Raw genomic sequence first — 115,343 nt, 5'->3', positions numbered from 1 at the left:
GGCTTGAGCGCCCGTGAGCGCAACAGACGACAGCCCGTTTTCTTTCAGCATCGCTGAAAAAACAAGACTGGAAATAAGCTCTCCGGTTGACATGAGCAGGTCTTTTTCCCGCTTTGTTAACACCCCTGTCCCGCTTCCTGCAAGCGAAAGAAGCGTATCCGTCGCATACGGATCGCCTTTTCGCCCCATCGCAGAAACTACGATAACTACCTTATATCCTTCACGGACCGCACGCTGTACATGACTAAGAGCGCTCAGCCGCGACTGTTCATCACGGACAGATGTCCCGCCAAACTTTTGAATGATGATGTTCACATTATACACCTGGCTTTCTCAATTAGGAGTGGCAGCCGGTTTATTTTTCTGTTACAAGGCCCATTTCAATTAACGTCTCAGCAATCTGAACAGAATTCCAAGCTGCTCCCTTTAACAGATTATCAGAAACAACCCACATATGGAAACCGTTATCTGTATCAAGATCTTTACGAATCCGTCCAACAAAAGTATCATTTTTGCCTACGCAATCTGCCGGCATTGGGTAAAGCTGTTCAGAAGGATTATCCTGCAGCACAACACCTGGAGCGTCTTTTAGCAGAGCCTGGATATCCGCTGCGCTCAAGCCGCCTTTTTCTGTTTCAAAATAAAGAGATTCTGAGTGGCCCGTTGCAATTGGCAGGCGGACACACGTTGCGGCAACCGGCAGGTCTTCCATATGCATAATTTTCTTTGTTTCATTAATCATTTTCATTTCTTCATATGTGAAGCCGTTATCTTGGAATTTATCAATTTGCGGAATAGCGTTGAATGCAATTTGATAATGTTTTTTGTCGCTGCCGACTGGCAGAATCTTTGGCTCAAACGATTCATTGTTTACGATCGCTTTTGTCTGGCTGTAAAGTTCTTCAACTGCTTTTGTTCCCGCACCAGATACAGCCTGGTACGTAGAAACGATTACTTTTTTCAAGCCTGCTGCCTGGCGAATCGGCTCGAGCGCTACAAGCATTTGAATCGTTGAGCAGTTCGGATTGGCAATGATACCATTATGATTACGCAAATCTTCTTTGTTGACTTCCGGCACGACAAGCGGCACATCCGGATGCATACGGAAAGCACTTGTATTATCGATCACGATCGCACCGCGTTTTGCCGCTTCTGGAGCCAATGCTTCTGATACGCTGCCTCCTGCGGAAAACAGGGCGATATCGATTCCTTCAAAGCTCTCTGGCTTTGCTTCTTGAACTGTTACTTCTTCGCCTCTAAAAGAAACGGTTTTTCCCGCTGAACGGGCGGATGAAAGAAGCGTCAATGTCTTAATCGGAAAATTGCGCTCTTCCAATGTTTTTAGCATTTGCTGTCCGACCGCTCCCGTCGCTCCAACGACGGCTACGTGAAAACCTGTGTTACTCATTCAAATCTTCCCCTTCCGGTAATAAAAGTTCATCTTTTTGTATAAAGATACATTGTCGAATTATCATGAATGTTGAAAAAAGTATCTTGATACCGATAATAGCACTATTTTAACACATTAAAGGACGATGGAAAGAAGAAAATCAATGGGAAATAAAAAAAGCGGTGATTTCTTTAAACGGTTGAAGACGGATATTCTTTCAGCAGCGGCTGAATTTGTTTATGGGAAAGGGCTTGTGAAACCGTTGCGGGAATCAAATCCATAAACGCCACTAAAGAATTTGGTTTTTTAATGGGATCGTCCTGACCAAAAGGAACAAAATAAATATTTTTCATATTTAAGAGCTTCACAATATTTTGGCTGTTTAATCCAAGCGCATCGTTTGTTGAAACAGCGACCACCACAGGGCTTCCATTCCGCAGTGTAGCCTTGGCAGCCATTAAGACGGGAGAGTCTGTAGCAGCGTTGGCAAATTTACTGATGGAGTTTCCGGTCATAGGCGCGATCACCATGCAATCTACTGGATTTTTTGGTCCCAGCGGTTCAGCATCTTGAATGGTTGTAATCGCTTTTTGGCCTGCTACCTCTTCTACTTTCTTCAGCCACTCTCCTGCCGAACCGAACCGGCTTGCTTCTTTTTGCACTGTATTCGTTGCCACCGGCACTACCTCGGCTCCCAGTTCTTTTAACTTTGCCACGACCGGCACTATTTCTTCAAATGTACAATGTGATCCTGTGATCCCGAACCCAATTCGACGCCCTTTTAACGATAGGTCCACTTCTTACAATCCCCTTTCTTCTTTCCATTCTTTTACAGCATCCCATAAAACATGAGCCAGTATTTCCCCAGCTGTTTTCGGCGCTACTTTGCCCGGCAGGCCTAGGGCATGAATGGCTTCTATTCCAGCTTTTTGGGCAGCTTCGAAATCCGTTCCTCCCGGTTCAGAGGCGAGATCAATCACTAAAGAGCCCGGCTTCATTTGCTCTAATATTTCTTTTGTTAAAACCATATCCGGCACTGTATTGATCACAATGTCGGCTCGTTTAATTTCTTCTTTCATGCTTTCCATATAAAAAGGATACAGACTCATTTCTTTTGCTCTAGCAAACTTCCCTGTTTCCCGGACTGCTGCCGTTACATGAGCACCGGCCTGACGGAACAGCCGGGCCGTTGTAATACCGACTCGGCCAAGCCCGATCACCATCACATTGGCCCCGTGAATGGTATGATCCGTTTTTTGCATAGCGATCATCAGAGTTCCTTCAGCTGTCGGAATAGAGTTAAGCACCGCTGCGTCTTCCCGGTCGAAAATATACAGAATGTCACGGTCTACTATGCTTTTTAAAGCTGGTGTTTCAATGCCGCTTACGATAATGCAATTGGGTGACAGAGACTCGGCAATTTCTTTTGTCATGAAAAGCGGTTTTGATGAAAACGGGGCATCCACTACCCCTCCTTTTTTCACGCCCGAAACCGGCAATATAAACAAGTCCATCAGCTGATAAGACACGTCTTCCGGTTTCAGAACCTGTGCGCCTGAGAGTTCCTTCTTTGCCTGATCAAATCCAGCCATGTACACATGGATGCCGCGTTCCATTAACAGGCGGCCCATCTCAATCTGTCTGGCATCTCCGCCATAAATCAATGCTTTCACCTAAATCTCCTCCAATTGCGGCGTATTCTTTTTATTGTATGAACCGCCATTTTTCCCTGTGCGTTCTGTTTTGTTGCAAAAAAAAGAATCCACTCTTTGAGCGGATTCAAATTTGGGCTGTTTTCGGCCATTTGCCATCCGGGCTGATCAGCGCGGCTGAGAATGGTTTATTAAACAATTCTGCTGCCAGTGCGTCCACCCGGTCTTTTGTTACGTTATCAATTAGTGAGACGACTTCATCAAGCGTACGGTGGCGCTTTAGAAGCAGCTCGTTTTTTCCATTACGGCTCATACGGCTATTTGTGCTCTCCAGGCTAAGCATTAAGCTGCCTTTAAGCTGTTCTTTACTGTTTTGAAGCTCTTTTGGTGTAATTCCTTCCTTTTTAACAAGGTCGATGGACTTCATGATGGTCGCATATAATTCTTCCAGCTGTTCGGCTCCTGTTCCACCATAAAATGTGATCAGACCCGTATCTTTATAAGAAGAATGGTACGAGTACACGGAATACGCAAGACCCCGTTCTTCACGAACTTCCTGGAAAAGACGGCTAGACATGCTTCCACCGATAATATTATTGAGTACGATTAAATTGTAAATGTCTTTGTCTCCGATTGGGACACCTTCATATCCAAAGCATAAATGCGCTTGCTCTATTTCTTTCGAGCGTGCTTTTTTCTCATGGTAAAAGTGGGAAACAGCCTCCATGGCCGGCGCTTTGCCACCTTCGTACTCTCCAAAAAGAGCTTCTGCTTTTTTCACGAGCTCTTCTGTAATATTGCCCGCGATCGAAATGACTACCCGATCCGGTGTATACATGTTGTACATGTATTCTTTGAGCGTGTCACGTGTGAAAGCTGCCAATGTTTCTTCTGTCCCCAAAATCGGAAGGCCAAGCGGATGGTCACCGTATGCGGCGCTGCTAAGCAAATCATGAACGATATCGTCCGGCGCGTCTTCATACATTTTAATTTCCTCTAAAATAACATTACGCTCTTTTTCAAGCTCTTCTGTATCAAATTTAGAATGGAAAAACATATCTGCCAGCACATTTAAAGCGTGCTCTGCATGATTATCAAGCACCTTTGCATAGTAGCACGTATATTCTTTTGACGTAAAAGCATTTACTTGACCGCCGATGCTGTCAAAGCTTTCTGCTATTTCTTTTGCACTTAATGTATCTGTTCCTTTAAAGAACATATGTTCAAGAAAATGGGACACACCGTTTAGTTCTGGTGACTCGTCACGGGATCCTGTTGCAATCCATATGCCAATTGCAGCAGACCGAACCGTGGTCATTTCTTCTGTTACGATGGTCACGCCATTCTTGCATGTAAATCGTTTTATCAACGTAATCATATCCCCCTAGTTTCTGTTCATCTTGTTGACCACATCACAATATCAATGAATAACAATATCATACTTCGCTTCCAAAAGCTATAAAAAAAGCAGAGACTTCACACGAAGTCCCTGCCTTTAATGTTACTGCTGCTGTTTAGCTGCTTCTTCTTTTTCACGCTGTTCTTTTAAAACAGCTTTTCTAGACACATTTACGCGCCCTTGATTATCAATGGCAATTACTTTCACAAGGATTTCATCGCCTATTTTCAATACATCTTCTACCTTGCCAACCCGTTCTTCAGCAAGCTCGGAAATGTGCACAAGACCGTCTTTGCCTTTGAACAGCTCAACAAAAGCGCCGAATTTTTCAATACGCTTTACTTTCCCCATGTAAAGCTCGCCGACTTGTACTTCACGTACAATGTCTTCGATAATTTTCTTCGCCCGTTCATTGTCTTCCTGGTTTACCGATGAAATAAAGACGGTTCCGTCTTGTTCAATATCGATTTTTACGCCAGTTTCTTCAATAATTTTATTGATTTGTTTGCCGCTCGGCCCAATAACATCACGGATTTTATCCGGATTGATGGTCATGGTCATAATTTTCGGCGCGTAAGCCGACAATTCTTTGCGCGGCGTATCGACTACAGACAGCATATGCTCTAAAATATGCATTCTGCCTTCTTTTGCCTGCTGAAGCGCTTCTTCTAAAATCTCACGGCTTAATCCGTCGATTTTAATATCCATTTGAAGAGCGGTCACGCCTTTTGCTGTACCTGCTACTTTAAAGTCCATATCACCAAGGTGGTCTTCCATGCCTTGAATATCAGACAACACTGTATAATGCTCGCCAGACTTAACAAGACCCATTGCAATACCAGCTACAGGCGCTTTAATTGGTACACCTGCATCCATCATCGCCATTGTGCTTGCACAAATACTCGCTTGAGATGAAGATCCGTTCGATTCAAGCACCTCTGATACAAGGCGAATCGTATACGGGAAGTCTTTTTCATCAGGGATAATCGGATAAAGAGCACGCTCTCCAAGAGCACCATGCCCAATTTCCCGGCGGCCCGGTGCACGAAGCGGACGTGTTTCCCCTACGCTGAACGAAGGGAAATTGTAATGGTGCATAAACCGTTTTGATTCTTCCGTTCCAAGACCGTCCAAAATTTGCACATCACCTAAAGCACCAAGCGTAGCTACACTCAGTACCTGTGTTTGTCCACGGGTAAACATAGCGGAGCCGTGTGTACGGGGAAGTAATGTGGTTTCGGAAGAAAGCGGACGAATTTCGTCGATCTTCCGACCGTCCGGACGAATTTTTTCAACGGTAATCAAACGGCGCACTTCTTCTTTAACGAGTTTTTCAAGAATAGCGGAGGCTTCAGCCAGCACTTGTTCTTCTTCGCCTTCCGAAAGAAGCGCTTCTTTCACAGCATTTTTCACTTCTGTGATCGCTTCCTCGCGCGCATGCTTTTCAGGCGTTTGAATTGCCTGCTTCATATCCGCTTCACACATTGCACGAATTTTGGCTTCCAGCACTTTGTCATTTTCATAAAGAACAACTTCACGCTTTTCTTTTCCGCATGCAGCGACAATTTCTTCCTGGAAAGCGATTAAGCGCTTGATTTCTTCATGGCCAAACATAATCGCTTCAAGCATCACTTCTTCTGGTACTTCGTCTGCTCCTGCTTCAACCATGTTGATTGCTTCTTTAGTACCAGCGACCGACAAATCAATGTCACTTTTTTCCTGCTGATCCACTGTCGGGTTGATCACGAAAGAACCGTCTACACGGCCGACGTTTACCCCGGCAATTGGGCCTTCGAATGGAATATCTGATACTGACAGCGCCAGTGAGGAACCGAACATTGCAGCCATTTCGGGTGAACAGTCCTGGTCTACACTCATGACCATGCTGATCACTTGAACTTCGTTACGGAATCCATCGGCAAAAAGCGGACGAATTGGGCGGTCAATTAACCGGCTTGCCAGTGTCGCTTTTTCACTCGGACGGCCTTCTCTTTTAATAAATCCACCTGGAATTTTACCTGCGGCATAAAGACGCTCTTCGTAGTTTACTGTTAATGGAAAGAAATCCACTGCTTTCGCTTCCTTAGAAGCTGTTGCAGTACTAAGTACGACCGTATCGCCGTAGCGAATTAGCGCTGAACCATTGGCCTGCTTCGCGATTTGTCCTATTTCAACCGTTAATTCGCGTCCTGCCCAGTCGATGGAAAATGTTCTTTTTCCCTGCTCCATTTGGTTGCACCTCTCTTTATTTAAAAAAACGTTTTTTTCCTAACAAAAAAGCGGGAAAAATCCCGCTTTATCGTGAATTATCGGCGCAAACCGAGCTTTTGGATCAACTCGCGGTAACGTGCTACATCCTTGTTACGAAGGTATGAAAGCAGGTTACGACGGCGGCCGACCATTTTTAGAAGACCGCGACGTGAATGGTGGTCTTTTTTATGTGTACGTAAGTGATCATTCAACGTGTTGATTTGTTCAGTTAATACAGCGATTTGAACTTCTGGAGACCCAGTGTCGCTTTCGTGTGTTCTGTACTCCTGAATTAGTTCGTTTTTGCGTTCTTGTGTTAATGCCATTTGTAATTCCTCCTTTAAATTGATTCATCCCCGTCAGCCGAGCATGCGTTGGAGATTCGCGATGCCAAGCAGCGGTTCAAAATGTCAAGCACTTCTTATTATAAGAAATTTATGCTTCTTCGTCAAGACGTTTGCTGTCGAAGAAAAGCACAGCTGCTTTTTTATCCCGTTCAATTTGTGCAGCCAGCTCTTCAATACCACTAAACTTCTGCTCCCCGCGCAGCCGAATAAACCAGTCCACTTCCACTTCTTCTCCGTAAATATCCCCCGTATACTGAAAAATATGCACTTCGATTGATAAAACCGGCTTGTCCGGACTTTTAAATGTCGGACGGAACCCAACATTACACACCCCTTCACGCCATTCATTTTTCACACGGATTTTTACGGCGTATACACCGGTGCGTGGCAGGAAATAATCATCATCGGGTTTGATATTCGCGGTGGGAAAACCCATTTTCCGGCCGCGTTTATCACCGTGAATAACCGTCCCGTGCATCCGGTAAGGGCGGCCGAGTAAATCGGACGCATCGCGTACAAGTCCTTCCGAAAGCAGCTCTCTTATTTTGGTCGAACTTACTTTTTCCTCTCTAAATTCAAGCTTATCAATAGGTGTAAAAGCAAATGCCCCGCGTGAATGAAACAGTAATGTTTCCATCGTTCCTTTTCCAAGACGGCCGTATGTATAATCAAAACCGGCCGTCACGTGCTGAACATTTAAACCAATGATATACTGGTCTACAAACTGCTGTGGTTCGAGGGCTGCAAAATCAGACGTAAATCGGACCACGAACAAGTAGTCAATACCGAGATCAGCGATCAAACGCTTTTTTTCCTCAAGAGGAGTAATATAGCGGATATGCTGATGCTTTCTGCCAAGAACAACAGACGGATGAGGATCAAACGTCATCACGGCACTTTTCCATCCGTGCATATCCGCTGTTTTTTTAGCAGCAGAAATTACCTGTTGATGCCCTTTATGTACCCCGTCAAAAAAACCAAGCGCAAGCGCCATCGGTTCCAATTCTTCTTTTTTATGGCTGTGCGGGTGGCGCAGCATAATAACATCCATACATTTCACACCTGTCTCTCTGTCATTGTGGCATCACTTTAACCGGCTTGATCAGCCCTGTTTTTTCCGGATGAACCTGGTAGATGGCCAATAGTTCCCTGTTTAAATAAACAGCTGCTTCGGACTCCCCAGCCGGCCACTGGGCAGGCTTCGACAAAACAGCCCCATTCTTTACCTTTATTGCTACTGTATCATTTACGATCCACTTGGGCAAATGAGAAACCGCTGTTTCAACCGGCTTTAAGACGTCCTCTGGAGCCCGTTCCGCCAGCACAGACAGTGTGACACAGTCGTCTTCACCAAAGCCCCCTGAATGGGTACGTACTAAGCGTGACATATGCGCCGGGTAGCCGAGCTTTTCGCCAATCATTACAGCCAAAGTTCGAATATAGGTCCCTTTCCCGCAAGAAACGCGAATGGAAAAGCGGACTTTTTCATTTTCCTGTTCGATCGGGCTGATTCGCTCAATGCTGTAAATAGAGACGATCCGTGACGGGCGCTCTACCGTTTGTCCGGCCCGTGCATACTCATATAAACGCCTGCCGTTCACTTTTACAGCCGAGTACATAGGTGGTGTTTGCTCAATTTCACCAGTGAGGTTTTGTAGCACACTTTCAAGCTCGGCATCCGTAATAGACCGGTCAACCGCCCTTGACTCTACCACTGCTCCAGACGCATCCTCCGTTTCGGTTGAAAAGCCAATGGTTACTTCTGCCTCATAGGTTTTTCCACTGTCAGTAATATATTCAGCGAGCCTCGTTGCTGTCCCGATACAAAGAGGAAGCACGCCTTCTACATCGGGATCGAGTGTACCCGTATGGCCTACTTTTTTCGTACGAAGAATTTTACGGGCTTTAAATACACAGTCATGTGATGTCATTCCTTTTTCTTTCCATAGCGGCAAAATGCCATTCATATTTCAAGCCTCCTTTTGCTGTCAAAAAAAAGCGCCTGATCAAGCAGCCGACATTCCTGCTGCTTCTCAAGGCGCTCTTTTTGTATTACGACGGGTCTGAGTCTCTTAATTCCCGCAGCAGCGTATCGATTTTGTTTCCATACGCAACTGATTCATCAAACTCAAACATAAGCTCCGGGGTTTTGCGAAGACGGATTCGAGTTCCAAGTTCAGAACGGATAAATCCTTTTGCTTTCGCTAATGCCTTCAGTGTGCCCTCCCGCTCTTCTTCACCGCCAAGCACCGTAATATAAACGGTTGCCTGCTGCAGATCTCCGGTAACCTCTACATCCGTTACGGTTAGAAATCCGATACGGGGATCTTTAACTTTCCGGCTTAAAATTTCCGTCAGTTCTTTTTTCATTTGTTCCGCCACACGATTAGAACGCATTGACATACTTCTCACTCCTTGGGACGAAGGTTACTTACGTTCGATTTCCTGTTCGATAAACGCTTCAATAACATCGCCTTCTTTGACATCATTAAAGCCACGAATAGTAATCCCGCACTCATAGCCCTGCGCGACTTCTTTTGCATCATCTTTGAAGCGTTTCAGCGCATCGACTTCTCCTTCGAAAATAACGATGCCGTCGCGAATCAAGCGGACGCCTGAATCACGTGTGATTTTCCCTTCTGTTACATAGCTTCCCGCAATTGTACCGATTTTAGACACTTTGAATGTCTGGCGTACTTCCGCTTGTCCAATAATTTTTTCTTCAAATTCCGGATCAAGCATTCCTTTCATCGCAGCCTCGATTTCTTCGATGACTTTGTAGATAATACGATGCAGGCGTACTTCTACTTCTTCCGCTTCCGCCGTGCGTTTTGCATTCACATCCGGACGCACATTGAATCCAATAACGATGGCATTTGAAGCAGAAGCCAAAATAATATCTGATTCTGTAATCGCACCGGCACCGGTATGGATGATTTTTACGTTTACGCCTTCTACTTCAATTTTTTGAAGAGCAGCCGCTACCGCTTCAACCGATCCTTGTACATCGGCTTTTAAAACGATGTTTAAATCTTTCATTTCCCCTTGTTTCATATGTTCAAACAGGTTATCAAGGCTGACTTTTGTTTTCTCGCTCCGCTGTGCCAAAAGAGCATCCTGCGCACGGGATTCCCCGATTTGACGTGCTGTTTTCTCGTCTTCGAATACGACGAATCGATCACCCGCAAGCGGCACTTCATTCAATCCGGTAATTTCAACCGGGGTAGATGGGCCAGCTGTTTTAACACGGCGGCCAATGTCGTTTACCATGGCGCGGACACGGCCAAATGTGTTTCCAACAACAATCGGGTCACCGACATTTAACGTACCGTTTTGAACAAGCAATGTTGCTACAGAACCGCGGCCTTTATCCAGCTCGGCTTCAATAACTGTACCCATTGCTTTTCGTTTTGGATCTGCTTTTAATTCTTCTACTTCCGCAACAAGAAGAATCATCTCGAGCAATGTATCAATACCTTCGCCGTGTTTTGCTGAAAGCGGAACGAAGATGGTATCGCCGCCCCATGCTTCAGGAACAAGTCCATGCTCTGTTAATTCCTGCATCACACGATCCGGATTTGCAGCCGGCTTATCAATTTTGTTTACTGCAACGATAATCGGCACTTCTGCTGCTTTTGCGTGGTTGATGGCTTCAACGGTCTGCGGCATAACACCGTCATCTGCTGCCACTACAAGAATGGTAATATCGGTTACTTTTGCACCACGTGCACGCATTGTTGTAAACGCAGCGTGTCCTGGTGTGTCAAGGAATGTAATCTTTTTGCCGTTTGCTTCAGCTTGGTAAGCACCGATATGCTGCGTAATACCACCAGCTTCGCCTTCTGTTACTTTTGTGTTACGAATAGAATCCAAAAGTGTCGTTTTTCCGTGGTCAACGTGACCCATAATGGTTACAACAGCCGGACGTTCAACCGCAGTTTCTTCAGAATCTTCTTCATCAAAATATGTTTCAAGGTCTGCTTTATCAATTAAAATTTCTTCTTCTACCTCTACGTTAAACTCGCCTGCCACAAGTTCAATGGCATCTTTATCAAGCTCCTGGTTGATCGTTGCCATTACGCCGAGCATAAACAATTTTTTAATGACATCAGATGGTTCAACGTTCATTTTCTTGGCAAGCTCACCTACTGTTAAAGAACCGGAGAAAACAATTTTTTCCGGAATTTCTTTCTTTTTCACAGGAATTGGCTGTTTCGGTGCTCCTTTTCGCTGTCCACCGGAACGGCCTTTCCCGCGCGGCCCGCCGTTAATGCCGCGGGAACCCGGTTTTGAACCGCCCTGTTTTTGCTGGCCTGGTCTAGAACCTGTTGGCTTCGGCTTTGCCGGTCCACGGTTTCCTGCCGGTTTGTTCGTAGTTGATTGTTGATTATTCGGTTTATTATTCAAATTCAAACAGCCTCCTTGTCATGACAGATCGCTTCTGTCACTCCTCCTCGATAAGCGTTTTAAGCTTTTTAGCAAAACCGGTGTCCGTTACCGCTACAACGACACGCGCTTCTTTGCCAATGGCCTGTCCGAGTACTTCGCGATTTTCTACGCGGCGCACCGGCACTTTGTAAAAAGCTGCTTTATCCGTTATTTTCTTTTCTGTGTTGCGAGATGCATCTTTCGATAAAAGAACCAGTTTTGCATTCCCGCGCTGTATTTCTTTTACGGTCAGTTCTTCACCGGTAATCAGCTTGCCAGCCCGGTTGGCAAGACCGAGAAACGAAGCCCATGGATGTACGGCCATCTCAGTCGTTGCCTTTCGCTACAAGCTCAAATAATTCCTCATAAATAGATGGCGGCACTTCCGCACTCAGCTGCCGTGCCAGCACATTTTTCTTTTGAGCTGCTTCCACTGCTTCTTTCGTCCGGGAAACATAAGTGCCTCGTCCCGATTTTTTGCCGGTTGGGTCAACGGACACTTCGCCTTCCTTCGACCGGACAATGCGGATCATTTCTTTTTTTGGTTTCATTTCTCCTGTTGCCGCACACTTTCTAAGCGGCACTTTTTTAGGCATTGGCATTGCAGTACGCCTCCTTATTCGATTTCTTCAGAAAAGAAATCTTCAAGGTTGTTGTTCGCCGGCTCTGTATCGTCTTCATCCTGCTCGGCTGTTTTTCCGCTTGGGTAAATGCCTGCTGCCCGAGCGTCCGTTTCACTTTTGATATCAATTTTCCAGCCGGTTAGTTTCGCTGCAAGACGGGCGTTTTGACCGCGCTTGCCGATAGCCAGTGATAATTGATAGTCCGGTACGATAACGGTTGTTGCTTTGTTTTCCTCATCCACCATAACCTCAACGACTTTAGCCGGGCTAAGGGCATTAGCCACGAAGACAACCGGATCTTCTGACCACTGAACGATATCGATTTTCTCGCCTTTCAGCTCGTTTACGATTGCCTGAACGCGATTGCCTTTCGGACCGACGCATGCGCCAATCGGATCCACTTCCGGGTTTTCTGCATGAACAGAAATTTTGGAACGGTCGCCTGCTTCGCGTGATACCGAACGAATTTCAACAGTGCCGTCAAAAATTTCCGGCACTTCAATTTCAAACAAGCGCTTCAGAAGTCCTGGATGTGTACGTGATACATAAATTTGTGGGCCTTTTGTTGTCCGTTCCACTTTGGTAATAAACACTTTGATTCGATCATGCGGCTTGTATGTTTCATTCGCCATTTGCTCTGCCTGTGGCAAAAGCGCCTCGATTTTACCAAGGCTTACATAAATAAAGCGGGCATCCTGGCGCTGTACAATGCCGGTCATAATATCTTCTTCACGGTCGATAAATTCTGAATAAATAATTCCGCGTTCTGCTTCACGAACACGCTGCGTTACAACTTGCTTTGCTGCTTGAGCTGCAATCCGGCCAAAATCTTTTGGTGTTACTTCCATTTCGACCACATCGCCAATTTCATACGAAGGATTGATTTGTACTGCATCAGCCAACGCAATTTCCAAACGGAAGTCGAATACTTCATCTACTACCTCTTTCCGGGCAAACACACGCATTGAGCCGGCTTCTAAATTCAGCTCCACCCGAACGTTTTGTGCCTGGTTGAAATTGCGTTTATACGCTGAGACAAGTGCTGCTTCAATTGCTTCAATTAACAAACTGCGCTCAATGCCTTTTTCTTTCTCAAGATAAAGCAACGCATCATATAATTCTGAACTCATTGGCCAAAAAGCCTCCTTACATCCATATCTTATTAAATTTTTTTAAAATGTGACAGCCAGACGCGCTTTTGCTACTTTGGAAAGTGGAACCGTTACTTGCTTTTTGCGGGTTTTAACCATATATTCTACAGTCAGTTCGCCATCTGCAAACGAAAGAAGTGTTCCTTCAAATGTTTTTTCCCCATCAATTGGCTCATAAAGCTTAATGTTCACATGCCGGCCGACAGCCCGTTCGAAATCCTGCTCTTTTTTAAGCGGGCGCTCTGCCCCTGGTGATGAGACTTCAAGGAAATAATTGTGTGGAATCGGATCCGGGTCGAGTGCATCAAGCTTTTCGCTCAACCGTTCGCTGACCGCTGCGCACTCTTCAATGTCCACGCCGTTTTCTTTGTCAATGTAGAGGCGCAAAAACCAGTTTTTCCCCTCTTTTACATACTCTGTTTCAACGAGTTCGAGGTTTAATTCTTCAATGATTGGTACGGCGATTTCTTCAACCGTTTCGATGATTTTGCTCATTTTTTATCCTCCCGCATGAAAAAATTTGTTTCGGAACATCCCCGCAACAAACACGAAAGAGTGGGGGCGGCCCACTCTTTCGAAGAGAGTTATCATGCAATTTCCATCTGTAAGGATACCATAAATGCACCCTTTTTGCAAACGCGCCTCAAAACAGTGACAGCTGGTTTTGATCGGGCAGCGCATCGAGACACCCCATTTTCTCCAAGTATTCCATAATGGTTTTCGAAACCTTGCCGCGCTGCTGTAAATCCTCTTTGGATAAAAACTCACCGTGTTCACGGGACGCCACAATATTTTTAGCCGCATTTGTCCCAAGACCCGGCAGCGCATTAAACGGCGGAATAAGAGAATTACCGTCAATGACAAATTCATCTGCGCTTGAACGATACAAATCCACTTTTTTGAAAGTAAAACCGCGCTCTACCATCTCAAGTGCCAGCTCAAGAACCGTCATTAAGTTTTTCTCTTTCGGTGATGCATCCAGCCCTTTTGCGTTAATTTCCTGAAGCAGTGCTTTGATCGCAGAGGAGCCCTTTGACATCACATCGATATCAAAATCTTCCGCACGGACCGTAAAATAAGCAGCATAGTAAAGAAGCGGCAAATGCACTTTAAAGTATGCGATCCGTACGGCCATTAAAACGTAAGCGGCGGCGTGCGCTTTCGGAAACATATATTTGATTTTTTTACATGAATCAATATACCATTCCGGCACTTCATTTTTGCGCATTTCTTCTTCCATTTCTTCTGTCAGCCCTTTTCCTTTACGGACAGATTCCATGATTTTAAAAGCAAAAGCCGGTTCAAGCCCTTGGTAAATCAAATAGACCATAATGTCATCCCGGCAGCCGATTACGTCAGACAGCTGGCAGATGCCTTTTTGAATCAGTTCCTGCGCATTACCGAGCCATACATCCGTTCCGTGAGACAAACCGGAAATTTGAACGAGCTCTGAGAATGTAGTTGGTTTTGTTTCTTCAAGCATCTGGCGGACGAACCGCGTACCAAATTCCGGAATACCAAGTGTACCGGTTTTACACATAATTTGTTCTTCCGTTACACCGAGGGATTCAGTGCCACTGAAAATCTTCATTACTTCAGGATCATCGGTCGGAATCGTTTTTGGATCTATGCCTGATAAATCCTGAAGCATCCGGATTACCGTTGGATCATCGTGGCCGAGAATATCGAGCTTAAGCAGGTTATCGTGGATGGAATGGAAATCAAAATGGGTTGTTTTCCACTCTGATTTATCAGAGTCTGCCGGATACTGAATCGGTGAAAAATCGTATATATCCATGTAATCCGGCACAACGATAATACCGCCCGGATGCTGTCCTGTTGTCCGCTTAACGCCCGTACATCCAGATACAAGACGGTCTACTTCAGCACTCCGGTATTGCTTCGTATATTCTTCAGCATACTTTTTCACATAGCCGTAGGCGGTTTTTTCCGCTACCGTACCAATGGTGCCGGCCCTGAATACATAATCCTCACCAAACAGCTCTTTCGTGTAATTATGCGCACGCGGCTGATACTCACCCGAGAAGTTCAAATCGATATCCGGTACTTTGTCTCCTTTAAATCCAAGGAATGTTTCAAACGGAATATCATGTCCGTCTTTTTTGTAGGGAATGCCGCAGTTTGGACAATCTTTATCCGGCAGGTCAAATCCAGAGCCGATCGATCCGTCATCAAAGAACTCGGATTTTTTGCACGATGAACATACATAGTGCGGAGGCAGAGGATTTACTTCTGTTATTTCGGTCATCGTGGCAACAAATGACGAACCGACCGATCCGCGTGAGCCAACCAGGTAACCGTCATCAAGCGACTTTTTCACCAGCTTATGCGAAATCAGGTAAATAACCGCGAATCCATGGCCGATGATACTTTTTAATTCTTTTTCAAGCCTCGCTTCTACAATTTCCGGCAGGTCATCCCCATAAATCTTCCGTGCCATACCATAACTCATTTCCCGCATTTCTTCGTCAGCGCCTTCGATTTTCGGCGTATACAGGTCGTCTTTAATCGGTTTGACTTCTTCGATCATATCAGCGATCTTATTCGTGTTGGCCACAACGATCTCATGCGCTTTTTCTTTCCCCAAAAATGAAAAAGCGTCAAGCATATCATCCGTTGTCCGGAAGTGAACGTCCGGCAGCGTCTGGCGATTTAATGGATTGGCTCCGCCCATAGATGAAATTAAAATGTGGCGGTACACTTTGTCTTCTTCATTTAAATAATGAACATTGCCGGTTGCGGCAACTAATTTGTTTTGTTCTTCTCCAATGGTGACGATGTTTCGAATAATATCTTCAAGACCTGCTTCATCACGTACAAGCTCCATTTCAATCAGCGGCGCATTCACGGCTTTCGGCTGCACTTCTAAATAATCATAAAACTCAGCAGCCTGTCGTGCTTCGTCCATCCCTTTTTGCATCATCGCTTCAAATACTTCCCCTTTGTTGCAGCCGGAGCCAATCAGCAAGCCGCCGCGGTGCTTTTGCAAAACAGAACGCGGGATGCGCGGCACACGGTAAAAGTAATTGATATGCGAGAGGGACACAAGCTTAAATAAGTTTTTCAGCCCTTCTGCATTTTGGGCAAGAATCGTACAGTGGTAAGGACGTGCACGTTTATAGGCCCCACCTTCCCCCATAAAGTTATTGAACTCGTTATGTTTCTTAATCCCTTTTTCATCTGCATCTTTTAACAATTTAAGCAGGATGTATCCCGTCGCTTCCGCATCATAAATCGCACGGTGATGCTGGGTTAATTCTACATCGAATTTTTTCGCCAGTGTGTTCAGCCGGTGGTTTTTCATATCCGGGTACAGTAAACGTGCCAGCTCCAGTGTGTCAATCACTGGATTTGAGGTCCGGCCGATACCATACTTTTTGTAGCCTGTTTGAATAAAGCCCATATCAAACGAAGCATTATGCGCAACCAAGATGGCATCCCCGGTCCACTCTTTGAAATCACGGAGCACTTCGTCTATCTCGGGAGCGTCTTGTACCATGTCATCGGTAATCCCGGTCAGTTCAATGGTCGTTGCAGACAGCGGATGATGCGGGTTGGCAAATCGTTCAAACCGGTCGATAATTTCACCGTCTTTTATTTTGACTGCTGCCAGTTCAATAATCGTATCGTATACTGCTGAAAGGCCCGTCGTTTCAACGTCAAAAACCACATACGTGTCTGTAGCAAGCTCCCGGTCGGCATCTTCGTATGCGATCGGCACACCGTCATTAACGAGATTGGCTTCCATCCCATATAAAATTTTTACGCCATGTTTTTTTCCGGCACTGTATGCTTCCGGGAACGACTGAGCCACTGCATGATCGGTAATAGCGATAGCCGGATGCCCCCATTTTTTTGCCTGCCCGACTAATGTGCTGATAGAAGTTATGGCATCCATCTGGCTCATCGGTGAATGAAGATGAAGTTCCACCCGTTTTTCCTCTGCTGTATCTTCCCGCGTCGGGGAACGAATTTCATTTACATCATTGGCGATCATCACGAGGTCACGGACAAAGGTGTCATTTTGAACAGACCCCCGCACACGTACCCACATGCCTTTTTTAATACGGTTAAACATCGCAGCGTCTTCTTTGTCACGTGAAAACATTTTGACCATTAAGGAATCCGTGTAGTCAGTAATCTTAAAAGTGAGCAGCGTACGGCCGCTGCGCAGCTCTTTCGTTTCTGCGTCAAAGATATACCCTTCTGAAGCAATCCGGCGCTCTTCATCAACAATTTCTTCAAGTTTTTTAAAGTCTGCATCCGGCTTGATCATATAACCAATCGTTACAGGGCCGGATTCTTCCGGAGCCTCATCCTGCTCTTTTGCCCGGTTTTGCATATCGATGACTGCCTGACGTGCCCGTTCCGCATCTTCTTTGCGCTTTTCTTCTAAAAACTTTTCATATTCTTCGTTTCGTTCGTTTTGGGAAACCTGTATGTCAAATGTCAGCGGCGGAAATCCAAGACTTTCATACACTTCCGACAAGCGGCGTCCATATTTGTTTTTCAGCGCCATGCCTTCCATTTCATTTTGGGTGCGGATCACAAGCTTGGTCCCCGATACCTCCGGTTTTTGCCCGTTTAATGCCGCTAAAAGCGGAGGCGCCATGCCTTCAAGCTGGCGGACGCAATACGGCCAATACTCGATAATATACTCAGGTGTACATGTACGATCCTGCACTTCCATTGAGAAAGTAACCGAGGCAAATGTGGCAAATGTAGCAGACAGCGCATCGGCAAACCGCATGAGAACATTACACGGAATCAGCGCTGGGGCCGCAAATACAAAATGCCACTTTTTTTCTTGTTTTAATACGGTTAATTTTTTGATTTCGGTTCCTTCAAAGTGGCGGACCACTGCATCTTCTGTTAGCCGAAGCTGGTCCAGCAGGATTAAAAAGCGGCTCCGTCCACTTGATGCTTCCTTCATTTTTATTTCCCCCTTACACAGAAAAGGATGAGCGGCACGAGCCGGTCATCCTTTTTCTTTTAAAGTGCAGCCTGCAAGCTGCGTACTGCTTGCACGATTTCTTTAACAGACGTTTCTACTACTTCGCCTGTCTGTCGTACTTTTATTTCAACAATGCCTTCAGCAGCTTTTTTCCCTGCTGTTACACGAACAGGCACACCAATTAAATCACTATCTGTAAACTTAACCCCTGCACGTTCAGCACGATCATCGAGCAGCACATCCATACCTGCATTCCGAAGAGCCGTATAGATTTCGTTTGCTGCATCTGTCTGGGCCGAGTCTTTCACATTGACAGGAATCACATGAACATCAAATGGCGTAAGATTTAGCGGCCATACAAAGCCGTTCTCATCATTGTACTGTTCCGCCATTGCTGCAAGAACACGGGAAACGCCGATACCGTAGCAGCCCATAATCATCGGCTGTGTCCGGCCGTTCTCATCCAGATACACAGCGTTCATTGCTTCACTATACCGCGTGCCCAGCTTGAAGATGTGGCCAACTTCGATTCCTTTTGCAAACTGAATCGTTCCTTCTCCATCTGGAGACGGATCACCTTCTAAAATAAAGCGAAGATCTGCAAATTCTGTTACACGGAAATCACGATCTGCATTGGCATTCACATAATGAAAGCCATTTTCGTTCGCCCCGCACACAATGTTTACCATCGATTGAACGGCGTTATCAGCCAGTATTTTCACATCAGCCGGAAGGCCAACCGGGCCAAGCGAACCGAACGAAGCACCAAATAATTTTACAGCCTCTTCTTCATCCGCCATTTCGACCGTTTTGGCATTTAAAGCATTTTTCAATTTAATATCGTTGATTTCATGATCTCCGCGTGCGAGAACAACGACCATTTCATCGTCGACGTTAAAGAGAAGCGTTTTAATGCACTGCTCAGCCGAAACATCCAAAAACGCACTGACTGTCTCAATCGTTTTTGAATCAGGTGTTTGTACTTTCTCAAGCGGTTTTTGTTCCTCATCACTTTTTTCGTATACGGCTGTAACCGGCGCCATCTCTACATTTGCTGCATAATCAGATGTGTCTGAATACGCAATTGTATCTTCACCAATATCAGACAACACCATAAACTCATGTGTGTCTTTTCCGCCCATTGCACCTGAGTCGGCAATAACAGCCCGGAAATTCAATCCGCAGCGGCGGAAGATATTCGAATATGCTTCAAATAAACGACCATATACTTCGTCCAGGCTCTCTTGTGAAGCATGGAAGGAGTATGCATCTTTCATAATAAATTCGCGGCCGCGAAGCAGGCCAAACCGTGGTCGTTTTTCATCACGGAACTTTGTTTGAATTTGGTACAAAGTCAGCGGCAGGCGCTTGTATGATTTTATTTCATCCCGGATAAGAGATGTAATCACTTCCTCATGGGTTGCGCCGAGTGCGAAGTCGCGTGAATGACGATCTTTTAAACGCATGAGTTCCGGACCATAAGTCTGCCAGCGTCCTGACTCCTCCCAAAGCTCTGCCTGCTGCAGGGCCGGCATTAGAAGTTCAACCGCCCCTGCGGCATCCATTTCTTCACGGACAATCGCCTCTACTTTGCGGAGCATTTTTTGGCCAAGCGGCAGATAGCTGTAAACCCCGCTTGCATTTTGCCGGATAAAACCGGCGCGAAGAAGCAGCTGATGGCTTTTTACGTCCGCATCAGCCGGTACTTCCCGCATCGTTGGAATTAACGTTTTGCTTTGTTTCATTCAATCGCACCTCGACTAAAATAATAATTTACTGTAAAAAGAATCTTTCAATATCATTCCATGTAACTACAATCATCAAAAGCATAAGCAGCGCAAAGCCGACAAAATGCACCATACCCTCCATGCGGCGGTCTACCGGCTTTCCACGTATCGCCTCATACAAGAAAAACAGCAGGCGTCCGCCGTCTAAAGCTGGAAGCGGCAGGAGATTCATGATCCCGAGATTTATGCTCAGTACACCCGCCCATTTTGCCAGGTTTAAAATGCCGGACTGAGCGACTGTATCGGTGGAAACATAAATGCCAACAGGCCCTGACAGCATATCAAGCGAAAACTGCCCCGTTACAATCGTGCCAAGCATATTGATGATCATCTTCGTCCAAACGTACACTTCTTTGGCCCCGTACGTGAACGAGCCAAGTACAGAGTGCTCAAAAGGACTATACACGCCGATACGGCCGAATATTTCGCCTTCTGCCGTTTCTTTATCCGGCGTAACAGGTATCGTTAGTTGTTCCCCATTACGATCGATGGCAAAAGTTAACTCTTTTCCTGGGTTGTCCTGAATAACCGTAACGATTTCTTTCCACGATCCCATGTTTTCTCCATTAATGGAGATCACACGGTCTCCTTCTTTCAAGCCGGCTTCAACTGCTGCCCCATTGTTAATCACTTCACCAAGCTTTGGCTCGTCCGTTGGAACTCCCTGAATCATGGCCAGTACTACGAAAATAATGAATGCGAGAATGAAGTTAAACAAAGGACCGGCAAAAATAGCCATAGCACGCTGCGGAAGCGTTTTTGAATTAAATTGGCGGTCATACGGCGCAATTTGCGTGCTTAACTCGTCTTCGGTCATTAAAGCTTCACGGTGTACCGGATAAGTGCGCAGTTCTTCTTCGCCTTCTTCATATCCACTGATTGTTAAGCCATGTTCAAGATCCGCTTTTTCAACTTCAATCGTGCGAGCATCTTTAAAGCGGTCCCGGCCATTTATAATTAAATTAACCGCCTCGCCTTTTTCATTAAAAACAACGCCAATTCTCTGGCCGGCTTTCAGTTCTGTCGTTTCTGGGTCTTCACCCGCCATGCGTACATAGCCTCCGAGCGGAAGCAGGCGGATCGTATAAACGGTTTCTCCTTTTTTATGCGCAAATATTTTTGGACCGAATCCGATCGCAAATTCACGGCATAGAATACCGGCCCGCTTAGCAAAGAGAAAGTGGCCTAATTCATGGAAAAAAACAAGCGATCCAAAGATAACGATAAACGCTATAACGGTATTCAAACGTTTCTAACCACCTTTTTTTATGATAAAAGTGAGCGTACTGCCGCCCTGGCTTCAGCATCTGCCTCCAGCACTGCCCCAAGTTCTGGTGATTGAACAGGTGTATGTCCCTCCATCGTCCGCTCCACCATTTCATCAATTTGCAAAAATGATATTTTCCGATCGAGAAAAGCAGCTACTGCTTCTTCATTTGCCGCATTCATCACGGCAGGCATCGTTCCACCTGTGCGTCCCGCTGTGTAAGCAAGATGAAGCATACGGTATCGGTCAAAATCCATCTCTTGAAAATGAAGACGGCCAATCTCGGCTAAATTCAGCTGAGCCGTATCAGGAAAAGGCAGCCGGTCCGGCCAAGTGAGTGCATACTGGATCGGCACACGCATATCAGGTGAACCAAGCTGTGCCATCACCGACCGGTCATGAAACTCGACCATCGAGTGGATGATGCTTTCACGGTGCAAAATAACATCAATTTGTTCATAAGGCAGGCCAAACAGCCAGTGCGCTTCAATTACTTCAAGCCCCTTATTCATCATTGTAGCAGAATCGACTGTTATTTTCGCGCCCATAGACCAGTTTGGATGATTTAATGTTTCTTCTACGGTTACTTTTTCGAGCTCTTCCCTTTTTCTATCACGGAAGCTTCCGCCTGAAGCTGTTAAAATGATCCGGCTGATATTTTTTTCCTGTTCACCCTGCAGGCTTTGAAAAATGGCTGAATGCTCACTATCAACTGGAAGCAAATGAACGCCTGCCTGCTTTACGGCCTCGGTTACAATATGTCCAGCTGTAACAAGCGTTTCTTTATTGGCAATGGCGATGTTTTTTTTCGCCTTTATCGCTTTAAGCGTCGGCTCCAGGCCGACACTGCCAATCACCGCGTTTACAAGTGTGTCTGCTTCCGGAATCACTGCCGCTGCTTCAAGCCCTTCCTTTCCATACAATACGCGTACGGACGGAAACTTCGCCTGCAGGCGTTCTGCTGTATTTTTTTCGATAACAGAGACGAGCGCTGGCTCAAATTCTCGAATGATGTTTTCAGCAGCTTCCACGTTTTTCCCTGCAGAAAAAGCCGCCAGCCGGAAAGAATCTGGATGCTTCCGTATAATATCAAGAGTCTGCACACCAATGGATCCGGTTGCCCCTAATAAACTTATCGTTTTCACTACATTCATCTCCCTACAATAGTTGAAGCATGTGCAACAGCGGAAACACAAACAGCCAGCTGTCTGTGCGGTCTAAAATCCCACCATGGCCTGGCAGCAGATTACCTGAATCTTTTACCCCATAATGCCGCTTCAGAGCGGATTCTGCCAAATCGCCCACCTGGCCTGCTACAGACAGAATCGCTGCCGATACGAGTACCCACAGAGCCGGCGCCTGGAAATCAAGAAACAGCAGAAAAACTGCCGCAACGACTACGGCAGAGCCAATTCCCCCGTAAAAGCCGGCCACTGTTTTGTTCGGGCTGATATCCGGCCAAAGCTTGCGTTTTCCAAATGAGCGGCCAATAAAATATGCGCCCGAGTCAGATGCCCAGGTAATAAAAAGCGCAAAAAAGACATACAAAACGCCGCCGGCTTCTCTCGTTTCTATAAAATAATAGAAACCAAAGCTGATATAAAGTGTCAGCAATATACAATAAGCAGCATCTTCAAACGTAAATTTGTTTTTCGTGATGACCGTTACAACAAGAAACAGCAAAACGAATAAGCCAAGATATTCAAACTTCTCCATGCCAAGGAATTGCCAGTCCGCCCTGTCACTCTGCGGAATCAGCATAATAAAGACGAGCAAAATCGACAACAGGCCCGGTATGGAGAAAATCGAAATCTGTTTCATTTTTAGTGCTTCTATTACAGCTACCGCACTCATTACGTAAACAAGAACAAGAAAGGGCAGCCCCCCAATCAGTACGATTGGCAAAAATGCTGCTGCCGCTATTATTCCTGTTATCATTCGTTGTTTCATGATTGTTAATCCCCCATCATTCCATTACGACAACCCGCCAAACCGCCTTGATCTTTTTTGATATGAAGCTACTGCCTCAAGTAGGTGTTTTTCTGAAAAATCAGGCCATAAAACGTCCGTAAAGAAAAATTCCGTATAAGCCAGCTGCCATAACATAAAGTTGCTTAGTCGATGCTCTCCGCTTGTTCGAATAAGGAGGTCGGGCTCTGGCAAATGGCTGGTCATTAAATAGCGGGAAACAGTAGCATCTGTTATATCCTGCTCCGATAATGTTCCCGACTGAACATCTGTTATCATAGAACGCATAGCTTGAACAAGCTCTGTTCGACTGCCATAATTCAATGCAAAATTAAGAATAAGTCCATTGTTTTCAGCTGTTTGTTTTATTGCATTTTGCACAGCATTTCTTGTGTGTGCAGGAAGCTGCTCGATATCACCTATCATTTCTACACGTACGTTTTCTTCCATTAGTTCAGGCAAAAATGTAGAGAGAAACTCCTGTGGAAGCTTCATTAAAAAATCAACTTCAAGCTTAGGCCGCTTCCAGTTTTCTGTCGAGAACGCATAAAGCGTCAGCACTTTAACACCAAGCTTATTTGCAGCCCTTGTGATTTCCCGAACCGTTTTCATTCCCTCATTATGACCGGCAATACGGGGCAGCGCTCTTTTTTTTGCCCAGCGGCCGTTCCCATCCATAATAATGGCAATATGCGCAGGAATCCCTTCTTCGGAAATCACAGGCTCTCCTGCGTTTTTTGATTGCCAAAACCACTGTTTATGTGCCATACAAAATCCCCCATATCGCTTCTTCCAACCTATTTTACCATAGATGCTGTTTTCGTAGTAATTGGAGCGATAAAATCCAAAAAAAGAAACCCTCCTGCCAGCAAGAGGGTTTTTTCTTTACACTTCCATGATCTCTTGTTCTTTTTCCTTGGCAATTTCATCCACTTTGCGGATATAATTGTCCGTTTGTTTTTGAACATCTTCTGTGTAGCCGCGAAGGTCATCCTCAGTCAGATCACCATTTTTTTCGCCCTTTTTCAAATCATCGTTCGCGTCGCGACGAATATTGCGAATCGCTACTTTTGCCTCTTCCGCTTCTTTTTTAACAAGCTTGGCCAATTCTTTGCGGCGCTCTTCTGTTAAAGCAGGAAAAGTCAATCGAATCACAGAACCATCATTTGATGGTGTCAAACCAAGGTCTGACTTTAAAATTGCTTTTTCAATATCACTCATAGATGATTTATCATACGGCGTAATGACTAACAGGCGGGCTTCTGGAATGTTAATAGAAGCAAGCTGGTTAATTGGTGTTGGCGCGCCGTAATAATCAATTGTAATACGGTCAAGCACGTTCGCGCTTGCGCGTCCAGCACGAATGGAAGCAAGCTCTCGATTAAATGCGGAGATCGCTTTATCCATTCTATCTTTTGATTGATTCATTACTTCTTGAGACACGTTTATTTCCCCCTCACGATTGTTCCGATATTATCACCAAGTACAACGCGTTTGATGTTTCCTTTTTCCGTAACCGAGAAAACAACAAGCGGAATATCATTGTCCATACATAGGGAAGAAGCAGTGGAATCCATAACCGCAAGTCCTTCCTTAATTACATCCAGGTAAGACAACTCTGAGTATTTAACCGCATCTTTGTCTACTTTTGGATCGGCGCTGTACACGCCGTCTACGTTGTTTTTCGCCATTAAAATGACTTCCGCTTCAATTTCAGCAGCACGCAGTGCAGCAGTTGTATCGGTTGAGAAGTAAGGATTTCCAGTACCCGCAGCAAAAATAACAACACGACCTTTTTCCAAATGACGAATCGCACGACGGCGAATGTACGGCTCAGCAATCTGGCGCATTTCAATGGATGTCTGTACGCGTGTTTCAATTCCGAGCTGTTCCAGGCTATCCTGCAGTGCCATTGAATTCATAACGGTTGCAAGCATCCCCATATAATCCGCTGTTGCGCGGTCCATACCCATTTCGCTCCCAATCTTGCCGCGCCAAATATTGCCGCCGCCTACTACAACTGCTACTTCCACATTCAGTTCGCTTACTTCTTTTACCTGTTCTGCAACAGATTGAATAACAGCAGGGTTAATACCAAATCCTGCTTCACCTGCTAATGCTTCACCACTTAATTTTAATACAACACGTTTATACTTTGGCTGGCTCATGTAGACCTCCATCTGTAATGTACATGAAATCCCTCACCAAGAGCGGCAAGGGATTCCATTTATTCCTTTCCGACCGGCGGATGCGGAATCATTATTTTTTAACTTGGCTCATAACTTCTTCTGCAAAGTTATCTTGACGCTTTTCTAAGCCTTCGCCCACTTCGTAACGAACGAACTCAGTTAAAGTTGCTCCTTTAGACTCAAGGAACTGGCGTACTTTTTGATCTGGATCTTTAACAAAGCTTTGATCCAAAATGCAGATTTCTTCAAAGAATTTGCCAAGACGGCCTTCAACCATTTTTGCAACAATGTTTTCTGGTTTGCCTTCGTTAAGCGCTTGTTCTGTTAATACTTTACGCTCGCGATCTACTTCTTCTTCAGAAACTTGGTCGCGTGAAACATATTTTGGATTCAATGCAGCTGCATGCATCGCTACGTCTTTGGCTGCTGAAGCATCTGTAGTGCCTTCAACAATAGCTAATACGCCGATCCGGCCACCCATGTGCAGGTACTCACCAAATGCAGCGTTTTCGCCTTTTGTACGAATTTCAAAGCGGCGAAGTGTAATTTTTTCACCGATTTTCGAAATTGCTTCGCTGATGTACGTATCAACTGTTTTACCGTTTTCCATTGTTTGTGCAAGAGCTTCTTCAACAGAAGCTGGCTTGTTCGCTAATAGGTGAGCTGCGATTTCTTTTACAAGCACTTGGAAGTTTTCGTTTTTCGCAACGAAATCTGTTTCTGCATTTACTTCCAAGAGAACAGCTGTGTCGCCTTCACTTGTAATAAATGTTGTACCTTCAGCTGCAATACGGTCTGATTTTTTCGCTGCTTTTGCAATTCCTTTTTCACGAAGGAAATCGATTGCTTGATCTAAATCACCGTTTGTTTCAACAAGTGCTTTTTTGCAGTCCATCATGCCTGCGCCTGTTTTTTCACGAAGTTCTTTTACCATTTGTGCAGTAATAGCCATTTTGGTTCCTCCTTTAAATATGTAGAACCGCTATGCGGTTTTATTGTTTCTTTCTTTAAAAAAAGGTGATAAGGGTATCCCTCTTATCACCTTTATCTGTTTCATTACTCAGCTGCTGCTTCTGCTGTTTCAGCTTCTTGCACTTCTTCTTGAACTTCTTCTTCAGCGATTTCTTCGCCTTGTTTCGCTTCAAGAACAGCGTCAGCCATTTTACCTGTTAGAAGTTTAACCGCACGGATCGCGTCATCGTTCGCTGGGATTACATAATCGATTTCATCCGGATCGCAGTTTGTATCAACGATACCTACGATAGGAATGTTCAATTTACGTGCTTCCGCAACAGCGATACGCTCTTTGCGTGGATCGATAATGAATAGGGCATCAGGAAGACCTTTCATATCACGAATACCGCCAAGGAATTTAACAAGACGCTCATGCTCTTTTTTAAGCTGAACAACTTCTTTCTTTGGAAGTACTTCGAATGTACCGTCTTCTTGCATTTTTTCAATGTTTTTCAAACGTTGTACACGCTTTTGGATTGTTGAGAAGTTAGTAAGTGTACCACCCAACCAGCGTTGGTTTACATAGTACATACCTGAACGTTCTGCTTCTTCTTTTACAGAATCTTGTGCTTGTTTTTTTGTACCAACAAACAAGATTTTACCGCCGTCACCGGCAACTTCTCTTACAAATTTGTACGCTTCTTCCACTTTGCGAACGGTTTTTTGAAGATCAATGATGTAGATCCCGTTACGCTCTTGGAAAATGTACTTTTTCATTTTTGGGTTCCAACGGCGAGTTTGGTGACCGAAGTGAACGCCTGCTTCAAGCAATTGCTTCATAGAAATTACTGACATGTTTTGTTTCCTCCTGTTTGGTTTGATTTCCTCCGTCTTTCTCACACTCACACAGCTTCCGTCTGAGACGGCACCGGCTGATGAATCAAAAGACGTGTGTATTAACACCGTTAGTTACTATAACACATTCGATATGGGGCTGCAACTACTTTCCTTCAGTTTTGTTAAATTTAAGTGCAAGCTGCACTTCCGTTATCCCAATATGAAGCGTTTTTGCGATTTCTTCCTCTGTCATTCCCTGCTCTTTCATATCCGCTATTTTTTTCGACTGCGGAACTTCCTTTTCTGTATTCCTTTCTACTTGGACTGTTTTCATCCCCGTATAGGCTTTTGCCGCAGCTTTTCGAGGCGTGAGCGGAGGCAGTGGCTTTTCCCTGGGCTCAAGGTCTTTAGCATTTGGTTTTTTTGCCGGAGGAATACTTCCCAATTTCGAAATAAGCTGCTCATTTTCTTCTTTTATTTCTATTAGGAAGGCCGTCATCATTTCTTCCATATCCTTTGCGGCCTGCTTTGCTTTTTTCTCCGAGTCGCTGATTTTGTTCTGCCGTTGGAAAAGGATAATCAGGGCAAATAAGCTCATTGCATGAATTAAAAAAGAAATGGTGATTAAAAATATTGTCATATGTCCCTCTTACCCGCTAAAGTCGATCTGCTTCCCTTTATAAGGATGGGCACATCCTATCTTCTGCGGATTTCTTTTTTTCTTTTTCTGTTTGTTTTGCTGCTCTTCGCCACCCTGCCCGCCTGTTTTGTTGCTTTGATGACCCCCAGCTGCCACCGTCCCTTTCCACTTCATTTCTTTGGCGGCTTTATGCTGTATATGCTGCTGGGCAGCAAAAAAAGGCTGCTGATGGTCTTAAGCCGGCTTTGCTTATTCAAATGTATGTGGAAGCGCCACCCGCATTTCAATTGATTTAAAATCCATTTACAGCCCCCGCTGCATCCATATTTAATGCTTTAAGAGCTGCTGCTTCAACTTAAAAAGAGCTTTTGAATGGATTTGTGAGATACGTGAAGTGGATAAGTTTAATACCTCGCCAATTTCCGTAAGCGTCAATTCTTCTTTATAAAAGAGATCAATCACCAGCTGCTCTTTATCTGTTAACTTTTTGATTTGCGCGGACAGCTCCTGAATCTGCTCCTGCTTGACCATTTCCTCCTCAGGTGTTTTGGTGCGCGGGTCTTTCAGCACAAACCCTCCTGCTTCCGGCTGATCAGGATCCTGCGCCTGTTCATCCATAGACAGCACATGAGAAAAAAAATGTTCCGCCATTATATCTTGAATGTCGGCCACAGACATGCCAAGTTCGTCGGCTACCTCTTCAGGTGTAGCAGCACGTAAATATTTCTGTTCAAGCATCGAAGAAGCTGCTTCAATTTTTTTGGATTTTTCTCTCGTTGCCCGCGGCAGCCAGTCTTCTTTTCTGAGACCGTCTAAAATGGCCCCACGGATTCGAAAAGAAGCATAGGTGTCAAACTTTAAATCTCGTGATGGTTCAAACTTCAGCAGAGCATCGTAAAGCCCTGTCATTCCATAGCTCGCTATTTCTTCCCTGCTTACTGTTTTCGGGAGAGCTGCTCCAATACGCCGACAATGAAATGTGACAAGCGGCATATAACGAGCTACCAGTGCATCTCCAGCATCGGGATGCTGTTCCTGCTTCCATCTTTCCCATAGTTTTTGCTCATCTTCAGGCATTTTTTGTGCCATTGAACCTCTCCTTCCGGCGTACGACTACAACACGCTGCAAGTCTTTCTCTTATTCTAATGAAAAGTACTTCTTTTGCCAACAATATACACTAAAAAGCAGCGGACATCAGTCCGCTGCTCGCTCGAATTAGATCTTTTGTTCTCCCTTATTAACCGTCCGAATATGCAAAAGAAACGTCATTGGATCGAATTCAATCGTTCTGCCGCTGCTGCCGCCGGTATCTTCTGAAAGAATAGGAATATGGGCTTGTTGCAGCTGTTCTTTTACAGCAGCTACATTCCGGGGGCCAATTTTCATTAAATCAGAACCTGATTTAAATTGAAACATCTGGGCGCCTCCCGCTATTTTCGCCTTCAGGCGGCCTGGACGGACCCCCTGTTTTGCAAGCTCCGCAATCAGCGCTTGAATACCCGTATCGGCAAATTTGGCTTTATTTTTAATATCAGCTTTTGCAAGATTGGAATCCGGAAGCATTACATGGACCATTCCCGCTATGTGTGACACTTCATCGTAAAGAACAACCCCGACACAGGAGCCGAGCCCGGAAGTTCGGATCATATTCGGCGGCTTGACAATATTCATGTCGGCGATACCGACTTTGATGATTTCACCTATTTTATTTATCATAGCCTGCACCAAGCGCTTCGAACAAAATAGGAAAAGAATCCGGTGACAGAAGCAGGAAGAAATGGCCTTTGACCGTTTCAATGTCTCCCTCATCCGTTTCCGTTAAAATCGTATCAATGACGATGGTATAATCGCTGTATTGAGAGATCTCAAGCAGCCCATAGCTAATGATTGCGCCAAACATATCCACCGCCAGTTCTGGTACGGAAGGCTGCAGCTTGAGCTGTGTAAAATCTCCCAAAGCAGACAAGTATGAACCAGATAAAATATTGCCCATTTCCTGCATGGCAGAAAAGCCGATCGTATGTGTATCATGATTGCGGAATGTAAAAGATTCGTCACCCATTAATTTTTGAATAAAACGATCGGCTTCTTCAACAGCCAGCATAAAAAACATATTGCCGCCTGCTTCCCCTTCAATTCGCAGGCCGACACTGACTACTTCTTTTTCAGAGCCGCCGGTTAGCTCCATCATTTCTGCAAAAGGAACAATCCGGACGTTCGGGACCTTCATATCAATTTTCCGGTTTAATAAAGTGGAAAGGGACGTCGCCGCATGACCTGCTCCTATATTGCCTGCTTCTTTTAAAATATCAAGGTGAATGGGTTGAATTCTATCAATATAATTCATAGCAGCAGCCTTAGTTGAAGATCTTTTGCAGGCTCAGCATAATAAGCAGCCTTTTTTCAAGTTTTGCTACACCTGTTATATACTCATCTCCAAGTGAGCCTACCACTTCGGGCTGAGGCTCAATGGCATCTACCGGAATATCAAGTACGTCGTTGGCACCGTCCACAACCAGTCCCACCTCAATATCATCGATAGAAGCAATAATAATACGGGTTGAGTCATCATATTGTTTATCCGACAAACCGAAACGGCTGCGGAGGTCAATAATCGGCGTTACAACCCCTCTTAAATTAATAACCCCTTTCACAAAAGGAACTGTTCCCGGGACACGTGTAATATGCATTAACTTCTCAATAGAATAAACCTGGTGAACGGGAAGTGCATATTCTTTATCTACCAGCTGAAAAGCTATCACTTTTACTGTTTCAGATGCAAGGGTTTCACTCATTTGATGCACCTCCTTATTTAATCAGCGCATTGCAATCTACAATCAGCGCTACTTGTCCGTCTCCGAGTATAGTCGCGCCGGAGATCGCAAAAACATTTGATAAATAGTTTCCGAGTGATTTAAGCACTACTTCCTGCTGTCCGATAAATGAATCTACCACTAATCCAGCCATCTTTTCGCCTTTGCGGACGAGGACAACAGAGTAAAAACGGTCGTCATCTTCTTCATGCGGCACAGAGAAAATATCCTCTAAAAACAAAAGAGGTACTACCTTTCCACGAAAATCAATGACCTGCTGGTTATGCGCATTCATAATGTCTTCTTTTTTGACAATCGCCGTTTCAATAATAGAAGACAAAGGAATGGCATATTTTTCTTTTTCCACTTCGACGAGCATAACAGAAATAATCGATAGTGTCAGCGGCAGCTGAATGGAGAAGATGGAGCCTGCTCCTTCTTGAGAATCGATCGTAATGGAGCCGCCCAGCGATTCAATGGTTGTTTTCACAACATCCAATCCTACGCCGCGTCCCGATAAATCAGAAATTACTTCAGCTGTTGAGAAACCAGATGCCATAATGAGCTCAAAAATCTGGCGGTCTGTCATTCCTAGTGCCTGCTCTTCTGTTACGATTCCTTTATCAAGCGCTTTTTGAAGAACGCGGTCTTTATTGATCCCGGCTCCGTCATCTTCAATTTCAATAAATACATGGTTGCCGCTATGGTACGCTTTCAGCTTAATCGTTCCTTCAGCCGGTTTGCCTTTTGAAAGACGGACTTCCGGCATCTCGATTCCGTGATCTCCCGCATTCCGAATTAAGTGAACGAGCGGATCGCCAATTTCATCGATCACCGTACGGTCAAGTTCTGTTTCCGCACCGATAATTTCCAAGTTGATTTGTTTTCCTAAATCCCGTGATAATTGACGGACCAGCTTCGGAAAACGGTTGAACACTGTTTCTACCGGAACCATGCGCATGTTTAAGATTATATTTTGCAAGTCGCCTGAAATACGTGACATGCGTTCTACGGTTTCATTCAGCTCGGTATGATTTAATTCTGCCGAAATAGATTCAAGCCGTCCCCGGTCAATCACAAGCTCTTCAAATAAGTTCATTAAAATATCAAGGCGCTCAATGTTTACCCGAATGGTTTTATTAGAGGCAGCCTGCTTTGGCGATTTGGCTTCGCCTTTTTCTGTCTCTGCCGGCTGTTTCTTAGCTGTTTCCTGTGCAGCGCTGTCCAGTTTTGGCTGAGGAGCTGCAGGCGGAAGGGAAGCAGGCTTCATTTCCGGCTCGGTTACAGAAGTAACTTCTATTACCTGCACCCGCTCTACTTCAGACACTTTCTTGATTTTTTCTTTAATATCGCCTGCCGGTTCTTTTGTAATAAGCGTGACCGTAAAGGTTTCATCAAATTTTTCTTCTTCCAGCTGCTCAGAGGAAGGAGAGCTTTTGATCACTTCCCCGCATTTCTCAAGCACCTCAAACACCATAAATACACGCGCAGCTTTTAACACACAATCCGGTCGAAGTGAAACGGCGATCTCCAAACAAGTGAATCCCTGCTCTTTTGATTGATTAATCACTGTCCATTCAAACTCGTCATATGAAAGGGCGGCTGCGGGCTGGGAAGCCCTGGGAGCCTCGGGAGCTTCAACCGCTGCTGCTGCTTCTCCCTGTTCAATAATCAGAAGTTTTTCTACAATAACTGAAACGTCCCTTTTGCCGTCTCCTCCTGCCGCAATATCTTCTACCATTGCTTCAAGATCATCTACAGAAGAAAAAACTGTATCCATTATTTCCAAGGATACAGATATTTGATGGTTACGAATTGCATCAAGGACGTTCTCCAATTTGTGGGTTAAATTGGCCAAATCTTCATATCCCATCGTTGCAGACATCCCTTTTAACGTATGGGCGGAGCGGAAAATTTCATTTACAATCGCGATATTTTCCGGATCTTTCTCTAATTCAAGCAAATGCTCGCTCATTGCTTGAAGATGTTCTTTGCTTTCATCAATAAAAATTTCTAAATACTGATTTGTATCCATACGTGTTCACCTCTTATTGTATACGTGCTTAACAATGGCTGAAGCAATCTCGTCGACCGGCACTACATCATCAACAAGGTGTGTTGCAATGGCCGCTTTTGGCATCCCATATACCACACATGTCTCTTTCGCTTCCGCAATAGCCTTCACAGTTCCAGTTTCTTTTAATGTAATAAGCCCTTCCGCTCCGTCCGACCCCATTCCAGTCATAATGACTGCTGTTTTTTCAAGGTCGTGTATAGCGGCGGCAGAATGGAATGTCGCATTGGCTGCAGGACGGTGTCCACCTTCCGGAGGCAATTCATCTAATGCAATAACGGTGGATGTCCCTGTTTTTTTCAAGCGCAGATGCTTTCCACCCGGTGCGATATACACTGTGCCATTTTGCAGAATTTCACCATCTTCGCCTTCTTTCACCCGAATTTCGGACAATGAATCAAGCCTGTCTGACAAAGATTTTGTAAAACCAGGCGGCATGTGCTGAACAATCACGACCGGAGCCGGAAGCGAGGCTGGAAGTTTAGTCACTACATGCTGCAAGGCGCGCGGCCCTCCAGTAGAAGTCGCAATCAGAACCAGTTTATTCATTTTTTTGCTGCGAATTTGGGGATACACAGCGTTTGTCTCTGTATATTCGCTCTCAGCCGGAGGAGAAATAACAGCAGTTTTTTTTAATATAGCGGGCTTCATGCTGATATTTGCTTTTGATGCACCCAGTACTTTTTCAATCAAGATATCTTTAATTTTGTGAAGATCAAGTGAGATCGTTCCTGATGGTTTTGCAATAAAATCAACTGCGCCAAGCTCAATCGCTTTCAGTGTTGTTTCCGTTCCTTCTTTTGTTAAGCTAGACAACATCACCACTGGACACGGCTGCTTCTCCATAATGGCTTTTAAAGCCTCCAGCCCATCCATTTCTGGCATTTCAACATCAAGAGTGATCACATCTGGTTTAAGCTCTAGTGCTTTTTTTACACCATCTCGTCCATTTCGGCCAAAAGCTATCACTTCAAGCTGAGGATGGTCAGATAAAAACTCGGAAATCAACTTTCTCATAAAAGCGGAGTCATCCACTACGAGAACTTTTTTTGCGTTCATTCGTACCCTCCTCTTTCTGTAAAGAAGCGGCGCAGCTTACTTATAAAACGGGACCCTTCCTTGAAGGTTTCCTTTGGCTCCCCTGCGTATTGATTCACAATTTGCTCAAAAGAAAATGAAATTTTTGTTTTTGGAAAGGAGAGAAGAAATGGCTGTCCCATTTTTACTGCTTTTCTCACTGCGGAATCTTCCGGAATGGCTCCAAGAAAAACGGGCTTTACATTTAAAAACCGATGCATCGTACTGCCCAAACGCCCAGCAGTTTCCTGACCTTCTTTTCTTGATTCCACGCGGTTACAAATTAAATAAAAGATTTTTTGTGGATCGCGCATGTGAATAAATTTCATCATAGAGTACGCATCCGTCATAGCAGTTGGTTCAGGCGTCGTAACTGTCAATACTTCCTCAACCGCTTGGAGAATATTTAAGCTTTCTTTTGTAGCTCCTGCTCCCATGTCGAAAAGGAGAAAGTCAAATTCTGCTATCAGTGACTGAAGTCCCGAAATCCATTTTTCTTGATAAGCTTCTTTCCATTCGAACAGGGACGAAAAAGCAGAACCCCCGTGAATATAAGAAAGCCCCTCAGGTCCAGCTTGAATAAGCTGGGTAAGCGGAAAGTCCCTTTCAAAAAAATCAACAATCGATAATGAGGGGTTCCCATTAATTAAATGATAAATATTACCCATGCCAATGTCCATATCAAATAGCAAAACTTTTTTATTTATTTTTGCAAGCCCGACCGCTAAATTAACAGAAATGTTTGTTTTTCCAACACCGCCCTTACCGCTTACAATGGCCAGCGTTCGAGCTGCTTTTTCATTATAAGGCCTTGACTGGGCTGACTTTTGCATCATTTTTTGACGAAGCAGTTCCGCTTGGTCTTTCATGCTTTCCAGTCCTCGAAAATGTAATTTACTAATTGTTCCGTCGAAAGTTCGATCAAGTCATCTGGTACATTTTGACCATTGGAAACGAAAGCAGCATGCCGTTTATACGTATGCATTAAATTAAGGAGAGCCCCTTTTGTTTTTGTTTCATCAACCTTTGTGAAAATAAACCCATCTATTCGTAAAGATGAGAAATTTTGAATAATAGCATGTAAATCTTCTTCTTTCGCTGTTGCACTTAATACAAGGAAATAAGCAGATTCTTCAGGACGCTGCATGATCAAAGGCCGAAGATCCGCCACATACTGGCCATCGAGATAGTTGCGTCCTGCTGTATCAATAAAAACAGCGTCAGCCGAGCTCAATTCCAGCATACACTGGTTCATATCTTCCCTTGAATAAGCTACTTTCATTGGTGCATTCAAAAGCCCGGAATACGTTTTCAGCTGCTCGATGGCCGCAATCCGGTATGTATCTGTTGTAATAAAAGCAACTTTTCGATTGAAATCAAGCACCTGCTTTGAAGCAAGCTTTGCAATGGTTGTGGTTTTGCCCACTCCCGTCGGACCGAGTAAATAAGAAAACTTTACTCCGGCTTTATTTGGTGAGCCGGAATCCGGCAGACAGCTCTTTAAGTAAAGAAGTGTCCACTCCCTTATTTGCCGGGCTGTGGCTGCTTCTTTTTCGGTATGCCATTTTTCGAATAAATAGGAAGCCGTTTGGTCAATCCATTCTTTCGCTATTCCATGCCGGCTTAATTGATCAATGGCCGGCTGCAGCATATCCGGATACAAAGCAGAAGAAGCCGTTGATTTTTGAAGGTCACGAATCATTTCTTTCATATCGTTCATTTCATTTTTTAATTCTTCGGGATCTATTGAAGCTGGCTTTTCCTGCACAGCCGGCCGCTTTACTTCCGGCTGTGCAGGCACAGCAGCGGCTGCAGGATCGACTGCTGCCACCACCTCAATGTTTTTTTTCTTAAATAAGCCGAAAATTCCACCCGAGTAAACCGTTCTTGACTGCAAAATAACGGCCTGGGCTCCCAATTCTGCTCTGACTTTTTTCATCACTTCCGGCATAGAAGGCGCAAGATATTTTTTTATTTTCATTCGATGGTCACCACCCCTGTACTCTGCACTTCCACACTTGGTTCAAGCTCATTATAAGACAGCACCGGTATTTGTGGAAAATAACGCTCTAAAAGCTGCCGTACATACATCCGAATAGCAGGAGAACAAAGAATAACAGGCGATTGCTGCATAAAAGAGGCTTGTTCAACCTGCTGAGCCGTCGCTTCTAAAATACGCTGCGAATCATTTGGATCAATAGATAGATAGTTTCCATGTTCGGTTTGCTGCACACTGTCTGCAATCAGCTTTTCAATTCTTCCTGACAGCGTGATAACATTCAATGACCCGCTCTCATCTGCAAACTGCATGGTAATTTGGCGGGCAAGCGCCTGCCTTACATACTCTGTCAGCAAATCGGTGTCTGAAGTCATTTTTCCATAGTCAGCCAGGGTTTCAAAGATGATCGGCAGATTACGGATAGATAAGTTTTCTTTTAACAGCTTTGACAGCACTTTTTGTACTTCTCCAACAGAAAGTGGATTTGGTGTTACTTCATCTACTAAAATCGGGTATGTTTCTTTTAAATGGTCGATTAACTGTTGCGTTTCCTGGCGCCCTAAAAGTTCGTTTGCATACTTTTTAATCGTTTCCGTTAAATGAGTGGACACAACACTTGGCGGATCAACAACGGTATAGCCGAAAATTTCTGCCTGCTCCTTTGCATCTTCCGTAATCCATTTTGCCGGCAGGCCGAATGATGGCTCGATCGTGTCAATGCCTTCTACTAAATCATCTTCTTCACCAGGGCTCATTGCCAGATAATGATCCAGCAGCAGTTCCCCGCCTGCCACTTCACTGCCTTTGATTTTCATACGGTATTCATTTGGCTGAAGCTGAATATTATCCCGGATGCGGACAACCGGAATAACCAGGCCGAGCTCAAGTGCCAGCTGGCGTCTGATCATTACGATACGATCAAGCAAATCCCCGCCTTGATTTGTATCGGCGAGCGGAATTAAGCCATACCCAAATTCAAATTCAATTGGGTCTACGGTTAAAAGGTTCACCACAGATTCTGGACTTTTTAACTCTTCCATTTCTGTTTCTTCTTCAGACGGCACCGGATCCTCCAGATCTGGTTTCGGTACCCGGTTCATCATATAGCCGCCGTATGCAAGACCGGCTGCAATAGGAATGGTTAACAGATCCGTAATAGGCGTAGCGATGCCTAACAGAAAAATCGTTCCTGCTGCGATATACAGCATAGAAGGATAACGTAACAGCTGTGCGGTAATTTCTTCTCCTAGATTTCCGTTAGAAGCTGCACGGGTCACAACAATACCCGTTGCGGTTGTAATAAGCAGTGCCGGCACTTGTGAAACGATTCCATCCCCAACCGTTAAAAGAGAATAACGGGCAGCCGATTCAGCAAAAGATAGATCCTGCTGCATCACACCAATGACCATGCCGACAATTAAGTTAATGATAACCATGATAATACCGGCAATCGCATCTCCTTTAACAAACTTTGTTGCCCCATCCATCGCACCGTAAAAGTCGGCTTCACGGCTGACTTTTTCCCGGCGCTCGCGTGCCTGGGCTTCGGAAATCATCCCAGCATTCAAATCCGCATCAATACTCATCTGTTTTCCCGGCATGGCATCAAGTGTAAACCGGGCTGCCACTTCTGATACACGCTCGGCTCCTTTTGTAATGACAACAAACTGGATGATAACCAGAATAACGAAAATAACCATCCCTACTACAACATTACCACCAACTACGAATGTCCCGAATGTCTCGACAACGCCCCCAGCTTCGCCGTGACTCAATATGGAACGCGTTGTCGACACATTCAGGCCAAGCCGGAATAACGTCAACAATAAAAGGAGCGACGGAAACACAGAAAACTCCAGCGCTTCTTTCATGTTCATGGAGATGAGCAAAACGAGAAGCGCAAGAGAGATATTCATGATGATGAGCACACTTAACAGCCATGTTGGCAATGGAATGATCAGCATGGCAACGATTAAGATCACGCTTAGTAAAACCGAGAGGTCTCTTGCTTTCATTTTTTTCTCTCCCAACGAAAAATTACAATTTATTTTTTATTCGATATACGTATGCTAGAATTTCAGCAATGGCTTTAAAGAATTCTTCCGGTACTGAATCGCCTATTTCCGTTTGGTCATGAAGAGCCCGTGCAAGCGGCCGGTTTTCAACCATCATGACTTCATTTTCTTTAGCCACAAATTTAATTTTTTGCGCTAGATAATCTGTGCCTTTGGCCACTACATACGGCGCATCCCTTTTGGATTCATCATACTTTAGCGCAATGGCGTAGTGAGTCGGGTTGGTGATCACGACGTCTGCATTCGGCACTTCCTGCATCATTCGGCGCATAGCCATTTCTCTTTGCGTCTGGCGGATTTTTGATTTAATGAGCGGGTCACCTTCTGAGTTTTTATGCTCATCTTTAATATCCTGCTTGGACATACGCAGACTTTTTTCGAAATCATACTTTTGGTAAAAGTAATCCATAACCCCTAAAACGAGTAATGCGGCGGCGGCGGCTAAACCCATTTGTACGGTAATGGAACCGACAAACGGAAGCGTATCTTGAATAGGCTTTAGCGCCAGCTTCAACACTTCATCCATATTTGACCATAAAATAACAAAAGCGGCTGTACCGACAAAACCAATTTTCAAGATTGATTTTAACAACTCTACAATCGCCCGCATCGAAAAAATTCGTTTAAATCCTTTGATCGGATCAAGCTTGTCAAGCTTTGGTTTAATAGGCTCGCCTGTAACCAGCCATCCTACCTGGGCATAATTGGCGACGACTCCCGCCGCAACTGCCGCTGCCATAAATGGACCGACAATCATTAGACCTTGTTCCATCATTTCAAATACAATCGTTTTTAAGTTTGCTTCCGTGACTTCCATCATCATGTAAGTTTGAAGCGAATGTTCAAACATACGAAAAATATTTCTGCCCATTGAAGCAGCAAACAGCGATAAAAAACCGAACAGAACGAGCAGGCTGACCGCTGTGTTTAAGTCCTGACTTTTTGTAACCTGGCCTTTTTTACGGGAATCCTGCTTTTTTTTCGGCGTGGCTTTTTCTGTTTTTTCACCTGCAAAAAACTGCAAATCTAATTTAAGCACGTTATCCGCCTCCAAAAATCGTCATTAAATCCCGCATAGTGAAAAGCATCATTTGAAACAACTGACGAACAAGCGTAAAAATCACACCCATTACAATAAACATAACCGCAAAGGCCACCCCAATTTTCAATGGAAAGCCCACTACAAAGATGTTTAGCTGCGGCACGGTTCGTGCTACCACACCAAGCATCACATCCGTTAAAAATAAAACGGCTACTACAGGCATTGACATTTGAAAAGCGATCACAAATACACTGCTGAACGTTCTCGCCATATAATGAGCCGTTTCCTGACTGCCAAATGGAAAAGTAAGCTCGTTAATCGGGATGAGCTGGTAGCTGTAGAAAATGCCATCTAAAATAAGGTGATGCCCATTTAAGGCAAGCAGCATCAATAACGAAAACATGTATAAATATTGGCCCATCAGCGGGCTTTGAACCCCCGTCTGCGGGTCAATAACATTTGCAATCGCAAAACCCATTTGAAAATCAATAAAGCCTCCGGCAATTTGAATAGCCGATAAAACGATAAATCCGGCCATGCCAATTAAAAGACCCACCATGGCTTCTTTTAAAATAAGCAAAATATATTCCCCATTGATTTCAATGGGTGCGGCATCGATCGTGTAATACATCGTCCAGGCAAGCATTAACGAAAAAGCAGCCCGGTGCTGTGCGGGAATGGTCCGATATGAAAACAACGGCATGGTCACAAAAAAAGCCGATACACGGACAAGGACAAGCAAAAAAAGAGATGGATCTGGCATTAATTCTGTCATACTTGTTTAACCAACAAATCTCGTTAAATTAGTAAAAATATCCGATGTATAGGTGATCATTCGCTCCAGCATCCATGGGCCAAAAAAAATCAGGCCAATTAAAACACCCGCAATTTTTGGCACGAACGCAAGCGTTTGCTCCTGAATTTGCGTTGTTGCCTGAAAAATACTCACAATCAAACCGATCCCAAGTGCCAGAAGCAAAAGCGGCGCGCACACAATTAAAGTTGTATATACCCCTTTTTCAGCCAGGGAAAGAACCATTTCTGTATTCATGTTGTCACCTTCCTAAAAGCTTTGAAGCAAGGATTCTATTACGAGATACCACCCATCAATTAAAACAAACAGCAGGATTTTAAAAGGAAGGGAAATCATAACGGGCGGCAGCATCATCATTCCCATAGACATAAGGACACTTGCCACAATCATGTCGATTACAAGAAACGGAATAAAAATCATAAAACCAATTTGAAAAGCCGTTTTGATTTCGCTTAGTGCAAAAGCTGGTACAAGCGTTGTCAGCGGAATGTCGTCAATCGATTTCGGCTGCTCTGCCTGAGTGTAATCCAAAAACAATTGTAAATCTCTTTGGCGGGTCTGCTCGCTCATAAACTCTTTAAATGGGCCGCTCGCCAGCGAGTATGCTTCTTCAAGATTAATTTCTTCATTGAAAAGCGGTGTTAATGCTTCTTCATTCACTTCCTGTAAAACCGGAGACATAATAAAAAAGGTTAAAAAAAGGGAAAGTCCAAGTAAAACCTGTGTTGGCGGCATTTGCTGCGTGCCGAGAGCTGTCCGGACAAACGATAACACAATAACAATTCGTGTAAAACAAGTCATGAGAATTAAGATACTCGGCGCCAGGGATAAAACGGTTAACATTAGCAGCAATTTAACAGATGTTGATACATTTTCCGGGTCGCTTGAATTAAATATTTCCATAAATTCATTCATCTTGATTCCGCTCCCTGTCTGCCAATTCCCGCATAGCCTGCTCCCGTTTTTTTCTGAGCTCATGCATTTTTTGCTCAAATTCCTGCTTGAATGAAGCAGATTCTTTCTCTTCGCTCTGTCTGCCCAGCCGTTCTTTCAGCTTGCTCACAAGTTCAGCAGGCTGAATCATTTTCTCTGATTGTTCTTCATAGCGGCTGATTAAATCACCCCGCTCAGCCGGATCATCAATTTCTTTTAAAAGAGATACATCGTCTCCTACTCCTAAAACCAGGACGCGATCTCCTACTTTTACAACTTGAATGGACCTATTGCCTCCAAGCGGCGTACCGCCTAAATGCCGGACAATATGTGTTTCCTGGTAAGAACGGCTTTTTTTATTCACAAACCGAAGCAGAAAATAAAGAAGCGCCACTACAAAAGCAAGTGCCGCAATCACCCGAATAATTTCCCAAAAACTGACCCCGACTGAAGCGGTAACATTCTCATCGGCATTATCCTGGCTGTTGTTCGCGGCCGGCTGTTCCTGCTGGCACGAATCTGGATTGTTTATGCAATCTTGTACACTACTTTTATCGGAAAGTGCTGCTCCGGCAACGGTCTCATTGCCGGAAAACAACACAAACGCTAATAAAAGCGCAAAAGTCGCTTTTATAAATAAGTTCATGAACCATCACACCTTAAGAAGAAAGCACTTTAGAAATAGCTTCGATCACTCGATCAGCCTGAAACGGTTTGACAATAAAATCCTTGGCTCCTGCTTGAATCGCATCAATAACCATTGCTTGCTGCCCCATAGCTGAGCACATGATAATCTTCGCGTTGGCATCTGCTGCTTTAATTTCTTTCAAGGCGGCAATCCCGTCTTTTTCCGGCATTGTGATATCCATTGTTACAAGATCCGGTTTCAATTCAGCATATTTTTCAACAGCCTGGGCACCATTTTCAGCTTCGCCTACTACCTCATATCCATTCTTCGATAAAATGTCCTTGATCATCATGCGCATAAATGCGGCGTCATCCACCACTAAAATTCGATTACTCATCAGAAAAACCCCCTGTATTCTATTTAATTTAAATTTTTTAATCGGTCAGCCGGACTTGCAATATTTGTAATCCGGACTCCGAAATTTTCTTCTATTACAACCACTTCGCCTCTGGCGATCAAACGGTTGTTAACAAGTACATCAACTGGCTCTCCAGCCAATTTATCCAGTTCAATAATAGAGCCGGATGTTAATTCTAAAATATCTTTCACGTTCCGATTTGTACGGCCAAGCTCGACCGTTACCTGAAGCGGGATATCAAACAGCATATTTAAGTTGCGCGCTTCCTGGTCTCCAAGCTGAGGTGACTGAAACGAAGAAAAAACGGCCGTTTCAACTTTTGCCTCAGAAGCTTGTCTGCTTGTATTTTGACCCATATAAACCGGTTCCTGAGATGGTCTCGCCGGCATAGACGGAGGCTCCGCAGGCGGCGGTGGCGCCTGGGCAGCAGCCGGTTTCGTTACCGGAGCCTGCTGAATCGGCGGCGGTGCTGCTTCCTGCTGCGCTGGATTCAGCAGCTCCGTGACAAGCTGCTTCCCGAATTGAAGCGGGATCAGCTGCATAATATTTGAATCAATCAGGTCCCCCACTGTTAAGCGGAACGATATTTTAACGAGCAGCTCCTGCTCTGGAATCGTCTCCTCTCCCTCTCCCTCATGTAAATTTAAAAGAGAAATCGACGGTGGGGAAATATCCACCCTTTTATTGAAAATGGTTGACATGGAAGTAGCGGATGAACCCATCATTTGGTTCATCGCTTCCTGCACGGCACTTAGCTGCAGCTCTCCTAAATCAGGCGCTACGCCTACTCCGCTTCCACCAAGCATTAAATCGGCAATAATAGCCGCATCATTTTGATGAACCACAAGCAAATTTGTCCCGGCAAACCCTTCGGTGTATTGAACCTCAATCGCCGCATACGGATGTGGAAACTCATCTTTTAACCTGCTTTTTTCTACAACTGATACGGTAGGTGTTGTAATCTCTACTTTTTGGTTTAGCAGGCTTGAAAGAGCCGTTGCTGAGCTTCCGAATGAGATATTGCCAATTTCACCAAGCGTATCTTGTTCGAATGCGTCTAAATATTCTTCTACATTTTTAGTGGCTTCAAGCGCTGCGCTTTCTTCTGTATCATCGCTGTCTCCGCCTCTTAACAATGCATCAATCTCTTCTTGTGAGAGCATATCATCACTCATCATCATCTTCCCCTCCTTTCACATAATCAAGCACCTGGACAGCCAGTTTGCGGTTTACACGCCCGGGCTGTGCTGAAAATTTCGGTACATTCCCTACTTTTATCGTAAGTGCGTCGCCAACTACTGTATTTAAGCTGATTACATCTCCTTCTGTCATCGTTAAAAACTCTTCAATTGTGATAGCCGTTTGGCCAAGCTCTGCGATAACCGGCAGGGAAGCTTTTTTGATCCGGCTGTCCAAATTTTGCGCTTCCTGGGGGCTGCGTTCTTTTTTGTCAGGATTTTGCATCCAGTAGTGTACAGAAAGCTTTGGAATAATAGGTTCCAAGACAACATGCGGAATACATATGTTGATCATGCCTGTTGTTTCCCCAATCGTTGTATTTAACGAGATCACTACGACGGTTTCGTTTTGGGAAACCATTTGCAGAAATTGCGGATTCACTTCAAAATCAGTAGCGATTGGATCGATTTCTACAACATTAGACCACGCTTCTCGGTAATTTTCAAAAGCATGATCAAACATGTTCGACATGATCCTCGTTTCAATTTCTGTTAAATTTTCTACTTTATTGACACTTACACCCCGTCCGCCGAGAAGACGATCCAGCATCGCATAAGCGACGTTCGGATTTACTTCCATTAGGATCCGTCCCTCAAGCGGCGGAACTTCAAATACATTTAAAATCGTCCGATTTGGAATCGAGCTGATAAACTCTCCGTAAGGAATTTGATCAGCAGATACCACTTCAAGCTGCACGTACGTACGAAGCTGTGCCGCAAAAAATGTCGTCAAAATCCGGGCAAAGTTATCATGCATTCTTGTTAAACTTCGAATCTGGTCTTTTGAAAATCGCAAGGCACGTTTAAAATCATATACCTTTACTTTCTTTTCTGCTTCTTCTTTCTTTAACTCATCCGCATTCATTTCCCCCGTTGACAAAGCAGACAAGAGGGCATCAATTTCATTTTGAGACAAGATTTCTCCTGACAATTGGCTCACCTCCGATCAAGTGCAGGTATCGTTACTGAATGATATAGGAAGTAATGTATACTTTCTCTACTTTCCCTTCCTGCATAATACTATTTAAATTTGTTTTTAACGTTTCCGTTAATTTCTGTTTTCCGGCTTCGCCTTTTAAGTCATCTGCTGTCATTTCCGATAACTTTTGAATAATGATATCTTTCGCCTGGAAGTCCCGCTTTGTCATTTCTTCCATCGCTTCCTTGCTGTCCATTTGAATTTTAAACGAAATACGGATAAAGTCCTCCGAAGCAAGGTTTGTTGTCATTTCAGGAATATCCACAGACGATTCAAGCACTTCATCAATAGATGGCTCTTTTTGAGCTTCTTCTCCGCCTGACGCGCGCAAAATAATAATTACGGCGATCGTACCTGCCAGCAGGATAACGGCCAGCAGCACAATCATAATAGTAAGTAATTTATTTTTCGGCGCTTGTTGTTCATTCTCCATCCTGTTCCTCCTCCGCTTTCACTTTTCCGAGAAGCGAAATGCGTGCATAAAACGATTCAATATCCGTCCTTACCTGTTCATGCGGTTCGAGAACAACATACTTTTTCCCATTGGTTAGTGTAATCGTGGTGTCCGGAAAGCTTTCCACTGTTTCTATGTAAATAGCATTTAACGAGAATGGCTTGCCGTTCAGCCTTGTCACAGTAATCATTTAAACCAGGGCTGTGCTGAAGAGCTCAGCCCTGTCCCTCCCCTGTAAAGAGTAAAAATAAAAGGTTTAACGCTTCAGACTCATGAGTTCCTGCAAAATTTCATCCGATGTTGTAATGATTCGCGTATTGGCCTGAAAACCACGCTGCGCAACAATCATTTCACTGAACTCTTCAGAAAGATCAACATTAGACATTTCGAGAGTGCCTGGTACAATTGTCCCTCTTCCACCTGCACCTGGAACTCCAACGTTATCATCTGGCGCCCCCGAGTTGTTTGTCTCCTTGTATAAATTCTCCCCAGTTTTCTCTAATCCGTCCGGGTTTGCAAACTTTGTAAGAGAGATAGTATCAGCCGTTTGCAAATCACCGGCAGCATCTATATAAGTAACAACTCCATCTGCACCAATACTGATGCTTTGCGCATCTACTGGAATATTAATTTGGCCGCCTTCACCTTGTAAATACAATCCATCAGGATTTACAATATTACCCTCTTGGTCCAAAGAAAAATTTCCTGCTCTTGTATAAAAAGTAGTTTCACCATCATTTACTTGAAAAAAACCATCCCCTGAAATTGCTAAATCCAATGTTCTCCCAGTCGTTTGTAACGAGCCTTGAGTGTGAATGGTATCGATCGTTGCCAGCTGTGATCCTAGTCCCACTTGACGTGGATTTGTGCCTCCCCTGTTTTCTGTAGCTGCACTGGCACCAGCAATAGATTGGGAGACCATATCTTTAAAGACAACGCGCCCCTTTTTAAATCCGTGCGTGTTTACGTTTGCGATATTGTTTCCGATGACATCAAGTTTTACCTGAAAGTTTTTCATTCCATTAATTCCAGAATACATTGAACGTAACATAAGTTCTTTTCTCCTTTCGAATTCGTCCGCGTCAATCGGTCAGCAGACGGTTGGCCTCCTGTTCGGTCCAGCCAGTTTAAAGTGTGTCCATAAGAATAGCGCCATTGATATTGGTAAAAAGATGTGCAGTTGCTTCTTCGCGGTTCATCGCCGTAATAATGGTATGGTTTTGTGCACTTGCCACAAGCGCAGCATCTTTCAGTACAACGAGTGAGTCGATTACCCCTTTTGACTTAGCCTCGGAAAGTTTCTCGCCAATCAAGTTCCATTCTGCTTCATTCAAATGAATTCCCCGCTCTGTTAAACGTTGCGCAGCATGCTTAGAAATGATCAGCTCTTTTGGTGCTGCGGTGACCGTTTTAAATGTTTCATTAAATGTTGAGACAATGTTTTGTGCTGACTGCTTTTTAGCTGGCGGAATGATGGGCTGGCGTACTCCATGAATTATTGGATTGACTGCTTTCATTCTCGTCACCCGCCTACTCGATCTTTGTTAAGGTAGAAGCCGTGATTTTTTCACCGTTTGCAAGCTGCAGCCAAATCTGCCCGTCCTTCATCGAAACGGATTGAACAGCCGCGCTTTGTTCGGATCCTTCTGCGCCCCATGTGACAGTACGGCCAATTAAATAGCTCGCTTCCACTAATGGATTTGAACTGACCGCGCTGTTCGATCCTATCGAGCCTGTCGTGCTTGTCCCGCCGGTTAGTTCAGAAATATTCGCCGGTTCGAGTACCGTTCCATCTGTTAATGTAAACTGGACGTTTTCGCCGGCAAACTTGATGGAGGCGATCGTGCCCTTTCCTGTTTCCACAATAGGCTGTCCGTTTTCATCTGTCTGGTCCGTCAATTTATGCCACGTTACATCTTTGCCGACAAATGATTGATAATTAATCATTTGAGAAGCGGTTTGTGACTGCACCATTTTTTCAATCATTGAGGTCATATTCACCATTTGCTCCAATGATGTAAACTGGGCCATCTGCGCAATAAACTCTTTGTCTTCCATCGGATTAAGCGGATCCTGGTTTTGCAGCTGCGCCATTAAAATTTTTAAAAATTCATCTTTACCGAGCGCACTGTTGCCTGTTTGTTTCGTTTGAGCCGGGTTATTGGCCAAATAAAGTGAGGGATCAATTTTCGACATCTACTACACCTCCAATGTAACGTTTTGCAATGCTTCCTCAAAAGTAGAAAGCATTTCAGTCTCATTCTGCTCTGCTAATTCCTGTTCCGGCTGTTTTTGCTCCTGCTGGCGTTGCTGCTGGGCACCTCGATCAAACAGCTGCTGTTTCGTTTCCGGACTTACGATATCCAATTTATCGATTGTTACGTTTTGCTGGCTGAATGCATGCTTTAACTGGGTGGCATTTTGTTCAAGCAGTTCTTTCACTGTTTGAGTCGATGATAAAATTTTAGCCGTCATCACCCCGTTTTGCTGAAGCAGTTCAATACGGAGAGAGCCTAGCTGCTCCGGATAAAGCTTGATCAGCATTTTTGTTCCATTTGGCATTTTCAGTATGCTAGAGCTGGCCAAAATTTGTTCGAACTTTTCGATAAACTGCTCCATGTTCATCGGCCGCGGCGCTGTTTTCACGCTCATCACAAACTGTTCTGTTTTAGAGAGCAGATGAAACAATGGGTTTACAGCTTCTGCAGCCTGTGCAGCGGGCTTTGCGGAAGCGGCTTTGCTTTCAGTCGATTCCCCTAGCCCTTGAATGCTTTTATAGTTTATAAATGCTGCCTGCAAACTCGCTTGATTTACAGGAGTAGTATTGGCTTGAAGACCGGCAGCACTCTGCAGCCCCGTTTGTTTTGTTTGTAGCAGGACGTTATTAAGCTGCTGTTTTACCAGTACTTCTGCATTTTTCAATGCGGTTTGTAATGCTTGAAAACGAGGCTCTGGCTTTTGTATATGCTGGGCAAAATAGTTTATGAGCTGTGCTGCCCTTGTAGCTGTTACAATGAATGGTTTATCGGTTTCTTTCAATAAAAGCGGTACCTGTTCACTAAGCCGACTTATTAAAGCTGTTAACTGTTCAATTGGCAGCGCTTCGTCTGTTTCCGATTTTCCGGTATCCTCTAACTGGTTATCTAAACCCGCTTCTTCTGCACTTCCATTTACTGCGTGAATCAGCTTCTGGAGAGAATGCTGCAGTGTTTCCGCATCCGTTTGCAGTAGAACCGCCAGTTCTTGAAGCGTGGGCATTTCTCCTTTTTCAACAAGCTCTTTGGCTAGTGTTGCGAGCTCCGTTTTTTTTCCAACTAATTCTTCTGCCGGCTCAGAGCCGTCAGCACTGTTGAACAAAGAAGCCAACAGAGCAGATAAGTCATTTGAATTAGTACTTGTGGATGGAACCAAAACGGCCGGGTTTTGAACAGCTTGTTGAACAGAGCCAAGCAGCAGGCTGCCAAATACTCCTGTACTGCCCGATCCGGCTGGATTTGCCGAAGCTCCGTTAGATAGCGGGAAAGAACTGGATCCTAAAGTAATCTGCATCATTTGTCACCCCCCTTTTTTCCTCCTACATTATCTCACATTCTACTCCATATTCTTTATTCGTTCGATAATATTTTTGTATATTCAGCGGCTTTTTTCGCGTCTAGGTTTTCAAGAATCGCTGCTTGTTTTTCAACACTTAATTCCTGCAAAATTGCGACTGCTTCATTGTTTGTTAAGTTCGTAATAATACCGGCAATGCTTTCTTCATCCATTGATTCATACGTTTTGGCAACAGTATTCGCCGCACTTTTTTCTTCCGTTTCGGCTGTTTCTTTTTGCTGGTTCTGAAGCTGCTTAATCTGGGCATTCAGCCGGTCCTGCTCTGTTAACAATTCTTCGATTTCCGCTTTGGAGCTTTCAAGATCATCCGACAGCTGATCAATCTTTGCTTGTTTGTTTTTAATTTCCGCCTGTAGCTCTACCACTTTTTCGCTGTCTGTTTTACCGTCTTGTTCGTTTGCTCCAGTCCATTCTGATACATAGGGAATATTCGCTGCTACTTCCTTTGTTTTTTCAAATACATTTACACCGGCAATCGTCATGACAACCAAACCAACAGTCAGCGCAAACAACAAGGGAATAACAACGATAAACAGCAGCCATTGAAAAGGGTTGTAACTGTTTTTTTCCTCCATATCAGCCGGAACTTTTTTTTTCTTTTTTCCTGCCATGTGTTCATCACCTGATCTTTCGGTTCATAAACTGAATGGATGAAAGCTCGTCCATTTGCTTTGCTTCTTCTGAAGCTGCCCATTTGCGATAATGCGTTAATTCATTCGCTTGGATTTTGCTGTATTTTTTTACTTCTATATTTTTTTCCTTTAGCTGCTGTTCACACCATTGCATCCGGCCGCGTGCTGTTACAACAACTCGCTGCTGCTGATCAATTAATTTTTCCAAATTCGAGATAAATTGCTGATAGTGCTGAATATCGAGGACAGAAAAACCGGATTTCATTTTTTGTTCCTGCACGGCGATTAAATCTTCTTTTTTCTTCAACAGCTCATACAGTTTGTTTGCTTCCGTTTCAAATTGGCTCTGTGCTTCTCTAAATACGTTCTCAGATTCCTCTTTTTCACGTTCACGAAGCTGCATAATTTTCTCGAATTTATAATTAAATGACATGCATTAACTGTCCCTTCCTTGGGCTAGATGAACTAAACCGGCTTCTGTTTCATCCAGTCCGGCCTGCTCGTCCGTCCGCTGTTTTAAAAACGAGAGAATCGGCTGATAATTTTGAATGGCTCTATCAATCTCAGCGGATGACCCTCTTTTATATGCACCGATGTTAATCAAATCTTCAGAGTTTAAATACGTATTTAACGAATCCCTTACTGCTACTGCCGCATCATAATGGCTTCGACTGACAATATGGGGCATAAGACGGCTGACACTTTTTAATACATTTATAGCTGGGTACTGCCCCTTGTTCGCGAGCTCACGGTCTAACACAATATGTCCATCCAATATTCCCCGCACGGCATCTGCAATCGGTTCATTCATGTCATCACCATCTACGAGCACTGTATAAAAAGCGGTAATCGTTCCATATTCGTTTGTTCCTGTGCGTTCCAGCAGCTTTGGCATAATTGCAAAAACGGATGGCGTGTATCCTTTGGTGGCAGGAGGCTCTCCAACGGCCAGCCCGATTTCACGCTGTGCCATGGCAACCCGCGTGACTGAATCCATCATAAGCATGACATTCAACCCTTTATCCCGAAAGTACTCGGCAATGGCTGTAGCGGTAAATGCTCCTTTAATACGCATCAGTGCCGGCTGGTCTGAAGTGGCGGCTACTACAATCGACTTTTTCATTCCTTCGGGGCCAAGGTCCCGTTCAATAAATTCACGCACTTCACGGCCGCGCTCCCCAATCAAAGCAATGACGTTTAAATCTGCTTTTGTATTGCGGGCAATCATGCCAAGCAGTGTGCTTTTCCCAACACCGCTTCCTGCAAAAATACCGACCCGCTGGCCTTTCCCGACTGTCAGCATCCCATCAATAGCCCGTACACCGACTTCAAGCTTTTCCCGTATTGGCGGCCTTGTCATCGGATTTGGCGGATCTGCTTCTGTTTCAATCGGCGTCAACGTCCGCGGCAGCACAGAATCGTCAAAAGGTTCTCCAAGCGGATCAATAATTTTGCCGATCAAAGCCGGTCCTGATTTTACTTGAAGAGGGTGACCGAGTGATTCTACAAGGCTGCCTGGTGAAATTTCGTTTATATTCCGGTATGGCATTAAGATCATCATTTCATCCCGAAACCCGGTTACCTCGGCCATAATGGTCCGTTTATTGTCTTTCGAATGGATCAAACAAATATCACCAATAGAGCTTTCCGGACCTTGTGATTCAATCATTAAGCCGACAACCCTTTTTACCCTTCCATATCTTTTAAACGAATCAAGAGTCGGGATCACATACTTTAAATCCTGTGCTTTCATCTCTTATTCACTCTCCAGCAATTGAAGCAGCGTTTTACGGAGCTGGTGCAGCTGTGTATCAACGCCGGCATCAATTCGGCCATTCGATGTTTCAATAAAGCAGGCGTTTTCCCCCGCTTCTTCATTCGGAAAAATATAGCAGTTGATTTCATTTGGGAATAGAGCTTCTATTTCATCTTTTTGTGAAATGACCAATTCATATTTTTCTGGATGAACATGAATTTGAATTTCTTTTTGGTTTTTTGTTTCTTTTATTGCTGAACGAATGATACTCATAAAAGCATCTTCGTTTTGGTCAAGCTCCGTACGCAGAATTTTTTCTGCGCAGATAACAGCAAGCTCTATGATGGTACGTTCCGACCGCTCAACATTTTTTTCGTATTCAATTTTTGAAGATGCCACGATAGAATGTGCTTCTTCAATCAGCTCTTTCATCTCATTGTATCCGGCTGCTCTTCCTTGTTCTGCTCCCTGCTGAAACGCCTGGTCATAGGCTTCTTTTTGCAGGCGTTCTTTTTCCTGCACCCAATTTTGCTGCCAGGCGGCAGATTCTTGTTCGATCCGCTGCCGCTTCGTTTCAGCCTCTTCTAAGATTCTTTGTGCCTGGCGTTTTGCTTCTTCTAACACTTGTGATCGTTCATGAGAAAAATCCGGTGCAACTGCTTCTTTTTGTTCATTGTGTGTGTAAATAGGCTTTATGCCAATGATTCGTGTACCCGCTTCTTGTTCTATCGGCCACTCATACCGTTCAAAATTAGACAATAATATCATCTCCTCCGCCACGAGCAATGATAATTTCTCCCGTTTCCTCTAGACGGCGAATCGTCGCAACAATTCGTGACTGCGCTTCTTCCACATCACGAAGCCGGACAGGACCCATATATTCCATTTCTTCTTTGAACGTCTCCACCATTCGCTGAGACATATTGCGGAAAACCACTTCACGCACTTCCTCGCTTGAAACTTTAAGAGAAAGCAGCAAGTCTTCATTTTCACAGTCGCGAATAACACGCTGAATAGAGCGGTTATCCAGTGTAACAATATCTTCAAACACAAACATGCGCTTTTTAATTTCTTCTGCCAATTCAGGATCTTGTATTTCAAGTGCATCCAAAATCGTTTTTTCCGTTGAGCGGTCTACACCATTCAGCACTTCAACAACCGCTTCCACTCCGCCTGTCTGTGTATAATCCTGCGTTACCGTTGAGCTCAATTTCCGTTCTAAAATCGCTTCAACTTCATTGATAATTTCTGGGGACGTGCTATCCATAATGGCAATTCTTTTTGCGATATCCGCTTGAACTTCCTGCGGCAGCTCCGATAAAATCTGCCCTGCCTGCTGCGGATCCAAATAAGAAAGAATCAAAGCAATCGTCTGCGGGTGTTCATTTTGAATAAAGTTTAATATTTGTCCCGGGTCTGCCCGGCGAGCAAAATCAAACGGCCGAACTTGCAGGGATGATGTTAAACGGTTAATGATATTTTGCGCCTGGTCTGTTCCAAGCGCTTTTTCAAGAACAGTTTTGGCATAACCGATCCCGCCCTGGGAAATATAATCCTGCGCCAATGCAATATTATGAAATTCTTCGAACACTTCTTCTTTAATCTCGGTATCTACTTTTTTCACACCCGAAATTTCCAGTGTCAGCCGTTCAATTTCTTCTTCTGATAAATGTTTGTAAACAGAAGCCGAGTAATCCGGCCCAAGAGAAATAAGCAGGATTGCGGCTTTTTGTTTTCCGGTCAGTTTCTTCTCACGTATCGCCATATTGCCCTCCTATTCCTCAGACAGCCAAGTACGAAGCAGTTTTGCAAACTCTTCTGGTTTTTCTTTCGCCATTTTTTCCAACTGTTTCCGTCTTGTGCTGCTCTCTGTTTCAGTCAACAGTTCTTCAATCTCTTCTTCTAATTCTTCCTCGAATTCTTCTTCTTCCTCGCGGCGTCTTCTTAGCATCATAAAGACGAGCACACCAATAATGATAAGAAGAATAGCCCCAATGAGATATACCCACCATGGAATAGAGGATGTTTCTTCTTCCTCAAATGTAACTTTCCCATTTAATTCCTGAACTGAAACCGTAATTTTATCTTCAAGTGCCTGGTCTGTTAAATCAGTATTGTAGCTTTCATCAATAGACGTTCTGACAATGTTGCCGAGCAGCTGCTGGATTTCTTCCACGCTTTGGTCAGGCATGGAGTTTGGATCATCCGGCGTTGGCGGCTCCACCATCACCTGGATACCTAAGTCGCGGATCTTATAAGGGCTTTCTTTGATTTCCCGGCGAATCCGGTTTACTTCGTTATTGACCGTTTCCTCTGTCCGCTCGTAATCACCTGTACCTGTTGCTCCCTCAAGGTAAGAAGTGGCTGTGTCTCCTTCTTCTTCTGCCTGCGGAACGCCTCCTGCTCCTGCTGCATCTCCTGAATAGGTTTCGGTAATTCTTTGAGCACTGATTTGGATGCCTTCCATGTTTTCTTCGTCAACCGGCTCTACCAGGTTTTCTTCTCGATTCTCCTGGGTAAAGTCAATATCGGCTGTAACCGTTGCAACCACCTTGTCCCCGCCCATCAGTGTTCCAAGCATACTTTGTACCTGGCGCTGCACATCGCGTTCCACTTGCTTTTTCACAGCCAGCTGCTGTTCGAATGAATCGCCCGAACCGCTTCCTGCACTCGCAAGGTCGTAGTACTCAAAATTTTGATTCATAATGGCAATATTTTCGACAGGAAGGTTCGGGACACTTTTGGATACTAAGTGATAAAGGGACTTAATTTGTTTTTCATCAAATTGATAGCCTGGTTCTGTATTTAGCACAACCGAGGCAGATGCTTTTTCTGCTTCGTCAGTAACGAAAATTTGCTGCTGCGGCAGGTTAATCATTACTTTCGCATCTTTTACTCCATCAATCTCAGAAATAAGGTTGCTAAGCTCGGTCTGCATCGCATCAAGCTTAAGAACATTAAATTCATTGTCCGTCATTCCGAACCCGGCATTTTCGCTGAAAAAGCTATAATCAATCGTACCGGACTGTGGAAGGCCTTCAGCGGCTAGATCCACTTTGAGCGTATCGACGGATTCTTCCGGCACAAGGATACCTGTTCCGCCTTCAGTCACTTCGTACCGAATACCCCGCCCGTCGAGATTTTCTTTTACAGCACCGATCTCGGAAGGAGCAAGCTCGCTGTAAAGAGGAACCATGGTCGTTCTGTTAGTCAAAAAAACGATTAGTGACAACGCAATAACAAAAAGAGCAAAGGATGATATTCCAATCACTTTTTGTTTTTTTGACCGGCTGTTCCAATATTCTTTTATTCTTGCAAGCTGTTGTTTTATATTTTCGTTCATTACAATCCCCCGGTCACTTCATTCGGTCATGATCTATTACATCTGCATCCGCATCATTTCCTGATAAGCTTCTACAGCTTTATTACGGACTTCCAATGTTAACTGCATGGTGATGCCTGATTTTTGAGCGGCTGACATCACTTGATGAATATCGACATTTTCACCATTGATCATTTTTGCCGTCAGCGAGTTTGACTCCGCTTCTGTTTTCATCACAGTATTCAATGAATCTTTTAAAAAATCTGCGAATTTTTGCTGAGACTCATAGGGTGTAGCTGCTTTTTTTAAAGCAGATGTTTCGATCGCAGGGGTAGAAACCGCATTTAATGCTTCAATCGCCATTTAAATCATCTCCTTATTTCCTTATTTCCCAATTTCAAGCGCTTTAGTCATCATAGCCTTCGAAGCATTGAAAACTGTTACATTCGCCTCATAGGAGCGGGTTGTACTCATTAAATCAACCATTTCCCGTAAAGGGTCTACATTTGGCATACTTACATAGCCCTCTTCATTCGCATCAGGATGTTCTGGGTCATAAACCATTTTATTAGGTGTTTCTGTATCTTCAATGATTTTAGTCACTTTTACACCGTTTCCTGCTTCCTGGCGGTTTGACGCCATCTGCAAAAAGCTTGAAAACGAATTTCCTTTTGGCTGCAGCACAACGGATTTACGCTGATAAGGCTGCCATTCCCCATCCACAAGCTTTGTCCGGGTAGATTCAGCATTTGCCATATTAGAAGAAATAACATCCATACGCAGACGCTGTGCAGTCAAAGCAGATGCCGTAATGTTCATTCCGTTAAACATAGTTATCTGCCTCCTTTTATGATATTTGTCAGAGAAGCATACTTTGAACTAAGCCGGTCTGTCAGTGCATTATAATAAATTTGATTTTCTGCCATTTTGGACATTTCGGCATCCAAATCTACACTATTTCCATTTTCGTTATAGGACATATTTCGTGCAGTCATAATGACATGGTTTGATGATTGAAGGGAAAAATCAAAATGGCGCTGATCTGTTCGGTTATTTTTAAAATCGTTTTGATTATTTTCCAATATTTTCTTGAAGTTTACCTCTTTAGCCTTATAGTTTGGTGTATCGACATTGGCAATATTATCAGCAATCGTTCTTTGCTTTAAAGCCGCGTAATCCAAACCTCGTTCTAAAGAAGTGATTGAATTTGAAAACAGATTCAATTTAACCACTCCAGTACCTTGAATTCTTTAGTTATTTTGTTAATAAATTATACACTTAAAGAAATATAACATAAAAGACATTTTTCGACACCTACTTAACAAAAATAACAAAAAAATTTCATATTTCCTTTAACTAAAGAATAAATTGACATAATACTCTCATCCTTAATCAATTTTGGGATTATTATCATAAAAAAACGATAAAAAAACACCTGCAGTGTTTGTAACTACAGGTGCTTTTTGTTAATTTGATTTCAGTTTTTCCAATTCCACCAAGAATTTATTGTTTAGGACTTTGATATATGTGCCTTTCATACCAAGCGAACGTGATTCGATCACCCCGGCACTTTCAAGCTTACGAAGCGCGTTTACAATAACAGAGCGGGTAATGCCCACACGGTCTGCAATTTTAGACGCAACCAGCAGTCCTTCTTTCCCATCTAATTCTTCGAAAATGTGCTCGATTGCTTCCAGCTCGCTGTAGGAAAGAGAGCTGATGGCCATTTGCACTACCGCTTTACTGCGGGCTTCTTCCTGCATTTCTTCCGCTTTTTCACGAAGAATTTCCATTCCTACGACTGTTGCTCCGTATTCCGCTAAAATCAAATCATCATCATGGAATTGTTCTTCTAATCGAGCCAGTACAAGTGTACCAAGACGCTCACCAGCACCTACGATCGGTACAATCGTTGTTAAGCCGTTTTGAAACAGCTCCTTGTTTTCCACTGGAAAAGCGGTGTATTCACTGTTTACATCTAAGTTGGATGATGTTTCAGTTAAATTAAACAGGCTTTTTGTGTATTGCTCTGGAAATTGGCGTTCAACGAGCATTTGTTTCATTCGCTCGTTTTCAATTTGCTGGTTTACGCCAAAGCCCAGCAGTTTTCCGCGGCGGCTCACGACAAAAATATTCGCTTCAATTACTTCAGAAAGGGATTCAGCCATTTCTTTAAAGTTCACCGTTTTGCCTGCCGCGTTTTGCAGCATTCGATTAATTTTTCTTGTTTTCTCTAAAAGATTCATGATGCAGTTCCTCCGATTGATTATAAAATAAATTCGCTTAAATCTTTGTTCTGTGAAATAGCAGATAATTTCTCATCTACGTATTGCGGTGTGATTGTGATTTTTTCCATCGTAATGTCTGGTGCTTCAAAAGATAAATCTTCAAGCAGCTTTTCCATGATTGTATGCAGACGGCGGGCACCGATATTGTCTGTTTCACTGTTCACATGAACAGCAATTTCGGCCAGGCGCTGAACAGCTTCATCTGTAAATTCAACATGGATGCCTTCTGTTTCAAGCAATGCTTTATACTGCTTAAGAAGCGCATTATCCGGCTCTACTAAAATTCGAACAAAATCATCTGTTGACAGTTTCTCTAATTCAACCCGGATTGGGAAGCGCCCTTGCAGCTCTGGGATTAAATCAGACGGCTTAGACATGTGAAAGGCGCCTGCTGCAATAAATAAAATATAGTCTGTTTTAACCGTCCCGTATTTCGTCACAATGGTTGACCCTTCTACAATTGGCAGAATGTCGCGCTGAACCCCTTCGCGCGAAACATTGGCTCCCGAAGATGCACCGCCTTTTACCGCTATTTTATCCACTTCATCAATGAATATAATCCCGGTTTGTTCGGCACGTCTAACTGCTTCCTGTGTAACCTCATCCATATCAATCAGCTTTTGGGCTTCTTCCTGCTCCAGCACAGAGCGGGCGTCTTTCACAGCAAGCTTTTTCTTTTTCTTTTTTTTAGGCATCAGGCCGCCAAGAGCATCCTGCATATTCATCCCCATTTGCTCCATTCCGGAGCCTTGAAACAAATCAAACATAGAAGGAGGCTGCTCTTCCACTTCCACTGTAATGGTTTCATTTTCAAGTTCTCCGGCTGCAAGCTTTTGCTCAACTGCACGGCGTTTTTCGAAAATAGACATATCTTCAGTTGAATCATCTGATTCTTCCTGCTGGCTGTTCTGTCCTCCAAACAGCATTTCAAACGGATTTTTAACCGATGTGTTTTTTTTGCGTGATGGAACAAGCAGCTCGACAAGACGGCGGTTGGCCGCTTCTTTGGCCGGTTCCTTTACTTCGTTCATCTTTTCTTCTTTGACGAGCCGGACGGCCGTTTCAGCCAAATCCCGCACCATTGATTCAACATCCCTGCCGACGTAGCCCACTTCGGTAAACTTTGTAGCTTCCACTTTAATAAACGGCGCGCCTGCAAGTTTGGCCATACGGCGGGCAATTTCTGTTTTCCCCACCCCAGTCGGCCCAATCATGAGTATATTTTTCGGCACGACTTCATCACGAATCGCTTCATCAAGCAAACTTCTGCGGTACCGGTTACGAAGCGCAACAGCGACAGACTTTTTCGCTTCTTTTTGTCCTACAATATATTGATCAAGACGCTCGACAATTTGGCGCGGTGTCATATTCATCGTATTTGGCTTCATTTTTTCACTCCTCACTACAGTTCTTCCACAATAATGTTATGGTTCGTGTATACACATATATCCGCTGCCGTTTTCAAGGCGGCTTCTGAAATTTCCGCCGCAGTCAGCTGTACGGCATATTGCTTGAGTGCCCGTCCTGCTGACAAAGCATAATTCCCGCCTGATCCAATCGCTAGAATGCCATCATCCGGTTCAATGACTTCGCCTGTACCCGATACAAGCAGTAAATGGTCTTTATCCATCACAATGAGCATGGCTTCCAGACGGCGAAGCATTTTATCGGTACGCCACTCCTTGGCAAGCTCCACAGCTGCCCGCTGCAGGTTGCCGCTGTATTCATTCAGCTTTTTTTCAAAAAGCTCAAATAACGTAAACGCATCCGCAACTGATCCAGCAAAGCCAGCGACGACTTTTCCATTAAAAAGACGACGTACTTTTTTAGCCGTGTGCTTCATTACAACCGCGTTGCCAAACGTTACTTGTCCATCTCCCGCCATCGCTGAAGATCCATTGTGCTTAACAGCAAATATCGTTGTTGCATGAAATTCTCCCACTTCTTCTCTCTCCTTTATGCACGTGGATGATGATTGCGGTATGTATGCTGCAGGTGTTCTTTCGTAATATGTGTGTACATTTGGGTAGACGAAAGGCTGGCATGCCCAAGCAGCTCCTGTACCGTTCTCATATCCGCGCCGTTATTTAACATATGCGTTGCGAATGTATGCCTTAGCATATGCGGATGAATTTTCCCTGATAACGAAGCTTTTTGAATTAAATCATTTAAAATATGGCGGATTCCGCCAGTCGTGATTGGTGCACCCCTGAAATTCACAAACAATTTACTATGTTCATTTTTCTTCATTAAAAGGGGCCGGCTGTTTTGATTGTAATGTTCCACAGCCTCTGCTGCAAAACTGCCGTATGGCACGTACCTTTCTTTCCCGCCTTTTCCATGGACGAGAAGAACACCGAGGCGCGCATCCAAATCGGGCAGCTCGATCGCCGCACACTCACTGACACGAATACCCGTCCCGTACAAGATTTCAAGCAGCGCCCGATTTCGGATAGACAGGGGATCTGTCCCTTCTGCCGCTTCAAATAGCTCCCTCATTTCCTCTTCATAAAAAAAAGACGGGAGCTTCTTTGTTCCTTTCGGCCGATGCACAAGCAAAAACGGATTTTCCGTTACGACATTTTCCCTCATTAAAAAACGATAAAACCCGCGAAGGGCCGATATTTTTCGTGAAACAGACGCCCGCGCCATTTTTTTCTCATGAAGCAGGGTTAAATATAAGCGCGCTGTTTGATGCGTTACATCTGTTAATTCTGTAATAAGCTGTTCATTCATGAACATAAAAAAGTGCTCCAGATCATCACGATAATTCTTTACCGTATGAACAGAGCTGTTTTTTTCAATTTGCAGGTAAGCAAAATAAGAGTTTGTATAATTTTTGAAAAGTTTAGACATTTTCCCACCTCACAAAAGGGCTACTACATAATAGCATATGTCAGCAGCCCTTCGCAAGAAATTTACAAACTTTTCAAAAAAGTTTGAATTGTTTCTAAAGCCCGCCCAGCGAGCGCTTCGTACCGTTCTTTTTTGCCTTTAATTTTCTCTGGCAATGCCGGGAACAACCCAAAGTTAGCATTCATCGGCTGAAAATTATCCGGGGATGTATGCGTAATATAGTGTGCCATGCCGCCAATAGCTGTTTCCTGCGGTGCGGTTACCGGATCCTGTCCGAGTGCCAGCCTTGCAGCATTAATTCCTGCCATTAAGCCGCTTGCCGCTGACTCTACATATCCTTCCACGCCAGTCATTTGTCCGGCAAAGAAAAGTGTTGGACGGCTTTTTAGCTGATAAGTTGGCAGCAGCGCTTTTGGTGAGTTAATAAACGTATTGCGGTGCATTACTCCGTAACGAACAATTTCAACATTTTGAAGTCCCGGAATAAGCTGAAGCACTTCTTTTTGCGGCCCCCATTTCAAGTGGGTTTGAAAACCAACAATGTTGTAAAGTGTTCCGGCCGCGTTATCCTGGCGAAGCTGTACTACTGCGTATGGGCGCTTTCCTGTACGTGGATCTTCCAGTCCGACCGGCTTCATCGGGCCAAACAGCATGGTTTTCTTGCCCCGGCTGGCCATAACTTCAATCGGCATACAGCCTTCGAAGAAAATTTCTTTTTCAAATTCTTTTAACGGCACCGTTTCGGCCGCGATCAGTGCTTCGTAAAAACGGTCAAACTCTTCTTCATTCATCGGGCAGTTTAAATAAGCCGCTTCCCCTTTGTCATAGCGGGATTTTAAATATGCAATATTCATATCAATACTGTCTTTTTCGACAATCGGTGCTGCTGCGTCATAAAAGTATAAATATTCTTCCCCTGTAAGCTCTTTTATTTTTTCAGCTAATCCGCTCGTTGTCAGAGGGCCTGTTGCAATAACGGTAATCCCTTCTGGAATTTCCATTACTTCTTCATTAATTACGGTTACATTCGGATGATTTTTCACCCGCTCTGTTACGTGTCCCGCAAATTCATGCCGGTCTACAGCCAGTGCACCGCCCGCCGGAACCGCACATGCATCCGCTGAACTGATAATCACTGAATTTAAACGGCGCATTTCTTCTTTTAACACGCCAACCGCATTCGTCAGCCCGTTCGCCCGCAATGAATTGCTGCACACAAGCTCGGCAAATTTATCCGTATGATGCGCTGGTGTTTGTTTAACCGGGCGCATTTCGTATAAGCGGACCTGCAAGCCCCGTTCTGCTATTTGAAAAGCGGCTTCGCTGCCCGCAAGTCCCGCTCCGATTACGTTAATTGGTTGATTCATTGTTGTTTCCCCCTGCTTTAAAGGTACGTACCCGTATGTCCATTAAGCATTGTACACTACCTGCTTGTAGAAAAAAAGCAAAATGTTGTTGTCCATGCAAAAAGCCGCCTTGTTTTGCTCCAAACAAGGCGGCTTTCGCCGTTTTAAGACTGCGGCTGTTCCTTATAATCACATTCCGTGCATTGAATCTGCACGCCTTTTTTCAGCTTTTTCTCAACGAGCAGTTTTCCGCATTTCGGACATGGGCGCTCAATTGGCTTATCCCACGATAGAAAATCGCATCCAGGGAACTGGTCACAGCCATAAAAAATACGCCGTTTTTTACTTTTTCTTTCTATTATATTACCTTCTGCACACTTAGGGCATTTTACGCCGATTTCTTTTACAATGGCTTTTGTATTTCGGCAGTCTGGGAAGTTACTGCATGCCATAAACTTTCCAAAGCGGCCCATTTTAAAGACCATTTCATGGCCGCATTTTTCACAATCCTCACCAGCAGGCTCATCCTTTATTTCAACCTGTTCCATTTCTTTTTCTGCTTTTTTCAAATGACCTTCAAAGCCTTTGTAGAACTCATCAATAACGGCTGCCCATTTTTTAATGCCTTCTTCTACATTATCAAGGTCACGTTCCATTTTCACCGTAAATTCTACATCGATAATATCCGCAAAAAACTCGGCCATCAATTCGTGGACGATCGTTCCCAGTTCTGTCGGAACAAAACGCTTATTATCCAGTGCCACGTATCCGCGTTTTTGAATCGTGTCAAGAGTAGGTGCATACGTGGACGGACGCCCTATGCCGAGCTCTTCCAGCGTTTTAACAAGACGGGCTTCTGTATAACGGGGCGGCGGCTGAGTAAAGTGCTGCTTTGGATCAATTTCCTTTGACTGCACCGTATCTCCTTTTTCGAGATTTGGCAGAAAGTTCTCTTTTTCTTCTTTTGTGTCATCCGTACCTTCTACATATACTTTCATAAAGCCAGGAAACTTTACTTTTGACCCTGTTGCCCGGAACATCACATCACTGTTTACAATATCTGCGCTGACGGTATCCATTACAGCTGGGGCCATTTGACTCGCGATAAATCTCTCCCATATGAGCTTATAAAGGCGATGCTGATCCCGCGAAAGAAAACCTTTCAGTGCGGACGGCTCACGCATCGTGCTGGTCGGACGGATCGCTTCATGGGCATCCTGGGCACCTTTTTTCTTTGATTCGCTTTTTTGCCCCTGCTCTTTCACGTATTCTTTTCCGTAATGAGCAGTGATATACTCCAGGCTTTCCGACTGCGCTACTTCCGAGACGCGTGTTGAATCCGTTCTCATATACGTGATCAAACCAACGGTGCCTTCCTTGCCAAGGTCGATTCCTTCATACAATTGCTGGGCGAGCATCATTGTTTTTTTCGCTCGGAAATTTAATTTGCGTGCCGCTTCCTGCTGCAGCGAAGAAGTGGTAAACGCAGCAGCTGGATTACGTCGGCGTTCTTTTTTTGTAACGGTTTGAATGGAAAACTGATTCCCTTCAATCGCAGCCAGCACTTTTTTTACATCGGCTTCTGATGAAAGCTTTTCTTTTTTGCCATTTAACCCGTAAAAAGAGGCACTGAATGTATCCGTTCCTTTTGTAAATTCCGCTTCAATGGTCCAATATTCTTCTGGTACAAATACTTTAATTTCATTTTCACGATCAATCACAAGGCGAAGAGCCACTGATTGAACACGTCCGGCACTCAGGCCCTTTTTTACTTTTTTCCACAATAACGGACTGATATTATAGCCGACAAGCCGGTCGAGAATCCGCCGTGCCTGCTGGGCATCCACCAAATCCATATTAATTGGCCGCGGGTGCTTAAAAGATTCCTTGATCGCGTCTTTGGTAATCTCGTTAAATACAACCCGGCAGTCAGAAGTCGTATCAATGTTTAGTGAATGCGCCAAATGCCAGGCAATCGCCTCTCCTTCGCGATCCGGGTCAGCCGCGAGATAGATTTTTTTCGCTTTTTTGGCGGCTGTTTTTAGTTCTTTTAAAACCGGGCCTTTGCCTCGAATCGTGATGTATTTTGGATCATAATTGTGTTCTATATCTACGCCCATTTGGCTTTTCGGCAAATCCCGAACATGCCCCATAGATGCGCGCACCTTGTATTTTTTCCCGAGATAGCGTTCAATTGTCTTCGCTTTCGCCGGGGACTCTACTATTACTAAATAATCTGACATAAGATAAAGCCTCCCCGAGAGGTAAAATGAATAATTAGACATATTATTATGCGGTTATGGTTTGTTTGTCAAACGTTTCTTTATTTGTGCTATTCATTTTCATTCTCTATTTATTACAAAACAGGACATGTTTTGTAAAAATCATTCTGTTGCAAAATTTATATGATATAAACCTGAATTGCAACTGTTTTCGCGAAAAGTTTTTTTATTCCTGCCTCCATTCCGATAAAATATCGTCAGCAGCATGAACAATTTTGGCTCCATCCGCAATGAGAGCATGCACACCTTCTGAAAGTGGATGGGTAATTGGTCCTGGCACTGCAAATACGTCAATGCCTTGTTCAAGTGCATAAGAAGCAGTGATAAGTGAACCGCTTTTTTTAGCCGCCTGTACGACTAACACACCCTTTGACAAGCCGCTGATGATCCGATTCCGGGCTGGGAATTGCCATTTCTCCGGCTTTCGGTTCGGTGCGTATTCGGATAAAATAAGACCTTGCCTGGAAATATGATGTGCTAATAGTTTGTTTTCTTTTGGGTATAAATGACTAAATCCGCCTGCAATAACCGCAATCGTTTTGCCGCCTGCCTGAAGGGCAGCTTCATGTGAAAAAGCGTCGATTCCTTTAGCAAGCCCGCTGACGATTGTAATATTTCTCTTGACTAAAGCAGGGACCAGCATTTGCAGTACTTGTTTTCCGTATTCATTTCCATCACGGGCCCCTACAACGGCAAGCATATTCCGGCTGCTCAAAAGCGCTGTTTCTCCCATAGCAAATAAGCCCCATGGAGGCTGTGGGAGCATTTTTAACGGTTCAGGATATTGCGGGTCAAAAATGGGAATAAAGGTTGTAGAGGACTCCAATAAAGCAGAATCAAGAGAATGATAGGAAAGAGAATGAAACCCGCTTAAAATGGTTTCTGCTTGTTGAATGGAACGGTTTGTGACAGCAGCAAATTCTGCGGCTGTCATGCGGGGAAGATGGCTTAAATGAGGATCATTTTTTAATAATACATATTGCTCTTTCCAGCTGATACCTGAGCAGTACTGCAGTTTTAAAAGCTGCTTAGTTGTATGGTGCAACGCATTTCCCTCCTTTAATACATGCAAAGAGAGACGCCTGAGTAATTCAGGCGTCTTCGTTTTCGATTAATGTGTTTTGCATTCTTCTAAAAGTCCTTGCTGCTCAAGAACTTTAATTAATGTTTCACCCATAACAGACGGAGTTTCCGCTACTTGAATGCCGCATTCGTTCATAACACGGATTTTTTCATCAGCTGTTCCTTTACCGCCTGAAATAATCGCACCAGCATGGCCCATCCGCTTTCCTGGAGGGGCTGTACGTCCGCCGATAAAGCCGACAACAGGTTTTGTCATGTTCGCTTTTACCCACTCGGCTGCTTCTTCCTCTGCTGTACCGCCGATTTCACCAATCATGATAACTGCTTTTGTTTCCGGATCTTCATTGAATGCTTTTAAGACATCAATAAAGTCTGTTCCGTTCACCGGATCACCGCCGATACCAACAGCTGTAGACTGGCCGATTCCTGCTTGTGTTAACTGGTGTACAGCTTCGTACGTAAGTGTGCCGGAGCGTGATACAACACCAACATGGCCTTTTGTATGGATATACCCTGGCATGATACCGATTTTGCACTCATCCGGTGTGATAACACCTGGGCAGTTTGGCCCAACAAGGCGCGTTTTCTTGCCTTGCATATAACGTTTTACTTTTACCATGTCGAGTACTGGAATATGTTCTGTAATACAAATTGCAAGGTCAAGATTTGCGTCAACCGCTTCCAAAATCGCATCTGCTGCGAATGGAGCCGGAACGTAAATAACAGACGCGTTGGCACCTGTCGCCTGCACAGCTTCTTGAAGCGTATTAAATACCGGTACGCCTTCTACTTCAGTGCCGCCCTTACCAGGAGTAACACCGCCAACAATTTTCGTTCCATATTCAAGCATTTGCTTTGTATGGAAAAGGGCAGTAGAGCCCGTGATGCCCTGAACAATTACCTTTGTATCTTTATTAATGAATACACTCATGCCTATACCTGCCTTTCTATTGTCAACATCCTGATTATTTTACGAGACTAACGATCTTTTGCGCGCCATCTGCCATAGAATCTGCTGAAACGATGTCAAGACCTGACTCGTTCAAGATTGCTTTACCGGCATCTACATTCGTACCTTCCAAACGCACAACAAGTGGTACGGACAGGCTTACCTGTTTCGCAGCTTCTACCACACCTGTTGCAATAACGTCACATTTCATAATGCCGCCGAAAATGTTAACGAAAATACCCTTTACATTTTCATCAGACAAAATAATTTTAAATGCTTCTGTTACTTTTTCAGCTGTTGCGCCGCCCCCAACATCAAGGAAGTTAGCCGGATCGCCGCCATAATGCTTGATAATATCCATCGTTGCCATGGCAAGACCTGCACCGTTTACCATGCAGCCGATATTTCCATCAAGGGCAATGTAGCTGAGGTCATATTTTGATGCTTCGATTTCTTTTGCATCTTCTTCTTCAAGATCACGATATTCTAAAATGTCTTTATGGCGGTATAGAGCATTTGCATCAAAATTCAATTTTGCATCCAGCGCCATTACTTTTCCATCACCTGTTACAACAAGCGGGTTAATTTCAGCAATAGAGCAGTCTTTTTCTACAAACGCAGTGTAAAGGCTCATCATAAATTTAACAGCTTGTCCAACAAGTTCTTTCGGAATATTGATATTGAACGCAATACGACGGGCCTGGTATGCGCTAAGGCCAGTTACTGGGTCAATATACTCTTTAAAGATTTTTTCTGGGGTTGCTTCGGCTACTTCTTCAATCTCTGTTCCGCCTTCTTCAGATGCCATTAAAACAACTTGAGACGTTGCGCGGTCCAGCACTAAGCCGATATAGTATTCTTTTTGAATGTCGCATCCTTCTTCAATAAGAAGGCGCTTTACTTCTTTGCCTTCAGGACCTGTCTGGTGCGTGACTAACACTTTACCGAGGATTTCTTGTGCATATGTACGTACTTCGTCGAGATTCTTTGCGACTTTAACGCCGCCCGCTTTTCCGCGGCCGCCCGCATGAATCTGTGCTTTGACAACGTTTACTGCTGTGCCAAGTTCTTTTGCTGCTTCAACCGCTTCTTCAACGGAAAACGCAACTTTCCCATTCGGCACGGCAACGCCGTAGCTTCTGAGAACTTCTTTCCCTTGATACTCATGAATATTCATCTTCCAGCCTCCTATCGGTCTCAAAACATAGTCTTTTTGCAAATCAGACTGCGACTTCATTGTAGAGAAAAATCAAAATTATGTCCAGCTTTTGAACATAAAAAATCCGCTCTTTTTTCAAGAACGGACATTTTTCGCAAAACGCTTACAATGTTTATTTATCAAGGGACTGATCAAGACGGTATACAAAAGCGAACACTTCGGCTACCGCTTGATATAAATCTTCTGGAATCGCTTCATTTATTTCAAGCTGTCCAAGCAGCTCAACAAGCCCCGGATCTTCTTGTATCGGAATATTATTTTCTTTTGCTGAGGCAATAATTTGATCAGCGATGAGTCCTTTCCCCTTTGCTTTTACAACCGGTGCTCCCACTGAGTCTGGATTATAAGAAAGAGCGGCGGCCTGCCTCCGGTTTGGCTGGTTCATATGCGTATATCCACCCCCATATAACGATCATCATCCATAATGCGGGCAAGCGGCGGCTTTTCCTTTTCCAGCGCCACTGTTTTCTTGAACGAAACGCCGGACAAGCGGTATCCGCCTGCTTCAAGGGCCTCCCTCAACGAACCAACAGCCGGGCTGCTTATTTTTTTCAGCAGCGGGCTCGGAATTTCCGCGGCAATGTGCAAATGCACAATCCGGTTTTGCACCTGCATGTCAATGACCGTTTGTTTTAAACGCGGCATTTCCACATAAAACAATACACGGCAAAAATCAGCGTCAATTTTTCCGTCTGCTTTTTTCTTTCCTTCCCACTTGATCGTCACATCGCCTCTAAATTCACCAAATTGTAAAGGAGACTGCAGCACCAGCTGCTGAACAGGGCCGGATTCAGCAGACAAAATATGCTGTGCATTAAGACGGCCAACCATCTGCTCAGCAGCTTCTTTAATGGGTGCCGGCATTGTATCTGACATGAGCTTGATCAGCTCCTGCTTAACAGTCTGCGGAGCGTTTTGGACATTTTCTTTCGAGGCAAGAACGGCTTCGTGGTCCACTCCAAGAAAACGGAAGGCATCACGTAGAACCGAACTTGCCGGCGGTTCCTCAAAAGAAAGCGTATCGGCACCGATCAATACAGCCAGTCTTGCCGCGGCCTGGTCAGGAAGGGATACAGCGGCAGAAGAAGCCAGCTGAAGCAAGGATGCAGCCGTTCTTTGAGAAAGGGCCTGTCCCGTTTCAAACCCGTCTGCGAGCTGTGCCAGCTGCTGCATCAAAGCCGGCCGTTCGGGATGCCCAAGAGGGAGGGATAAAGAAAGAGCCTGCTTAAAAGCGGTAACTGCTTTTTCAGACACAGGACTTCCAGCCAGCTGGGACAGTGCTTGTTTAAGCAGCTGGACAGGGCGAAGTTCCGCATTCTGGTTCAAAGATGGCTCGGAGCTTCTGGCAATCCCGGCAAGCAGTGCTTCTCCATGCTGGGCTGCTAAAGAAGGATTTGCAGCCATTGATTGGACGAGCACCCGGATGGCTGCCGCTTTTTCGGGCGTATCGGTACCTTGCAGCGCTGAAACCAGCTGAACCGCTTTTTCATTGGCTGTGCTTTTAAAAGCAAATGTCTCTGCTGTTTCACCAAGCAGGCGGCCGATTGCTTTGGCTGCCTCTGATTGTTTAAAGCCATTTTGTACGAGTAATTGCTGTAAAGAACCTAATTTTTCGGTCATCGAACCCGTTGAACGGGCAGCCAGCAGGGACTGGAAAACATTTTCTGTTATCGGCAAATGGCGGCTCAGCATAAATCGGACCACTTCTATCCCTTCTGATCCAGACTTCTCAAGCCATCCCGAAGCGGTTTGGATCAGAGATTTTGAAAGAGCTGTTCCATTTTGGAGAGCCGATGCTGTAAAAGCCATGTTTTCTTTCGTTGGCTCCAGTCCTATTTTTTCAAGCAGGACAGACACTTGATCGGCTGGAAGCTTTGCTGCCGGGTTTTCTGCAAGTACACGGAGTGAAACACCCCGATCCAAAGAAACCACTTGAAACGTATAGCGCTCTCCTGCTTGCAGCGGTGTTTCAAGCTGTGCTGTCAGCTTTTGGCCAAGCGCTGCGATTTCGGCCATTTGTCCGGGTAAAAGCTTGATGGTTTTACCAGAAAAAATATGCCCTTCTTTCAATATGTCAATCGGGCTGCGTGCCTCCTGCAGCCGCACGCCTCTTTGAAGGGCCTGCTGCCCAATTTCCATAGAATGTCCCTCCTGCTTTTTATAGTGTGTGCATATCTTTTACAGGTGCAAATGTTTTGCGGTGCTGCGGCGTTATGCCAAATTGCTTTAATCCTTCAATATGCTCTTTCGTACCATATCCCATATTCTTTTCAAATCCATAGCCGGGAAATTGGGCTGCATATTCTTTCATAAGCCGGTCACGAGTTACTTTGGCAATAATAGACGCTGCGGCAATAGACGCACTTTTAGCGTCCCCTTTTATAATAGCCTCCTGGCTGATGGCAGCCGGCAGCGTCATCGCATCGACAAGCAGGTGATCCGGCTGCTTTGGAAGTGATTCTACTGCAAGCATCATTGCTTTTTTAGCTGCTTCGTAAATATTGATTCGGTCAATTTCTTCTGCGCTTACAATACCGACGCCGACTGCCGCTTTTTCTACTATCAGCGCATATAGTTCATCGCGGATGGATTCTTTTATTTTTTTAGAATCATTTAACCCTTCTGGCAAAAAACCATCCGGCAGAATACACGCAGCAGCTACTACAGGGCCTGCAAGGGGCCCTCTGCCCGCTTCATCAATGCCGGCAATGCTTTGCATTCCCCGCTTCATTGCTGCCCGCTCATACGCCATCATTTGCTCCAGGCGCTCCTGTTCATCCTTTTTCCTTTGAAGACGGCGCCTGCACGCTTTCACAGCTGCCTGCACGCCCCTTCTTTCATCTTTCTCCCACTGAGCCAGCTGTTTGTCTTCTAAGCTGCTGACAGCTGCGAGCTGCTGTTTAATTTGGGTAATCGTTTCCTTGCACATGTTTTCTTGGCCCCTTATCTGTATTATCGGCTTTTTTTCTTTTTTTTCCATAAAAAAACGCGAAGGAAGTCCTTCACGCTTTTTGTGGCGGAATATCAAACGTAAGGCGGCCAAACTGCGTTGTACGCACATCACGAATAATTACATCCGTTACCTTGTCGTAATCAATGCCGCCTCCTGTAGACAGGCAGCCGCGCCGTTCACCAATTTGTTCAAAAACAACCGCCATGTCTTCCGGAAGCTCTCTGTAGCCATAGCGCTCTTGAAGCCGCGACGGATACTCGCTCTCTAAAAAACGAAGCCCCCAGATCGCCACATCCTGCAAATTCAAGATCGCGTCTTTTATGGCACCCGTCAAGGCCAATTTGTAGCCGATTTCCGGGTCTTCGAACTTTGGCCATAAAATACCCGGCGTATCCAAAAGCTCCAGGTTTTTAGCCGTTTTAATCCACTGCTGTGCTTTTGTTACGCCCGGCATATTACCGGTTTTGGCAATATTTTTTTTTGCAATCCGGTTAATGAGTGTTGACTTGCCGACATTTGGAATACCAACAATCATCGCTCTTATTGCCCGCGGCTTCATTCCCCGTGCGCGCATTCGATCCCATTTTTCTTTTAAAATGCTCTCAGCTGCTTTTACAATTTTGTCGAGTCCGCTGCCCGCCTGGGAATTCACCGAAACGGCTACAATGCCTTTTTCTTTGAAGTAAGCAATCCACTCTTTTGTCATAACCGGATCGGCCATATCCTCTTTGTTTAGAATGACAAGCCGCGGCTTCTGGTTTAAAATCTCATCGATCATTGGATTGCGCGAAGACAAAGGCAAGCGCGCATCCACCAATTCAAAAATGATATCAACGAGCTTTAATTTTTCTGTTACCTGCCGTCTTGCTTTGGCCATATGGCCTGGAAACCACTGTATTGTCAAGCGTACACATTCCTTTCGAGTCCGTTTATTCTACAAGATGAATTTGGTCAAACGGCCAGTAAACAAGTCTGGTTTCACCGACAATCTCATCAATTTTAACAGTACCAATATGACGGCTGTCTTTACTAAAACGGCGATTGTCGCCCATCACAAAAATCTCGCCATCCGGCACAGTTTCCTGGCCGGTAATTTCAGCTAACGTAAAGTCGGGAGTTAATGGACCATCGGTTACTTCCCTCTTATATTCATCCAAATACGGTTCTTCTATAGCTTTCCCATTCACATATAAAATGTCATTTTTATACTCAATGGTGTCTCCTGGAAGACCAATAACTCGTTTTATGTAATCTTTCTGTTCGGGCGCATGAAATACGACAATATCGAAGCGGTCCGGATCACCAAGTTTATTCACAATCATCCGATCCCCGCTTTCAAGTGTCGGCATCATCGAAAGACCGTCAACCACAATCGGCGCAAATATAAAATACCGGATCAGGGCAGCAAGCCCGACCGCGATCAGCAGCGCTTTCGTCCATTCCCAAAATTCATTTTTTCCTTTAGCCATGCTGGCACCACCTTCAATTCAAGTACACTTATCATATCACGATGGTCGTAAAACCTGAAAGAAAAAGGAGTCTGCAGGCAGACTCCTTTACTCTCTTATTATCGAATTTCTTTAATACGCGCTGCTTTACCGCGTAGGTTACGCAAGTAGTACAATTTCGCACGGCGAACTTTACCACGACGCATAACTTCGATTTTCGCGATTTTTGGTGTGTGAAGCGGGAATGCACGCTCAACGCCCACGCCGTAAGAAATCTTGCGGACTGTGAATGTTTCGCTTACGCCGCCGCCGCGACGCTTGATTACAACGCCTTCAAATACCTGAATACGCTCACGTGTACCCTCGATAACTTTAACGTGTACACGAACTGTGTCTCCCGGACGGAAAGCTGGAAGATCAGTACGAAGCTGCTCTTGTGTCAATTCTTGAATCAATTGGTTCATTGTGTTTTCCTCTCCTTCTAACAAATGTTCATACCCGCGCAATCACGGCAGCGGAACACCGTTTTAATGCAGCGTGTTATTTTACACACTGACTACGAAATTTTATCATAGATTTCCCACTAAATCAACGTTATTTTTCGGATTCCCATCGCTTAATTTTTTCTTTTTCCTGATCCGTTAAATTCATTAAATCCAGCAAATCGGGCCGCCGTTCCCACGTGCGCTTAAGCGACTGCTCTGCACGCCATTCTTCAATATGCTTATGATTGCCCGATAGAAGGACATCCGGCACCTTTATGCCTCTAAAGTCGGCTGGACGTGTGTAATGGGGGTGCTCAAGCATACCGGACGAAAATGAATCCAGTACGGCAGACTGTTCATTTCCAAGCACGCCCGGCAGCAGACGGACCACGCTGTCCGCTATGACCATCGCCCCCAGTTCACCGCCGGTCAGCACGTAATCACCGATCGAAATTTCATCGGTTACAAGGTGATCGCGGACCCGTTCATCATAGCCTTCATAATGACCGCATAAAAAAATTAAATGCTGTTCTTTTGAAAGCTCTTCTGCTTTTTTTTGCGTATATCGCTCTCCCTGCGGGCACATTAAAATAATGCGCGGAGCTGCCTCCGCTTCCCCCTTTAACGCTTCTACCGCATCAAAAAGAGGCTGTGGCTTAAGCACCATTCCCGCACCGCCGCCGTACGGATAATCATCGACCACTTTATGCTTTCCTTCCGCAAAATCCCGAAAGTTCACCGCCCGAAAGGACGCTTTATTTTTTTCGGCTGCTTTTTTCATAATGGATGAAGAAAAAACGCCCTCAAACATTTCCGGAAATAGTGTCAGCACATCGATCTTCATTCAAGCAGTCCTTCCATCGGATCGATTAAGATCAGCTTTTTCTCTTTGTCGATCGATTTCACTACATCATCAATGTAAGGGATATAAAATGTCTTGCCCTCGCCTTTTACGACCCATACATCGTTTGCACCCGGTGTCAGCACTTCAATCACTTTGCCAACTGTATCGCCTGACATCGTTTCCACCTGGCAGCCGACGATTTCATGAAGATAAAATTCTCCTTCATCGAGCTCGCCAAGGTGGGTTTCATGTACTTTTAATATCGTTCCCTTGAAGGCCTCTACATCCTCAATGGATGGACGCCCTTCGAACGTCAGCAAATCAAAATTTTTATGGGTGCGATGTGCAGCGACTATAACCGGGATACCTTCTTTATCCCCTTTTTTAAAAACCGCGAGCTCACTGCCTTTTTTAAATCGCTTCTCTGGAAAATCTGTTTGTGACATGACACGGACTTCTCCCCGCAAACCATGCGTATTGACGATTTTCCCCACATTAAACCACTTGCTCATTTTTTCACTCCTCGGTGCGAATTTCTACAATGACGCCATCTTTTACAACAATCGTGCCGCCGGTTTTTCCATAGAAGCGGTCTCCGGGCTTAACCTCCACAATGGATTGGATATCCCGTTCTTTTAATTCTGTCCCAAGAGGCAGCCCTTTTAACTGGCTGATTTGAAATTCAACCATTTCCAGCTTTTCATGACGCTGGTCAATTTCCATTTGATAACGGGCTGCCGCTTCCGCCCGCTTGGAGCCGCCGCGCTCCGCTTTTTTCTTTTCAAACAGCAGCTGGGCTGTTTCCCGCTCTAACCGGCGTTTTTGCTGCTCGTATGCATTCATACGGCTTTGTTTTAGTGACTCTGTCACCACTTGAACGACTGATACGGTTTGTAAAATATGCATCCCACCGCTCCTTTTTATGGAACAAAAATGGCAATTCCCCAAAAGAAAGATTCTTTTGGGGAATTGATGTTTCGCAATAACTTACTTGCTGTATTTAGCATTGTGGAATTTTTCCAAAATGCCTTCTTTTGAGAAAAGGTTGCGAACAGTATCAGATGGTTTTGCACCATCTTGAAGCCATTTAAGCGCAAGCTCTTCATTGATTTTTACTTCTGCTGGCTGAGCAACCGGATTGTATGTTCCGATTGTTTCGATTGAACGGCCATCACGCGGCGCGCGGGCGTCAGCTACTACGATACGATAGAATGGGGATTTTTTTGCACCCATACGTTTTAAACGAATTTTTACTGCCATGCTAATAAGCACCTCCGAAATAGTTTCACACAAGATAGAATCATATCAAATACTTTAAGTGTTGTAAAGTGTTTTTTCTTTACAGTTTGCATCCCACTGTTCTTACATAAAAGGAAGCTTTGGCAGACCGCCTTTTTTCTTTCCTTTTTGCTGCATAGAAGACATTTGTTTCATCATTTTCTTCATGTCTTCAAACTGTTTTAACAGGCGGTTTACTTCCTGGATCGTTGTGCCTGATCCGCGGGCGATACGCTTGCGGCGGCCGGAATTAATGATTTCTGGCTGCTGTTTTTCAGCTGCAGTCATCGAACGGATAATGGCTTCCACACGGCCGATTTGTTTTTCATCCACCTGTATGTTGTTTAAGCCTTTCATTTTGTTGGCGCCTGGCAGCATTTTTAAAATCTCGTCAAGCGGTCCCATTGAACGCACTTGTCCAAGCTGATCCAAAAAGTCATCGAAAGTAAACGACATGGTCCGCATTTTTTGCTCAAGCTCTTTGGCTTTTGCTTCATCCACGTTCGTTTGAGCTTTCTCGATAAGGGACAGCACATCACCCATGCCAAGAATACGGGATGCCATGCGTTCCGGATGAAACTGCTCAAGCGCATCAAGCTTTTCACCCATCCCGACAAACTTAATCGGTTTCCCGGTAACAGAACGGATAGACAGTGCCGCCCCGCCTCGTGTATCGCCATCAAGCTTGGTAAGGACAACACCTGTAATGCCGAGCTGCTCATCAAAGCTTTCAGCGACATTCACAGCATCCTGTCCGGTCATAGAGTCGACCACTAGAAAAATTTCTTCCGGAGAAGACAGCTCTTTGATTTGTTTCAGCTCGTCCATTAATTCTTCGTCAATATGAAGGCGGCCAGCTGTATCAATGAGTACATAATCCAAATGGTCGTCTTTCGCTTTTTGAATGGCCTGTCTGGCGATTTCGACTGGACTTTCCTGGTCACCGAGCGAGAAAACCGGCATACTAAGCTGTTTGCCGAGCGTTTCAAGCTGTTTAATAGCCGCCGGGCGGTATACATCGGCTGCCACAAGGAGCGGCTTGCGGTTGTATTTTTTGCGAAGCAGGTTGGCAAGCTTACCGGTTGTCGTTGTTTTCCCGGCACCCTGCAGCCCTACCATCATAATCACGGTCGGCGGGCGCTTTGCTGTGCCAATACGGCTTTCTTCCCCGCCCATTAACGTGGTTAATTCTTCTTTTACCACCTTAATAACCTGCTGTCCCGGCGTTAAGCTTTTCATCACTTCTTGGCCGACGGAACGCTCACTGACTTTTTTTACGAATTCTTTGACGACTTTAAAGTTAACATCCGCTTCTAAAAGAGCCAGTCGAACTTCTCGCATCATTTCTTTTACATCGGATTCGGATACTTTTCCTTTGCCGCGGATTTTCTGCATTGTTCCTTGCAGCCGTTCGGCCAATCCTTCAAATGCCATCATGCAGTCCCCCTATTCAAGTTCCTCAATTGCCTTGATAATCTTCAGCATTTCTTCATCCGCTCTTTCTTTGAGCTGATTCATAAATGCCTGGCGCTTTTGGAATTTCTTCAGCAGCCCGAGCTTTACTTCGTATTCTTCAAGCATCGCTTCTGTGCGTTTTATATTATCATAGACCGCCTGGCGGCTCACCTCATATTCTTCGGCGATTTCACCGAGCGAATAATCGTCCAAGTAGTATAGGGACATGTAGCTGCGCTGTTTGTCGGTCAGAAGCATCTGATAAAAGTCATACAGATAATTCATCCGCATCGTTTTCTCAAGCACGGCCGCCCCTCCTTTGTTAAGTGAAAAACCTTTACACTGAATTAGTGTACCTGCTTCGGCTGCGTCTGTCAAGAACGGGAAAAAACAGCCGGTTATTCGGCTGTTTCATCTTTCTCTGTATCTGATTTTCTTTCTTCAAAAGCCTCGGTAAACAGCCCATACGCATATTTTTCAGCGTCAAACGGCTGCAGATCATCCATTTTTTCACCAAGACCTACAAATTTGACCGGAACTCCCAGTTCTTTACGAATCGCCAGTACAATACCGCCTTTTGCGGTTCCATCCAGCTTTGTAAGCACGATGCCGGATACATCTGTCGCCTCTTTAAATGTTTTCGCTTGAATCAATGCATTTTGACCGGTTGTCGCATCGACAACGAGCAGAACTTCATGCGGAGCGCCAGGAATTTCACGTTCAATGACACGCTTTACTTTTTGAAGCTCATTCATTAAGTTTACTTTGTTTTGAAGACGGCCGGCTGTGTCACACAGTAAAACATCGGCTTGTCGTGATTTTGCAGCCCGTACGGCATCGTACATAACTGCTGCTGGATCAGACCCCTCTGCTTGTTTGATCACATCAACACCTGTGCGCTCTCCCCATACTTCAAGCTGTTCAATCGCTCCAGCCCGGAAGGTATCACCAGCTGCGAGCATCACTTTCTTGCCCTCTTCCTTAAACTGGTGGGCAAGCTTGCCGATCGTTGTGGTTTTGCCAACCCCGTTAACACCAACAAATAAAATGACCGTCAAGCCCTCATCCTGCATATTCAGATCTGAAGACATTTCATGGTCACCCGCATAAATATCAACAAACTTCTCGATAATAATTTCGCGGATCGCTTCTGGTTCGTTTTTGTTTTGGCGTTTTACTTCCTTTTTTAATTCATCAATCAATTCCATCACTGTATCGAAACCAACATCTGCCCCGATCAGGATTTCTTCGAGTTCTTCAAAAAAATCTTCATCAATTTTACGGTAGCGGGCAAATAAATTGTTCATTTTTTCGGAAAAGCCAGAGCGTGATTTTTTCAGCCCTTCTGTATACTTTTCCGTTGTTTGCTCCTGCTCCTGAGAGCCGGAAAACTTTTCTTTTAATTTTTTAAAAAAGCTCATTTGTTTCATCCTTTCTTTTACTGCGTTACAGCCGCTTCTTCGAGTCTTACTGAGACAAGGCTCGTTACGCCGGATTCCTGCATGGCCACGCCATAGAGCGCATCTGCTTCTTCCATCGTTTGTTTGCGGTGTGTAATGACGATAAACTGTGTGTCCGCCCTGAATTCTTTTAAGTACCGGCTGAACCTGTGCACGTTCGCTTCGTCAAGTGCTGCTTCTACTTCATCTAGTATACAAAACGGAACCGGGCGTACGCGTAAAATAGCAAATAAAAGAGCAATAGCCGTAAGAGCACGTTCTCCGCCGGATAAAAGACTTAAATGCTGCAGTTTTTTCCCTGGCGGCATCGCTGAAATATCCACACCAGCATTTAAAATATCTTTCGGGTCGGTCAATTTCAATTCAGCCCGCCCTCCGCCAAACAGCTGGACAAAAGCCGGCTGAAATTCCGCTTTAATCGCTTCAAATGTTTCTGAGAAGCGGCGGGTCATTTCAACATCCATTTCATTCATTACATCGCGAAGTGTTGACTTTGCTTCTTCAAGATCTTCTTTTTGGCCCCGCAGAAACGTCACTCGTTCATACGTGATCTCATATTCTTCGATCGCTCCGAGATTCACATCTCCCAGCTCCTCAATCGCCCTTTTAATGAGCCGGACCTGCCGTCTCGATTCTTCAATCGGCAAAGTAAGAGGGTAGAGCCGCTGTGCTTCTTCGAAGGTCAAGCTGTATTGCTCATTCAGCTTTTGCAGCCATGTATCGATTTCAACTTCTAAGCGGGCAATGGCTACATCATGCCCGCGTACCGATTCTGTTAACCCTTTTAATAAACGGCGGGACTCCTGAAGGGCGGCTGTTTGTTCTTCAAGCCTCTGTGTTTTGCTGCTTCGTTCCTTTTTCAGCAATTCAAGCCCTTTGATCAGCCGCTCTTTTTCAGCAGCCTGCTCTTCCGCCTCCTGGGCAAGCGTCAGGCCGGTTGAACCGCTGTTTGACCGCTCCGCTTTCATAAATGCCTGCTCTTCTTCGAGCTGCTTCACTTGTTTTTGAATCTCTTTCCACTCTGCCCCGATCCGCTGTTCCTGCTGTCTGCTGAACGCAAGCTGCTCTTCAAGCACGGCGATCTGCGGACGTAGCGTGTAAAGTTCTTCTGTAAGCTCATCCCGCTTTGATGTAACGTCCTTTTGCTCTCTTTCAATAAAAGCAATTTGATCATCCAATTGTTTAATCGCCTGCTGTTTTTTCGCTAAAGAGCGGGAGGCTTCCTCTTCACGCTTCTGAAGCCGCTCTCTTTCTTCTTGAAATTCTCTTTTTTCCGCATCGTAAACGGCAAGCCGGTCATTGATGGACTGTTCATTAAAAGACCATTCAAGCTGCTGGTTTTTCGCTTCCTGAAGTCCCTGGCGGTACAGCTCACCCGTTTCTTCAAGGCGGCTGACTAACCGATCACACTCAGCCGCACGGTCCTGCAGCGCTTTTACTTCCCTTTCAGCCTGCGCTGTTTTTTGCTCCATCTGTACGATTTGGGAACTTAACGTGTCCAGTTCATTTTTACGCCCGAGCAGAGATGCACCTGTTTTTTTCACAGATCCGCCTGTCATCGAGCCGCCCGCATTAACTACATCACCTTCAATCGTGACAACGCGGTAACGGTGGTTGATTTTACGTGCAATGTGATTGGCTTTTTCAAGAGAATCCGCTACAAGCACATTGCCAAGCAGGTGACGCGCTGCCTGCGCGTACCGTTCTTCATAATCGGTCAGCTCTGCTGCGGTTCCGAGAAAGCCGTTTTCATGACGGACAAGGGCTAATGTATGATCAGGGATCACTTTTTCTTTTACAGTCGACAGGGGTAAAAAAGTCGCCCGGCCGAATTTGTGCTGCTTTAAAAAAGCAATCGCTTTGCGGGCAGCCGCTTCGTCTTTTACGATAATATGCTGGAGAGCTCCGCCAAGAGCTGTTTCAATAGCGAGCTCATATTGCTTAGGTACCCGGATCAATTGTGCAGCAGCGCCAATCACGCCGGGCAGACGCCCGTCTTTTTCTCTCAGTACTTCTTTAACGCCAGAGAAAAAGCCTGAATAATCTTCTTCCATTGAGGTTAAAAGGTCGCGCCGGGCAGACGCCTCCTGCAAAATCTGGTAGGCTTTATACAGGGCATTTCGCTTTTTTTCAAGCTTTTCCTTTACACTGTCACGCTCCCGTTTTGCTTCGCGGTACGCTGTTGTATGCTCATTGAGCTTTTCCTCTGCCTCAAGACGAGCCTGCTCGATCTGTTCCTGCTCCCTTTGCAGGGCAGCCCGTTCAGAAAGATATTGGTCGTTGTGTCCGCCGAGCCGTTCAAATCGGGCTGTTAATCGTTCGAGCTGACGGCCAATTTCAGCCAATTCATTTTTCGCCGCTGCTTCTTTGCTTAAATGATCAATATAATCAGCTTTAAGAGATTCCAGCGTTTCACTGCTGTTTTGCGAGACTGCGCGAAGCAATGCTTCTTTTTCCGCTGCTTGTTTTGTTAACACATCAAGTGCTTGTTTTTTCTCCTCAGACTGCTTTTTCGCTTCTGCCAGCGCTTGTTTTAATACCGCTTCTTTCTCTTTGGCTTCGTTTATCGATTTCACAAGCTTTTCTTCATTATAAGAAGCATTTTTTTGACGCTCGTCCATCAAGCGCCGTGTTCCTTCAATTTTCTCAAGTGATTCCACGACAGCCATGAGTTTTTCCTGTATCAATTCTTCCTCAACAGCCAGCTTTTTTAATTCCTGCTCGACTGCACGGATATGAGATTCTGCTCTTTCTGCTTCCCTGCTGAAATAAGCGATCTGTTTCTCCTGGTGCTCCCGGTCTTTTTTTCTCTCTTCCCATTCAGCGTGGGACTCCCCAAGATCATACGCCCAGACAGAGGCTTCTACTTCCTTTAATTCTTCCTTTTTCTCAAGATAATCTTTTGCTGCGGCGGCTTGAATTTCGAGTGGTTCTACCCGCTGCTCTAATTCGTATAAAATATCCTGCACACGGCTTAGATTCTCTTCTGTTTCAGCAAGCTTTACTTCTGCCTGCTTTTTACGGGTTTTGTATTTTAACACGCCGGCTGCTTCTTCAAATATAGACCGCCGCTCTTCAGGACGGCTGTTTAATATTTCATCAACCCGCCCCTGGCCAATAATTGAAAATGCACCGCGCCCGAGTCCTGAGTCCATAAACAGTTCAATAATGTCTTTTAAGCGGCAGCTTTGCTTATTGATAAAAAAACCACTGTCGCCATTTCGGTTTACGCGGCGCGTGATACTTACTTCACTGTAATCAAGCGGAAGCGCCCCGTCCCGATTATCGAGCGTGATGGTCACGTCCGCTTCATTCAGCCGCCTTCTTGAATCACTTCCCGAAAAGATGACATCTTCCATTTTTCCGCCGCGCAGGTTTTTAGCAGACTGTTCACCAAGTACCCAGCGAATCGCTTCAGTAATATTGCTTTTGCCCGAACCATTCGGTCCCACTACTGCTGTTACACCAGGCATAAAGTCAATGCTAACTTTTCCTGCAAATGATTTAAATCCCGCTATATCAAGCTTTTTCAGGATCATACTTCTCCACCTGTCTCCTACTTCGATTGTTTTACCTGTTCAAGCGCCATACGCGCTGCAAATTGCTCTGCTTCTTTTTTAGAGCGGCCGCTGCCTGTGCCGAGTACTGTACCGTTTAAGGATACTTCCGTAATAAACTCTTTGTTATGAGCCGGGCCTTTTTCTTCTAATATCCTGTAAGACGGGGAGCCTTTTAATTCACGCTGTACAAATTCCTGCAGCTGGCTTTTAAAATCCATTACATGTGAAAACGCTCCTGCACTGATTTTCGGAAAAACGATTTTTTCCAAAAACGGAATGACGGCCTCCATCCCCTGATCAAGATAAAGGGCGCCAATGTAAGCTTCAAACACGTCAGCAAGCAAAGCCGGACGCATTCTTCCGCCTGTCATTTCTTCACCTTTTCCGAGTAAAATAAGCCGGCCAAACTCAAGCTCGTTCGCAAATGTAACAAGCGAAGGCTCACATACAACAGCGGCGCGAAGCTTTGTTAACTCTCCTTCTGACATAACGGGATACGTTTTATATAAAAACTGCGAAACTGTCAACTCTAATACGGCATCGCCCAAAAACTCCAGGCGCTCGTTGTCTTCATATGGTTTTCTTCTGTGCTCGTTCACATAAGAAGAGTGGGTAAAAGCCTGTTTTAGGAGCGATTCATTTTGAAAATGGGTGCCCATTTTTTCCTGGAATTCTTTAAATTCTTTATTTTTCCGTTCTGAATATCGCTGCTCCTGATTTGTTTTCTTCATTCTGGTTCCTCCGCAATATTAAAGTGCACACAAAATTAGTTTAGCCGAAAAAAATGCATAGCGCAAAAAGAATTAAAGCGCAAGACACTGTTTATGAATCGTGCTCGTTTAACAATCCTGCATTTCACTTTCGGGAAAGCTTGGCCCGGACTGCTTAATGCCTTACGGTCCTGTGTGCGGTTCCTGGACTTCCATCCAATAAAAGCATGAAAAAAGCAGACCCGCATCACCGGGCCTGCCATTAAGGACGATTAGTTTTTGCTGTTTATGTACGATACAGCGTCGCCTACCGTCGTAATATTTTCCGCGTCATCATCGGAAATTTCCATATCGAATTCATCTTCAAGCTCCATTACAAGCTCAACTACGTCTAGAGAATCCGCACCTAGATCTTCCTTGAATTTCGCATCAAGGTTGATTTGTGATTCTTCTACACCTAGACGATCAACGATGATTTTCGTTACACGTTCTAATACATCTGCCACAATATTCACCTCCCCTCAAGTATTATAGACGATTCACCTTGCCAAAACACGCTTTTTCTTACATTGCCATGCCGCCGTCTACACCAAGCACCTGGCCAGTAATGTATTTCGCACCATCACCGGCTAAAAATGCGGCCGCTGCAGCAATATCGGCTGTATCGCCAAGCGTGCCAAGCGGAATTTGTCTGATCAGCTGCTCTTTTGCTTCTGCCGGCAGTTCATCCGTCATGTCAGTTGTAATAAATCCTGGCGCAATAGCATTCACTGTAATACCGCGTGGTGCAAGCTCACGGGCCGATGCTTTCGTTAACCCAATGACCCCTGCTTTCGCTGCTGTATAATTTACCTGTCCAGCATTGCCGATTCGGCCGACAACCGAAGAAATGTTAATAATACGGCCGCTTTTTTGCTTCATCATTTGGCGGGTAACTGCTTTTGTGCAAAGGAATACACCTTTTAAATTGGTGTTAATAACCTCGTCCCACTCTTGCTCTTTCATGCGCATCATTAAGTTATCGCGTGTAATTCCCGCGTTGTTTACTAAAATATCAAGACGGCCGAACTGGTCAATCGTTTCTTTCACCATCGCCCCTACTGCTTCACTATCAGAAATATCACACTGTACGATAAAAGAACGGCGGCCCATCTCTGTAATTTCATCGGCTGTTTCTTTTGCTTTTTGCTCGCTTCCTGCATAGTTCACGACCACGTCTGCTCCTAAACGGGCAAGTTCAAGTGCGATCGCTTTGCCAATTCCACGGGAAGCTCCTGTGACAAGAGCTATTTTTCCTTCCAGGTTCATTGTGTTTCCTCCTTTAGAGCTGCCGCTGCTTTTACAATGGATTCTTCATCGCTCACTGCAATGGTGCGGACACGGCGGTTTACTTTTTTAATCAAGCCGGATAAAACAGTACCTGAACCAATTTCAACAAACGTATCGACTCCTGCATCAAGCAGCGCCTGCACGCTGTCTTCCCATAAAACAGGTGAGTACAGCTGTTTCACAAGATTTTCTTTAATCGCCTCTGCCTCTGTTACTGGCTGTGCATCAACATTGGCAATAACCGGTACGCGGCTTGACTGAATATTGGCTTTTTCGAGCACGGTGCGCAGCTTTTCAGCAGCCGGCTCCATAAGCGGCGAATGGAATGGGCCGCTCACATTCAGCGGAATCACTCTTTTTGCGCCTTTTTCTTTTAAAAGAGCAGATGCCTGCTCAACGCCTTCTTTTGCCCCTGAGATCACAATTTGACCAGGGCAGTTGAAGTTAGCAGCAGCAACGACGTGGCCGTTTGCCGCAACTTCTGCAACGGCTGCTTCCAGCTCCGCGCGGTCCATGCCAAGCACAGCCGCCATCGCGCCTTCTCCGGCCGGTACAGCCGCTTCCATTAAATTGCCGCGCTCATGTACAGCCCAGACTGCGTCTTCGTATGTAATAGCCCCTGCAGCCGCCAAGGCAGAATATTCACCAAGGCTGTGCCCAGCGGTAAAGTCCGGCACAATGCCTTCTTCTTCGAATCGTTTTAAAACAGCCATACTGTGCGCTAAAAGAGCAGGCTGCGCGTTTGATGTAAGTGTCAGCTTTTCTTCTGGGCCATTAAACATAATGTCCGTTAACGAGTAGCCGAGGCGCTCGTCTGCTTGTTGAAGCATTTCCTTGATGGAAGCATGCTCCTCAGCAAGTGATTTTCCCATTCCAACAGCTTGAGAGCCTTGTCCCGGAAATACAAATGCGATTTTTCCCATTGATGGTATCATTCCTTCCCAGTGGCAATTTGTGATTCAATAATAGCCGGCACATTCGCCTGTGCCATTTTGTAGGCTTGTTCGATCGCGTGATAAAAGGCGTTGGCGTCCGATGAACCGTGCGCTTTGATGACCGGCGCTTTCAAGCCGAACAAACCGGCGCCGCCGTACTCTGTGTAATCCATTTTTGATTTTAACCCGCGCAGCTCATCTTTAAGCAGCAGTGCGCCGATTTTTGATTTAGTAGATGCAGTCAAAGCGGTTTTTAACATAGAAAAAACAGACAACGCGCTGCCTTCAATAGTTTTTAAAACCATATTGCCGGTAAAGCCGTCTGTGACGATAACATCCGCTGCCCCGTTTAACAGTTCACGGGATTCAATGTTGCCGATAAAGTTCAGATCAGCCGCTCCGCTTAATAGTTTGTATGCGGCTTTTGTTAAATCATTCCCTTTTTTTTCTTCCGTTCCGATATTTAAAAGACCCACACGAGGTTTAGCGATCCCCCGCACTTTTTCTGCATAAACCGAACCCATTACAGCATACTGCAGCAGATGCTCAGGTTTCGCATCCGAATTAGCGCCGGCATCAAGCATGACAAATCCTTTGCCGTCAATTGTCGGAAGTGTCGGGGCCAGTGCCGGACGTTCTACTCCGTCAATACGGCCGATTACAAACAATCCTGCAGCCATAAGCGCACCTGTGTTGCCTGCTGATACACATGCTGCCGCTTCGTTAGCTGCAACGGCCTCTGCCATTAACACGAGTGAGGACTGTTTTTTCCGCCGCACAGCCCGAACCGGCTCGTCTGTGCCGAGAATTACATCGGGAGCATGAACGACCTGCGCCCGGCTGCTCTCCTCTAAATACGGCCGAATTTTTTCTTCATCTCCATAAAGCATTACTTCAAGCTGCGGCATTTCCTTTAATGCCCGATTCACACCTAAAATGATTTGCTCCGGTGCGTGGTCACCGCCCATTGCGTCAATTGCGAGTTTCATCTATTTCCTCCTTTTCTGCAGATGGTGCACGAAACATCGAGAACTCTCCGCGAAACACGAGGTCACTGCCGACGAAACTGGATACCTCTACAATGGTTCGTCCCTTTTGGGATCGAATCACCTTCGCTTTGGCGATTACCCGGCTGTTTTCTTTCACCGGCTGTATAAAACGAATATCCGCTTTGCCTGTGAGAGCCATTTCATCATTTATTACGGCAACGGCCAGGGAATTCGCCTGGGCAAACAGATGATGCCCCCGTGCAATGCCGTTCCGTTTAAAGACATGCTCTTTTTTTACATCAAAAATAGAAATAGCGCTTTTGTCTAATTCAATATCAATAATATCGCCGATAACTTCTTCGATCGGCAATGAACGCACTTCATCCTGCATATTTTTTTCCGCTACATATTTAATGCGTTCCCTCAGTTCCGGAATGGATAACTCCATCCGATCAAGCCGAATCGTCTGGACGCTTACGCCAAACTCCTGCGCCAGTTCTTCGTCGGTGACAAATGGATTTTCTCCGATTGTTTGCTTTAGACGCTCCTGACGCTCTTTTTTTGATCGTCTCATATTTATCCCACCATCCGATATTAGGACTAGGTACTAAAAAACAGTATAAAGATAACAAAAAAAGAATGCAAGAGGCAACTTGCATTCTTAATCAAGCTTTTCACCGTCAAACACACCCGAATCATTTAAAACCTTCCGCAAATGTCGATATTCATGGCTGGTCCAAAAATCTGGCGCATTAATTAACTCTTTGGCATCTTCGCGCGCCGTTTCAAGAGCCCGGTAATCATGCACCATATCTGCCATTTTAAATTCAGGCAGCCCGCTTTGTTTGCGGCCAAAGAAATCTCCCGGCCCGCGCAGCTCCAGGTCTTTTTCACTGAGCACAAACCCATCGTTCGTTTCTGTCATAGCGGTCATCCGCTCTTTGCCGGTTTCAGACTTTGGATCAGCAATCAGCATGCAGTACGACTGCTCTGATCCCCGTCCTACCCGTCCACGCAGCTGGTGTAGCTGTGACAAGCCGAATCGCTCTGCATCATAAATAATCATCACCGTTGCATTCGGCACGTTTACCCCGACTTCTACCACTGTTGTGGAGACTAACACATTCCATTCATTCGCGCTGAATGCCTTCATTACGGCTTCTTTTTCTTCACTGCTCAGACGCCCATGCATTAAGCCGACTGTAAACCTTCCTCCGAAATACTGGGTCAGCTGTGAATGGACATCAAGCGCATTTTGAAAATCAAGCTTTTCCGATTCTTCAATCAGCGGGCAGATCACATAAGCCTGCCGCCCCTTTCGCAGCTCTTTTTCTGTAAATTCAAGCACGCGGCCAAGCATTTCTTCTTTTGCCCAATAGGTTTCGATTGCTTTGCGGCCAGCCGGCATTTCATTAATGATCGAGACGTCCATTTCACCAAAAACGGTAATGGCAAGTGTTCTGGGAATTGGCGTTGCGGTCATAAACAGGACATTAGGATTTTCACCCTTGGACCGAAGCACGCGGCGCTGATTCACCCCGAACCGGTGCTGCTCATCCGTAATGACAAGTCCAAGCTTATGAAAGACAACATCATCTTGAATAAGGGCATGCGTCCCGATTAAAATATCAATTTCGCCTGCTTCAAGTGCTGCAAGCAGTGCTTTGCGGCGCTTTCCTTTTACAGTTCCGGTTAATAGGGCTGTTGTGATGCCAAACGGCTCCAGCATCTCATGCAGTGATTTTGCATGTTGCTCCGCTAAAATCTCGGTCGGCACCATTAAGGCCCCTTGAAATCCTGCTGTTACGGAAGCATACAGCGCCAATGTCGCAACAGCGGTTTTTCCGCTTCCTACATCCCCCTGCAGCAGCCGGTTCATTCGGTACGGCGATTTCATATCGGCACATACCTCATTTACGGCTTTTTTCTGCGCATTTGTTAATTCAAAAGGCAATGAGTCAATCAGTTCTTTTAGCTTAGCGAGATCATATTTTTGAACAATCCCCCCGGACTGTTCCCGAATCGTTTTTCGGAGCGCCTGCATTTTAAGCTGAAAATAGAAAAATTCCTCGTATACAAATCGCCGCCGCGCCTGTTTCATCTCTTTATGTGAAACCGGAAAGTGAAGGGCACGAATCGCTTCTTTTCTTTCCATTAACCGGTATTGTTGAATCAAATGAACCGGCAGCGTTTCTTCTATATACTCACCAAAGGAGTCGATTGCCTGTTTTACAAGCTTCCGAAACTGCTTGAGAGGAATGGCATTGCGCAGTAAATAGACCGCTTCGAAATCCGTACCGCGTGCATAGGCCCCTTTCTCCATTGTCTGGCCGGAAATAGCCAGGCGGTGGCGGTCCCACTTTCCGGTCACGGTAACCGTGTCGCCGACGGACGCTTTTTTCTTTAAGTAAGGCTGATTAAAAAAAGTGACGTTAATCAAATGAGGACCTGACAAAAATTTAAATGTCAGCCGCGACTTTTTCTTTCCGTAATACATGATGGAAGGCTCGGTTTGAATCACACCTTCGATCGTAACTTTTTCATCGTGTTCTGCTTCTTCAGGGCTTTTCAGTCTCATATCTTCATAGCGTGCCGGCACAAATTCCATTAAATCCCCTACCGTAAGCACACCAATAGAAGCCAGAGATGCTTCCGCTTCTTTGCCTGCGCCTTTTAACACACTGACAGGCTGATTCAGCGGATGGCTTGTTTCAAGCATGTTTTTTCCTCCCTTCCTTTTCAACGTGAAAAAGAGAGAGAATAATCTCCCTCTTTTGTTTATTCAACCGAAAAGATAAACGGATATAGCGGCTGTCTGCCATTATGCACTTCCACTTCGATATCCGGGTACGTTTCTTCAATAAAACTTGTTACTTGTTCAACCGTTTCTTCTGACGCTTCTTCCCCATGAATAACCGTTACGATTTCTGACTCGTCATCGATCAGCGACTGCAGCAGCTCTTTCGCCGCTGATGCCGATTCTGTATGCGTGACCACAATTTTCCCTTCAGACAGTCCCATAAAGTCATTTTTCTTAATATCGATGCCATCAATGGTCGTATCACGAACAGCGTATGTGATTTGTCCGGTTTTTACCTGCGTGGATGCTGCAGTCATGGCGTCCTTATTCCATGCTGCATCACTTTCTGGATTAAACGCAATGAGGGCTGCCAGACCTTGCGGAACGGTCTTGGTTGGGATAACAGACACAGTCGTTTCCGTGATATCTGCTGCCTGCTCGGCCGCCATAATAATATTTTTGTTATTTGGCAGAACAAACACGTGCTCAGCATGGCACTCCTGGATTGCTTTAACAATATCTTCTGTGGACGGATTCATCGTTTGACCGCCTTCAATAACAGCGGCTGCTCCGATACTCGTAAATAACTCAGCAATACCGGCTCCCATCGCAACCGCTATAACACCATATTTAGCCCGCTGTACCGGCTGGGCTGACGCCTGGGATGTGCTGCCAGTAATCGCACTATGCTGTTCACGCATATTTTCAATCTTCATATTGATTAAGCTTCCGTATTGCTGCCCAACGGTCAGTACTTCTCCCGGATGTTCAGCATGAATATGCACTTTGGCAATTTCATCATCAGCAACCACAAGCAATGAATCACCAAATCGGCTTAATTCATCGCGGAAGCGCTCTTCAGAAAAAGGATGTTTAACGAGCTTTTCTTTTTCAAATTTGACCATAAATTCCGTACAATAGCCAAATTCAATATCTTCTGTGTTCATAAAGCTCTGCACACTTTTACGGTGCTCCGCACTGACAAGCTCCTTTATGTCCTGGCGGTCCGAAAGCGCTGCCGGAAGTGCTTCTCCCTTCAGCTCAGCGAAAAAGCCTTCGTATACAAGCAAAAGACCCTGCCCGCCGCTGTCGACTACGCCGACTTCTTTTAACACAGGCAAAAGCTCCGGTGTCCGGTTTAAGGAAGCCTGTCCTTCTTTCACAAGCGCTTCTACTACCGCGACAATATCAGATTCTTTTTGGGAAACGGCTACCGCTTTTTTAGCGGCGTCTTTTGCCACCGTTAAAATCGTTCCTTCCACTGGCTTCATCACCGCTTTGTATGCCGTTTGAACGCCTGCTTCAAATGCGGCAGCAAGTTCAAACGCGGATACTTCCTGCTTGCCGGCCACTGCTTTTGCAAACCCCCGAAAAAGCTGAGATAAAATAACGCCTGAGTTTCCGCGCGCGCCCATTAAGAGCCCTTTCGACAGCGCTTCTGCCGTTTTCCCAAAATGGCGCTGCGTGCCCGCTTCTGTTTCCTTTGCTCCTGATGTCATTGATAAATTCATATTCGTGCCGGTGTCGCCATCCGGCACGGGAAATACATTCAGCGCGTCAACCATTTGTGCATTTGCTGATAAATGCTGTGCGCCTGTTTGCACCATCCTGGCAAAGCGCAATCCGTCCAATGAAGTTATACCCACAAAAATTTCCTCCTCACACTACGGGTTCGTTACCCGCACACCCTGTACAAAAATATTAACAGAATCAACTGATAATCCGACGGTTTGATTAAGTATATATTTTACTTTTGACTGCACGTTGCTGGCTACTTCGGAGATTTTCGTTCCGTAGCTCACGATAATATACATATCAATAAAAATACGGTCTTCTTCCTGGCGTACGACAACGCCGCGCGTAAAATTTTCACGACGCAGCATTTCAGCCAGGCCATCTTTTAATTGATTTTTTGATGCCATACCGACAATACCGTAGCAATCTACCGCCGCACCGCCTGCGATCATCGCGATGACTTCATTTGAAATGTCAACTTGACCAAGTTCAGTCGTTAATTCAATCGTCACAAAACATCCTCCTCGCGAATCAAACTATTCTCATTTTACTATATTTATCTGCCACTTCACAACTCACGGGCCGGATCTGCCGCTTATTCACTGTCAAGTGATTTTTCTTGAAAGACTTCTTCAAAGCTGTTGCATTCATTCATTGATTGTGATAAATTATTTAAGTGTCTTGCATATAAAAACGTAGACAATTAACGATCCTGAATAGTAAGGAGTGAATACAATGCCAAAAAAATGTGTTATTTCCGGCCGCAAAGCACGTACTGGAAACAACCGCTCACACGCGATGAATTCAAGCAAACGTACGTGGGGCGCTAACCTTCAAAAAGTTCGTATCCTTGTTGACGGTAAACCAAAACGTGTTTGGGTATCTGCCCGCGCACTTAAATCTGGAAAAGTTGAGCGCGTTTAATTTTTCCTTTCATAAAAAAGCACCTGCGCCAAACGGCACCGGTGCTTTTTTATTTTTTCTTTTTCCCTGCTGACATAAACATCCGAATCATGCCCCCGACAAACTTTGGCAGTTTCAATGTGTAAAATTTCACTAGCTTCTCCTCCCGTCACGGCTTCTAATAACCATTAATATGCCTGAACGGAACGAAAAGACCCCCTTTTTTTCAAGGATTTCATTACTTACACATCTTGAGGAACCCGGCTGAATCGTGTAATTGTCGAGCGGATATTTAAAGCCGGACAGCGTCAGCCCTTTTACGCTTTCATTCAGCGCAAAAAAAGAAACGTACGGCCATCCTTCCCTTTGAGGAATAACTCCTTCTCCGGGTGAATAAACAGCTAGTTCATTTTGACAGTCTACGATCATAACCGGACAGGAAAGCTCCCTTTTTAACAGCAGCGTAACCGCCCCGAAAAAGTGATCAAGACGGCCGCCGGTTACGCCATATAAAAAAATCATCTCTGGGTTTTGCTTTGCTGCGTCATTGAGGGCAATTTCAAGGTCAGTTTCATTTTTTTCCGCTGGAAACTGCACATGATTCCGGACTTCTGCCGCCACACGGCGCCATTCTTTCTCCGTTATGGAATCAAAGTCGCCAAAGGCCTTGTCCGGCGTGATCCCACGGTCAAGCAAGTAAAGAGCGCCACGGTCTACACCAATCCATTGCTCCCTTAAGGCGGGATCCCTTTTTAACACAGGCAGCTCCGTTTCCGGACCGCCGGCAACGATCCGGATAATCACGCTTTTTCCGCGGCAGCCCGGATCGCCCGGATGGCCGCACCCCGGTCCTTTTCATTATAGATCGCTGAACCGGCAACAAGCACATTTGCTCCGGCCTCTATACAAATTCGGGCCGTTTCCGTATTGACACCGCCGTCTATTTCAATATCCACCGACACACCCGCTTTTGTGATCATATCGCGAACACGGCGGATTTTCGGTACAACGGCTTCAATGAAAGACTGCCCTCCGAACCCAGGGTTTACAGTCATTAGTAAAACCATATCAATATCACCGATCACATATTCGAGTACATCGACCGGTGTAGAAGGGTTTAACACAACTCCCGCTTTAATGCCAAAGGAGCGGATAAGCTGAATGGTCCGATGCAGATGCGGACATGCTTCAGCATGAACCGTAATAATATCGGCTCCGGCTTTCGCAAACGTCTCAATGTACTGATCAGGGTTACTGATCATCAAATGAACATCAAGAGGTAATGCTGTTACTGGCCGGATCGCTTCCACAATCAACGGGCCGATCGTGATATTCGGCACGAAATGTCCATCCATTACATCTACGTGAATATAGTCAGCTCCACCCGCTTCTACATCTTTTATTTCTTCACCAAGCCGCGCAAAGTCAGCGGATAAAATAGATGGGGCAATCTTGATCATAACGTCAGTACCTCGGCTTTCTCTCTTTAATTTCCTCTATAAATTGCAAATAATGCTCATAGCGATAATTTGGGATTTCTCCTTCTGCTACTGCTTCTTTTACCGCGCATTTCGGCTCATTTAAATGCAGGCAGCCCCTGAATTTACAGTCGGAGCTCCGGTCTGCCATTTCTGGAAAACACGCGGATAGTTCATCCAGCTCTATTCCTTCAAAATCCAACGAACTAAAACCCGGCGTATCGGCGACTAGTCCGCCTGCCGCTGGAATGAGCTCCACATGCCGTGTTGTATGCTTGCCCCGTCCCAGTGAACTGGAGATCTCATCCGTTTTCAAGGCAAGATCCGGCCGGATCGCATTTAACAGGGAAGACTTCCCAACGCCTGACTGTCCGGCGAATACCGATGTTTTTTCTGTTAAGTGGCCTTCCAGTAAGTGAAGGCCATCCATTGTTTCTGAAGAAGTTTCCACAACTGTGTAGCCAATCCTGCGATAATCGGCCACGTATTCATCGAGCGTTTTTCTGTCTTCAGCTAAATCCATTTTGGTCAGGCAGATAACCGGTTCAATATTCTTCGATTCAATTAAAACTAAAAAACGGTCTAGAAGCACTGTGCTGAAAGCAGGTTCCATCACTGAAAAAACGAGGACCGCCTGGTCAATGTTTGCAACAGGCGGACGAACCAAATCATTTTTCCGCTCTTTAACGGTTAGAACGTAGCCTTCTTTTTCATTTTCTGCTTCATATTCTACATAGTCACCGACAAGCGGTGTAATATTTCTCTTCCGGAATACCCCCCGGCCCCGGCATTGAATAATATCTTCTCCATCGAGCACGTAGTAAAAACCGCTTAACGCTTTGATAATTTTGCCTTCTGGCATGTAGCACCACCTTATTCAGATTGTGTTTTTTCCGGGTAAGGAATCGTTTCATCCATAATGACGACCTGATCCCGCACCACCTTATATCCTGCTTTTTGGTCTTTCTCAATCACAAACTGCAGTGTTCGCTTCGTTTCTTCTGTAATTAAAAACTTTTCATATGGTTCTGTCATACTATGTGTAGCATCTTCTACATAAATCTGAACCTCTTGAGGCTCTCCTTCCACCTCAGGCACGTATGGAATCACCACTTCTGTTGATACTTCTGCCGGCGGAATTTCCTCCGGTCCTTTTGAAAGTGTGACTTTAACCGTACTACCCGGCGCCACTTCACTTCCGGCCTGCGGCGACTGCCTGATCACCTGGCCCGCCGCAACAGAATCCGAGTATTCTTCTCCGGAAATATCAATGATAATGCCATTTGCATCCTCATAGTCTTCCAGGCTTTTTTCCGTATAGCCCGAAAGATCTGTCAGCACGACATCGGCAAGGCCTGCGCTCACTGTTAATTCAACGTCTGTTTCTTCAGGAATGACGTGCTCATCCGCATCCGGGCTTTGCTCCAGCACCGTTCCTGCTTCACTGTCGTCATATTTCGGCTCGGTGTCAACATTACGAAAGCCGGCTTCTTCGAGCAATTCCAGTGTTTCCTCCAATGTTTTCCCGGTGTAATCTTCCATTGCTTCTTTTTCTTTACCGGCCGAGACAAACAAGTCAATCTCACTGCCTTCTTCTACTGTTGTTCCCGCTTTTGGCACCGTTCGAATCACTTTTCCTTCTTCAATATCTGCACTGAATTCCTTATCGGAGTCACCTACAACAAAACCGGCATTTATTAAAGTGGCAGCAGCTGCCTCCGGACTGCTTCCGTTTATATCCGGCACTGCTATCTGCTTCGGCACCATCAGCATAAACCAGGCTGCAGCGCTGAGGGCGCCCAGAATAAGGAGCACGAGCAGAAACCATGGCCACTTTCTTTTCTTTTTCTGCGGCTTAGCATTTGTATCACTATCTGTTTTCTGCTTGATTTCTACAGGCGGTACAGATGGCTGGATTCGCTCCGGCGGCTTCGATGAAATAATCGGAATCGCTTTTGTGATTTCATCATTATCATCCGGAATTTTAAATTTTTCCTCATGCACGCGGTAAGGCTCTAAGGCAGTAGACAAATCGTGTTCCATTTCTTCTGCACTCATATAGCGGTGAAAAGGATCTTTTGCTGTTGCATGAAGGACGATATTTTCAATGCTTTGCGGAACTCCTGGATAAAGTTGTTTAATAGATGGAGTCTCTGCCTGCAGATGCTTTAAAGCAATGGAGACAGCCGATTCACCCGAAAACGGGAGCTTTCCCGTTAACAGCTCGTACATGACAATCCCAAGTGCGTAAATATCAGACTTTTTTGTCGCCATTCCCCCTCTTGCCTGCTCGGGGGAAATATAATGAACAGACCCAAGAACCGCATTTGTCTGCGTAATAGAAGTTGCACTCATCGCCATTGCAATACCAAAGTCAGTCATTTTTACAATTCCATCCCGATCAATAAGCATATTGTGTGGTTTTACATCACGGTGAATAATGGAATGCTGATGGGCAAATGCAACGGCCGCAGTCATCTGCCTCATGATATCAATAACGGTTTCGTACGGAACGGGAGAAAATTGCTGAATGTATTCTTTCAGCGTCATTCCGTCCACATATTCCATTACGATAAAGTGAATATTATCTTCTTCCCCAACATCGTAAATACTGACTATATTCGGATGAGCCAGGCTTGACGCTGCCTGGGCCTCACGCTGAAACCGACGCAAAAATTCATCTTCTCCGGCAAAATCAAACCGCAGGACTTTAATAGCCACATCCCGGTCTAAAATCATATCGCGGGCCAGGTATACATGCGCCATTCCGCCGCCGCCAATCGCCCGGACGATTTTATAGCGCCCGCTTAAGCTTCTGCCAATTAACATCGCCGTCACCCGCTTTCGCGTTCGGCACAATGCTCGAGAATTGCGACTGTAATATTGTCTTCTCCGCCGTTTTCATTGGCCAGACGAATCAGAGTATTTGCTTTTTCATGAAGCGTATCTGGTGATTGCAGAATATGGCTCATTTCAAGAGCTGACACTTTGTTTGATAAACCATCAGAGCAAAGAAGGAGCAAATCTCCTTCTTCAAACATGATCGTTCTGTAATCAACAGACAGCTTTTCGTCTGTTCCGAGAGCTCGTGTTAGTACATTTTTTTTCGGATGACTCTCTGCTGCTTCCTTGGTAATTTCACCTGATTTAACGAGTTCATTCACAAGTGAGTGATCTTCCGTAACTTGTGAAAAGCCGTCCTCACTCTGCAGGTAACACCGGCTGTCTCCAATGCTCGCAATCGCGCAAAACCGGTCTGTGCAAAGAGCCGCTACCAGTGTCGTTCCCATACCGCTGCATTCTGGATGGGTATGGGCATGAAATAAAATTTCTTTATTGATCACTGGTATAATCGCCTTCATCCAGTTTAAGGCCTCATCCGGCGATTGAATATTCAATGCTGTTTCGTTCCAATGCTGTTCAAACATGCTGATGGTCATCCGGCTTGCGGTATCTCCCGCATTGTGCCCGCCCATTCCGTCTGCTACAACGGCCAGGCACAAGCTGCCGTTATGATGAAAAACACCCCCGCTATCTTCATTGTGCGAGCGCACTCGTCCGCGGTCTGTTTCAAACACAGCATTCATCTTGTCACCTCGTTTCGCTGGCACGCTCTTTCGCCCGAAGCTGGCCGCATGCTGCATCAATATCCGTTCCCTGCTCACGTCGAATCGTTACGTTTACACCATTGTTTTTCAATGTTTTTTCAAACTCAAAAATCTTGTTGCGCGGTGTGCGAACATAATCCCGCTCGGGCACGTAGTTCACCGGGATTAAGTTTACGTGGCACTTAATTCCTTTGATCAAAGCAGCAAGCTCTTCTGCATGAGCCACTGAATCATTCTCACCGCCGAACAGTCCGTATTCAAATGTGATACGGCGGCCCGTTTTTTCTGTATAGTAACGAATCGCTTCCATCAAGTCCTTCAGCTTGTATGCACGGTTAATCGGCATAAGCTTTGTGCGCAGTTCATCATTTGGTGCATGAAGAGATACCGCGAAGTTAATTTGTGTTTTTTCATCGGCAAATTTGTAGATTTTCGGTACAATCCCGCTCGTTGATACGGTAATGTGCCGCGCTCCAATGTTCAAGCCTTTTTCGTGGTTAATAATGTGTAAAAATGACATCATTTCCTCATAATTGTCGAACGGCTCTCCGATACCCATAATGACGACAGAGCTTACCCGTTCTCCTACTTCATCGAGTGCCTGCTGCACTTTTACAACCTGCGCCACAATTTCACCAGCTTCAAGGTTCCGTTTTAAACCGCCAAGTGTTGATGCACAGAACGTACAGCCGATTCGGCAGCCAACCTGCGTCGTTACACAAATGGAGTTGCCATATTCGTGGCGCATCAGCACGGTTTCGATTGAATACCCATCATGCAGTTCAAATAAAAATTTAATCGTACCATCAGCGGATTCCTGCTGAATGGCTGTTTTCAGCACCGTAAACACAAATGCCTCATCGAGCTTTGTGCGCAGCTCTTTCGATAAGTTGGTCATATCATCCACGGTTTTCGCCCGTTTTACATACAGCCAGTCAAAAATTTGATCAGCCCGAAATGGCTTTTCCCCGTTTGCTGAAAGCCACTCTTTAAGCTCATGAAGTTCCAGTGAATAAATGGATGGCTTCTGCGGTTCCGTCTGCTTTTTTCTCGCTGTTGTCATTTATTTATTTTCCTTCTTTCTAAATTTACTTATAAAAAATCCATCGCCGCCAAAATCGTCTGGAAACACTTGAACCATATTCGCTTCTTTTTCTATAGAGATGTGCTCAAGAGGGGCAGGCTCGAATTCGGGATGAGCATCCAAAAAGGCGTTCACCGTACCTTCATTTTCTTCCCTATCGACCGTACATGTACTGTAAACGAGGACACCGTCCTTTTTTAAAAGCGGCACAGCGGCATCTAAAATCGCCAGCTGAATCCGCTGCAGGTTATCGAGATCCTGTTCCGTTTTAGCATATTTCAAGTCCGGTTTCCTGCGAATAACGCCAAGCCCTGAACAAGGAGCATCCACTAAAATCGCATCAAAAGTTTCTTCTGCAAACAGTTCTCCTGCTTTGCGGGCATCCTGCTTTTGAACATGGATGTTCGAGAGCGTAAGCCGCTCGGCATTCTGAGCAACAAGTTTCAGCTTGTGCGCGTGAATATCCAGCGCATCAATCCAGCCTTCTCCATTCATTTGTTCAGCAAGATGTGCGGTTTTTCCGCCCGGTGCTGAACACATATCTAAAACACGCTGGCCGGGCTTCACACCTAAAACAGGGGCGACGAGCATTGAACTTTCGTCTTGAATGGAAATAGCCCCGCTTTTAAAAAGATTTGAACGTGCTGCATTTCCTTTTAAAATTCTGACTGCATATGGAGAGACGTCAGAAGGTTCTGCTTCAAACCCCTCTTCTGCCAGGGCCTGGATGGCTTCATCACGCGTCATCTTCATACTGTTTACACGAACGGTCTGTTCTGGTGCTGTTAAGTTGTGCCGGCACATCGCTTCTGTTTTTTCTTTCCCGTATGCCTTGATCCATCTTTTCACAAGCCAGAGTGGATGGCTTGTTTCAATCGAAATGCGTTCTGCATCATCTTGAATGAAAGCCGTATCCGGAACACCTTCTCGCTGGACAGACCGAAGCACACCATTGACCATGCCGGAAATGCCTTTATGACCCCTTTTTTTCGCAATTTCAACTGCTTCATGAATAACCGCCCTTTCCGGTACTTTATCAAGATAGACCATTTGATAAAGAGATAAACGAAGTAAATTATGCACCCAGCGCTCAGGCTTTTTTTTCAAAAAAGGAGCGAGATAGAAGTCAAGCGTCATCTTCCGCTGAATGGTGCCATAGGTGATTTCCGTCAGCAGCGCTGCGTCCCGGCCCGACAAATTATTTTTTTCGATTGCCGTATTCAGCATCAAATTGCTGTAAGAACCACTTTTTTCTACCGTATCAATTAAGTCGAGCGCAATTTCGCGCACATTCAATGATTTCATATTAGTCTCCAAATACAGCACCGGCTTGAAGGAATGATCCTGAACCACGCAGGTAATCGCGTGCACTCATCCGTTTTTTTCCTGCCGGCTGCAATTCTGTTATTTTAAGCGCTGTTTCTGAACCGGTCGCAACGACAATGCCGTCCTCTTCAAGAGCAAGTACGGTGCCGGGTGCGCCGCTTTTGCCCGCCGTTTTTTCACTTTTCCATACTTTCACGACGGCCTCATTAAGAGTGGTATACGCAACCGGCCAGGGGCAAAGCCCTCTTACCTGATTGTACAGTTCTTCTCCCGGGCGGCTCCAGTCAATTTTTTCATCCTGACGGCGAATATTAGGCGCAAATGTTGCTTTTGCCCCGTCCTGGGGGGTCCGCGAAGAAGTGCCTTCGATGATAGCCGGGATGGTTTTAGACAGCAACTCCGCACCAACCGCACTTAGTTTGTCGTGCAGGGTGCCTGTGTTGTCATCTTCCTCAATGGTCACAGCCGCCTGTGAAATAATGTCCCCTGCATCCAGTTTTTCAGCCATATACATAATCGTGATGCCTGTTTCTTTTTTTCCCTGAAGGATCGAATAGTGAATCGGAGCACCGCCCCGGAGTTCCGGCAAAAGAGAGGCATGAACATTAATGCACCCATAATTTGGCGCCTCAAGAAGGGCATTCGGCAAAAGCTGCCCGTATGCTGCCGTAACGACTAAATCAGGCTTTAAGGCGATAATTTCATCAAGCTCGGCCGACTTCGACAGCTTTTCAGGCTGCAAAACCGGAAGCCCATGCTCTAGAGCTGCTGCTTTAACCGGCGGCGGCGTTAACACTTTTTTACGGCCTACAGGTCGATCGGGCTGTGTGACCACAGCTAGGATTTCGTAGCCGTCTTTGATGATCTGCTCAAGCACCGGCACGGAAAAATCCGGGGTTCCCATAAAAACGATCGTGGTCACTCTTCATCCGCTCCTTTCAATTCCTCAGCCGGAATATATTTTTCCACTTTAGATGTAAATAACACGCCGTCTAAGTGATCCATTTCGTGCAAAATAGCCCGTGCCAGAAATCCGCTTGCTTCAAACGTGTAAAACTGGCCTTTGACGTTTTGAGCTTTGATTTTAATTCGATTGGGGCGGGTTACCTCCCCATATAAATCGGGAAAGCTCAAACATCCTTCGATATCTGTCTGGCTGCCCTCTGAAGAAAGCAGCTCAGGATTGATTAACACAATTAAGCCATGTTCGTCTTCAATATCCACAATGGCAAGGCGCATATCTTTCCCGATTTGCGGGGCAGCGAGGCCGACGCCGTCCGCTTGAATCATGGTTTCCTGCATATCACGCACCAGGCGCTTTAATTTACTGTCAAATTGTTTAACCGGCTGGCATTTTGTTTCTAAAATGTCGGCTGGATGTTTAACAATGGATAAAATCGTCATTGCGTTCCTCTTTTCTACATCAGTACATATGGGTGAATATCAATAGATACAATAAGCCCATTTGATTTTCCTTGTTTTGCATAATGCTCAAGCACCTGCTTCAACACGGTGCCAAGCATTGGTTCACGTTTGTATTTTATCAAACATTGCCACCGATATCTATTGTTGATCCGTGAGATCGGTGAAGCGACAGGGCCAAGCACAACCGCCGCTGGAGAGAGCTCCGGCTTAATATTGGCGGCAATTTTGCCGGCCTCGCTTGATGCGGTAATCGCTTCTTCATGGCTGACTGTAATAAGCGCAAGAAAATAAAATGGAGGATAGCCTCCCGCTTTTCTCACTTGCATCTCCTGCTCGTAAAATGCTTCGTAATGCTGGTCAGCAGCAAGCTGAATGCTGTAATGCTCCGGCGTATAGGTTTGAATCACCACTTCACCCGGCAATGTATGCCGGCCGGCCCGTCCGCTTACTTGCGTTAAAAGCTGAAATGTTTTTTCTGATGCACGAAAATCCGGCAAATGCAGCATCGTATCCGCGCTTAAAACACCGACGAGCGTAATATCCGGAAAATCAAGTCCTTTGGCAATCATCTGCGTGCCGAGCAGTATATCAGCTTCCTTGTCAGCAAAGCGTCTCAGCAGCCGTTCATGGGCTCCTTTTGTACCGGTTGTATCTACATCCATTCGAATAATCCGCGCTTCCGGCAGCAGTTTTAAAAGCTCTTCTTCTACCTTTTGTGTACCTGTGCCAAAATGGCGGATATGTTCACTGCCGCATTCCGGGCATACGTCAGGCGACAGCTCCTCATGGCCGCAATAATGGCATTTCAGCTGATGGCGGTGACGGTGATACGTCATTGACACATCACAGTTGGGACATTCCGGCACGAATCCGCAGTCACGGCACATAATAAAAGAAGAATATCCACGCTTATTTAAAAACAGGACAGTTTGTTCTCCTTTTTGAAGGCGGTCTTTTATTTTTTCAAATAAGTTTCTAGAGAACATAGACCGGTTTCCTTCCCGCAGCTCTTCACGCATATCGACAATATCGACGGAAGGCAGCGGGCGGTCATTGACACGTTCGGACAGCGTCAACAGCTTGTAGACCCCTTTTTTTGCCCGGGCAAAGGATTCTAAAGAAGGAGTTGCACTTCCTAAAATAACCGGACATTGATAGTAACCGGACCGCCAAATAGCCACATCACGCGCATGGTAACGGGGATTTTCTTCCTGCTTATAGCTTGTTTCATGCTCTTCATCAATAATGATTAGCCCGATGTTTTCGAACGGAGCAAAAACAGCGGAGCGGGCGCCCACAACCACTTTTACTTCCTTGCGGCTGATTTTCCGCCATTCGTCATATTTCTCACCCGTAGACAGTCCGCTGTGAAGCACCGCCACGTCATCGCCAAACCGCTGTTTAAACCTGTCCGTCATTTGAGGCGTCAATGAAATTTCCGGAACGAGCACAATCGCTTCCTGTCCTTTTTGAATGACTTCGCTGATGGATTGCAGATAAATTTCTGTTTTCCCGCTTCCGGTTACACCATGAAGCAGAAAGGTTTCTGCTTTGTTTTCTTTTATATTCTCAATAACAGGCTCAATCGCCGCTCTTTGAGTAGGTGTCAAGTCAAGCGGCTGATCTGGTTTAAATGTCCGGCCGGCTAAAGGGTCACGGTATGTTTCTTCCTGCTTCTCTAAAAGCAGCCCTTTTTCGATGAGTGCTTTTGCAACAGCAGATGAAATACCTGTTTCCTTGAGCGGTATCCATTTTCCTTCTGTTCCTTGAAAAAGCTGGAGAGCCTCCGATTGTTTTATAGCATTTTTCGGCATAGACTGAAGGGTTCGGGCCAGTCCTTCCTCAGGTAGCGGACATTGAACCATACGAATCGTCTTTTTTCGCCCTTTGCTTTTCACAGAATAAATTACATCAAGCGATCCTTTTTTTACTTCCTTGCGTATTTGGGCAAGCGCACCTGCCTCGGACGCTTCTTCCCATGTAATTTCTTCACGGTCTCCAAAAAGGGAATGGGCTTCTCTGCTCAGCGCGCTGTGACCGGTTATGCGGATATGCTTTGCATACTTGGCTTTCATCGCAGCCGGAAGCATCGCCTGCAGCGCTGAAATTTTAAAGCATAACGATTCGGCTGTCAGCCAGTCGGCGAGTGAAAGCAATTCTTTATTTAATACCGGAACAAGATCCATTGGTTCTACAATCGGCTTTAGCTTACGGCTTTCCGGCTCTTCTTTTACATCCAGCACAAACCCCTGCACATGGCGCGGGCCAAATGGGACGATCACCCGCATACCCGGCTGAATCATCCCTTCCCATCTGGAAGGAATTTCGTAGTCAAACGGGCGGTCCGTCTGGCGGACCGCAACGTCCACGACGACAGAAGCGATATTCATTTTTCCTCACCCATCCGCTCGGCTGCTTCCTGCAGAATACGGAATGCTGCTTCTTTTTTGGTCATTTTCTCAAAGTCCTGGTGTGTGCCGTCACGGTGGAAGATCGAGATAATATTCGTATCACCGCCGAAGCCGGCTCCCACCTGCTTGACATTGTTTGCCACAATCATATCTGTGTTTTTTGATTCAAGCTTCCTCTTTGCGTACGTCTCTACATCATTTGTTTCAGCCGCAAAGCCAATTAAAAATTGGTGTTCTTTTTGTTCGCCAAGTGTTTTTAAAATATCCTTCGTCCGCTCAAGCTCAATTGTAAGCGAACCGTCCTGCTTTTTCATTTTATTGTCAAGCACAAAAGCAGGGCGGTAGTCTGCAACAGCAGCCGTTTTCACAACAATATCCGCATCAGGATAAACGCGCATCACTTCCTGAAACATTTCTTCTGCACTTTCTACCTGTCGGACGGTTACACCACCAGGAGGCTTGATCGCTACAGGTCCTGAAATTAACGTAACATCTGCCCCAAGTTCCCGTGCTGCTTCCGCCACTGCATATCCCATTTTGCCTGTTGATTTATTGGTAAAAAAGCGCACTGGATCGATCGCTTCACGTGTGGGCCCTGCTGTTACGACAACTCGTTTTCCTTGAAGAATCTTTTGTTCGCCTTTAGCGAAAAATTGAGTGGCAAGTTCTGCAATCCTCTCAGGCTCTTCCATCCGCCCTTTCCCTGTATATCCGCAGGCAAGGTAGCCTTCACCGGGTTCGATAAACCGGCAGCCGAACGACCGCAGTGTTTCCATGTTTTTTTGTACAGCAGGGTGCGCATACATATTTACATTCATGGCGGGTGCAATCCACCTTGGCGCTGTACCGGCCAGGAGAACAGTTGATACCATGTCATCTGCCATCCCGTGAGCCATTTTGGCAATGATATTTGCTGTTGCCGGTGCCACAATCACAAGGTCTGCCCAGTCTGCAATATCAATATGAGCAATTTTAGCGGGATCTTTTTCATCGAATGTATCGGTATATACCGGTTCACCGGACAGCGCCTGAAAAGTGACCGGCGCTACGAACTTACGGGCGGATTCGGTCATGACTACTTTCACATGAGCACCCGCCTGTTTCAGCTTGCTCGTTAGTGCCGCCGCTTTGTAAACTGCTATGCCGCCGCTGACGCAAAGCAAAATGTTTTTTCCGTTCATTCCCTTTTCCTCCGTTCCAGTCAACTCTTTATGCCAATATGATAGCATACAAAAAGAAAAGGCCGGTATTCGCCGCCCTTTTCCGTTTTTCTTATTTACACTTCGTCTGAGTACGTTTTGTTCTCGTCTTTCTTTTTCATGACAAGCTCATCCGCATAAATCTCTTCAAGCGCCTTTCCAACAAACTTGTGCGACCGATACGCTCCAAGCACGCCTTTTCCTTTGTTTTCCTGCATTGAACGGGCGCGCTTTGCAGCTACGCTGACCAATGAATATTTAGAATCAATTTTTGTTAGTAAGTTATCAATAGATGGATATAGCATTATTGTTCCCCTTCCAGTTCAAGCATAATTTGGTAGCGGTGCTGTACACGCTCACGCCGGCAGTGCTCTGCTTCAACGATAGACTGAATGCGCGAGCATGCCCGCTCTACTTCATCATTTTCAACGACGTAGTCATACAAGTCCATCATATCAATTTCTTTGCGTGCCTGCTCCATACGGCCCCGGATCACTTCATCCGTCTCCGTACCGCGGCCGACAATCCGGCTGTGCAGCTCCGAAAGACTCGGCGGCGCTAAGAAAATAAACAGTCCTTCCGGAAACTTTTCACGCACCTGTCTTGCACCCTCTACTTCAATTTCAAGGAAAATATCTTTCCCTGCGTCGAGCGTTTCCCGAACGTAATCAACCGGCGTTCCATAATAGTTGCCGACAAATTCTGCGTATTCAAGCAGTTTCCCTTCCTTGATCAGCTGCTCAAATTCCTCGCGGGATTTAAAAAAGTAATCAACGCCGTCCACTTCTCCTTCGCGCGGTTTGCGCGTTGTCATGGAAATGGAATACTCGAACTTTACATCTTTTCTTGAAAAAATCGCTTTACGCACCGTTCCTTTGCCCACGCCGGACGGTCCGGACAATACGATCAGCAAACCTTTTTCTTTCACTTACTTCACAATCCTTCCTCAGCATCCTCATCTTTTAGCGCCGCACGATTCGCCACCGTTTCCGGCTGAACAGCAGACAAAATAACATGATGGCTGTCTGTTAAAATGACCGCACGTGTCCGGCGGCCAAATGTGGCATCGACGAGATTTCCTTTTTCACGCGACTCTTGAACGAGCCGCTTCATCGGTGCCGACTCCGGGCTGACAATCGCTACAATCCGCTCTGCCGAGACGACACTGCCAAATCCAATATTGATTAATTGCATCAATCTTGATCCCCTTTGTCACGTTTCGTCCGTTTTTGCACACTCGAATTATTATATCATAAATGTTGCTTTTCCTGCTCGATAAATGCAAGAACCTCTTCTTTTTCTTCAAAGGGGGTTGAAAGGCGGAGATCGGTTTTCATTTTTTCTGTTTCCAATAGAAAGTTTTCCTGCTTTAGTTTTTCCAGTTGCACTTGTTCTTTAATCATTTTGTATTGCAATTTCATTTGGCTTCTTTTATAAGATGTAAAAATGGCAGCAAGAGGGATGGAAAAAATCATAACTACTGCGACCAGCTCTGTCATAATACGCCTCTTTTCTGTATAAGTTTGTCAGAATAAGTATACAGCAGTTTGAACGGTTACAAAAGAAATGTCCTCAAATTTACGAAAGGCCCCATCCCATGGTAAGATGAATAAATATGTTCGTTCAAAAAGGGAGTATGATTCATGGCATTCGATGGACTATTTACAAAAGCAATGGTAGAAGAATTAAAGGAAGCCTTGACAGGCGGCCGAGTCAACAAAATTCACCAGCCATTTAAAAACGAAACCATTATGATCATTCGGGCGAGAGGCAAAAATAACCGCCTGCTTTTATCTGCCCATCCGTCTTATGCACGGGTACAGCTGACGGAAAACGTTCAGGAAAATCCATCTGAGCCGCCGCTTTTCTGTGTAATGCTGCGCAAGCATTTAGATGGTGCTATTTTAGAAGACATCCGCCAGTTTGGTCTTGACCGGACCATTTGTTTTGAATTTAAAGGGAAAAATGAAATCGGAGATATTTCCTACAAGCAGTTGTACGTGGAAATTATGGGCCGTCACAGCAATATTCTTCTTGTTGACAAGGAAAAAGGAACGATCATTGACAGCATCAAGCATGTTCCATCTTCTATGAACAGCTACCGGACCATTCTGCCCGGAGCAGCATACGTAGAACCGCCTGCACAAAACAAGCAAAATCCGCTGGCTGCTGATAAGGAAACCATTCAGCGTGCTGTAGATTTTAATGCAGGGAAAATTGCCAAACAGCTCGTGTCAGCGTTTGAAGGCTTTTCTCCGCTTATCAGCAATGAAATTGTCGCCCGCGCCGGCCTTGCTAACCGTGAAACAGTGCCAGCTGCGTTTCTTGACGTGATAGATCCTATAAAAAAAGCTGCGTATTCCCCTGTGATGATTGAAAACGGCGACAAATCATTTTTCTACATGATGGATCTTTCCCACCTAAAGGGAGAGCGCACATTCTTTGAAACGGTTTCTTCGCTCTTAGACCGGTACTATTTCGGTAAAGCGGAGCGTGACCGTGTACGCCAGCAGGCAAACGACCTCGAGCGTTTGATCGGAAATGAGCTGCAGAAAAACCGCACCAAAATCGGTAAGCTGAAGCGCACTCTTCAGGAAGCGGAAAATGCCGGTGAGTATCAGCGCATGGGCGAGCTGTTAACAGCCCATTTATATGCAGTGAAAAAAGGCATGACAGAAATTGACGTTGTAAATTATTATGATGAAAATGGAGCAACAGTGACGATCCAGCTTGATCCGCAAAAAAGTCCGGCTGACAATGCACAAAAGTACTTTTCACGTTATCATAAAGCAAAACATGCGGTTGTAGCGGTGCAGGAGCAGATCGAAAAAACAAATGAGGAAATTCAATATTTTGAAGCCCTCCTTCAGCAGCTTGAATCAGCTTCTCCACGGGATATTGAAGAAATTCGCGAGGAGCTCGCTGAAGAAGGCTACTTAAAAGCACGGCATATCAAGAAGAAAAAGAAAGTGGACAAGCCGGTCATTGAAGAATATATGGCCACAGACGGAACGCTTATTTACGCGGGTAAAAACAACCGCCAAAATGATTATTTAACGAATAAAGCAGCACGCCGGGATGATATCTGGCTTCATACAAAAGACATTCCGGGATCGCATATTGTGATTCGTTCAGACGATCCGTCGGAGGAAACGATTTTAGAAGCTGCCATGATTGCTGCCTACTACAGCAAAGCAAAAGACTCTTCTTCTGTTCCAGTTGACTACACAAAAGTACGCCACGTGAAAAAACCGTCCGGTGCAAAGCCCGGTTTTGTGATTTACGATAATCAGCATACGGTGTATGTTACCCCGGATGAAGGGAAAGTCATGAAAATGAGAAAGTGAGCGCACCCGCTCACTTTCTTTTTATGTGTCGATCCAAAATCGTTTGACGACGGTTCCATCTTCCTCTATAAAGTCCCGATCGGCGGTACCGCCATTTTTTACAATGGTTTTAAAAGACCCGATATTGTCTTCGTCACAAACAACCAAAACCCGCTCGATACCGAGCTCTCTTGCTTTTTGAATTGACAGTCCAAGCAAGGAAGCCGCATAGCCCCTTCTTCGTTCAGAAGGCCGGATACCGTAACCGACGTGCCCGCCGCTGTTTCGCAAAAAAGGTGTTAAAGCATGGTGGATATTGACAACGCCAAGGACTCGCTTCCTTTCATCAATCAGCCCGTATGTGGAATCAGGCACCCAGCCGGCTGGAATACGGATGGCCTTTTCATTGTCCCGCAGAAACTGAAGCATTTCTTCAAAATGGGATGGATCCCGTTCAATCACCGACGGTATCATCTTTTCACCGCTTGCTTCCCATTCTTCATAAAACGAGCGGTATTCTTCTTTTAAATGAGAAGAGGGATTTATTAATTTTACCTTGTATTCTGCCACATCGATTCCTCCCGCCGATAAAATTGACACGATTGTATCATATTTTTCCAAACAAAAAAGCGGCCGTGATCAATCACGGCCGCCTGGAAATTAGTTGATGCCCCATGCATCGGGCGCCTGTTTCCATTTTTTCAGCGTTTCGATGTCTTCTGTTTTTACGTAATTCTTTTCAGCAGCAACTTCAATCAGTGCATCATAATCACTTAGCGCAACAGCTTTTAATTCTGCTTCCGCCAGGCGTGCATCTCCTTTTGGCAGTCCATATGTAAAGATGGCTGCTACGCCTAAAACGTCACATCCTGCTGCACGGAGCGCCTCTGCTGCCGTGATCGCGCTGCCGCCTGTTGAAATCAAATCTTCAATGACGACTACTTTTGAGCCGGGCTCCGCTTTTCCTTCAATCTGGTTGCCTTTGCCATGCTCTTTTGCTTTTGAGCGCACATAGCACATTGGCAAATTCAATACGTCTGAAACCCAGGCAGCATGCGGAATGCCTGCTGTTGCAGTGCCGGCAATGATTTCTGCTTCCGGATATTCTTTTTGGATCAGTTCTGCCAGTCCAGCAGCGATCTTTTGGCGCGTTTTCGGATACGATAATGTTAAACGATTATCGCAATAAATGGGTGATTTCATGCCGGATGACCATGTAAACGGATCATTTGGCTGTAAAAAAACCGCACGGATTTCGAGTAATTCTTCTGCAATTTGCTTTTTCATTTTATGCTTGTCCTCCCCAGAGTGCTTTCACATGTTGATAGGCTGCAACCGGGTCGGCTGCTTTTGTAATTGGACGCCCTACTACAATCATCGTTGAACCGATTTTACGCGCTTCAGACGGATCCGCAATACGCTTTTGATCGTCTGCCTGCCCGTCTTTTAAGCGAATGCCAGGTGTTACTTTGTAGAATGCTTCCCCGCATGCTTCGCGAATAGCCGCTGCTTCTAAAACAGAGCAAACCACTCCATCACAGCCGGCTTCCTGCGCTTTTTGGGCATAATGGCGGACAGACTCCCCGAGCGGAACCTTGATTAATTGATCCTGCTGCATCGCTTCTTCCGATGTCGAAGTCAGCTGCGTAACCGCAAGCAGTACAGGCCGGCTGCCTTGAGCACCTGCATCCAGGCCTTCGCGGGCACGCTTCATCATTTCAACTCCGCCGGCTGCATGGACATTAATCATATCCACGCCAAGCGCCGCCAGGCCTTTCATGGCTTGTCCTACTGTATTAGGAATATCATGAAGTTTTAAATCGAGAAAAATACGGTGATTCATTTGTTTCAGCTGTTCAATAATGAACGGCCCATTTTGCAAGTAAAGCTCCATCCCTACTTTTACGTAAAGCTGCTCTCCGCGAAAGGGCACAAAAAATTGCTCGGTTTCCTGCCAAGTCGGGAAATCGAGTGCAATAATCGGTTCTTTTTCCATTATTTCCAGCTCCGTCCTTTTAATTCACTAATATGATCTACATTATGAGCTTCTAAGTACTGATCCAGCTCTGCAATTAATTCCGGACAGATAAATGGATTTACAAAGTTTGCTGTGCCAACTGCCACGGCATCTGCACCCGCTAAGTAAAACTCAATCACATCTTCAACGTTTGAAATACCGCCCATGCCGATGATTGGCAGATTCGTCTGCTGGCTTACTTCATACACCATACGAATCGCTACCGGTTTTACGGCTGGACCTGACAAACCGCCTGTCCGGTTCGATAAAATTGGCCGTCCTGTTTTCAAGTCGATACGCATGCCAATTAATGTGTTGATCATTGTAATGCCGTCTGCGCCGCCGTCTTCTACCGCTTTTGCCATCTCGACAATATTGGTTACATTAGGCGACAGCTTTACATATACAGGCACCTCAGACACTTCTTTTACTCGTTTCGTTAACTCTTTTGCTGTTTCTGGTACGGTTCCAAAAGCAATTCCGCCTGTTTTAACATTCGGGCAGGAAATATTGAGTTCCAATGCATGAACGTTTTCTACTTTAGAAATCTCTTTGGCTACTTGAACGTAATCCTCTGTTTGCGAGCCGGCTACGTTGGCAATAATCGGCACGTCAAACTGTTTGAGCCACTCGAGTTCATTGGCGATTACTTTTTCCAATCCGGGGTTTTGAAGCCCGATCGCATTCAGCATACCGCCCGGTGTTTCTGCTACACGAGGTGTTGCATTCCCATAACGCGGTGCTTCTGTTGTTGCTTTGATCATGATGGCCCCAAGTGTGCTTAAATCAAAGAGCTGGCTGAATTCGCGGCCAAACCCGAAGCAGCCGGATGCCGGCATAACCGGATTTTTAAGTGACAAACCTGGAAGATCTAGTGCTAATCGGCTCATAACGCCACCTCCCCGGCTTTAAATACTGGACCGTCGCTGCAGATTTTCAAGTACGCCGTTCCTGTTTCATCCGCTGCCGGATGACATACGCAGGCAAAGCAGGCACCAATCCCACAGCCCATCCGCTCCTCAAGAGAAATAAAACCGCGCGGCGCGGCATGAAGCTTTTCAACCGCTTTTAACATAACAGTTGGACCGCAGGAGTAAAATACGTCTCCCCGCAGTCCGTGTTTGTTTACAATATCCGTTACAAATCCCTGTTCACCAAGTGAGCCATCTACTGTTGCGACATATGTTTCACCCAGGTCAGCAAACTGTTCTGTATAAAACGCAGCTTCCTTGTTTTGAAAGCCAAGAACATGAATGGTCTTTACGCCTTTTTCATTTAAGCGGCGTGATAGTTCATAAAGCGGTGGAACACCGATGCCGCCGCCGATTAACAGGGCAGTTTCTCCAGGAGCTGCTGCTTCAACCGGGAAACCGTGGCCAAGTGGACCGAGAACGTCCACCTGGTCACCGGATTGCTTGCGGGAAAGTGCAGTGGTTCCTGCACCTTCCGCCCGGTAAATCATCGTAAATTCCTGCTTATCGTGTTCAACGCGCGCAATGCTGATTGGGCGGCGAAGAAGGGGCATCATTTCTTCGCTCGCTTTTAAATGGACAAATTTGCCCGGCTGGTCGATTTGATCAACCAGCGCCCCTTTTAATGTCATTTCAAAAATATTTTTAGCGATTTCCGATTGGGAAACAACCGTCATCAGCTCTTTTTGAATCATGAATGGACCGCCTCCAATGCCGGCTTTGGCATTGCTTCTGCATTAAAGATCATTGATTCAAGCACTTCTAAAATCGCGGTTGCTGTATCAAGTGACGTTAAGCATGGAATACCGTTTTCTACTGATTCACGACGGATACGGAAGCCGTCACGCGCCGGCTGCTTGCCTTTTGTAAGAGTATTGATAATAAACTGCGCTTCGCCTCCGCGAATCACATCCAGCATATCTGGACCTTTCGCGCCGATTTTGGCCACGGTTTGTACTGGTACGCCTGTCTCGCTGATCATCTTGGCTGTGCCATGTGTAGCCAGCAGCTGGAAGCCAATATTGTGGAAGCGTTTTGCGATTGCCAGCGCTTCTTCTTTATCTTTATCAGCAACTGTCAGGAGAACAGCTCCTTTAGTTGGAATCTTCATACCGGATGCCACAAGCCCTTTGTAAAGTGCTTTTTCAACCGTTGCATCTTTCCCCATTACTTCACCCGTTGATTTCATTTCAGGGCCAAGCGTTGTATCTACACGGCGAAGTTTCGCGAATGAGAACACAGGAACTTTTACGTAAACACCTGATTTTTCTGGAACAAGGCCTGATTCGTAGCCCATGTCTTTTAATGACTGTCCCATGATCGCTTTTGTTGCAAGGTTCGCCATCGGTACATTCGTAATTTTGCTCAAGAATGGCACCGTCCGGCTTGAACGAGGGTTTACCTCGATTACAAATACTTCACCTTTTGAAATAACATATTGAATATTGAGCAGGCCGATAATGTTTAAGCCTTTGGCAAGCTTTGTTGTATACTCGATAATTTTTGCTTTTTGATCATCTGTCAGCTTTTGTGGCGGATATACGGCGATCGAGTCACCAGAATGGACACCTGCACGCTCGATGTGCTCCATAATTCCTGGAATGACTACATCTGTGCCGTCAGAGATCGCATCTACTTCAATTTCTTTACCCGTTAGGTAACGGTCAATCAAAACTGGATGCTCTGGGTTGACTTTTACAGCATTTTGCATGTATTGAAGCAATTCTGCTTCTTTATAAACAATTTCCATTGCACGGCCGCCGAGCACGTATGACGGACGAACAAGAACTGGATAACCGATACTGTTGGCAATCTCAACGGCTGCATCTACTGAGAAAGCTGTTCTGCCAAGCGGCTGCGGGACATCAAGCTCCTGCAGAGCCTGCTCGAACTTATCACGGTTTTCTGCACGGTCTACATCTTCAAGGCTTGTGCCGAGAATTTTTACACCGTGTTCTACTAGCTGGCCAGCTAAGTTAATCGCCGTTTGGCCGCCGAACTGTACAACAACACCTTCTGGTTTTTCCAGATCGATAATGTGCATGACATCTTCGATTGTTAACGGCTCGAAGTAAAGCTTGTCAGAGATACTAAAGTCTGTTGAAACCGTCTCAGGGTTGTTATTAATAATAATCGCTTCGTAACCTGCTTCTTTCAGCGCCCATACAGAGTGTACCGTTGCGTAGTCAAACTCAACACCCTGTCCGATACGGATTGGACCAGAGCCAAGTACGACAACGGACTTGCGGTCTGTTACAATTGATTCGTTTTCTTCTTCATATGTGCCATAGTAGTATGGTGTTTCTGATTCAAATTCTGCCGCACATGTATCAACGGTTTTGAAAACAGGGACAATGCCGTTTTCTTTACGCCAGTCGTACACTTCTTTTTCAGAAACGCCCCATGCTTTTGCAATGGTTTTATCGGCAAATCCAAGCTGTTTCGCTCGTTTCACAACCTCATGGTTAAATGGATTGCTTTCGACTTCTTTTTCGTATTTGACGATGTTTTCAAACTTCTTCAGGAAGAACAGGTCAATTTGGCTCCACTCATGAATCGTTTGGATTGTGATGCCGCGGCGAAGTGCTTCACCCAGATAGAACAAGCGCTCGTCTCCTGCTTTGCGAATCCGTTTTTCAAGAAATGCATCGTCTTTATCAGCCAGCTCATCGAGCGACAGATGGTATACGCCGCTTTCCAGTGAACGGACTGCTTTCAGCATTGACTCTTCAAATGTACGGCCAATTGCCATAACCTCGCCTGTTGCTTTCATTTGCGTACCTAATGTACGGTTTGCGTTCTCAAATTTATCAAACGGCCAGCGCGGGATCTTAGAAACAACATAGTCAAGGGCCGGCTCAAAGCAAGCGTACGTTTTGCCGGTAACCGGGTTCATCATTTCATCTAGTGTTAAGCCGACAGCAATTTTTGCTGCCAATTTTGCAATCGGGTAGCCCGTCGCTTTTGATGCAAGCGCAGATGAACGGCTTACACGCGGGTTTACTTCAATGATGTAATATTGGAAGCTGTATGGGTCAAGTGCAAGCTGAACGTTACAGCCGCCTTCAATTCCGAGCGCGCGAATAATTTTTAAAGACGTGTTGCGGAGCATTTGATACTCGCGGTCTGTCAACGTCTGGCTCGGCGCTACAACAATCGAATCCCCTGTATGAACCCCAACCGGGTCAATGTTTTCCATGTTACAAACAACGATTGCATTGTCATTTGAATCGCGCATCACTTCATATTCGATTTCTTTGAAGCCGGCAATGCTTTTTTCTAGAAGACACTGTGTAACCGGGCTTTGTTTCAAGCCGTTTGTTACGGTTTCAATCAGTTCTTCTTCGTTTTCGCAAATTCCGCCGCCCGTACCGCCAAGTGTATAAGCAGGGCGTACGATAACTGGATAGCCAATTTGCTCAACAAAGGCATACGCTTCATCTAAAGTGTGGATAATTTCACTTTCCGGCACCGGCTCGTTTAATTCATTCATTAATGAACGGAACAAGTCGCGGTCTTCCGCCTGCTCAATCGCTGAAAGCTTCGTACCAAGAACTTTTACGTTGTACTCATCCAGCACGCCGGCATTGGAAAGCTCGACTGCCATATTCAACCCTGTCTGGCCGCCAAGCGTTGGCAAAATCGCGTCCGGACGTTCTTTTTGAATAATGCGGCGGACAAACTCAAGCGTGATCGGTTCAATGTAAACTGCATCCGCAATTTCCGTATCCGTCATGATCGTTGCCGGGTTTGAGTTTACGAGAATAACCCGGTATCCTTCTTCTTTTAAAGCGAGACATGCTTGTGTCCCTGCATAATCAAATTCTGCCGCCTGGCCAATTACGATCGGGCCGGAGCCAATCACAAGTATACTTTGGATGTCTGTATGTTTAGGCATGTTGTGTCTCCTTTGCAGCGTTTGTTTTCATTAAGTCAATAAAGCGGTCAAATAAAATATTGTCATCTTCTGGTCCTGGTGAAGCTTCTGGGTGATATTGCACAGTGAAAGCAGGGTACTTTTTATGAGCCAGCCCTTCAACTGTTCCATCATTAAGTGCAACATGTGTTACCTTCAAATCCGTATTCGCAATTGATTCTTCGCTTACAGCAAACCCGTGGTTTTGAGAAGTGATCGCTGTACGTCCTGTTTCAAGGTCCTTAACCGGATGATTCGAACCGCGGTGGCCGAATTTCAGCTTGAATGTATCGGCACCGGAAGCAAGAGCAAACAGCTGGTGGCCAAGGCAGATACCGAAAATCGGCACCTGACCGATAAGCTCACGAATCGTTTCGATGGCATGCGGCACATCTTTCGGGTTGCCCGGTCCGTTTGTCAGCATGATACCATCTGGTTTAAACTGCATAATTTCTTTTGCTGTTGTATCATGCGGTACGACTGTTACATCGCAGTTACGGTTGTTTAATTCACGTAAAATCCCATGCTTCATACCAAAGTCGATTACGACAACCCGGAAACCGCGTCCCGGACTTGGATAAGCGGACTTTGTAGAAACCTGTGCAACCTGATCGTTTGACAGTACTGTTGCCTGAAGACGTGGAATCACATCCTCAGGATTTACATCCGCAGAAACAATCGCTCCTTTAAGGGCACCGTGCTGGCGGATAATTCGCGTTAATTTGCGTGTATCAATACCGGAAATAGCCGGAATATCTTTCATCTTTAAATATTCATCGATTGAAAATTCAGTTCTGAAGTTTGAAGGAAAATCTGCTGCTTCCTTCACAACGAGTGCTTTTACAGCCGGCTGAATTGTTTCAAAGTCGTCACGGTTAATACCGTAGTTGCCAATAAGCGGATAAGTGAATGTAACAATTTGTCCGCAGTAAGATGGGTCGGACAAGGTTTCCTGGTAACCTGTCATACCTGTTGTAAAAACCACTTCGCCCGTTACGTCTTTTTCACTGCCGAATCCTTCACCAGCAAATACTGTGCCATCTTCTAAAATAAGCTGTTTTTTCATTCGTTGATCATTCCTTCCTGCCATACAAGATTTCCTTCAAAAAACGTTGCCGCCGGCCACCCTGAAAGTACGCGGCCTGCAAATGGTGTGTTTTTACCTTTTGATAAAAACGTCTTTGGATCTACTTCTTTTTCGCTATCCAGATCAATAATGGTAAGATCAGCGCTGGCACCTTCTTCGAGGCGGCCATACGGCAGATTAAAGACTTCAGCCGGTTTCACCGTCATCCAGTCTACAAGCTGCTTCAATGTAATCACACCTTTTTTCACTAGCTCGGTGTACAGAAGCGGAAAAGCTGTTTCGAATCCTGTAATGCCGAATGGTGCTTTGAGAATGCCTGCTGCTTTTTCTTCTGCTGTATGCGGTGCATGGTCTGTTGCGATAAAATCAAGCGTTCCGTCAAGCAGCCCTTCAATAAGAGCCTTTCTATCTTCCGCCCCGCGAAGCGGCGGGTTCATTTTAAAGTTAGGATCCTGTCCGGGGATATCCATATCCGTGAGTACAAGATGGTGCGGTGATACTTCGCCAGTTACCCGAATGCCCGCTCTTTTTGCATCGCGAATCGTACGGACCGATTCTTTTGTGCTGACGTGGCAGACATGGTAGTGACAGCCTGTATTTTCTGCAAGCAACACGTCTCTTGCAATTTGAACGGCTTCGCAAATGGATGGAATGCCCGGCACGCCTTCACGTTTAGCATATTCACCGTCGTGAACAGCGCCCCCATAAATTAAGCTGTTGTCTTCACAATGTGCTACAACCGCCATATCAAGAGCAGCTGCCTGCTTCATTGCAGCATGCATCATGCCTGCCTCTTGAATGCCGACTCCGTCATCTGTAAAAGCAAATGCCTGGTTTTCCTTGAGTGCTTTAAAGTCAACAAGCTCTTTGCCTGCCTGGCGGATTGTAATAGATGCATACGGCAGCACACGAATTTGTGCATTTTCCTCAATAAGTGTATTCACTTTTTGAAGATTTGCTTCTGTATCTGGTACCGGCCGGGTATTTGGCATAGCCGCGATCGTTGTAAATCCGCCTTTAGCGGCTGCTTTCGTTCCAGTTTCAATTGTTTCTTTGTGCTCGCCGCCTGGCTCACGCAGATGCACGTGCAAATCAATCAGGCCGGGTGCAATGAGCTTGCCGCCCGCATCGATTGTTTCTTCGCCGTTTTCTGCGAGGCCAGCGCCGATTTCAGTAATCTTCCCATCTTGAATGCGGACATCTGCTCCGGTTAATTCACCGTTTTCTGTTAAGACTTGTCCATTTTTAATTAACCAGTTCATTTGCCAATCTCCCCTCAAGCACTTCTTTTAAGACCGCCATGCGGACATATACACCGTTTTCCATTTGTTTAAAGATGCGGGACCGTTCGCATTCAACTAAGCTGTCAGCAATTTCTGCATCCCGATTTACTGGAGCTGGGTGCATAATAATGCTTCCCGGCTTCATCCGGCTCTCCCGTTCCTCTGTTAAACCGTAACGGATATGATATTCTTCTTTTGTCATCGACGAAGCGACCTGATGCCGTTCGTGCTGGATACGCAGCAGCATTAAAGCGTCCACCTGCTCAACTAATTCGTCGATTTCAACGAACCCTCCTGACTGGAGGAAATCCTCTTCAAACCATTCAGGAGGACCTGAAAATTTCACATCTGCACCAAGTCGTCTCAGTGCCTCTGCGTTGGAGCGAGCTACCCGACTGTGCCGGATATCGCCGACAATGCCGATTTTCAAGCCTTCGAACGTGCCAAACTCCTGCTGAATGGTTAGAAGGTCAAGCAGGCATTGGGTTGGATGCTGGCCGCATCCGTCTCCTGCGTTAATGACCGGAATATCGATATGGCCAACCAGTTCGTCGTAGTAAGCATCGGCTTCGTGACGGACCACCACTGCGTTAACGCCAATGGCTTCGAGTGTGCGAACTGTGTCGTATAATGTTTCTCCTTTTAAAACACTTGAACTCCCAACATCAAACGGGATCACATCCAAGCCGAGTTTTCTCTCTGCCATTTCAAAGCTTGTTTTTGTCCGCGTGCTTGCTTCAAAAAACAAATTCGCGACATACTGTTTTTCATGCGGTGTCCAAACTTCGCCTTCCGCAAATTTCTGCGCCTGCATTAATATTAACAAAATTTCATCTTTATGCAAATCCCTAATTGAAACTAAATTTCTCAGCATCGATTTTTACCTCCGTTTTCATAAAAAAAACACCCTGGTTTCAGGGTGTTTTTTCGTTTTACAGCATAACGAAGCTGTTCTGCGCACAGGCGCAGACCGATTTCACCCTTAAATGCCTCTCGTGCATTTTTAAAAGGTTGTCAATGTTCATCCAGCCTCACAGGGCCATTACTAAACATTCATTCTTTATTCATAAATACTTATACGATCTTCTTCATCCACTTCTTCAAGTGTGACCACAATCCGCTCAGTTTTCGCTGATGGAATGTTTTTCCCGATATAGTCGGCCCGGATCGGCAGTTCACGGTGTCCTCTGTCAATAAGTGCCGCCATTTGAATGTGGGAAGGGCGTCCAATGTCCATGATGGCATCCATTGCAGCCCGGACAGTGCGGCCCGTATACAAAACATCATCTACAAGAATCACCGTTTTGCCGTTTAAATCAACCGGTATGTCAGATCCTTTTACTTCAGGATCATCGTTTTTTGTTTTTACTGTTAAATCGTCCCGATACAGCGTAATATCAAGCTCTCCGACAGGGATGCGCTGTCCTTCAATTTGAAAAATGCGCTCAGCAAGCCGCTGTGCCAGGTAAATGCCCCGTGTTTTAATGCCAATAAGCACACAATTTTCAATGCCTTTATTTCTTTCAATAATTTCGTGTGCGATTCTTGTTAATGCCCGGCGAATCGCCTGCTGATCAAGTACAACCGCTTTTTCCATGAAAAAAGCCTCCTCACCCGGTGTGGGCGAGAAGGCATAGTGGTTCCTTGAAAATGGCATACTCATGCCATTTCATATCCGATTCCTTCCCAGCCTCACGGGACTGTTCTTAAAGGTTCTTATTCAACTGAGTTCATTGTATCGATAAATTCGACAAAAGTCAATTCTTTTTCCGTAAGTCATCAACTAAATTTGTAAACTCTT

At 45.2% G+C, this 115,343-nt stretch carries 119 protein-coding genes (2 of these 119 cut by a window edge); 2 read left to right on the top strand and 117 right to left on the bottom strand.

Translation table 11 applies throughout. From position 1 onward, the window contains the following. The 90 genes from dapG to RIN81_RS02040 form a co-directional block, all read right to left on the bottom strand. Nucleotides 1-315 carry the beginning of an aspartate kinase gene (gene dapG, locus RIN81_RS02485; protein WP_309087122.1) on the bottom strand. Its footprint begins 894 nt before the window's first position, so the window shows 315 of its 1,209 coding nt (coding positions 1-315); the start codon lies at nucleotides 313-315; the stop codon falls past the left edge of the window. 40 nt (nucleotides 316-355) lie between these two features. After that, entirely contained in the window at nucleotides 356-1,408 is a 1,053-nt protein-coding gene (gene asd / locus RIN81_RS02480; RefSeq protein ID WP_242234472.1) for an aspartate-semialdehyde dehydrogenase, read from the bottom strand. Nucleotides 1,409-1,581: 173 nt separating this feature from the next. Further along, on the bottom strand, nucleotides 1,582-2,187 hold the full coding sequence (locus RIN81_RS02475; RefSeq protein ID WP_309087121.1) for a dipicolinate synthase subunit B: 606 nt from the start codon (nucleotides 2,185-2,187) through the stop codon (nucleotides 1,582-1,584). Between the two features lie 3 nt (nucleotides 2,188-2,190). Continuing rightward, entirely contained in the window at nucleotides 2,191-3,063 is an 873-nt protein-coding gene (gene dpsA / locus RIN81_RS02470; protein WP_309087120.1) for a dipicolinate synthase subunit DpsA, read from the bottom strand. A gap of 106 nt (nucleotides 3,064-3,169) precedes the next feature. Continuing rightward, the gene (locus RIN81_RS02465; protein ID WP_309087510.1) at nucleotides 3,170-4,411 is read right to left on the bottom strand and encodes a M16 family metallopeptidase; all 1,242 of its coding nucleotides are present in this window, start codon (nucleotides 4,409-4,411) and stop codon (nucleotides 3,170-3,172) included. Between the two features lie 132 nt (nucleotides 4,412-4,543). Continuing rightward, entirely contained in the window at nucleotides 4,544-6,670 is a 2,127-nt protein-coding gene (pnp, locus tag RIN81_RS02460; RefSeq protein ID WP_309087119.1) for a polyribonucleotide nucleotidyltransferase, read from the bottom strand. A gap of 77 nt (nucleotides 6,671-6,747) precedes the next feature. Next, on the bottom strand, nucleotides 6,748-7,017 hold the full coding sequence (gene rpsO, locus RIN81_RS02455) for a 30S ribosomal protein S15 (RefSeq protein WP_242234468.1): 270 nt from the start codon (nucleotides 7,015-7,017) through the stop codon (nucleotides 6,748-6,750). Between the two features lie 109 nt (nucleotides 7,018-7,126). Beyond that, a complete protein-coding gene (ribF, locus tag RIN81_RS02450) occupies nucleotides 7,127-8,089 on the bottom strand; it encodes a bifunctional riboflavin kinase/FAD synthetase (protein WP_309087118.1) in 963 nt (320 codons plus the stop codon). 22 nt (nucleotides 8,090-8,111) lie between these two features. Then, nucleotides 8,112-9,005, bottom strand: coding sequence for a tRNA pseudouridine(55) synthase TruB (gene truB / locus RIN81_RS02445; RefSeq protein ID WP_309087117.1), 894 nt, complete (start codon nucleotides 9,003-9,005; stop codon nucleotides 8,112-8,114). A gap of 85 nt (nucleotides 9,006-9,090) precedes the next feature. Beyond that, complete coding sequence (rbfA, locus tag RIN81_RS02440; protein WP_046175015.1) at nucleotides 9,091-9,441, bottom strand: 30S ribosome-binding factor RbfA; 351 nt, start codon at nucleotides 9,439-9,441, stop codon at nucleotides 9,091-9,093. A 24-nt stretch (nucleotides 9,442-9,465) separates the two neighbouring features. Further along, nucleotides 9,466-11,445, bottom strand: a complete 1,980-nt coding sequence (gene infB, locus RIN81_RS02435) for a translation initiation factor IF-2 (protein WP_309087116.1) — start codon at nucleotides 11,443-11,445, stop codon at nucleotides 9,466-9,468. Between the two features lie 37 nt (nucleotides 11,446-11,482). Continuing rightward, nucleotides 11,483-11,791: a YlxQ family RNA-binding protein gene (locus RIN81_RS02430; RefSeq protein WP_242234465.1), complete on the bottom strand. Its 309-nt coding sequence runs from the start codon at nucleotides 11,789-11,791 to the stop codon at nucleotides 11,483-11,485. A gap of 1 nt (nucleotide 11,792) precedes the next feature. Continuing rightward, the gene (gene rnpM / locus RIN81_RS02425) at nucleotides 11,793-12,068 is read right to left on the bottom strand and encodes an RNase P modulator RnpM (protein WP_242234464.1); all 276 of its coding nucleotides are present in this window, start codon (nucleotides 12,066-12,068) and stop codon (nucleotides 11,793-11,795) included. A gap of 14 nt (nucleotides 12,069-12,082) precedes the next feature. Then, entirely contained in the window at nucleotides 12,083-13,219 is a 1,137-nt protein-coding gene (gene nusA / locus RIN81_RS02420) for a transcription termination factor NusA (protein ID WP_309087115.1), read from the bottom strand. 42 nt (nucleotides 13,220-13,261) lie between these two features. Further along, entirely contained in the window at nucleotides 13,262-13,735 is a 474-nt protein-coding gene (gene rimP / locus RIN81_RS02415) for a ribosome maturation factor RimP (RefSeq protein WP_309087114.1), read from the bottom strand. 148 nt (nucleotides 13,736-13,883) lie between these two features. After that, on the bottom strand, nucleotides 13,884-18,194 hold the full coding sequence (locus RIN81_RS02410) for a PolC-type DNA polymerase III (RefSeq protein WP_309087113.1): 4,311 nt from the start codon (nucleotides 18,192-18,194) through the stop codon (nucleotides 13,884-13,886). Between the two features lie 59 nt (nucleotides 18,195-18,253). Further along, nucleotides 18,254-19,960: a proline--tRNA ligase gene (locus RIN81_RS02405; RefSeq protein WP_309087112.1), complete on the bottom strand. Its 1,707-nt coding sequence runs from the start codon at nucleotides 19,958-19,960 to the stop codon at nucleotides 18,254-18,256. 28 nt (nucleotides 19,961-19,988) lie between these two features. Beyond that, nucleotides 19,989-21,248: an RIP metalloprotease RseP gene (gene rseP, locus RIN81_RS02400; protein ID WP_309087111.1), complete on the bottom strand. Its 1,260-nt coding sequence runs from the start codon at nucleotides 21,246-21,248 to the stop codon at nucleotides 19,989-19,991. Nucleotides 21,249-21,268: 20 nt separating this feature from the next. After that, entirely contained in the window at nucleotides 21,269-22,414 is a 1,146-nt protein-coding gene (locus tag RIN81_RS02395; RefSeq protein WP_309087110.1) for a 1-deoxy-D-xylulose-5-phosphate reductoisomerase, read from the bottom strand. Nucleotides 22,415-22,427: 13 nt separating this feature from the next. Further along, a complete protein-coding gene (locus RIN81_RS02390; protein ID WP_309087109.1) occupies nucleotides 22,428-23,219 on the bottom strand; it encodes a phosphatidate cytidylyltransferase in 792 nt (263 codons plus the stop codon). 24 nt (nucleotides 23,220-23,243) lie between these two features. Continuing rightward, entirely contained in the window at nucleotides 23,244-24,005 is a 762-nt protein-coding gene (locus tag RIN81_RS02385; protein WP_309087108.1) for an undecaprenyl pyrophosphate synthase, read from the bottom strand. A gap of 117 nt (nucleotides 24,006-24,122) precedes the next feature. Beyond that, nucleotides 24,123-24,665 carry a ribosome recycling factor gene (gene frr / locus RIN81_RS02380; protein WP_375164487.1) on the bottom strand — a complete coding sequence of 181 codons (543 nt, stop codon included), beginning with the start codon at nucleotides 24,663-24,665 and terminating at the stop codon, nucleotides 24,123-24,125. 17 nt (nucleotides 24,666-24,682) lie between these two features. Then, nucleotides 24,683-25,405, bottom strand: coding sequence for a UMP kinase (pyrH, locus tag RIN81_RS02375; RefSeq protein WP_242234454.1), 723 nt, complete (start codon nucleotides 25,403-25,405; stop codon nucleotides 24,683-24,685). Between the two features lie 91 nt (nucleotides 25,406-25,496). After that, complete coding sequence (gene tsf, locus RIN81_RS02370; protein ID WP_309087106.1) at nucleotides 25,497-26,378, bottom strand: translation elongation factor Ts; 882 nt, start codon at nucleotides 26,376-26,378, stop codon at nucleotides 25,497-25,499. Nucleotides 26,379-26,482: 104 nt separating this feature from the next. After that, nucleotides 26,483-27,235: a 30S ribosomal protein S2 gene (gene rpsB / locus RIN81_RS02365; RefSeq protein ID WP_050181424.1), complete on the bottom strand. Its 753-nt coding sequence runs from the start codon at nucleotides 27,233-27,235 to the stop codon at nucleotides 26,483-26,485. A gap of 145 nt (nucleotides 27,236-27,380) precedes the next feature. Then, nucleotides 27,381-27,857, bottom strand: a complete 477-nt coding sequence (locus tag RIN81_RS02360; RefSeq protein ID WP_309087105.1) for a DUF6115 domain-containing protein — start codon at nucleotides 27,855-27,857, stop codon at nucleotides 27,381-27,383. 327 nt (nucleotides 27,858-28,184) lie between these two features. Further along, complete coding sequence (locus tag RIN81_RS02355; protein WP_309087104.1) at nucleotides 28,185-28,946, bottom strand: FliA/WhiG family RNA polymerase sigma factor; 762 nt, start codon at nucleotides 28,944-28,946, stop codon at nucleotides 28,185-28,187. Between the two features lie 127 nt (nucleotides 28,947-29,073). Beyond that, the gene (locus tag RIN81_RS02350; RefSeq protein WP_309087103.1) at nucleotides 29,074-29,574 is read right to left on the bottom strand and encodes a chemotaxis protein CheD; all 501 of its coding nucleotides are present in this window, start codon (nucleotides 29,572-29,574) and stop codon (nucleotides 29,074-29,076) included. Further along, nucleotides 29,564-30,205, bottom strand: a complete 642-nt coding sequence (locus RIN81_RS02345; protein ID WP_309087102.1) for a chemotaxis protein CheC — start codon at nucleotides 30,203-30,205, stop codon at nucleotides 29,564-29,566. The genes RIN81_RS02350 and RIN81_RS02345 overlap by 11 nt, the downstream gene beginning before the upstream one ends. Nucleotides 30,206-30,215: 10 nt before the next feature. Further along, on the bottom strand, nucleotides 30,216-30,653 hold the full coding sequence (locus tag RIN81_RS02340; protein WP_309087101.1) for a chemotaxis protein CheW: 438 nt from the start codon (nucleotides 30,651-30,653) through the stop codon (nucleotides 30,216-30,218). 13 nt (nucleotides 30,654-30,666) lie between these two features. Further along, the gene (locus tag RIN81_RS02335; RefSeq protein ID WP_309087100.1) at nucleotides 30,667-32,706 is read right to left on the bottom strand and encodes a chemotaxis protein CheW; all 2,040 of its coding nucleotides are present in this window, start codon (nucleotides 32,704-32,706) and stop codon (nucleotides 30,667-30,669) included. Nucleotides 32,707-32,712: 6 nt separating this feature from the next. Further along, nucleotides 32,713-33,804, bottom strand: coding sequence for a protein-glutamate methylesterase/protein-glutamine glutaminase (locus tag RIN81_RS02330; RefSeq protein ID WP_309087099.1), 1,092 nt, complete (start codon nucleotides 33,802-33,804; stop codon nucleotides 32,713-32,715). Beyond that, nucleotides 33,801-34,691, bottom strand: a complete 891-nt coding sequence (locus tag RIN81_RS02325) for a MinD/ParA family protein (protein WP_309087098.1) — start codon at nucleotides 34,689-34,691, stop codon at nucleotides 33,801-33,803. Before RIN81_RS02325 ends, RIN81_RS02330 begins: the two co-directional genes overlap by 4 nt. After that, nucleotides 34,688-35,803, bottom strand: coding sequence for a flagellar biosynthesis GTPase FlhF (gene flhF / locus RIN81_RS02320; RefSeq protein ID WP_309087097.1), 1,116 nt, complete (start codon nucleotides 35,801-35,803; stop codon nucleotides 34,688-34,690). The genes RIN81_RS02325 and flhF overlap by 4 nt, the downstream gene beginning before the upstream one ends. Next, nucleotides 35,800-37,836, bottom strand: a complete 2,037-nt coding sequence (gene flhA, locus RIN81_RS02315) for a flagellar biosynthesis protein FlhA (protein WP_309087096.1) — start codon at nucleotides 37,834-37,836, stop codon at nucleotides 35,800-35,802. The genes flhF and flhA overlap by 4 nt, the downstream gene beginning before the upstream one ends. A gap of 22 nt (nucleotides 37,837-37,858) precedes the next feature. Further along, nucleotides 37,859-38,935, bottom strand: a complete 1,077-nt coding sequence (flhB, locus tag RIN81_RS02310; RefSeq protein ID WP_309087095.1) for a flagellar biosynthesis protein FlhB — start codon at nucleotides 38,933-38,935, stop codon at nucleotides 37,859-37,861. Between the two features lies 1 nt (nucleotide 38,936). Next, on the bottom strand, nucleotides 38,937-39,713 hold the full coding sequence (fliR, locus tag RIN81_RS02305; RefSeq protein WP_309087094.1) for a flagellar biosynthetic protein FliR: 777 nt from the start codon (nucleotides 39,711-39,713) through the stop codon (nucleotides 38,937-38,939). A gap of 6 nt (nucleotides 39,714-39,719) precedes the next feature. Continuing rightward, entirely contained in the window at nucleotides 39,720-39,989 is a 270-nt protein-coding gene (gene fliQ, locus RIN81_RS02300) for a flagellar biosynthesis protein FliQ (RefSeq protein ID WP_242234439.1), read from the bottom strand. Between the two features lie 12 nt (nucleotides 39,990-40,001). Beyond that, nucleotides 40,002-40,667 carry a flagellar type III secretion system pore protein FliP gene (fliP, locus tag RIN81_RS02295; RefSeq protein ID WP_309087093.1) on the bottom strand — a complete coding sequence of 222 codons (666 nt, stop codon included), beginning with the start codon at nucleotides 40,665-40,667 and terminating at the stop codon, nucleotides 40,002-40,004. Continuing rightward, nucleotides 40,660-41,331 carry a flagellar biosynthetic protein FliO gene (locus RIN81_RS02290; RefSeq protein WP_309087092.1) on the bottom strand — a complete coding sequence of 224 codons (672 nt, stop codon included), beginning with the start codon at nucleotides 41,329-41,331 and terminating at the stop codon, nucleotides 40,660-40,662. Before RIN81_RS02290 ends, fliP begins: the two co-directional genes overlap by 8 nt. A 13-nt stretch (nucleotides 41,332-41,344) precedes the next feature. Beyond that, nucleotides 41,345-41,710 (bottom strand): response regulator, encoded by a 366-nt coding sequence (locus RIN81_RS02285; protein ID WP_309087091.1) that lies wholly within the window; start codon nucleotides 41,708-41,710, stop codon nucleotides 41,345-41,347. A gap of 23 nt (nucleotides 41,711-41,733) precedes the next feature. Next, entirely contained in the window at nucleotides 41,734-42,909 is a 1,176-nt protein-coding gene (fliY, locus tag RIN81_RS02280; RefSeq protein WP_309087508.1) for a flagellar motor switch phosphatase FliY, read from the bottom strand. Then, nucleotides 42,899-43,900, bottom strand: coding sequence for a flagellar motor switch protein FliM (fliM, locus tag RIN81_RS02275; RefSeq protein WP_309087090.1), 1,002 nt, complete (start codon nucleotides 43,898-43,900; stop codon nucleotides 42,899-42,901). Before fliM ends, fliY begins: the two co-directional genes overlap by 11 nt. 31 nt (nucleotides 43,901-43,931) lie before the next feature. Next, nucleotides 43,932-44,381 carry a flagellar basal body-associated protein FliL gene (gene fliL / locus RIN81_RS02270; RefSeq protein ID WP_309087089.1) on the bottom strand — a complete coding sequence of 150 codons (450 nt, stop codon included), beginning with the start codon at nucleotides 44,379-44,381 and terminating at the stop codon, nucleotides 43,932-43,934. Beyond that, the gene (locus tag RIN81_RS02265; RefSeq protein WP_309087088.1) at nucleotides 44,371-44,592 is read right to left on the bottom strand and encodes a flagellar FlbD family protein; all 222 of its coding nucleotides are present in this window, start codon (nucleotides 44,590-44,592) and stop codon (nucleotides 44,371-44,373) included. Before RIN81_RS02265 ends, fliL begins: the two co-directional genes overlap by 11 nt. Nucleotides 44,593-44,658: 66 nt before the next feature. Continuing rightward, complete coding sequence (gene flgG / locus RIN81_RS02260) at nucleotides 44,659-45,453, bottom strand: flagellar basal body rod protein FlgG (RefSeq protein ID WP_309087087.1); 795 nt, start codon at nucleotides 45,451-45,453, stop codon at nucleotides 44,659-44,661. A gap of 76 nt (nucleotides 45,454-45,529) precedes the next feature. Continuing rightward, nucleotides 45,530-45,919 (bottom strand): TIGR02530 family flagellar biosynthesis protein, encoded by a 390-nt coding sequence (locus tag RIN81_RS02255; protein WP_309087086.1) that lies wholly within the window; start codon nucleotides 45,917-45,919, stop codon nucleotides 45,530-45,532. Between the two features lie 13 nt (nucleotides 45,920-45,932). Next, nucleotides 45,933-46,598, bottom strand: a complete 666-nt coding sequence (gene flgD, locus RIN81_RS02250; protein WP_309087085.1) for a flagellar hook assembly protein FlgD — start codon at nucleotides 46,596-46,598, stop codon at nucleotides 45,933-45,935. Nucleotides 46,599-46,601: 3 nt separating this feature from the next. Beyond that, nucleotides 46,602-47,954, bottom strand: coding sequence for a flagellar hook-length control protein FliK (locus RIN81_RS02245; protein ID WP_309087084.1), 1,353 nt, complete (start codon nucleotides 47,952-47,954; stop codon nucleotides 46,602-46,604). 53 nt (nucleotides 47,955-48,007) lie between these two features. Beyond that, nucleotides 48,008-48,625: a MotE family protein gene (locus RIN81_RS02240; protein ID WP_309087083.1), complete on the bottom strand. Its 618-nt coding sequence runs from the start codon at nucleotides 48,623-48,625 to the stop codon at nucleotides 48,008-48,010. Between the two features lie 7 nt (nucleotides 48,626-48,632). After that, nucleotides 48,633-49,079: a flagellar export protein FliJ gene (gene fliJ / locus RIN81_RS02235; protein WP_309087082.1), complete on the bottom strand. Its 447-nt coding sequence runs from the start codon at nucleotides 49,077-49,079 to the stop codon at nucleotides 48,633-48,635. Between the two features lie 3 nt (nucleotides 49,080-49,082). Beyond that, nucleotides 49,083-50,399, bottom strand: coding sequence for a flagellar protein export ATPase FliI (fliI, locus tag RIN81_RS02230; RefSeq protein WP_309087081.1), 1,317 nt, complete (start codon nucleotides 50,397-50,399; stop codon nucleotides 49,083-49,085). 3 nt (nucleotides 50,400-50,402) lie between these two features. Then, the gene (gene fliH / locus RIN81_RS02225; protein WP_309087080.1) at nucleotides 50,403-51,161 is read right to left on the bottom strand and encodes a flagellar assembly protein FliH; all 759 of its coding nucleotides are present in this window, start codon (nucleotides 51,159-51,161) and stop codon (nucleotides 50,403-50,405) included. After that, nucleotides 51,154-52,167 (bottom strand): flagellar motor switch protein FliG, encoded by a 1,014-nt coding sequence (fliG, locus tag RIN81_RS02220; protein WP_251270243.1) that lies wholly within the window; start codon nucleotides 52,165-52,167, stop codon nucleotides 51,154-51,156. Before fliG ends, fliH begins: the two co-directional genes overlap by 8 nt. A 9-nt stretch (nucleotides 52,168-52,176) precedes the next feature. Beyond that, the gene (fliF, locus tag RIN81_RS02215) at nucleotides 52,177-53,745 is read right to left on the bottom strand and encodes a flagellar basal-body MS-ring/collar protein FliF (protein WP_309087079.1); all 1,569 of its coding nucleotides are present in this window, start codon (nucleotides 53,743-53,745) and stop codon (nucleotides 52,177-52,179) included. 36 nt (nucleotides 53,746-53,781) lie between these two features. After that, nucleotides 53,782-54,087 carry a flagellar hook-basal body complex protein FliE gene (gene fliE, locus RIN81_RS02210; protein WP_309087078.1) on the bottom strand — a complete coding sequence of 102 codons (306 nt, stop codon included), beginning with the start codon at nucleotides 54,085-54,087 and terminating at the stop codon, nucleotides 53,782-53,784. Nucleotides 54,088-54,108: 21 nt separating this feature from the next. Then, nucleotides 54,109-54,561 (bottom strand): flagellar basal body rod protein FlgC, encoded by a 453-nt coding sequence (flgC, locus tag RIN81_RS02205; RefSeq protein WP_309087506.1) that lies wholly within the window; start codon nucleotides 54,559-54,561, stop codon nucleotides 54,109-54,111. Next, the gene (gene flgB, locus RIN81_RS02200) at nucleotides 54,558-54,947 is read right to left on the bottom strand and encodes a flagellar basal body rod protein FlgB (RefSeq protein WP_309087077.1); all 390 of its coding nucleotides are present in this window, start codon (nucleotides 54,945-54,947) and stop codon (nucleotides 54,558-54,560) included. Before flgB ends, flgC begins: the two co-directional genes overlap by 4 nt. A gap of 243 nt (nucleotides 54,948-55,190) precedes the next feature. Further along, nucleotides 55,191-55,970, bottom strand: coding sequence for a GTP-sensing pleiotropic transcriptional regulator CodY (gene codY, locus RIN81_RS02195; RefSeq protein WP_309087076.1), 780 nt, complete (start codon nucleotides 55,968-55,970; stop codon nucleotides 55,191-55,193). Nucleotides 55,971-55,990: 20 nt separating this feature from the next. Beyond that, nucleotides 55,991-57,385: an ATP-dependent protease ATPase subunit HslU gene (hslU, locus tag RIN81_RS02190; RefSeq protein ID WP_309087504.1), complete on the bottom strand. Its 1,395-nt coding sequence runs from the start codon at nucleotides 57,383-57,385 to the stop codon at nucleotides 55,991-55,993. Nucleotides 57,386-57,414: 29 nt separating this feature from the next. After that, the gene (gene hslV, locus RIN81_RS02185) at nucleotides 57,415-57,954 is read right to left on the bottom strand and encodes an ATP-dependent protease subunit HslV (RefSeq protein WP_309087075.1); all 540 of its coding nucleotides are present in this window, start codon (nucleotides 57,952-57,954) and stop codon (nucleotides 57,415-57,417) included. A 14-nt stretch (nucleotides 57,955-57,968) separates the two neighbouring features. Next, the gene (gene xerC / locus RIN81_RS02180) at nucleotides 57,969-58,868 is read right to left on the bottom strand and encodes a tyrosine recombinase XerC (protein WP_309087074.1); all 900 of its coding nucleotides are present in this window, start codon (nucleotides 58,866-58,868) and stop codon (nucleotides 57,969-57,971) included. A gap of 62 nt (nucleotides 58,869-58,930) precedes the next feature. Next, nucleotides 58,931-60,235 carry an FADH(2)-oxidizing methylenetetrahydrofolate--tRNA-(uracil(54)-C(5))-methyltransferase TrmFO gene (trmFO, locus tag RIN81_RS02175; RefSeq protein WP_309087073.1) on the bottom strand — a complete coding sequence of 435 codons (1,305 nt, stop codon included), beginning with the start codon at nucleotides 60,233-60,235 and terminating at the stop codon, nucleotides 58,931-58,933. A gap of 143 nt (nucleotides 60,236-60,378) precedes the next feature. Further along, complete coding sequence (gene topA, locus RIN81_RS02170) at nucleotides 60,379-62,457, bottom strand: type I DNA topoisomerase (RefSeq protein WP_309087072.1); 2,079 nt, start codon at nucleotides 62,455-62,457, stop codon at nucleotides 60,379-60,381. A gap of 205 nt (nucleotides 62,458-62,662) precedes the next feature. Further along, nucleotides 62,663-63,541, bottom strand: coding sequence for a DNA-processing protein DprA (dprA, locus tag RIN81_RS02165; RefSeq protein WP_309087071.1), 879 nt, complete (start codon nucleotides 63,539-63,541; stop codon nucleotides 62,663-62,665). A gap of 66 nt (nucleotides 63,542-63,607) precedes the next feature. Beyond that, nucleotides 63,608-64,510 (bottom strand): succinate--CoA ligase subunit alpha, encoded by a 903-nt coding sequence (gene sucD / locus RIN81_RS02160; protein WP_242232063.1) that lies wholly within the window; start codon nucleotides 64,508-64,510, stop codon nucleotides 63,608-63,610. A 34-nt stretch (nucleotides 64,511-64,544) separates the two neighbouring features. Next, a complete protein-coding gene (sucC, locus tag RIN81_RS02155) occupies nucleotides 64,545-65,705 on the bottom strand; it encodes an ADP-forming succinate--CoA ligase subunit beta (protein WP_309087070.1) in 1,161 nt (386 codons plus the stop codon). Between the two features lie 154 nt (nucleotides 65,706-65,859). Beyond that, nucleotides 65,860-66,132 carry an EscU/YscU/HrcU family type III secretion system export apparatus switch protein gene (locus RIN81_RS02150; protein WP_309087069.1) on the bottom strand — a complete coding sequence of 91 codons (273 nt, stop codon included), beginning with the start codon at nucleotides 66,130-66,132 and terminating at the stop codon, nucleotides 65,860-65,862. After that, nucleotides 66,129-67,886 (bottom strand): hypothetical protein, encoded by a 1,758-nt coding sequence (locus RIN81_RS02145; RefSeq protein ID WP_309087068.1) that lies wholly within the window; start codon nucleotides 67,884-67,886, stop codon nucleotides 66,129-66,131. Before RIN81_RS02145 ends, RIN81_RS02150 begins: the two co-directional genes overlap by 4 nt. Nucleotides 67,887-67,905: 19 nt before the next feature. Continuing rightward, nucleotides 67,906-68,676, bottom strand: coding sequence for a ribonuclease HII (locus RIN81_RS02140; protein WP_309087067.1), 771 nt, complete (start codon nucleotides 68,674-68,676; stop codon nucleotides 67,906-67,908). A gap of 73 nt (nucleotides 68,677-68,749) precedes the next feature. Further along, nucleotides 68,750-69,604 carry a ribosome biogenesis GTPase YlqF gene (gene ylqF / locus RIN81_RS02135; protein WP_309087066.1) on the bottom strand — a complete coding sequence of 285 codons (855 nt, stop codon included), beginning with the start codon at nucleotides 69,602-69,604 and terminating at the stop codon, nucleotides 68,750-68,752. Nucleotides 69,605-69,629: 25 nt separating this feature from the next. Continuing rightward, the gene (lepB, locus tag RIN81_RS02130) at nucleotides 69,630-70,169 is read right to left on the bottom strand and encodes a signal peptidase I (protein ID WP_309087065.1); all 540 of its coding nucleotides are present in this window, start codon (nucleotides 70,167-70,169) and stop codon (nucleotides 69,630-69,632) included. 98 nt (nucleotides 70,170-70,267) lie between these two features. After that, nucleotides 70,268-70,612: a 50S ribosomal protein L19 gene (gene rplS, locus RIN81_RS02125; protein ID WP_242232070.1), complete on the bottom strand. Its 345-nt coding sequence runs from the start codon at nucleotides 70,610-70,612 to the stop codon at nucleotides 70,268-70,270. 130 nt (nucleotides 70,613-70,742) lie between these two features. Further along, the gene (gene trmD, locus RIN81_RS02120; RefSeq protein ID WP_309087064.1) at nucleotides 70,743-71,477 is read right to left on the bottom strand and encodes a tRNA (guanosine(37)-N1)-methyltransferase TrmD; all 735 of its coding nucleotides are present in this window, start codon (nucleotides 71,475-71,477) and stop codon (nucleotides 70,743-70,745) included. Then, complete coding sequence (gene rimM, locus RIN81_RS02115) at nucleotides 71,474-71,989, bottom strand: ribosome maturation factor RimM (RefSeq protein ID WP_309087063.1); 516 nt, start codon at nucleotides 71,987-71,989, stop codon at nucleotides 71,474-71,476. The genes trmD and rimM overlap by 4 nt, the downstream gene beginning before the upstream one ends. A 4-nt stretch (nucleotides 71,990-71,993) precedes the next feature. Beyond that, nucleotides 71,994-72,383 carry a YlqD family protein gene (locus RIN81_RS02110; protein ID WP_242232073.1) on the bottom strand — a complete coding sequence of 130 codons (390 nt, stop codon included), beginning with the start codon at nucleotides 72,381-72,383 and terminating at the stop codon, nucleotides 71,994-71,996. A gap of 81 nt (nucleotides 72,384-72,464) precedes the next feature. Then, entirely contained in the window at nucleotides 72,465-72,737 is a 273-nt protein-coding gene (gene rpsP / locus RIN81_RS02105) for a 30S ribosomal protein S16 (RefSeq protein WP_046175080.1), read from the bottom strand. A gap of 102 nt (nucleotides 72,738-72,839) precedes the next feature. After that, nucleotides 72,840-74,189 (bottom strand): signal recognition particle protein, encoded by a 1,350-nt coding sequence (gene ffh, locus RIN81_RS02100; RefSeq protein ID WP_251270618.1) that lies wholly within the window; start codon nucleotides 74,187-74,189, stop codon nucleotides 72,840-72,842. Between the two features lie 12 nt (nucleotides 74,190-74,201). Then, complete coding sequence (locus RIN81_RS02095; protein ID WP_242232453.1) at nucleotides 74,202-74,516, bottom strand: putative DNA-binding protein; 315 nt, start codon at nucleotides 74,514-74,516, stop codon at nucleotides 74,202-74,204. Nucleotides 74,517-74,608: 92 nt separating this feature from the next. Then, entirely contained in the window at nucleotides 74,609-75,631 is a 1,023-nt protein-coding gene (gene ftsY, locus RIN81_RS02090) for a signal recognition particle-docking protein FtsY (protein WP_309087062.1), read from the bottom strand. 17 nt (nucleotides 75,632-75,648) lie between these two features. Further along, nucleotides 75,649-79,209 (bottom strand): chromosome segregation protein SMC, encoded by a 3,561-nt coding sequence (gene smc / locus RIN81_RS02085; protein WP_309087061.1) that lies wholly within the window; start codon nucleotides 79,207-79,209, stop codon nucleotides 75,649-75,651. A gap of 17 nt (nucleotides 79,210-79,226) precedes the next feature. Then, nucleotides 79,227-79,961, bottom strand: a complete 735-nt coding sequence (gene rnc, locus RIN81_RS02080; protein ID WP_309087060.1) for a ribonuclease III — start codon at nucleotides 79,959-79,961, stop codon at nucleotides 79,227-79,229. 251 nt (nucleotides 79,962-80,212) lie between these two features. After that, nucleotides 80,213-80,446, bottom strand: coding sequence for an acyl carrier protein (acpP, locus tag RIN81_RS02075; protein ID WP_251270269.1), 234 nt, complete (start codon nucleotides 80,444-80,446; stop codon nucleotides 80,213-80,215). 58 nt (nucleotides 80,447-80,504) lie between these two features. After that, nucleotides 80,505-81,248 carry a 3-oxoacyl-[acyl-carrier-protein] reductase gene (gene fabG / locus RIN81_RS02070; RefSeq protein WP_309087059.1) on the bottom strand — a complete coding sequence of 248 codons (744 nt, stop codon included), beginning with the start codon at nucleotides 81,246-81,248 and terminating at the stop codon, nucleotides 80,505-80,507. Continuing rightward, nucleotides 81,245-82,192, bottom strand: a complete 948-nt coding sequence (gene fabD, locus RIN81_RS02065) for an ACP S-malonyltransferase (RefSeq protein ID WP_251270270.1) — start codon at nucleotides 82,190-82,192, stop codon at nucleotides 81,245-81,247. The genes fabG and fabD overlap by 4 nt, the downstream gene beginning before the upstream one ends. An 8-nt stretch (nucleotides 82,193-82,200) precedes the next feature. Next, a complete protein-coding gene (gene plsX / locus RIN81_RS02060; RefSeq protein ID WP_309087058.1) occupies nucleotides 82,201-83,193 on the bottom strand; it encodes a phosphate acyltransferase PlsX in 993 nt (330 codons plus the stop codon). Continuing rightward, nucleotides 83,177-83,767, bottom strand: coding sequence for a transcription factor FapR (gene fapR, locus RIN81_RS02055; RefSeq protein WP_309087057.1), 591 nt, complete (start codon nucleotides 83,765-83,767; stop codon nucleotides 83,177-83,179). Before fapR ends, plsX begins: the two co-directional genes overlap by 17 nt. Nucleotides 83,768-83,854: 87 nt before the next feature. Beyond that, nucleotides 83,855-85,912: an ATP-dependent DNA helicase RecG gene (recG, locus tag RIN81_RS02050; RefSeq protein WP_309087056.1), complete on the bottom strand. Its 2,058-nt coding sequence runs from the start codon at nucleotides 85,910-85,912 to the stop codon at nucleotides 83,855-83,857. A 59-nt stretch (nucleotides 85,913-85,971) separates the two neighbouring features. Then, on the bottom strand, nucleotides 85,972-87,639 hold the full coding sequence (locus RIN81_RS02045) for a DAK2 domain-containing protein (RefSeq protein WP_309087055.1): 1,668 nt from the start codon (nucleotides 87,637-87,639) through the stop codon (nucleotides 85,972-85,974). 18 nt (nucleotides 87,640-87,657) lie between these two features. Further along, nucleotides 87,658-88,020, bottom strand: coding sequence for an Asp23/Gls24 family envelope stress response protein (locus RIN81_RS02040; protein ID WP_309087054.1), 363 nt, complete (start codon nucleotides 88,018-88,020; stop codon nucleotides 87,658-87,660). A 223-nt stretch (nucleotides 88,021-88,243) separates the two neighbouring features. Between RIN81_RS02040 and rpmB the strand changes: the two genes are divergently transcribed. Next, nucleotides 88,244-88,432 (top strand): 50S ribosomal protein L28, encoded by a 189-nt coding sequence (rpmB, locus tag RIN81_RS02035; RefSeq protein WP_045850130.1) that lies wholly within the window; start codon nucleotides 88,244-88,246, stop codon nucleotides 88,430-88,432. Between the two features lie 49 nt (nucleotides 88,433-88,481). Here rpmB and spoVM read toward each other — a convergent pair whose 3' ends face one another. The 16 genes from spoVM to RIN81_RS01960 form a co-directional block, all read right to left on the bottom strand. Then, nucleotides 88,482-88,565, bottom strand: a complete 84-nt coding sequence (spoVM, locus tag RIN81_RS15735) for a stage V sporulation protein SpoVM (protein WP_050181490.1) — start codon at nucleotides 88,563-88,565, stop codon at nucleotides 88,482-88,484. Next, the gene (locus tag RIN81_RS02030; RefSeq protein WP_309087053.1) at nucleotides 88,565-89,215 is read right to left on the bottom strand and encodes a thiamine diphosphokinase; all 651 of its coding nucleotides are present in this window, start codon (nucleotides 89,213-89,215) and stop codon (nucleotides 88,565-88,567) included. The genes spoVM and RIN81_RS02030 overlap by 1 nt, the downstream gene beginning before the upstream one ends. After that, nucleotides 89,212-89,871 carry a ribulose-phosphate 3-epimerase gene (rpe, locus tag RIN81_RS02025; RefSeq protein ID WP_309087052.1) on the bottom strand — a complete coding sequence of 220 codons (660 nt, stop codon included), beginning with the start codon at nucleotides 89,869-89,871 and terminating at the stop codon, nucleotides 89,212-89,214. The genes RIN81_RS02030 and rpe overlap by 4 nt, the downstream gene beginning before the upstream one ends. 4 nt (nucleotides 89,872-89,875) lie before the next feature. Then, on the bottom strand, nucleotides 89,876-90,751 hold the full coding sequence (rsgA, locus tag RIN81_RS02020) for a ribosome small subunit-dependent GTPase A (protein WP_309087051.1): 876 nt from the start codon (nucleotides 90,749-90,751) through the stop codon (nucleotides 89,876-89,878). A gap of 11 nt (nucleotides 90,752-90,762) precedes the next feature. After that, nucleotides 90,763-92,718: a Stk1 family PASTA domain-containing Ser/Thr kinase gene (gene pknB / locus RIN81_RS02015; RefSeq protein ID WP_309087050.1), complete on the bottom strand. Its 1,956-nt coding sequence runs from the start codon at nucleotides 92,716-92,718 to the stop codon at nucleotides 90,763-90,765. Between the two features lie 5 nt (nucleotides 92,719-92,723). Continuing rightward, nucleotides 92,724-93,476 (bottom strand): Stp1/IreP family PP2C-type Ser/Thr phosphatase, encoded by a 753-nt coding sequence (locus RIN81_RS02010; RefSeq protein ID WP_242232090.1) that lies wholly within the window; start codon nucleotides 93,474-93,476, stop codon nucleotides 92,724-92,726. A gap of 4 nt (nucleotides 93,477-93,480) precedes the next feature. Continuing rightward, entirely contained in the window at nucleotides 93,481-94,560 is a 1,080-nt protein-coding gene (rlmN, locus tag RIN81_RS02005; RefSeq protein ID WP_251270294.1) for a dual-specificity RNA methyltransferase RlmN, read from the bottom strand. Further along, complete coding sequence (rsmB, locus tag RIN81_RS02000; protein ID WP_309087049.1) at nucleotides 94,561-95,886, bottom strand: 16S rRNA (cytosine(967)-C(5))-methyltransferase RsmB; 1,326 nt, start codon at nucleotides 95,884-95,886, stop codon at nucleotides 94,561-94,563. A 1-nt stretch (nucleotide 95,887) separates the two neighbouring features. After that, nucleotides 95,888-96,829 carry a methionyl-tRNA formyltransferase gene (fmt, locus tag RIN81_RS01995; protein WP_309087048.1) on the bottom strand — a complete coding sequence of 314 codons (942 nt, stop codon included), beginning with the start codon at nucleotides 96,827-96,829 and terminating at the stop codon, nucleotides 95,888-95,890. Continuing rightward, complete coding sequence (gene def, locus RIN81_RS01990) at nucleotides 96,826-97,311, bottom strand: peptide deformylase (protein WP_309087047.1); 486 nt, start codon at nucleotides 97,309-97,311, stop codon at nucleotides 96,826-96,828. Before def ends, fmt begins: the two co-directional genes overlap by 4 nt. A gap of 14 nt (nucleotides 97,312-97,325) precedes the next feature. After that, nucleotides 97,326-99,722, bottom strand: coding sequence for a primosomal protein N' (gene priA / locus RIN81_RS01985; RefSeq protein WP_309087046.1), 2,397 nt, complete (start codon nucleotides 99,720-99,722; stop codon nucleotides 97,326-97,328). Continuing rightward, complete coding sequence (coaBC, locus tag RIN81_RS01980) at nucleotides 99,719-100,924, bottom strand: bifunctional phosphopantothenoylcysteine decarboxylase/phosphopantothenate--cysteine ligase CoaBC (RefSeq protein WP_309087045.1); 1,206 nt, start codon at nucleotides 100,922-100,924, stop codon at nucleotides 99,719-99,721. Before coaBC ends, priA begins: the two co-directional genes overlap by 4 nt. Nucleotides 100,925-101,019: 95 nt before the next feature. Then, nucleotides 101,020-101,247 (bottom strand): DNA-directed RNA polymerase subunit omega, encoded by a 228-nt coding sequence (rpoZ, locus tag RIN81_RS01975; protein ID WP_309087044.1) that lies wholly within the window; start codon nucleotides 101,245-101,247, stop codon nucleotides 101,020-101,022. Next, entirely contained in the window at nucleotides 101,247-101,870 is a 624-nt protein-coding gene (gene gmk, locus RIN81_RS01970) for a guanylate kinase (RefSeq protein WP_251270308.1), read from the bottom strand. Before gmk ends, rpoZ begins: the two co-directional genes overlap by 1 nt. 5 nt (nucleotides 101,871-101,875) lie before the next feature. Continuing rightward, nucleotides 101,876-102,136 carry an extracellular matrix/biofilm regulator RemA gene (remA, locus tag RIN81_RS01965; protein WP_050181503.1) on the bottom strand — a complete coding sequence of 87 codons (261 nt, stop codon included), beginning with the start codon at nucleotides 102,134-102,136 and terminating at the stop codon, nucleotides 101,876-101,878. Nucleotides 102,137-102,192: 56 nt separating this feature from the next. Continuing rightward, nucleotides 102,193-102,441, bottom strand: a complete 249-nt coding sequence (locus RIN81_RS01960; RefSeq protein ID WP_309087043.1) for a hypothetical protein — start codon at nucleotides 102,439-102,441, stop codon at nucleotides 102,193-102,195. Between the two features lie 144 nt (nucleotides 102,442-102,585). Between RIN81_RS01960 and RIN81_RS01955 the strand changes: the two genes are divergently transcribed. Continuing rightward, the gene (locus RIN81_RS01955) at nucleotides 102,586-104,289 is read left to right on the top strand and encodes an Rqc2 family fibronectin-binding protein (RefSeq protein ID WP_309087042.1); all 1,704 of its coding nucleotides are present in this window, start codon (nucleotides 102,586-102,588) and stop codon (nucleotides 104,287-104,289) included. A 21-nt stretch (nucleotides 104,290-104,310) separates the two neighbouring features. Here the strand turns inward: RIN81_RS01955 and RIN81_RS01950 are convergent, their stop codons facing one another. From RIN81_RS01950 to RIN81_RS01900, 11 genes are all read right to left on the bottom strand, one after another. Beyond that, nucleotides 104,311-104,838, bottom strand: a complete 528-nt coding sequence (locus tag RIN81_RS01950; RefSeq protein ID WP_309087041.1) for a GNAT family N-acetyltransferase — start codon at nucleotides 104,836-104,838, stop codon at nucleotides 104,311-104,313. A gap of 90 nt (nucleotides 104,839-104,928) precedes the next feature. Further along, a complete protein-coding gene (pyrE, locus tag RIN81_RS01945) occupies nucleotides 104,929-105,555 on the bottom strand; it encodes an orotate phosphoribosyltransferase (protein ID WP_242232101.1) in 627 nt (208 codons plus the stop codon). Between the two features lies 1 nt (nucleotide 105,556). Then, nucleotides 105,557-106,264: an orotidine-5'-phosphate decarboxylase gene (pyrF, locus tag RIN81_RS01940; protein WP_309087040.1), complete on the bottom strand. Its 708-nt coding sequence runs from the start codon at nucleotides 106,262-106,264 to the stop codon at nucleotides 105,557-105,559. Beyond that, a complete protein-coding gene (locus RIN81_RS01935; protein WP_309087039.1) occupies nucleotides 106,264-107,175 on the bottom strand; it encodes a dihydroorotate dehydrogenase in 912 nt (303 codons plus the stop codon). Before RIN81_RS01935 ends, pyrF begins: the two co-directional genes overlap by 1 nt. After that, nucleotides 107,172-107,951, bottom strand: a complete 780-nt coding sequence (locus tag RIN81_RS01930) for a dihydroorotate dehydrogenase electron transfer subunit (protein ID WP_309087038.1) — start codon at nucleotides 107,949-107,951, stop codon at nucleotides 107,172-107,174. Before RIN81_RS01930 ends, RIN81_RS01935 begins: the two co-directional genes overlap by 4 nt. Continuing rightward, nucleotides 107,948-111,154 (bottom strand): carbamoyl-phosphate synthase large subunit, encoded by a 3,207-nt coding sequence (carB, locus tag RIN81_RS01925; protein WP_309087037.1) that lies wholly within the window; start codon nucleotides 111,152-111,154, stop codon nucleotides 107,948-107,950. The genes RIN81_RS01930 and carB overlap by 4 nt, the downstream gene beginning before the upstream one ends. Beyond that, on the bottom strand, nucleotides 111,147-112,238 hold the full coding sequence (locus RIN81_RS01920) for a carbamoyl phosphate synthase small subunit (RefSeq protein WP_309087036.1): 1,092 nt from the start codon (nucleotides 112,236-112,238) through the stop codon (nucleotides 111,147-111,149). The genes carB and RIN81_RS01920 overlap by 8 nt, the downstream gene beginning before the upstream one ends. Then, nucleotides 112,235-113,521, bottom strand: coding sequence for a dihydroorotase (locus tag RIN81_RS01915; protein ID WP_309087035.1), 1,287 nt, complete (start codon nucleotides 113,519-113,521; stop codon nucleotides 112,235-112,237). The genes RIN81_RS01920 and RIN81_RS01915 overlap by 4 nt, the downstream gene beginning before the upstream one ends. Further along, nucleotides 113,505-114,413, bottom strand: coding sequence for an aspartate carbamoyltransferase catalytic subunit (locus tag RIN81_RS01910; RefSeq protein ID WP_242232454.1), 909 nt, complete (start codon nucleotides 114,411-114,413; stop codon nucleotides 113,505-113,507). The genes RIN81_RS01915 and RIN81_RS01910 overlap by 17 nt, the downstream gene beginning before the upstream one ends. A 189-nt stretch (nucleotides 114,414-114,602) precedes the next feature. After that, entirely contained in the window at nucleotides 114,603-115,139 is a 537-nt protein-coding gene (gene pyrR, locus RIN81_RS01905; RefSeq protein WP_251270319.1) for a bifunctional pyr operon transcriptional regulator/uracil phosphoribosyltransferase PyrR, read from the bottom strand. A gap of 160 nt (nucleotides 115,140-115,299) precedes the next feature. Continuing rightward, nucleotides 115,300-115,343 carry the end of an RluA family pseudouridine synthase gene (locus tag RIN81_RS01900; RefSeq protein ID WP_309087034.1) on the bottom strand. It continues 868 nt past the right edge of the window, so 44 of the gene's 912 nt are visible here — the last part of the coding sequence; its start codon lies beyond the right edge, outside the window; its stop codon occupies nucleotides 115,300-115,302.

The organism is Domibacillus sp., from assembly GCF_031181085.1.
Classification (GTDB): Bacteria; Bacillota; Bacilli; order Bacillales; family Domibacillaceae; genus Domibacillus.
Note: the sequence above shows the minus strand (reverse complement) of the source record. Positions and strands in the feature narration are given on the sequence as shown.

Excerpts from the sequence above, each read along its gene's own strand:
- asd (WP_242234472.1), bottom strand. The coding sequence starts at position 1,408 with ATGAGTAACACAGGTTTTCACGTAGCCGTCGTTGGAGCGACGGGAGCG.
- pnp (WP_309087119.1), bottom strand. The coding sequence starts at position 6,670 with ATGGAGCAGGGAAAAAGAACATTTTCCATCGACTGGGCAGGACGCGAA.
- rpsO (WP_242234468.1), bottom strand. The coding sequence starts at position 7,017 with ATGGCATTAACACAAGAACGCAAAAACGAACTAATTCAGGAGTACAGA.
- ribF (WP_309087118.1), bottom strand. The coding sequence starts at position 8,089 with ATGGATGTTATTATGCTGCGCCACCCGCACAGCCATAAAAAAGAAGAA.
- truB (WP_309087117.1), bottom strand. The coding sequence starts at position 9,005 with ATGAATGGCATTTTGCCGCTATGGAAAGAAAAAGGAATGACATCACAT.
- rbfA (WP_046175015.1), bottom strand. The coding sequence starts at position 9,441 with ATGTCAATGCGTTCTAATCGTGTGGCGGAACAAATGAAAAAAGAACTG.
- RIN81_RS02430 (WP_242234465.1), bottom strand. The coding sequence starts at position 11,791 with ATGGCCGTACATCCATGGGCTTCGTTTCTCGGTCTTGCCAACCGGGCT.
- rnpM (WP_242234464.1), bottom strand. The coding sequence starts at position 12,068 with ATGCCAATGCCTAAAAAAGTGCCGCTTAGAAAGTGTGCGGCAACAGGA.
- nusA (WP_309087115.1), bottom strand. The coding sequence starts at position 13,219 with ATGAGTTCAGAATTATATGATGCGTTGCTTTATCTTGAGAAAGAAAAA.
- rimP (WP_309087114.1), bottom strand. The coding sequence starts at position 13,735 with ATGAGCAAAATCATCGAAACGGTTGAAGAAATCGCCGTACCAATCATT.
- RIN81_RS02410 (WP_309087113.1), bottom strand. The coding sequence starts at position 18,194 with ATGAAGGAAGCATCAAGTGGACGGAGCCGCTTTTTAATCCTGCTGGAC.
- RIN81_RS02405 (WP_309087112.1), bottom strand. The coding sequence starts at position 19,960 with ATGAAACAAAGCAAAACGTTAATTCCAACGATGCGGGAAGTACCGGCT.
- RIN81_RS02390 (WP_309087109.1), bottom strand. The coding sequence starts at position 23,219 with ATGAAACAACGAATGATAACAGGAATAATAGCGGCAGCAGCATTTTTG.
- RIN81_RS02385 (WP_309087108.1), bottom strand. The coding sequence starts at position 24,005 with ATGGCACATAAACAGTGGTTTTGGCAATCAAAAAACGCAGGAGAGCCT.
- frr (WP_375164487.1), bottom strand. The coding sequence starts at position 24,665 with ATGAATCAATCAAAAGATAGAATGGATAAAGCGATCTCCGCATTTAAT.
- pyrH (WP_242234454.1), bottom strand. The coding sequence starts at position 25,405 with ATGAGCCAGCCAAAGTATAAACGTGTTGTATTAAAATTAAGTGGTGAA.
- tsf (WP_309087106.1), bottom strand. The coding sequence starts at position 26,378 with ATGGCTATTACTGCACAAATGGTAAAAGAACTTCGTGAAAAAACAGGC.
- rpsB (WP_050181424.1), bottom strand. The coding sequence starts at position 27,235 with ATGTCAGTAATTTCTATGAAGCAATTGCTTGAAGCAGGCGTTCACTTC.
- RIN81_RS02360 (WP_309087105.1), bottom strand. The coding sequence starts at position 27,857 with ATGACAATATTTTTAATCACCATTTCTTTTTTAATTCATGCAATGAGC.
- RIN81_RS02355 (WP_309087104.1), bottom strand. The coding sequence starts at position 28,946 with ATGGCACAAAAAATGCCTGAAGATGAGCAAAAACTATGGGAAAGATGG.
- RIN81_RS02350 (WP_309087103.1), bottom strand. The coding sequence starts at position 29,574 with ATGATAAATAAAATAGGTGAAATCATCAAAGTCGGTATCGCCGACATG.
- RIN81_RS02345 (WP_309087102.1), bottom strand. The coding sequence starts at position 30,205 with ATGAATTATATTGATAGAATTCAACCCATTCACCTTGATATTTTAAAA.
- RIN81_RS02340 (WP_309087101.1), bottom strand. The coding sequence starts at position 30,653 with ATGAGTGAAACCCTTGCATCTGAAACAGTAAAAGTGATAGCTTTTCAG.
- RIN81_RS02335 (WP_309087100.1), bottom strand. The coding sequence starts at position 32,706 with ATGGATACAAATCAGTATTTAGAAATTTTTATTGATGAAAGCAAAGAA.
- RIN81_RS02330 (WP_309087099.1), bottom strand. The coding sequence starts at position 33,804 with ATGAACGCAAAAAAAGTTCTCGTAGTGGATGACTCCGCTTTTATGAGA.
- RIN81_RS02325 (WP_309087098.1), bottom strand. The coding sequence starts at position 34,691 with ATGAAAGACCAAGCGGAACTGCTTCGTCAAAAAATGATGCAAAAGTCA.
- flhF (WP_309087097.1), bottom strand. The coding sequence starts at position 35,803 with ATGAAAATAAAAAAATATCTTGCGCCTTCTATGCCGGAAGTGATGAAA.
- flhA (WP_309087096.1), bottom strand. The coding sequence starts at position 37,836 with ATGAAAGCAAGAGACCTCTCGGTTTTACTAAGCGTGATCTTAATCGTT.
- fliR (WP_309087094.1), bottom strand. The coding sequence starts at position 39,713 with ATGACAGAATTAATGCCAGATCCATCTCTTTTTTTGCTTGTCCTTGTC.
- fliQ (WP_242234439.1), bottom strand. The coding sequence starts at position 39,989 with ATGAATACAGAAATGGTTCTTTCCCTGGCTGAAAAAGGGGTATATACA.
- fliP (WP_309087093.1), bottom strand. The coding sequence starts at position 40,667 with ATGAATGAATTTATGGAAATATTTAATTCAAGCGACCCGGAAAATGTA.
- RIN81_RS02290 (WP_309087092.1), bottom strand. The coding sequence starts at position 41,331 with ATGAACTTATTTATAAAAGCGACTTTTGCGCTTTTATTAGCGTTTGTG.
- RIN81_RS02285 (WP_309087091.1), bottom strand. The coding sequence starts at position 41,710 with ATGAGTAATCGAATTTTAGTGGTGGATGACGCCGCATTTATGCGCATG.
- fliY (WP_309087508.1), bottom strand. The coding sequence starts at position 42,909 with ATGATGAGTGATGATATGCTCTCACAAGAAGAGATTGATGCATTGTTA.
- fliL (WP_309087089.1), bottom strand. The coding sequence starts at position 44,381 with ATGGAGAATGAACAACAAGCGCCGAAAAATAAATTACTTACTATTATG.
- RIN81_RS02265 (WP_309087088.1), bottom strand. The coding sequence starts at position 44,592 with ATGATTACTGTGACAAGGCTGAACGGCAAGCCATTCTCGTTAAATGCT.
- flgG (WP_309087087.1), bottom strand. The coding sequence starts at position 45,453 with ATGTTACGTTCAATGTATTCTGGAATTAATGGAATGAAAAACTTTCAG.
- RIN81_RS02255 (WP_309087086.1), bottom strand. The coding sequence starts at position 45,919 with ATGAAAGCAGTCAATCCAATAATTCATGGAGTACGCCAGCCCATCATT.
- flgD (WP_309087085.1), bottom strand. The coding sequence starts at position 46,598 with ATGTCGAAAATTGATCCCTCACTTTATTTGGCCAATAACCCGGCTCAA.
- RIN81_RS02245 (WP_309087084.1), bottom strand. The coding sequence starts at position 47,954 with ATGATGCAGATTACTTTAGGATCCAGTTCTTTCCCGCTATCTAACGGA.
- RIN81_RS02240 (WP_309087083.1), bottom strand. The coding sequence starts at position 48,625 with ATGGCAGGAAAAAAGAAAAAAAAAGTTCCGGCTGATATGGAGGAAAAA.
- fliJ (WP_309087082.1), bottom strand. The coding sequence starts at position 49,079 with ATGTCATTTAATTATAAATTCGAGAAAATTATGCAGCTTCGTGAACGT.
- fliI (WP_309087081.1), bottom strand. The coding sequence starts at position 50,399 with ATGAAAGCACAGGATTTAAAGTATGTGATCCCGACTCTTGATTCGTTT.
- fliG (WP_251270243.1), bottom strand. The coding sequence starts at position 52,167 with ATGGCGATACGTGAGAAGAAACTGACCGGAAAACAAAAAGCCGCAATC.
- fliF (WP_309087079.1), bottom strand. The coding sequence starts at position 53,745 with ATGAACGAAAATATAAAACAACAGCTTGCAAGAATAAAAGAATATTGG.
- fliE (WP_309087078.1), bottom strand. The coding sequence starts at position 54,087 with ATGGCGATTGAAGCATTAAATGCGGTTTCTACCCCTGCGATCGAAACA.
- codY (WP_309087076.1), bottom strand. The coding sequence starts at position 55,970 with ATGAATCTTTTAGAGAAAACAAGAAAAATTAATCGAATGCTGCAAAAC.
- hslU (WP_309087504.1), bottom strand. The coding sequence starts at position 57,385 with ATGAATATGACACCGCGCCAAATTGTCGAGCGTCTTGATCAATATATT.
- xerC (WP_309087074.1), bottom strand. The coding sequence starts at position 58,868 with ATGTCTAAACTTTTCAAAAATTATACAAACTCTTATTTTGCTTACCTG.
- trmFO (WP_309087073.1), bottom strand. The coding sequence starts at position 60,235 with ATGAATCAACCAATTAACGTAATCGGAGCGGGACTTGCGGGCAGCGAA.
- topA (WP_309087072.1), bottom strand. The coding sequence starts at position 62,457 with ATGTCAGATTATTTAGTAATAGTAGAGTCCCCGGCGAAAGCGAAGACA.
- sucD (WP_242232063.1), bottom strand. The coding sequence starts at position 64,510 with ATGAGTGTATTCATTAATAAAGATACAAAGGTAATTGTTCAGGGCATC.
- sucC (WP_309087070.1), bottom strand. The coding sequence starts at position 65,705 with ATGAATATTCATGAGTATCAAGGGAAAGAAGTTCTCAGAAGCTACGGC.
- RIN81_RS02150 (WP_309087069.1), bottom strand. The coding sequence starts at position 66,132 with ATGAACCAGCCAAACCGGAGGCAGGCCGCCGCTCTTTCTTATAATCCA.
- RIN81_RS02145 (WP_309087068.1), bottom strand. The coding sequence starts at position 67,886 with ATGGAAATTGGGCAGCAGGCCCTTCAAAGAGGCGTGCGGCTGCAGGAG.
- RIN81_RS02140 (WP_309087067.1), bottom strand. The coding sequence starts at position 68,676 with ATGTGCAAGGAAACGATTACCCAAATTAAACAGCAGCTCGCAGCTGTC.
- lepB (WP_309087065.1), bottom strand. The coding sequence starts at position 70,169 with ATGGCTAAAGGAAAAAATGAATTTTGGGAATGGACGAAAGCGCTGCTG.
- rplS (WP_242232070.1), bottom strand. The coding sequence starts at position 70,612 with ATGAACCAATTGATTCAAGAATTGACACAAGAGCAGCTTCGTACTGAT.
- trmD (WP_309087064.1), bottom strand. The coding sequence starts at position 71,477 with ATGAAGATCGATGTGCTGACACTATTTCCGGAAATGTTTGAGGGCGTT.
- rimM (WP_309087063.1), bottom strand. The coding sequence starts at position 71,989 with ATGAGCAAGTGGTTTAATGTGGGGAAAATCGTCAATACGCATGGTTTG.
- RIN81_RS02110 (WP_242232073.1), bottom strand. The coding sequence starts at position 72,383 with ATGCATATTTTACAAACCGTATCAGTCGTTCAAGTGGTGACAGAGTCA.
- rpsP (WP_046175080.1), bottom strand. The coding sequence starts at position 72,737 with ATGGCAGTAAAAATTCGTTTAAAACGTATGGGTGCAAAAAAATCCCCA.
- ffh (WP_251270618.1), bottom strand. The coding sequence starts at position 74,189 with ATGGCATTTGAAGGATTGGCCGAACGGCTGCAAGGAACAATGCAGAAA.
- ftsY (WP_309087062.1), bottom strand. The coding sequence starts at position 75,631 with ATGAGCTTTTTTAAAAAATTAAAAGAAAAGTTTTCCGGCTCTCAGGAG.
- smc (WP_309087061.1), bottom strand. The coding sequence starts at position 79,209 with ATGATCCTGAAAAAGCTTGATATAGCGGGATTTAAATCATTTGCAGGA.
- rnc (WP_309087060.1), bottom strand. The coding sequence starts at position 79,961 with ATGAAGAAAACAAATCAGGAGCAGCGATATTCAGAACGGAAAAATAAA.
- fabG (WP_309087059.1), bottom strand. The coding sequence starts at position 81,248 with ATGAACCTGGAAGGAAAAATAGCTCTTGTCACAGGAGCTTCCCGTGGA.
- fabD (WP_251270270.1), bottom strand. The coding sequence starts at position 82,192 with ATGGGAAAAATCGCATTTGTATTTCCGGGACAAGGCTCTCAAGCTGTT.
- plsX (WP_309087058.1), bottom strand. The coding sequence starts at position 83,193 with ATGAAACTCGCAATTGACGCAATGGGCGGTGACCACGCACCGGAGCAA.
- fapR (WP_309087057.1), bottom strand. The coding sequence starts at position 83,767 with ATGAGACGATCAAAAAAAGAGCGTCAGGAGCGTCTAAAGCAAACAATC.
- recG (WP_309087056.1), bottom strand. The coding sequence starts at position 85,912 with ATGCTTGAAACAAGCCATCCGCTGAATCAGCCTGTCAGTGTGTTAAAA.
- rpmB (WP_045850130.1), top strand. The coding sequence starts at position 88,244 with ATGCCAAAAAAATGTGTTATTTCCGGCCGCAAAGCACGTACTGGAAAC.
- rpe (WP_309087052.1), bottom strand. The coding sequence starts at position 89,871 with ATGATCAAGATTGCCCCATCTATTTTATCCGCTGACTTTGCGCGGCTT.
- rsgA (WP_309087051.1), bottom strand. The coding sequence starts at position 90,751 with ATGCCAGAAGGCAAAATTATCAAAGCGTTAAGCGGTTTTTACTACGTG.
- pknB (WP_309087050.1), bottom strand. The coding sequence starts at position 92,718 with ATGTTAATTGGCAGAAGCTTAAGCGGGCGCTATAAAATCGTCCGGGCG.
- RIN81_RS02010 (WP_242232090.1), bottom strand. The coding sequence starts at position 93,476 with ATGAATGCTGTGTTTGAAACAGACCGCGGACGAGTGCGCTCGCACAAT.
- rlmN (WP_251270294.1), bottom strand. The coding sequence starts at position 94,560 with ATGACAACAGCGAGAAAAAAGCAGACGGAACCGCAGAAGCCATCCATT.
- rsmB (WP_309087049.1), bottom strand. The coding sequence starts at position 95,886 with ATGAAATCATTGAATGTGCGCGAAATTGCGCTCGACTTAATTGATACG.
- def (WP_309087047.1), bottom strand. The coding sequence starts at position 97,311 with ATGACGATTTTATCCATTGTTAAACATCCAGCCGACATTTTAGAAACA.
- priA (WP_309087046.1), bottom strand. The coding sequence starts at position 99,722 with ATGAATATCGCTTCTGTCGTCGTGGACGTTGCGGTCCGCCAGACGGAC.
- coaBC (WP_309087045.1), bottom strand. The coding sequence starts at position 100,924 with ATGAACGGAAAAAACATTTTGCTTTGCGTCAGCGGCGGCATAGCAGTT.
- rpoZ (WP_309087044.1), bottom strand. The coding sequence starts at position 101,247 with ATGCTATATCCATCTATTGATAACTTACTAACAAAAATTGATTCTAAA.
- remA (WP_050181503.1), bottom strand. The coding sequence starts at position 102,136 with ATGCAATTAATCAATATTGGATTTGGCAGTGTCGTCTCGGCAGAGCGG.
- RIN81_RS01960 (WP_309087043.1), bottom strand. The coding sequence starts at position 102,441 with ATGACAGAGCTGGTCGCAGTAGTTATGATTTTTTCCATCCCTCTTGCT.
- RIN81_RS01955 (WP_309087042.1), top strand. The coding sequence starts at position 102,586 with ATGGCATTCGATGGACTATTTACAAAAGCAATGGTAGAAGAATTAAAG.
- pyrE (WP_242232101.1), bottom strand. The coding sequence starts at position 105,555 with ATGAAAAAGCAAATTGCAGAAGAATTACTCGAAATCCGTGCGGTTTTT.
- pyrF (WP_309087040.1), bottom strand. The coding sequence starts at position 106,264 with ATGGAAAAAGAACCGATTATTGCACTCGATTTCCCGACTTGGCAGGAA.
- RIN81_RS01935 (WP_309087039.1), bottom strand. The coding sequence starts at position 107,175 with ATGAGCCGATTAGCACTAGATCTTCCAGGTTTGTCACTTAAAAATCCG.
- RIN81_RS01930 (WP_309087038.1), bottom strand. The coding sequence starts at position 107,951 with ATGATTCAAAAAGAGCTGATGACGGTTGTTTCCCAATCGGAAATCGCT.
- carB (WP_309087037.1), bottom strand. The coding sequence starts at position 111,154 with ATGCCTAAACATACAGACATCCAAAGTATACTTGTGATTGGCTCCGGC.
- RIN81_RS01920 (WP_309087036.1), bottom strand. The coding sequence starts at position 112,238 with ATGAAAAAACAGCTTATTTTAGAAGATGGCACAGTATTTGCTGGTGAA.
- RIN81_RS01915 (WP_309087035.1), bottom strand. The coding sequence starts at position 113,521 with ATGAACTGGTTAATTAAAAATGGACAAGTCTTAACAGAAAACGGTGAA.
- pyrR (WP_251270319.1), bottom strand. The coding sequence starts at position 115,139 with ATGGAAAAAGCGGTTGTACTTGATCAGCAGGCGATTCGCCGGGCATTA.